The 115,343-nt window shown below is 39.3% G+C and carries 111 protein-coding genes (1 of these 111 running past the window's edge); 46 read left to right on the top strand and 65 right to left on the bottom strand.

Translation table 11 applies throughout. The features are described from left to right. The 10 genes from ACNART_RS03940 to mreB form a co-directional block, all read right to left on the bottom strand. On the bottom strand, window positions 1–116 hold the start of the coding sequence (locus ACNART_RS03940) for a barstar family protein (RefSeq protein WP_198619275.1). The gene continues 166 nt to the left of window position 1, outside the view; 116 of the gene's 282 nt are visible here — the first part of the coding sequence; the start codon lies at window positions 114–116; the stop codon falls past the left edge of the window. Then, window positions 116–616: a ribonuclease gene (locus tag ACNART_RS03935; protein ID WP_368927440.1), complete on the bottom strand. Its 501-nt coding sequence runs from the start codon at window positions 614–616 to the stop codon at window positions 116–118. Before ACNART_RS03935 ends, ACNART_RS03940 begins: the two co-directional genes overlap by 1 nt. An 86-nt stretch (window positions 617–702) precedes the next feature. Further along, window positions 703–2,148 (bottom strand): metalloprotease TldD, encoded by a 1,446-nt coding sequence (gene tldD, locus ACNART_RS03930; protein WP_109371966.1) that lies wholly within the window; start codon window positions 2,146–2,148, stop codon window positions 703–705. Next, on the bottom strand, window positions 2,145–3,005 hold the full coding sequence (nit1, locus tag ACNART_RS03925; RefSeq protein ID WP_151434176.1) for a deaminated glutathione amidase: 861 nt from the start codon (window positions 3,003–3,005) through the stop codon (window positions 2,145–2,147). The genes tldD and nit1 overlap by 4 nt, the downstream gene beginning before the upstream one ends. Further along, window positions 3,002–6,802, bottom strand: a complete 3,801-nt coding sequence (yhdP, locus tag ACNART_RS03920; protein ID WP_198625946.1) for an AsmA2 domain-containing protein YhdP — start codon at window positions 6,800–6,802, stop codon at window positions 3,002–3,004. The genes nit1 and yhdP overlap by 4 nt, the downstream gene beginning before the upstream one ends. A 45-nt stretch (window positions 6,803–6,847) precedes the next feature. After that, window positions 6,848–8,317, bottom strand: a complete 1,470-nt coding sequence (gene rng, locus ACNART_RS03915) for a ribonuclease G (protein WP_109371972.1) — start codon at window positions 8,315–8,317, stop codon at window positions 6,848–6,850. Next, window positions 8,314–8,901 (bottom strand): Maf family protein, encoded by a 588-nt coding sequence (locus ACNART_RS03910; RefSeq protein WP_196532389.1) that lies wholly within the window; start codon window positions 8,899–8,901, stop codon window positions 8,314–8,316. The genes rng and ACNART_RS03910 overlap by 4 nt, the downstream gene beginning before the upstream one ends. Window positions 8,902–8,953: 52 nt before the next feature. Further along, window positions 8,954–9,442 carry a rod shape-determining protein MreD gene (mreD, locus tag ACNART_RS03905; protein ID WP_100159963.1) on the bottom strand — a complete coding sequence of 163 codons (489 nt, stop codon included), beginning with the start codon at window positions 9,440–9,442 and terminating at the stop codon, window positions 8,954–8,956. Window positions 9,443–9,447: 5 nt separating this feature from the next. Continuing rightward, window positions 9,448–10,500 (bottom strand): rod shape-determining protein MreC, encoded by a 1,053-nt coding sequence (mreC, locus tag ACNART_RS03900; protein ID WP_109371976.1) that lies wholly within the window; start codon window positions 10,498–10,500, stop codon window positions 9,448–9,450. 91 nt (window positions 10,501–10,591) lie between these two features. After that, window positions 10,592–11,635 (bottom strand): rod shape-determining protein MreB, encoded by a 1,044-nt coding sequence (gene mreB / locus ACNART_RS03895; protein ID WP_023582893.1) that lies wholly within the window; start codon window positions 11,633–11,635, stop codon window positions 10,592–10,594. Between the two features lie 687 nt (window positions 11,636–12,322). Here mreB and ACNART_RS03890 point away from each other — a divergent pair. The 9 genes from ACNART_RS03890 (at window position 12,323) to fis (ending at window position 20,556) form a co-directional block, all read left to right on the top strand. Next, the gene (locus ACNART_RS03890; RefSeq protein ID WP_198619271.1) at window positions 12,323–13,297 is read left to right on the top strand and encodes an MDR family oxidoreductase; all 975 of its coding nucleotides are present in this window, start codon (window positions 12,323–12,325) and stop codon (window positions 13,295–13,297) included. A 478-nt stretch (window positions 13,298–13,775) separates the two neighbouring features. After that, entirely contained in the window at window positions 13,776–14,219 is a 444-nt protein-coding gene (gene aroQ / locus ACNART_RS03885; RefSeq protein WP_006535378.1) for a type II 3-dehydroquinate dehydratase, read from the top strand. 33 nt (window positions 14,220–14,252) lie between these two features. Then, window positions 14,253–14,723, top strand: a complete 471-nt coding sequence (accB, locus tag ACNART_RS03880; RefSeq protein ID WP_023582895.1) for an acetyl-CoA carboxylase biotin carboxyl carrier protein — start codon at window positions 14,253–14,255, stop codon at window positions 14,721–14,723. 12 nt (window positions 14,724–14,735) lie between these two features. Next, entirely contained in the window at window positions 14,736–16,085 is a 1,350-nt protein-coding gene (gene accC, locus ACNART_RS03875; protein WP_109371980.1) for an acetyl-CoA carboxylase biotin carboxylase subunit, read from the top strand. 272 nt (window positions 16,086–16,357) lie between these two features. Continuing rightward, the gene (locus tag ACNART_RS03870; protein ID WP_023582900.1) at window positions 16,358–16,606 is read left to right on the top strand and encodes a YhdT family protein; all 249 of its coding nucleotides are present in this window, start codon (window positions 16,358–16,360) and stop codon (window positions 16,604–16,606) included. Next, window positions 16,596–18,041: a sodium/pantothenate symporter gene (gene panF, locus ACNART_RS03865; RefSeq protein ID WP_198632139.1), complete on the top strand. Its 1,446-nt coding sequence runs from the start codon at window positions 16,596–16,598 to the stop codon at window positions 18,039–18,041. The genes ACNART_RS03870 and panF overlap by 11 nt, the downstream gene beginning before the upstream one ends. Before the next feature lie 23 nt (window positions 18,042–18,064). Next, the gene (gene prmA / locus ACNART_RS03860) at window positions 18,065–18,946 is read left to right on the top strand and encodes a 50S ribosomal protein L11 methyltransferase (RefSeq protein WP_198619269.1); all 882 of its coding nucleotides are present in this window, start codon (window positions 18,065–18,067) and stop codon (window positions 18,944–18,946) included. Window positions 18,947–19,267: 321 nt separating this feature from the next. Continuing rightward, on the top strand, window positions 19,268–20,239 hold the full coding sequence (gene dusB / locus ACNART_RS03855; protein ID WP_069368388.1) for a tRNA dihydrouridine synthase DusB: 972 nt from the start codon (window positions 19,268–19,270) through the stop codon (window positions 20,237–20,239). A gap of 20 nt (window positions 20,240–20,259) precedes the next feature. Next, window positions 20,260–20,556 carry a DNA-binding transcriptional regulator Fis gene (gene fis, locus ACNART_RS03850; protein WP_004245342.1) on the top strand — a complete coding sequence of 99 codons (297 nt, stop codon included), beginning with the start codon at window positions 20,260–20,262 and terminating at the stop codon, window positions 20,554–20,556. 1,401 nt (window positions 20,557–21,957) lie between these two features. Here fis and ACNART_RS03845 read toward each other — a convergent pair. The 10 genes from ACNART_RS03845 to ACNART_RS03800 all read right to left on the bottom strand — a co-directional run bounded on the left by ACNART_RS03845 (window position 21,958) and on the right by ACNART_RS03800 (window position 28,642). Next, a complete protein-coding gene (locus ACNART_RS03845; RefSeq protein WP_049237066.1) occupies window positions 21,958–23,619 on the bottom strand; it encodes a terminase large subunit in 1,662 nt (553 codons plus the stop codon). Then, window positions 23,616–23,969, bottom strand: a complete 354-nt coding sequence (locus ACNART_RS03840; RefSeq protein WP_004245345.1) for a phage terminase small subunit P27 family — start codon at window positions 23,967–23,969, stop codon at window positions 23,616–23,618. Before ACNART_RS03840 ends, ACNART_RS03845 begins: the two co-directional genes overlap by 4 nt. Before the next feature lie 128 nt (window positions 23,970–24,097). Further along, on the bottom strand, window positions 24,098–24,265 hold the full coding sequence (locus ACNART_RS03835) for a hypothetical protein (RefSeq protein ID WP_157858408.1): 168 nt from the start codon (window positions 24,263–24,265) through the stop codon (window positions 24,098–24,100). Continuing rightward, complete coding sequence (locus ACNART_RS03830) at window positions 24,243–24,689, bottom strand: HNH endonuclease (protein ID WP_049237069.1); 447 nt, start codon at window positions 24,687–24,689, stop codon at window positions 24,243–24,245. The genes ACNART_RS03835 and ACNART_RS03830 overlap by 23 nt, the downstream gene beginning before the upstream one ends. After that, window positions 24,690–24,992 carry a head-tail connector protein gene (locus tag ACNART_RS03825; protein WP_109393122.1) on the bottom strand — a complete coding sequence of 101 codons (303 nt, stop codon included), beginning with the start codon at window positions 24,990–24,992 and terminating at the stop codon, window positions 24,690–24,692. Then, the gene (locus tag ACNART_RS03820; RefSeq protein ID WP_161770057.1) at window positions 24,979–25,320 is read right to left on the bottom strand and encodes a phage head closure protein; all 342 of its coding nucleotides are present in this window, start codon (window positions 25,318–25,320) and stop codon (window positions 24,979–24,981) included. The genes ACNART_RS03825 and ACNART_RS03820 overlap by 14 nt, the downstream gene beginning before the upstream one ends. Then, a complete protein-coding gene (locus ACNART_RS03815; protein ID WP_161770058.1) occupies window positions 25,317–26,537 on the bottom strand; it encodes a phage portal protein in 1,221 nt (406 codons plus the stop codon). The genes ACNART_RS03820 and ACNART_RS03815 overlap by 4 nt, the downstream gene beginning before the upstream one ends. Then, on the bottom strand, window positions 26,537–27,091 hold the full coding sequence (locus ACNART_RS03810) for an HK97 family phage prohead protease (protein WP_161770059.1): 555 nt from the start codon (window positions 27,089–27,091) through the stop codon (window positions 26,537–26,539). The genes ACNART_RS03815 and ACNART_RS03810 overlap by 1 nt, the downstream gene beginning before the upstream one ends. Window positions 27,092–27,148: 57 nt before the next feature. After that, a complete protein-coding gene (locus ACNART_RS03805; protein WP_161770060.1) occupies window positions 27,149–28,300 on the bottom strand; it encodes a phage major capsid protein in 1,152 nt (383 codons plus the stop codon). A 216-nt stretch (window positions 28,301–28,516) separates the two neighbouring features. Further along, window positions 28,517–28,642 (bottom strand): hypothetical protein, encoded by a 126-nt coding sequence (locus ACNART_RS03800; protein WP_262254409.1) that lies wholly within the window; start codon window positions 28,640–28,642, stop codon window positions 28,517–28,519. 572 nt (window positions 28,643–29,214) lie between these two features. Here ACNART_RS03800 and ACNART_RS03795 point away from each other — a divergent pair. Then, window positions 29,215–29,745 (top strand): hypothetical protein, encoded by a 531-nt coding sequence (locus ACNART_RS03795; protein WP_161770061.1) that lies wholly within the window; start codon window positions 29,215–29,217, stop codon window positions 29,743–29,745. A gap of 167 nt (window positions 29,746–29,912) precedes the next feature. On the opposite strand, the gene ACNART_RS03790 is transcribed toward ACNART_RS03795, so the two are convergent. Genes ACNART_RS03790 through ACNART_RS03770 form a run of 5 tightly spaced genes read right to left on the bottom strand, consistent with a single transcriptional unit; the run spans window position 29,913 to window position 33,085 of the window. Then, entirely contained in the window at window positions 29,913–32,240 is a 2,328-nt protein-coding gene (locus ACNART_RS03790) for a primase-like DNA-binding domain-containing protein (RefSeq protein WP_416303444.1), read from the bottom strand. Continuing rightward, on the bottom strand, window positions 32,233–32,553 hold the full coding sequence (locus ACNART_RS03785) for a hypothetical protein (RefSeq protein WP_049237083.1): 321 nt from the start codon (window positions 32,551–32,553) through the stop codon (window positions 32,233–32,235). The genes ACNART_RS03790 and ACNART_RS03785 overlap by 8 nt, the downstream gene beginning before the upstream one ends. Window positions 32,554–32,555: 2 nt before the next feature. Then, window positions 32,556–32,726: a DUF4222 domain-containing protein gene (locus ACNART_RS03780; protein ID WP_075204518.1), complete on the bottom strand. Its 171-nt coding sequence runs from the start codon at window positions 32,724–32,726 to the stop codon at window positions 32,556–32,558. Next, window positions 32,719–32,916 (bottom strand): hypothetical protein, encoded by a 198-nt coding sequence (locus tag ACNART_RS03775; protein ID WP_416303443.1) that lies wholly within the window; start codon window positions 32,914–32,916, stop codon window positions 32,719–32,721. The genes ACNART_RS03780 and ACNART_RS03775 overlap by 8 nt, the downstream gene beginning before the upstream one ends. Further along, the gene (locus ACNART_RS03770; protein ID WP_416303442.1) at window positions 32,909–33,085 is read right to left on the bottom strand and encodes a host cell division inhibitor Icd-like protein; all 177 of its coding nucleotides are present in this window, start codon (window positions 33,083–33,085) and stop codon (window positions 32,909–32,911) included. The genes ACNART_RS03775 and ACNART_RS03770 overlap by 8 nt, the downstream gene beginning before the upstream one ends. 133 nt (window positions 33,086–33,218) lie before the next feature. On the opposite strand from ACNART_RS03770, the gene ACNART_RS03765 reads away from it, so the two are divergent. After that, entirely contained in the window at window positions 33,219–33,410 is a 192-nt protein-coding gene (locus tag ACNART_RS03765) for a toxin-antitoxin system HicB family antitoxin (protein WP_161770065.1), read from the top strand. A gap of 381 nt (window positions 33,411–33,791) precedes the next feature. On the opposite strand, the gene ACNART_RS03760 is transcribed toward ACNART_RS03765, so the two are convergent. The 3 genes from ACNART_RS03760 to ACNART_RS03750 form a co-directional block, all read right to left on the bottom strand. After that, the gene (locus ACNART_RS03760) at window positions 33,792–34,073 is read right to left on the bottom strand and encodes a helix-turn-helix transcriptional regulator (protein WP_049237089.1); all 282 of its coding nucleotides are present in this window, start codon (window positions 34,071–34,073) and stop codon (window positions 33,792–33,794) included. 189 nt (window positions 34,074–34,262) lie between these two features. Next, window positions 34,263–35,096, bottom strand: a complete 834-nt coding sequence (locus ACNART_RS03755) for a hypothetical protein (protein WP_102086853.1) — start codon at window positions 35,094–35,096, stop codon at window positions 34,263–34,265. Then, window positions 35,093–36,313, bottom strand: a complete 1,221-nt coding sequence (locus ACNART_RS03750) for a tyrosine-type recombinase/integrase (RefSeq protein ID WP_049237092.1) — start codon at window positions 36,311–36,313, stop codon at window positions 35,093–35,095. Before ACNART_RS03750 ends, ACNART_RS03755 begins: the two co-directional genes overlap by 4 nt. Window positions 36,314–36,729: 416 nt before the next feature. Between ACNART_RS03750 and ACNART_RS03745 the strand changes: the two genes are divergently transcribed. Together ACNART_RS03745 and ACNART_RS03740 are read left to right on the top strand one after the other, a co-directional pair. Then, window positions 36,730–37,362: a hypothetical protein gene (locus ACNART_RS03745; RefSeq protein WP_198630120.1), complete on the top strand. Its 633-nt coding sequence runs from the start codon at window positions 36,730–36,732 to the stop codon at window positions 37,360–37,362. Between the two features lies 1 nt (window position 37,363). Continuing rightward, window positions 37,364–38,116 carry a DUF3307 domain-containing protein gene (locus tag ACNART_RS03740; RefSeq protein WP_368927445.1) on the top strand — a complete coding sequence of 251 codons (753 nt, stop codon included), beginning with the start codon at window positions 37,364–37,366 and terminating at the stop codon, window positions 38,114–38,116. 4 nt (window positions 38,117–38,120) lie between these two features. Here the strand turns inward: ACNART_RS03740 and ACNART_RS03735 are convergent, their stop codons facing one another. After that, on the bottom strand, window positions 38,121–38,648 hold the full coding sequence (locus ACNART_RS03735; RefSeq protein ID WP_232799370.1) for an SMI1/KNR4 family protein: 528 nt from the start codon (window positions 38,646–38,648) through the stop codon (window positions 38,121–38,123). Window positions 38,649–38,788: 140 nt separating this feature from the next. Between ACNART_RS03735 and ACNART_RS03730 the strand changes: the two genes are divergently transcribed. Further along, complete coding sequence (locus tag ACNART_RS03730; protein ID WP_368927447.1) at window positions 38,789–39,535, top strand: hypothetical protein; 747 nt, start codon at window positions 38,789–38,791, stop codon at window positions 39,533–39,535. Between the two features lie 119 nt (window positions 39,536–39,654). After that, window positions 39,655–40,845: a cyanate transporter gene (locus ACNART_RS03725; protein WP_349442686.1), complete on the top strand. Its 1,191-nt coding sequence runs from the start codon at window positions 39,655–39,657 to the stop codon at window positions 40,843–40,845. 100 nt (window positions 40,846–40,945) lie between these two features. Here the strand turns inward: ACNART_RS03725 and ACNART_RS03720 are convergent, their stop codons facing one another. Further along, the gene (locus tag ACNART_RS03720; protein WP_198625941.1) at window positions 40,946–41,893 is read right to left on the bottom strand and encodes a carbamate kinase family protein; all 948 of its coding nucleotides are present in this window, start codon (window positions 41,891–41,893) and stop codon (window positions 40,946–40,948) included. Window positions 41,894–42,216: 323 nt separating this feature from the next. After that, entirely contained in the window at window positions 42,217–42,951 is a 735-nt protein-coding gene (locus ACNART_RS03715; RefSeq protein WP_109372016.1) for a glycerophosphoryl diester phosphodiesterase, read from the bottom strand. 174 nt (window positions 42,952–43,125) lie between these two features. On the opposite strand from ACNART_RS03715, the gene ugpB reads away from it, so the two are divergent. From ugpB to ACNART_RS03690, 5 genes are all read left to right on the top strand, one after another. Next, window positions 43,126–44,433 carry a sn-glycerol-3-phosphate ABC transporter substrate-binding protein UgpB gene (gene ugpB, locus ACNART_RS03710; RefSeq protein ID WP_198625940.1) on the top strand — a complete coding sequence of 436 codons (1,308 nt, stop codon included), beginning with the start codon at window positions 43,126–43,128 and terminating at the stop codon, window positions 44,431–44,433. 62 nt (window positions 44,434–44,495) lie between these two features. After that, entirely contained in the window at window positions 44,496–45,380 is an 885-nt protein-coding gene (gene ugpA / locus ACNART_RS03705) for a sn-glycerol-3-phosphate ABC transporter permease UgpA (protein WP_109372020.1), read from the top strand. Then, window positions 45,380–46,228 carry a sn-glycerol-3-phosphate ABC transporter permease UgpE gene (gene ugpE, locus ACNART_RS03700; RefSeq protein ID WP_109372022.1) on the top strand — a complete coding sequence of 283 codons (849 nt, stop codon included), beginning with the start codon at window positions 45,380–45,382 and terminating at the stop codon, window positions 46,226–46,228. The genes ugpA and ugpE overlap by 1 nt, the downstream gene beginning before the upstream one ends. Before the next feature lies 1 nt (window position 46,229). Continuing rightward, window positions 46,230–47,330, top strand: a complete 1,101-nt coding sequence (ugpC, locus tag ACNART_RS03695) for a sn-glycerol-3-phosphate ABC transporter ATP-binding protein UgpC (protein WP_368927448.1) — start codon at window positions 46,230–46,232, stop codon at window positions 47,328–47,330. Between the two features lie 494 nt (window positions 47,331–47,824). Beyond that, a complete protein-coding gene (locus tag ACNART_RS03690; protein WP_109372027.1) occupies window positions 47,825–48,577 on the top strand; it encodes a M48 family metallopeptidase in 753 nt (250 codons plus the stop codon). 55 nt (window positions 48,578–48,632) lie between these two features. Here the strand turns inward: ACNART_RS03690 and ACNART_RS03685 are convergent, their stop codons facing one another. Beyond that, complete coding sequence (locus ACNART_RS03685; RefSeq protein ID WP_368927450.1) at window positions 48,633–49,100, bottom strand: MarR family winged helix-turn-helix transcriptional regulator; 468 nt, start codon at window positions 49,098–49,100, stop codon at window positions 48,633–48,635. A gap of 115 nt (window positions 49,101–49,215) precedes the next feature. Here ACNART_RS03685 and ACNART_RS03680 point away from each other — a divergent pair, with 115 nt between their 5' ends. After that, the gene (locus ACNART_RS03680; RefSeq protein ID WP_368927452.1) at window positions 49,216–50,403 is read left to right on the top strand and encodes an MFS transporter; all 1,188 of its coding nucleotides are present in this window, start codon (window positions 49,216–49,218) and stop codon (window positions 50,401–50,403) included. Between the two features lie 11 nt (window positions 50,404–50,414). Beyond that, on the top strand, window positions 50,415–50,822 hold the full coding sequence (panM, locus tag ACNART_RS03675) for an aspartate 1-decarboxylase autocleavage activator PanM (RefSeq protein ID WP_368927454.1): 408 nt from the start codon (window positions 50,415–50,417) through the stop codon (window positions 50,820–50,822). A gap of 23 nt (window positions 50,823–50,845) precedes the next feature. Here the strand turns inward: panM and ACNART_RS03670 are convergent, their stop codons facing one another. From ACNART_RS03670 to ftsY, 5 genes are all read right to left on the bottom strand, one after another. Next, the gene (locus ACNART_RS03670; RefSeq protein WP_368927456.1) at window positions 50,846–51,988 is read right to left on the bottom strand and encodes a glycerate kinase; all 1,143 of its coding nucleotides are present in this window, start codon (window positions 51,986–51,988) and stop codon (window positions 50,846–50,848) included. A gap of 94 nt (window positions 51,989–52,082) precedes the next feature. Then, window positions 52,083–52,937, bottom strand: a complete 855-nt coding sequence (gene rpoH / locus ACNART_RS03665) for an RNA polymerase sigma factor RpoH (RefSeq protein ID WP_023583733.1) — start codon at window positions 52,935–52,937, stop codon at window positions 52,083–52,085. Window positions 52,938–53,304: 367 nt separating this feature from the next. After that, complete coding sequence (gene ftsX, locus ACNART_RS03660; RefSeq protein WP_109372037.1) at window positions 53,305–54,282, bottom strand: permease-like cell division protein FtsX; 978 nt, start codon at window positions 54,280–54,282, stop codon at window positions 53,305–53,307. Continuing rightward, a complete protein-coding gene (gene ftsE, locus ACNART_RS03655; RefSeq protein ID WP_023583735.1) occupies window positions 54,275–54,940 on the bottom strand; it encodes a cell division ATP-binding protein FtsE in 666 nt (221 codons plus the stop codon). The genes ftsX and ftsE overlap by 8 nt, the downstream gene beginning before the upstream one ends. Window positions 54,941–54,945: 5 nt before the next feature. Next, entirely contained in the window at window positions 54,946–56,835 is a 1,890-nt protein-coding gene (gene ftsY, locus ACNART_RS03650; protein ID WP_368927458.1) for a signal recognition particle-docking protein FtsY, read from the bottom strand. A gap of 228 nt (window positions 56,836–57,063) precedes the next feature. Here ftsY and rsmD point away from each other — a divergent pair, with 228 nt between their 5' ends. Both rsmD and ACNART_RS03640 read left to right on the top strand, forming a co-directional pair. Continuing rightward, a complete protein-coding gene (rsmD, locus tag ACNART_RS03645) occupies window positions 57,064–57,648 on the top strand; it encodes a 16S rRNA (guanine(966)-N(2))-methyltransferase (protein WP_368927460.1) in 585 nt (194 codons plus the stop codon). A gap of 17 nt (window positions 57,649–57,665) precedes the next feature. Then, entirely contained in the window at window positions 57,666–57,962 is a 297-nt protein-coding gene (locus ACNART_RS03640; RefSeq protein ID WP_109372044.1) for a DUF1145 family protein, read from the top strand. Window positions 57,963–58,042: 80 nt separating this feature from the next. Here ACNART_RS03640 and ACNART_RS03635 read toward each other — a convergent pair whose 3' ends face one another. Beyond that, window positions 58,043–58,429 (bottom strand): DUF2500 domain-containing protein, encoded by a 387-nt coding sequence (locus ACNART_RS03635; RefSeq protein ID WP_198619253.1) that lies wholly within the window; start codon window positions 58,427–58,429, stop codon window positions 58,043–58,045. A gap of 147 nt (window positions 58,430–58,576) precedes the next feature. Here ACNART_RS03635 and ACNART_RS03630 point away from each other — a divergent pair, with 147 nt between their 5' ends. Together ACNART_RS03630 and ACNART_RS03625 are read left to right on the top strand one after the other, a co-directional pair. Beyond that, the gene (locus ACNART_RS03630) at window positions 58,577–59,203 is read left to right on the top strand and encodes a lysoplasmalogenase (protein ID WP_368927462.1); all 627 of its coding nucleotides are present in this window, start codon (window positions 58,577–58,579) and stop codon (window positions 59,201–59,203) included. Between the two features lie 179 nt (window positions 59,204–59,382). Further along, window positions 59,383–61,764 carry a zinc/cadmium/mercury/lead-transporting ATPase gene (locus tag ACNART_RS03625; protein ID WP_198625932.1) on the top strand — a complete coding sequence of 794 codons (2,382 nt, stop codon included), beginning with the start codon at window positions 59,383–59,385 and terminating at the stop codon, window positions 61,762–61,764. Between the two features lie 60 nt (window positions 61,765–61,824). On the opposite strand, the gene tusA is transcribed toward ACNART_RS03625, so the two are convergent. Further along, window positions 61,825–62,079: a sulfurtransferase TusA gene (gene tusA, locus ACNART_RS03620; protein WP_109372081.1), complete on the bottom strand. Its 255-nt coding sequence runs from the start codon at window positions 62,077–62,079 to the stop codon at window positions 61,825–61,827. 205 nt (window positions 62,080–62,284) lie between these two features. Here tusA and ACNART_RS03615 point away from each other — a divergent pair, with 205 nt between their 5' ends. The 3 genes from ACNART_RS03615 to ACNART_RS03605 all read left to right on the top strand — a co-directional run bounded on the left by ACNART_RS03615 (window position 62,285) and on the right by ACNART_RS03605 (window position 65,632). Beyond that, window positions 62,285–62,959: a 7-cyano-7-deazaguanine/7-aminomethyl-7-deazaguanine transporter gene (locus ACNART_RS03615; protein WP_196532411.1), complete on the top strand. Its 675-nt coding sequence runs from the start codon at window positions 62,285–62,287 to the stop codon at window positions 62,957–62,959. 364 nt (window positions 62,960–63,323) lie between these two features. Next, window positions 63,324–64,427 (top strand): glycerol dehydrogenase, encoded by a 1,104-nt coding sequence (locus ACNART_RS03610; protein ID WP_198619251.1) that lies wholly within the window; start codon window positions 63,324–63,326, stop codon window positions 64,425–64,427. A gap of 59 nt (window positions 64,428–64,486) precedes the next feature. Beyond that, on the top strand, window positions 64,487–65,632 hold the full coding sequence (locus ACNART_RS03605; protein ID WP_196532413.1) for a phosphoenolpyruvate-utilizing N-terminal domain-containing protein: 1,146 nt from the start codon (window positions 64,487–64,489) through the stop codon (window positions 65,630–65,632). A gap of 180 nt (window positions 65,633–65,812) precedes the next feature. On the opposite strand, the gene glpC is transcribed toward ACNART_RS03605, so the two are convergent. Genes glpC through glpA form a run of 3 tightly spaced genes read right to left on the bottom strand, consistent with a single transcriptional unit; the run spans window position 65,813 to window position 69,958 of the window. Continuing rightward, entirely contained in the window at window positions 65,813–67,006 is a 1,194-nt protein-coding gene (glpC, locus tag ACNART_RS03600; RefSeq protein ID WP_088493856.1) for an anaerobic glycerol-3-phosphate dehydrogenase subunit GlpC, read from the bottom strand. Continuing rightward, the gene (gene glpB, locus ACNART_RS03595) at window positions 67,003–68,310 is read right to left on the bottom strand and encodes a glycerol-3-phosphate dehydrogenase subunit GlpB (RefSeq protein WP_416303441.1); all 1,308 of its coding nucleotides are present in this window, start codon (window positions 68,308–68,310) and stop codon (window positions 67,003–67,005) included. The genes glpC and glpB overlap by 4 nt, the downstream gene beginning before the upstream one ends. Then, window positions 68,300–69,958 (bottom strand): anaerobic glycerol-3-phosphate dehydrogenase subunit A, encoded by a 1,659-nt coding sequence (glpA, locus tag ACNART_RS03590; RefSeq protein WP_171455253.1) that lies wholly within the window; start codon window positions 69,956–69,958, stop codon window positions 68,300–68,302. Before glpA ends, glpB begins: the two co-directional genes overlap by 11 nt. Window positions 69,959–70,338: 380 nt before the next feature. Here glpA and glpT point away from each other — a divergent pair, with 380 nt between their 5' ends. The 6 genes from glpT (at window position 70,339) to ACNART_RS03560 (ending at window position 75,908) form a co-directional block, all read left to right on the top strand. Then, window positions 70,339–71,691 carry a glycerol-3-phosphate transporter gene (glpT, locus tag ACNART_RS03585; RefSeq protein ID WP_072063819.1) on the top strand — a complete coding sequence of 451 codons (1,353 nt, stop codon included), beginning with the start codon at window positions 70,339–70,341 and terminating at the stop codon, window positions 71,689–71,691. A gap of 135 nt (window positions 71,692–71,826) precedes the next feature. Beyond that, window positions 71,827–72,906, top strand: a complete 1,080-nt coding sequence (glpQ, locus tag ACNART_RS03580; protein WP_109372059.1) for a glycerophosphodiester phosphodiesterase — start codon at window positions 71,827–71,829, stop codon at window positions 72,904–72,906. A gap of 387 nt (window positions 72,907–73,293) precedes the next feature. Further along, the gene (locus ACNART_RS03575; RefSeq protein WP_160229943.1) at window positions 73,294–73,851 is read left to right on the top strand and encodes a LemA family protein; all 558 of its coding nucleotides are present in this window, start codon (window positions 73,294–73,296) and stop codon (window positions 73,849–73,851) included. 21 nt (window positions 73,852–73,872) lie between these two features. After that, the gene (locus ACNART_RS03570; RefSeq protein ID WP_416303440.1) at window positions 73,873–74,946 is read left to right on the top strand and encodes a hypothetical protein; all 1,074 of its coding nucleotides are present in this window, start codon (window positions 73,873–73,875) and stop codon (window positions 74,944–74,946) included. Between the two features lie 90 nt (window positions 74,947–75,036). Continuing rightward, complete coding sequence (locus ACNART_RS03565; RefSeq protein WP_416303439.1) at window positions 75,037–75,498, top strand: LemA family protein; 462 nt, start codon at window positions 75,037–75,039, stop codon at window positions 75,496–75,498. After that, window positions 75,495–75,908, top strand: coding sequence for a hypothetical protein (locus ACNART_RS03560; protein WP_198632042.1), 414 nt, complete (start codon window positions 75,495–75,497; stop codon window positions 75,906–75,908). Before ACNART_RS03565 ends, ACNART_RS03560 begins: the two co-directional genes overlap by 4 nt. Window positions 75,909–75,953: 45 nt before the next feature. Here the strand turns inward: ACNART_RS03560 and epmA are convergent, their stop codons facing one another. Further along, window positions 75,954–76,931 carry an elongation factor P--(R)-beta-lysine ligase gene (gene epmA / locus ACNART_RS03555; RefSeq protein ID WP_023583702.1) on the bottom strand — a complete coding sequence of 326 codons (978 nt, stop codon included), beginning with the start codon at window positions 76,929–76,931 and terminating at the stop codon, window positions 75,954–75,956. Window positions 76,932–77,875: 944 nt separating this feature from the next. Here epmA and frdA point away from each other — a divergent pair. Genes frdA through frdD form a run of 4 tightly spaced genes read left to right on the top strand, consistent with a single transcriptional unit; the run spans window position 77,876 to window position 81,183 of the window. Continuing rightward, entirely contained in the window at window positions 77,876–79,672 is a 1,797-nt protein-coding gene (frdA, locus tag ACNART_RS03550; RefSeq protein WP_109374308.1) for a fumarate reductase (quinol) flavoprotein subunit, read from the top strand. Then, complete coding sequence (locus ACNART_RS03545; protein ID WP_023583701.1) at window positions 79,665–80,402, top strand: succinate dehydrogenase/fumarate reductase iron-sulfur subunit; 738 nt, start codon at window positions 79,665–79,667, stop codon at window positions 80,400–80,402. The genes frdA and ACNART_RS03545 overlap by 8 nt, the downstream gene beginning before the upstream one ends. Before the next feature lie 14 nt (window positions 80,403–80,416). Beyond that, window positions 80,417–80,809, top strand: a complete 393-nt coding sequence (gene frdC / locus ACNART_RS03540) for a fumarate reductase subunit FrdC (RefSeq protein WP_088493866.1) — start codon at window positions 80,417–80,419, stop codon at window positions 80,807–80,809. A 14-nt stretch (window positions 80,810–80,823) separates the two neighbouring features. Then, entirely contained in the window at window positions 80,824–81,183 is a 360-nt protein-coding gene (gene frdD, locus ACNART_RS03535; protein WP_006535438.1) for a fumarate reductase subunit FrdD, read from the top strand. A gap of 138 nt (window positions 81,184–81,321) precedes the next feature. On the opposite strand, the gene ACNART_RS03530 is transcribed toward frdD, so the two are convergent. From ACNART_RS03530 to hydN, 6 genes are all read right to left on the bottom strand, one after another. Next, window positions 81,322–81,651, bottom strand: a complete 330-nt coding sequence (locus ACNART_RS03530; protein WP_198619244.1) for a helix-turn-helix domain-containing protein — start codon at window positions 81,649–81,651, stop codon at window positions 81,322–81,324. Continuing rightward, entirely contained in the window at window positions 81,644–82,030 is a 387-nt protein-coding gene (locus ACNART_RS03525; RefSeq protein WP_198619243.1) for a type II toxin-antitoxin system RelE/ParE family toxin, read from the bottom strand. The genes ACNART_RS03530 and ACNART_RS03525 overlap by 8 nt, the downstream gene beginning before the upstream one ends. A 400-nt stretch (window positions 82,031–82,430) precedes the next feature. Further along, the gene (sugE, locus tag ACNART_RS03520) at window positions 82,431–82,745 is read right to left on the bottom strand and encodes a quaternary ammonium compound efflux SMR transporter SugE (RefSeq protein WP_064718792.1); all 315 of its coding nucleotides are present in this window, start codon (window positions 82,743–82,745) and stop codon (window positions 82,431–82,433) included. Between the two features lie 140 nt (window positions 82,746–82,885). Then, a complete protein-coding gene (gene hybG / locus ACNART_RS03515; protein ID WP_198619242.1) occupies window positions 82,886–83,176 on the bottom strand; it encodes a hydrogenase maturation factor HybG in 291 nt (96 codons plus the stop codon). 8 nt (window positions 83,177–83,184) lie between these two features. After that, on the bottom strand, window positions 83,185–83,526 hold the full coding sequence (hypA, locus tag ACNART_RS03510; protein WP_198619241.1) for a hydrogenase maturation nickel metallochaperone HypA: 342 nt from the start codon (window positions 83,524–83,526) through the stop codon (window positions 83,185–83,187). Window positions 83,527–83,598: 72 nt separating this feature from the next. Continuing rightward, window positions 83,599–84,156, bottom strand: a complete 558-nt coding sequence (gene hydN, locus ACNART_RS03505) for an electron transport protein HydN (RefSeq protein WP_368927471.1) — start codon at window positions 84,154–84,156, stop codon at window positions 83,599–83,601. Between the two features lie 404 nt (window positions 84,157–84,560). Between hydN and ACNART_RS03500 the strand changes: the two genes are divergently transcribed. Both ACNART_RS03500 and ACNART_RS03495 read left to right on the top strand, forming a co-directional pair. Continuing rightward, window positions 84,561–86,174: a sigma 54-interacting transcriptional regulator gene (locus tag ACNART_RS03500; RefSeq protein ID WP_198630459.1), complete on the top strand. Its 1,614-nt coding sequence runs from the start codon at window positions 84,561–84,563 to the stop codon at window positions 86,172–86,174. 170 nt (window positions 86,175–86,344) lie between these two features. Continuing rightward, complete coding sequence (locus ACNART_RS03495) at window positions 86,345–87,232, top strand: 2OG-Fe dioxygenase family protein (RefSeq protein WP_109374303.1); 888 nt, start codon at window positions 86,345–86,347, stop codon at window positions 87,230–87,232. A gap of 100 nt (window positions 87,233–87,332) precedes the next feature. Here the strand turns inward: ACNART_RS03495 and fdhF are convergent, their stop codons facing one another. Continuing rightward, a complete protein-coding gene (fdhF, locus tag ACNART_RS03490; protein WP_198619238.1) occupies window positions 87,333–89,477 on the bottom strand; it encodes a formate dehydrogenase subunit alpha in 2,145 nt (714 codons plus the stop codon). Window positions 89,478–90,008: 531 nt separating this feature from the next. On the opposite strand from fdhF, the gene eptB reads away from it, so the two are divergent. Further along, the gene (eptB, locus tag ACNART_RS03485; RefSeq protein WP_416303438.1) at window positions 90,009–91,700 is read left to right on the top strand and encodes a kdo(2)-lipid A phosphoethanolamine 7''-transferase; all 1,692 of its coding nucleotides are present in this window, start codon (window positions 90,009–90,011) and stop codon (window positions 91,698–91,700) included. Window positions 91,701–91,810: 110 nt separating this feature from the next. Here the strand turns inward: eptB and ACNART_RS03480 are convergent, their stop codons facing one another. The 7 genes from ACNART_RS03480 to ACNART_RS03450 all read right to left on the bottom strand — a co-directional run bounded on the left by ACNART_RS03480 (window position 91,811) and on the right by ACNART_RS03450 (window position 102,276). Next, entirely contained in the window at window positions 91,811–93,007 is a 1,197-nt protein-coding gene (locus ACNART_RS03480; RefSeq protein WP_196569896.1) for a lactate oxidase, read from the bottom strand. A gap of 121 nt (window positions 93,008–93,128) precedes the next feature. Next, on the bottom strand, window positions 93,129–93,752 hold the full coding sequence (gene ycaC, locus ACNART_RS03475) for an isochorismate family cysteine hydrolase YcaC (RefSeq protein ID WP_023583682.1): 624 nt from the start codon (window positions 93,750–93,752) through the stop codon (window positions 93,129–93,131). A gap of 363 nt (window positions 93,753–94,115) precedes the next feature. After that, on the bottom strand, window positions 94,116–94,793 hold the full coding sequence (gene narI, locus ACNART_RS03470) for a respiratory nitrate reductase subunit gamma (protein WP_196532428.1): 678 nt from the start codon (window positions 94,791–94,793) through the stop codon (window positions 94,116–94,118). Beyond that, the gene (gene narJ / locus ACNART_RS03465; RefSeq protein WP_167392502.1) at window positions 94,790–95,515 is read right to left on the bottom strand and encodes a nitrate reductase molybdenum cofactor assembly chaperone; all 726 of its coding nucleotides are present in this window, start codon (window positions 95,513–95,515) and stop codon (window positions 94,790–94,792) included. Before narJ ends, narI begins: the two co-directional genes overlap by 4 nt. Continuing rightward, the gene (gene narH / locus ACNART_RS03460) at window positions 95,515–97,068 is read right to left on the bottom strand and encodes a nitrate reductase subunit beta (protein ID WP_088493882.1); all 1,554 of its coding nucleotides are present in this window, start codon (window positions 97,066–97,068) and stop codon (window positions 95,515–95,517) included. The genes narJ and narH overlap by 1 nt, the downstream gene beginning before the upstream one ends. Then, window positions 97,068–100,829, bottom strand: a complete 3,762-nt coding sequence (locus ACNART_RS03455) for a nitrate reductase subunit alpha (protein ID WP_368927476.1) — start codon at window positions 100,827–100,829, stop codon at window positions 97,068–97,070. Before ACNART_RS03455 ends, narH begins: the two co-directional genes overlap by 1 nt. 52 nt (window positions 100,830–100,881) lie before the next feature. Next, window positions 100,882–102,276: a NarK family nitrate/nitrite MFS transporter gene (locus ACNART_RS03450; protein WP_109374295.1), complete on the bottom strand. Its 1,395-nt coding sequence runs from the start codon at window positions 102,274–102,276 to the stop codon at window positions 100,882–100,884. 297 nt (window positions 102,277–102,573) lie between these two features. On the opposite strand from ACNART_RS03450, the gene narX reads away from it, so the two are divergent. Beyond that, entirely contained in the window at window positions 102,574–104,379 is a 1,806-nt protein-coding gene (narX, locus tag ACNART_RS03445) for a nitrate/nitrite two-component system sensor histidine kinase NarX (protein ID WP_368927479.1), read from the top strand. A 25-nt stretch (window positions 104,380–104,404) separates the two neighbouring features. Beyond that, complete coding sequence (gene narL, locus ACNART_RS03440) at window positions 104,405–105,058, top strand: two-component system response regulator NarL (RefSeq protein WP_109374313.1); 654 nt, start codon at window positions 104,405–104,407, stop codon at window positions 105,056–105,058. Here the strand turns inward: narL and ACNART_RS03435 are convergent. Beyond that, window positions 105,055–105,957: a LysR family transcriptional regulator gene (locus ACNART_RS03435; protein WP_198619233.1), complete on the bottom strand. Its 903-nt coding sequence runs from the start codon at window positions 105,955–105,957 to the stop codon at window positions 105,055–105,057. The two genes, narL and ACNART_RS03435, sit on opposite strands and share 4 nt — an antisense overlap. A gap of 110 nt (window positions 105,958–106,067) precedes the next feature. On the opposite strand from ACNART_RS03435, the gene ACNART_RS03430 reads away from it, so the two are divergent. After that, window positions 106,068–106,508 carry a PACE efflux transporter gene (locus ACNART_RS03430; protein WP_109374292.1) on the top strand — a complete coding sequence of 147 codons (441 nt, stop codon included), beginning with the start codon at window positions 106,068–106,070 and terminating at the stop codon, window positions 106,506–106,508. A gap of 38 nt (window positions 106,509–106,546) precedes the next feature. Here ACNART_RS03430 and ACNART_RS03425 read toward each other — a convergent pair whose 3' ends face one another. The 7 genes from ACNART_RS03425 to ACNART_RS03395 form a co-directional block, all read right to left on the bottom strand. Further along, window positions 106,547–106,777, bottom strand: a complete 231-nt coding sequence (locus tag ACNART_RS03425; protein ID WP_100159878.1) for a hypothetical protein — start codon at window positions 106,775–106,777, stop codon at window positions 106,547–106,549. A gap of 104 nt (window positions 106,778–106,881) precedes the next feature. Next, a complete protein-coding gene (locus tag ACNART_RS03420; RefSeq protein WP_160229933.1) occupies window positions 106,882–107,679 on the bottom strand; it encodes a sulfite exporter TauE/SafE family protein in 798 nt (265 codons plus the stop codon). 183 nt (window positions 107,680–107,862) lie between these two features. Then, window positions 107,863–109,608, bottom strand: coding sequence for an acetyl/propionyl/methylcrotonyl-CoA carboxylase subunit alpha (locus ACNART_RS03415; protein ID WP_198632036.1), 1,746 nt, complete (start codon window positions 109,606–109,608; stop codon window positions 107,863–107,865). Window positions 109,609–109,624: 16 nt separating this feature from the next. Then, complete coding sequence (locus ACNART_RS03410; protein WP_198619231.1) at window positions 109,625–111,202, bottom strand: 5-oxoprolinase/urea amidolyase family protein; 1,578 nt, start codon at window positions 111,200–111,202, stop codon at window positions 109,625–109,627. 14 nt (window positions 111,203–111,216) lie between these two features. Next, window positions 111,217–112,023 carry a putative hydro-lyase gene (locus tag ACNART_RS03405; protein WP_198619230.1) on the bottom strand — a complete coding sequence of 269 codons (807 nt, stop codon included), beginning with the start codon at window positions 112,021–112,023 and terminating at the stop codon, window positions 111,217–111,219. A gap of 2 nt (window positions 112,024–112,025) precedes the next feature. Beyond that, the gene (locus ACNART_RS03400; RefSeq protein ID WP_198630453.1) at window positions 112,026–112,811 is read right to left on the bottom strand and encodes a LamB/YcsF family protein; all 786 of its coding nucleotides are present in this window, start codon (window positions 112,809–112,811) and stop codon (window positions 112,026–112,028) included. A 13-nt stretch (window positions 112,812–112,824) separates the two neighbouring features. Next, window positions 112,825–114,075, bottom strand: coding sequence for an NRAMP family divalent metal transporter (locus tag ACNART_RS03395; RefSeq protein ID WP_368927482.1), 1,251 nt, complete (start codon window positions 114,073–114,075; stop codon window positions 112,825–112,827). Window positions 114,076–114,544: 469 nt separating this feature from the next. On the opposite strand from ACNART_RS03395, the gene ACNART_RS03390 reads away from it, so the two are divergent. Then, complete coding sequence (locus tag ACNART_RS03390; protein ID WP_198619228.1) at window positions 114,545–115,204, top strand: GntR family transcriptional regulator; 660 nt, start codon at window positions 114,545–114,547, stop codon at window positions 115,202–115,204. The last annotated feature ends 139 nt before the right edge of the window (window positions 115,205–115,343 follow it).

Genomic DNA, 115,343 nt, shown 5'->3' with positions numbered 1-115,343 from the left:
CATAGTGCATCTAGGTTATCGCCAAATTTATCATCTAACTGAAATTGCAGTGCAAAATCGTGATAAAAGGCTTCTCTATCTGCCAGTGTCTTAAAATTGAAGATAACCTGTTTCATTAAGGTGCGACCTTTGTCATTGTACGATAATGATCAGTGGTAACATAAATCAGCCCATCATTCGAATAGAGCAATCTGTCACTGCCACGATGACCACACTGATAATTTACATCCGCTTCATACCACTGGCGTCCAGCTTCTTCTGGCAACTGTTTTTCACGGTTCATAAAGCGATCGCCTCCGATTGCTCTTCCCGGTAAGACTTCACATAAATTGCCCGCTTTCGCATTCCAGCCTTTTTCTCTCGCCTCTTTTTTAGTGAGATAAAAATCTGGCAATTGTTGATGACGTTGCAAATAGTTAGCTACCACATTGGCTTGTGTTTTCTCATCAATAGATAGTGGGATTTGTGCTGGTTTATTGGTGTTATTGCTTGATGATGTCGGAATAGGAGCTGAGGATGAAGGCATTGGCGCTTTGGTTTCAGACAATAAACCTTTATAAAGAACACCAAATAAAACCGCAATAACAATAATAACTGGTAATAAACGTTTACCCATAAGTTAACCCCCTTACTGTTGCTAGGATAAAAAACTCCATCAAAAGATGGAGTTCAATAGATACTGACAAATAACGATAGCGATAATTAAGCTGTACCGCCAACCGTGATTTTATCAAGCTTCAACGTTGGTTGACCCACACCAACAGGGAGACTTTGTCCTTCTTTACCACAAACGCCAACCCCTTTATCTAAAGCAAGATCATTACCTACCATAGAAACTTGTTGCATAGCTTCAATACCTGAACCAATTAGAGTTGCTCCTTTAATTGGTTTGGTTATTTTTCCATTCTCGATTAAATAAGCCTCTGAGGTTGAGAAAACAAATTTGCCCGATGTAATATCAACCTGACCGCCACCAAAGTTTGGTGCGTAAATACCGCGATCAACACTGGCAATAATCTCTTCTGGTGAAGACTTACCTGCTAACATGTAAGTGTTTGTCATACGAGGCATAGGAAGATGCGCGTAAGATTCACGACGACCATTTCCCGTTGGTGCAACCCCCATTAAACGCGCGTTCATCTTATCTTGCATATAGCCTTTTAAGATGCCGTTTTCGATTAAAACATTGTATTGACCTGGTACACCTTCATCATCAATAGCCACAGAGCCACGACGACCTTCAATTGTGCCATCATCAACAATAGTACAAAGCTCAGAAGTTACTCTCTCGCCAATGCGTCCCGAAAATACAGAGGTTTCACGGCGATTGAAATCCCCCTCTAATCCATGACCGACTGCTTCATGCAATAACACACCTGGCCATCCTGCGCCCAATACAACAGGCATCGTTCCCGCAGGTGCCGCAATTGCAGATAAATTCACTAATGCCATACGCACAGCTTCACGCGCATAAGTGATAGCGTGGCTTTCACCATCGACTTTAGTTAGGAAATAATCATAACCAAAACGACCACCGCCACCACTTGCGCCACGCTCACGTTTGCCATCTTCTTCCACCAGCACACTCACTGAAAGACGAACTAAAGGACGCACATCGGCGGCTAACGTGCCATCGGTTGCTGCAACAAGCACATGCTCATAAACACCTGTTAATGACGCATTAACTTGTTTAACGCGTTTATCTTCAGCGCGAGCCGCTTTATCTACCTCATGCAATAGCGCAATTTTCTCTTCACGAGAGAGGCTTTGCAGAGGATCGTTTAAGCTGTATAGCGGAGAATGTTGAATAGCACCTAAAGTATGGATGCGACCATTACCTTTAGCCTGAACAATACTTCGTGCAGCATGAGCACTTTGGTTAAGTGCATTAAGCGTTAGTTGGTCTGCATAAGCAAAACCGGTTTTTTCACCGTAAATTGCTCTAACACCAACACCTTGATCAATATTGTAAGAGCCATCTTTAATAATCTGATCGTCTAGGATCCAAGCCTCGTGATAACTTGACTGAAAATAAAGATCACCATAATCAATTTGACGCTGTGCAAGCTGCTCTAGTGTTGATGCTAAATCATCTAAACTAAGTTTGTTTGCTTCCAACAGACTTTCGCTGACAACAGCTAAACTCATAATTCTTCTTTATCCTTAACTTTTTTGATTAAGTGGGTCAGTTTCGGGCGAAAGCGGTTATGTTTTACAACCCGTATCTGTTCACGCATACCGTGTAGACTTTCGACACCAACATTCAGCGTTAGCGCACTAACAGCATCAGGGTTCTTTTTCAAGACTTTACCCCAACCATCAATCGCCATCGTATGACCCCAAGTCCGGCGCGTATCATGTGTACCCACTTGTGCTGGCGCTAAGATAATACACTGATTCTCAATGGCACGAGCACGTAATAAAGGCTCCCAGTGCGCTTTACCTGTTAAACGGGTAAAAGCCGCTGGTACAGAGATTATCTCTGCCCCTTTTTCTCTTAATGCTTGGAAAATACCTGGAAAGCGTAAGTCATAACAGATTGTTAAACCTAATTTCCCAACCGGAGTATCAACGACTGTTAGGCGCTCACCGCGTTGATAAATAGAAGATTCGTTATATTCGCCTTGCTCATCATCAATACTGACATCAAACATATGGATTTTGTCATAACGAGCACGAATAACACCTTCATCATCAAACACCAAACTACTGCTGGTAATTTGGTCTGGGGAGTCTCGACTAATCAATGGCATAGAACCGACTAAGATCCACACTTTATAGCGCTGAGCCATTTTAGCGATAGCATTTTGTAAAGGCCCATCGCCCTGAACTTCAGCATGTTTATGATAATCTTTAGAGTTCGAAAAAAGTAACGCATTTTCAGGTGTTAATACAAGCTTCACTGAATCGGGTAATTGCTTAATCTGTTGCTCAATTTGCGCCAGATTATTTTTTGTGTTTTTACCGCTACAAAGTTGCAAAAGTGCGACATTAACTTTTTTCATAACGCCTGATTCTCCTTAAGCTGACGCAGTACTTCGTCAATTTTGGGTTGTTCCATAGTTCCGGTCACATGATAACGGATAACTGAAATCTTACTCCAAAGTGGCCCCAGAACCTTTGATGCCGCAAACACTGCGGCGCCTGCAATTGGGTTTATCGCGAAAGCCGTAGCAACACCGACAGTTGCTGAAATCTCTGGCGTTACCACAACTTGTAGGTCCATTTTACGTTCAAGTAAATCAACTTTCCCACTTATCGCAATATCAGCAATAACACCATCAACTCGGACACTCTCAGCATTCATAATACCTTGATTGATCGTAATTTCACTCTTAATCGAGTCATACTCAAAATGCTCGCTGAAAGTATCCCTAAAATCAAACTGTAATTTACGTAAAAGCGCATCAAAACTCACAAGGCGCAGTAATTTACCCGCTTGTCCAACATTCACTTTTTCGATACGCCCTTTCCCTAAGACAGATTTAATATCACCATTTAAGGTCGCCAGATTAAAATTCCACGGCGTATCACGCCATTGTAATGAAAAATCAGCAGAAAGTGGGGACTGGATAATAGGAATAATAAAACCGAAATAAGCGGCCATTTCATCAATTTCTTCCGCTTTTAATTTACCTATTAACTTCGTCGTATTATTACCTGCATTATCTTCAGACCACACACCATTAACAGACAATTCACCGCTGCTATTTTCCAACTTACCGTCAGTTAGAAATAAAGCACCCTGATTTTGTTTTAACGAACCTTCAATTTTCCCTAAAAGCAAGCCATTTACCCAACATTCTCGGCACTCAAAATCAATAGAAGGAATGTTTTTAACTGAAAACTTCAATGCATTCACATCAGAAGTGTTTGCCATTTTTAACGGTTTTTCTTCTTGAGATAGGGTTGCACCATTAAAATAGAGATAATTAATATTCACTTGCCAAGGTGTCGATGCTTCAGGAATAAACACATCGCCTCGTAATTCACTTCCTGAAAAGGCAAATTTTACCCCTTCACTAACGCGCATAATCTCAGTTTGAGGATTACGCCATTTTTGCCCTGCAAAATTTAAATCAGGCAAACTGATATGCACATTATCAGGAAAAGTGACTTCATTTTCAGACGGCGTTAAAGACGAAAAAGCCATTAATGTCGGCAACCATTTATCCCCCTCTAATCCTTTAAGAGCGATAGTTAAGCGTTGTTGTGAATTTAATTCAGGTAATTTAATAGAAGAAGAAACAACATGGCCTTGTAATAAACGTAGCTGTTTTCCTAATGCCCACTGGCTATTAAGTTTCCACTGTTTCTCAGCACTGGCATTCACGGTTAAGGTTTCACTGTTACCCTTGGCAGAAATCACAATAGGTGGTGAATTTTTTAAATCCTGTGTTTCAGGCGCTGTTAACTTGCTGCTTAATGCATTGATATTTCCGGTTAAATCGACTTGATAATCAACATCACCTTTTTCGGGGATCTTAACATTAACGTTGCCATGCCATGGAAATACACCACTAAACTTATGTTGAATATCGCTAGGTAACCCTTGAATTTTTTGAATATCCCATTGGCCTTTTAAGCCGACATCAACCTGATAATTATCCGTATCATTGTGACTTGTAAATGAGAAAGCAAGCGGCTGCCCAAACCAATTAGCCGTTAATGTATCACTTTCAAGTTTGTCATTATGGTAACGAAACTGCCCACTCACGCCTTTCAATGTGGTATCCATGAAGTTCAAAGTGACATCATTATTTTTTAAATTAACCTCACCAGAAGCCACAACCTCATCACCACCAAAGGGGATATCAAGTTTCAATGTACCGTCAATTTTTCCCGCTACTTTTAGCTCTTCAAGTGTATGACCAATACTCGCCATTTGAGAATCTAAGAAATACTCTTTCAGCTCGTCGCCTGTGGCTTGAATATCCGCATTAATTAAGATTTTTTCTTGTCGATAGCTTTCAATGACTGCACTTAAATTCGTGGCTGTCGCTTTACCCACTTTTGCTTGTGCAGAAGACATCCATAAGCCGTCATTTTTAAAGTCTAGATTAATATCGAGATCAAATAACGCAGGCCATTCACTATCAAATTTAAAGGTCGCGTGTTTGACGGGCGCATAAACTTGGAACCATCCTTTGTGGTTATCAAAAGGAAAATCAGCGGGATCGCCATCAAAAATAAAGGTTCCATTATCGATATTACCCGCAATAATCGCATCTGAGAGATATTGAGTCAGTGCCTTCCCGACATACTCCTCAGGCAAATAACGCCATGTATCACCCGCATTTGTAACTCTAACACCTGATAAAATGGAAAGACGCTGATCTTCACCTTGTTTCTCATAACGAAAATCGCCCGCAACCCATGCTGATGTAGCTTTAACATCGAGCCCTTGGCTCCAAAGAGACAGGTTATCCCCTGAATGTTGCCAATAAACCGTTCCTTTCCCTTTTTCAATATTCAACGGTGCTTTAAATAATTCGCCCGTGTCTATTTCACTATCTGCTAGGGCAAAGTTAAGCTCACCACGTTGCATACTCCCTTTTAATTGCCCGCTGAAATGCTGTACTGAGGGGATCTCTTGCCAACGCTTCCAACTCACATTTTCCCAAGAGAGATTAATAGCGCTTTGCTCGAAGTTTTCTGGAGTGAGATCTAATGCAAAGTCATTAACCACACCAGAAAATTGGCGATACTGCCACTGGCGAACAAAATCAGGTGTTAAAAAAGAGAATAATGGCAATACAGCATATAACCTATCTAACTCAATATTCTTGGCGCGAATGCGCCATGCTTCATCATGCTGTTTTTCTTTTGGTTGATAAAGCACCGCTAAATAACCGTCAGGCCACTCTTCACCATCCATTGTAATTTTTCGAGTATAAGGAACATCCGCAAGCCAGCCATTTTCTTGCCTTCTCATACGTAAAATTAAGTCTTCAACATTTAATACGTGCGAGGTTCCATCACTACTCCAATCCATTTCACCTTGATGAATTTGCAACTGACTTCCAGTAATACGCCCTTGAGTAATTTCAATCCAGTTAGACAAACTGGCTTTAGCTTCACCTACGCCACTATTATTTTTTACCCACTGACTAAGCCAAGGTGAGATATCGATGTCATCTGCGGTAAGAAATACTTTACCGTTATCGATCAAACCGTTCTCTTTGGTATAGAGATCAAGGCGTACCTTTAACCCCCCATAATGATTAATGGGTGTATCAAGAGTGACTTCACCTTGAGCTCGGTGACGATTTTTCTGATTCAACCACATTAATTCAGGCACATGTAATGTACTGGTATCTCCTGAAGGGGTTAAAAAAATAAAACGGCTTTCAATCAGTTTAAAACGATCAAACTGTTCGAGAAAAAGTGAAGAAATATCATCAGGTTCGGTTAAGGTAATATCACCACTTTGCCCCGTAAAAATTGGCTGTTGGTAATTAACATATAACTGTTCAAAGGTCAGTTCACGAAAATGAAGACGAAAAGCGAATAATGAACGCCACACGTCAAAAGAAAAAGTGACTTTTTCTGCCGTAACGTTCACATCTTTATTGGTAATATTCAGTCCTTCCACTTGAATATCAGGACCAAAATTTTGCCACTCCCCCGTGATCTTTGTCATTGAGACAGGGCTATTGAGTTGCTTCGTAAGATACGTTTCTATTTCAGGGCGATAACTATCTAAGCGTGGCAGAAAGTAGCGAAATCCGCTTAATACCAAGGCAAAAACGATGAGGCAAAAAACTGTTATCACTAACAGGTATTTAGGCAGCCGCTTCATTTTTGTCTCCTTTCTGCCATCATATTCATTAGGAAGGCGAATCCATTACATCATCACCACATCAAATTGCTCCTGACTATAGAGTAGCTCAGTTTGCACTTTCACTTGTTTACCGACAAAAATTTCAACCTCTGCTAATGCATGTGATTCATCGCCTTTTAATGCTTCTGCAACTGCTGAGGAGGCGTAAACTAAGAAGCGATCTGCATCAATCGTTTTATGCACGCGCACTATTTCACGTAAAATCTCATAACAAACTGTTTCAACTGATTTTACCGTACCTCGCCCTTGGCAAGTTGGGCAGTCATCACAAAGCACATGTTCAAGGCTTTCCCGCGTTCTTTTACGTGTCATTTCTACTAAGCCAAGTTGAGAGAAGCCATTAATCGTTGTTTTCACTCTATCTTTACTTAGCGCTTGTTCAAGTGATGCCAATACTCTGCGTTTATGTTCATCATTATTCATATCAATAAAGTCAATGATGATAATACCGCCTAAATTACGTAACCGTAATTGACGGGCAATGGCTTGGCTTGCTTCAATATTAGTATTAAAAATAGTTTCTTCTAAATTTCGATGACCAACAAATGCCCCTGTATTGATATCAATAGTGGTCATTGCTTCAGTTTGATCGATAATCAGGTAACCTCCTGATTTCAATTCAACTTTGCGCTCTAAAGCCCGCTGAATTTCACTTTCTACACCATAGAGATCAAAAATAGGCTGATTACCTTGGTGTAATTCAAGTTTAGCGGTTAATTCAGGAATATATTCACCAATAAATTCCTGTAGTTGATTGTAGGTCAATTTAGAATCAACTCGTATGCTATCTAATTCAGAGCCTGCAAAATCACGTAAAATACGCTGGGCTAACGCTAATTCGCCATAAATTTGAATACGGGTTTTATTTCTTTTCTTACGCTCAATGATTTTATTCCATAGGCGTTTAAGAAAGGCAGCATCTTGCTTAATTTCGTGTTCACCAACACCTTCGGCAGCGGTACGAATAATAAAGCCGCCATTTTCATCGCAATACTCTTCAACCAATTGTTTTAAGCGCTCGCGCTCTTCTTCACTGTCAATTCGCTGAGAAACGCCTACATGAGACGCACCAGGCATAAACACTAAATAGCGAGAAGGCAATGTAATATCCGTGGTAAGGCGAGCGCCTTTTGTTCCTAAAGGATCTTTAACCACTTGTACAATTAAATCTTGCCCTTGATGCACCAGTTGCGCGATATCACGAACATTAAATTTCTTCTGCTCTTCTCCAGCAATACATTCCGTGTGAGGCATAATATCAGAAGCATGTAGAAAAGCGGCTTTATCCAGCCCGATGTCAATAAATGCAGCTTGCATCCCGGGTAATACGCGACTTACCCGACCTTTGTAGATGTTTCCGACGATACCTCGTTTAGCTTCTCTTTCAACATGGATTTCTTGAAGTATGCCTCCGCGAATATAGGCGACACGGGTTTCAGAAGGCGTCACATTCACTAATAACTCTGCTGTCATGAAATCTCCTTCTCATTAGCTAGAGACGAAAATTGAGCTATCAATGCTTCGGTTTCAACAAGAGGCAATCCGACAACAGCATGATAACTCCCCTCAATCCGTTGAACAAAACGGCCTCCTTTTCCTTGAATACCGTAAGCGCCAGCTTTATCCATTGGCTCTCCTGACTCAATATACGCGCTAATCTCACTCTCTGTCATCACTCTAAAAGTGACGTGTGTGACGACTAATTGACTCAATGTGTGTGTTCTATTAGAGATAGCAATTGCTGTCATCACTTGATGTGTTGCGCCTGAGAGTGAACGTAGAATTTGCGCGGCATGGGTTTTATCACGAGGTTTTTCAAGAATATGACCATCATAAACCACAATAGTATCAGAGCCCAAAACGGGATAATCTTGAGGTGCTTGTCTTACACCTTCTTGTGATTTTTCTTTTGCTAAACGAAGAACATACTCTTCTGGTTTTTCACCTTGTTGCCAAATTTCATCAATTGCTGGCGTGATAATACTAAATTCAACATCTAATAACGCGAGAAGTTCACGTCTTCTTGGTGAGCTGGAAGCAAGGTAAAGTGTGGTCACAAATAATGTCCTCATGACGGTAACGCAAAAGTGACCGCCATGATCCAATAACTTAGTGAACTAAAAACTGGTGACGGATTTTGCGAAGTAAAAAATAAAGCCATGGCCAAAGAATACCACTGACTGGGCTATTCCAGAATACTTGAGGGTGAAAAGTCACAGGTGAAAGTAAAAATTCTGCCCAAAATACAGCAAGATCAACAACGACAACACTTAACATTACCACTAAGGCTTGTTGCCATAACGCTAAATTACAAAAAAGCTGATATTTAAAGGCGATGACATAACTCACTAAAGTATAGGCCAATGCATTGACACCTAGGGTAGTTCCTTGGACTAGATCCATAATCATACCTAAGACAAATGCGGTTCCGACACTAACACGATGAGGTATTGCTGTTATCCAATAAATAAGAAATAACATCGGCCAAATAGGTCGATACACTTCTAACTGTTCTGGCCACGGCATAATTTGTAAAACTAATGCGACAAGAAAAGAGAGCCAAACAACCCAACGCCCACGACTTTGATATGGATTCATCGTGTCTACCTACTTCTATTTGTACTAGTAGGTGTATTTGTTGCAGCAGGCGTTGTTGCTGGTGTCGTGGTTCCGTTAGTTTCTTCTGTCGTACTGTCTAACGGCTCTTGAGACATAGAACGAGGAAGCGGTGGCCCTGCTTGTTCATAATTAGGTAAAACTTGAGGCATCAGTTGCATTAAACGCTCATTAGCTGCGTGATAAACCTCTGAAGGTAGAGGAGGCTCTCCCATTTTGTCTGATGCATTCCATAATAAAAGCAAATAGCGTAAACGTTGTAGCTCTGCTGAAGGTCGAACATTAATCACGGAATAAGCCCGTTGATTATCCACTTTAACTGAAGATACCACACCAACAGGATACCCTTCTGGGAAACGGCCGCCCAATCCTGATGTCACTAAAACATCGCCTACACGAATATCAATATTGGCAGGTAATGCTTCTAACAATAAATCATCGGCACAGCCCGCACCAGAAGCTATAACACGAATATCGTTACGTAAAACTTGTACAGGTAATGCATGAGAAGTGTCGCATATTAATAGTACACGACTCGTAAGCTCACTTACGGCAATAACTTGTCCCACAACGCCTTTATCACTAATAACAGGTTGTCCTTCATAGACGCCATCGTTGGTTCCTTTATCAATAACCACTTGATCTCGATAAGGCGTGCTATTCCCAGACAAAACTTGCGTTACTGTCATTTGTTCATTTTGGCGCAGTGGTGAACCAAGTAATTCTCGTAAACGGGCATTCTCTTGCTTAAATTGCTCCAGTAATTGGCTTTCTCCGCTACGGACTAATAACTCTTTTCTTAACGCTTGATTCTCAAATTGTAAACGCTCACGCGTGGCAAATGTTTCTGAAATTTGATCAAGGAAACGGCGTGGACCATTTGCAAGAAAATAGAAGGGACTAACAGCAGTATCAAGATACTGGCGGACTTTAGAAAATGCACCAATACGGTTATCAGCAATCAATAAAGAGATAGCGACAACCACGGCGATTATTAATCTTAGTTGCAGGGAAGGACCCCGACTAAAAATTGGCTTCATAAACTCTAAGATCACTCACACGGAGAAGTAAAAGAACAGGTGTTAATATTCTCATCAAGGGGGAATCCATTCTCCCTTGTTAGAATTAATCTCAATCTTCGCTAAACAGATCGCCACCGTGCATATCGATCATTTCTAATGCTTTACCACCACCACGAGCGACACAAGTCAGAGGATCTTCAGCAACAATCACAGGAATACCTGTCTCTTCCATTAATAAACGGTCTAGGTTACGTAATAATGCACCACCACCAGTTAATACCATGCCGCGCTCTGAAATATCAGAGGCCAATTCTGGTGGACATTGTTCTAATGCAACCATCACTGCACTAACGATACCCGTTAATGGTTCCTGTAATGCTTCAAGAATTTCATTAGAGTTTAAAGTAAAGCTACGAGGTACACCTTCTGCAAGGTTACGACCGCGAACTTCAATCTCATTGACTTCATCAGAAGGATAAGCTGAACCGATATCGTGTTTGATACGTTCTGCGGTTGCTTCACCAATCAGTGAGCCGTAGTTACGACGCACATAGTTAATGATAGCTTCATCAAAACGGTCACCACCGATACGAACAGAAGAAGAGTAAACGACACCGTTTAATGAAATCACGGCAACTTCTGTTGTACCACCACCAATATCGACCACCATTGAGCCTGTTGCTTCAGAAACAGGTAAGCCTGCACCGATTGCCGCAGACATAGGTTCTTCAATTAAGAACACTTCACGAGCACCCGCACTTAATGCTGATTCACGGATAGCTCTGCGTTCTACTTGAGTGGCTCCTACTGGTACACAAACTAATACACGAGGACTTGGACGCATAAAGCTATTGTTATGAACCTGTTTTATGAAGTGCTGAAGCATTTTTTCGGTTACATAAAAATCAGCAATCACACCGTCTTTCATTGGACGGATAGCAGCGATATTCCCAGGTGTACGCCCTAACATCTGTTTGGCTTCATGCCCTACAGCTGCAACACTTTTTGATGTGCCAGCGCGATCTTGGCGAATAGCGACAACGGAGGGTTCATCGAGAACAATACCCTGTCCTTTGACATAAATAAGGGTATTGGCGGTACCCAAGTCAATAGACAAATCGTTGGAAAACATGCCACGAAATTTTTTAAACATACGAAAGGATAATCCTGCAAGCCGGGACGGAAAAATCCGTCTACTCTATCAACCACAATAAGCAGCGACAAGGCGCGATTCACTACTTAGATTAAAGTGGACACGTAAATAATCATAAAGGCACAATATTCTACGTTACTTTTCCCAATTGGAGCAGAAAAAAACTGCATAAAAATGGGCTAATTAGAACGATTAACGCATAATTTCGATCCTACGCTGTTTATATTTGACTTATGTAACAATACAAACAACGTTCACATCAATAAAGAAAAATCTTACTTAGTTGCCACACTGTGACTCAAAAGTCTCATTGCAAGTTCAAATAAAATTTATTCATTTGAATAAGCACAATTATTCTATTGATATTAAATGGTGTTTCACTGGCAAAATTTGACTGAGATAACAACCAAAGTACCCACCTCGAATACTTCTAAGACAACACATTATCTTTATTTCGAGCATAAAGAGAAATGCTAATTTTTATCCAATCGTAACCCATTAACGGTGTTATCTAATTACCAAGATATAAAACTCAGAATAATCTCTGCACCAATAAACGTAGAACCCCCGTTTATACACTAAAAAAGGATTATTTGTCTCATTATTACAATAGATATTGTGCACAATCACGACGAGATCTAAAAAATCACCTATCATGACACAAATAGAAATCGATGAGGGGTCAAGATGAAAGCATTATTAGTAGAACAAAATGACAACAAACTCAGTACCAACGTACAAAACATTGATGAAAAAATACTGCCTATTCATGAGGTTATTGTCGATATTCATTACTCAACGCTTAACTATAAAGATGGGCTCGCTATCACGGGCAAGGGAAAAATACTGCGCCAATTTCCAATGGTACCGGGTATCGATTTTTCGGGTGTTGTTCATCACACCGAAGATCCTCGCTTCCACATTGGTCAACATGTCTTATTAACCGGCTGGGGAGTAGGTGAAAATCACTGGGGCGGCCTTGCACAAAAAGCAGGTGTAAAAGGTGATTGGTTAACCGTTGTGCCAGAAGGACTCTCTTTAAAAAATGCCATGATAATTGGGACTGCGGGTTTTACTGCCATGCTTTGTGTGATGGCATTAGAACAAGGCGGCATTACACCTGAAAGTGGTGATATTTTAGTCACTGGAGCCAGTGGTGGTGTCGGAAGTACCGCTATTAGTTTGCTAACAGCATTAGGCTATCAAGTTACCGCATTAAGTGGCAGAGCGAGTAACCATGACTATTTACGCAAACTTGGCGCCAAAAATATTATCACTCGTGAAGAGTTTGAGCCTGCGGGCAGAGCTTTAGATAAACAACGCTGGGCGGGTGCAATTGATACCGTAGGTGGGCAAATTCTTGCCAATATTCTGTCACAGACAAACTATAACGGAACAGTAGCGGCTTGTGGATTAGCTGGCGGTTTCTCTTTACCAACAACTGTCATGCCTTTTATTTTACGTAATGTTCGCTTACAAGGCGTCGATTCTGTTTATTTCCCAGCAGAAAAACGCGCTCAGGTTTGGCAACGTTTATTAAAATTACTACCAGAAACGTTCTATCAGCAAGCGATGACAGAAATTACACTTGATGAAGTTCCTCGTTATGCTCAGATGATTATGGATAATCAAGTGACAGGTAGAACCTTAGTAAAACTGTAACTGCTCCCCACCCGCATTAGGCGAGGGTTTACGGCATTTTTTTGCTAATTCTCGGTTTTTATCTGCTTATTTCTGGCATTAATTCACCTTATTTAGTGCCAGAATAAGCTTCTTTGTGTGTGAAACGAATATGAAATTGTGATTCAGATCACATTTATGATATATATTGATGATTGTTCTCAAAGAAGTTCAGATTTCCAGTGACATCAATAAATAACGTGGTGTTATGATTATTTTTTAGACACCTGTTTATTTTGCTTTCTCGCGTTTACAATCTTGTAAAAACTTTTAACTTTTCATCAAAATAAACCCTTCATTCCCTGATTAGACCAGTATTTTGCTGTTATCTTCTGTGAAATGTCTATAATGTCGGACTTTGTGATATGTATCGTAGCAATGGATACAATAAAAGATGACAAAACGAAAAGCACAGGTTATTTTGTCATTTCGTTGACGAATTGACGGAGATAGAAGCATAATGTCGGAAAATTTTCATATTTTGCTCCTGAATGGTCCGAATTTAAACCTGCTTGGAACAAGAGAGCCGGAAACCTACGGACACTTAACTCTGGATGATATCGTTCAAAGTTTGTCAGCAGATGCTCAGGCATTAAATGTGAAACTCAGTCATTTTCAGTCTAACGCTGAATTTGAGCTGATAAATAAAATTCATGCAGCTCGGGGTAATGTCGATTATATATTAATCAATCCTGCAGCTTTCACGCATACCAGTGTTGCACTGCGTGATGCATTATTAGGGGTGAATATTCCATTTATTGAAATTCACCTGTCCAATGTCTACAGTCGGGAGCCTTTCCGTCACCATTCATATCTCTCTGATATCGCAACAGGCGTAATCTGTGGATTAGGTGCAGAAGGTTATCGATTTGCTTTACAGGCAGCGGTCAGCCGCTTGTCTTAATAAAAAACATCAAAAAGAGTACGGAATCAACTCATGGATATTCGTAAAATTAAAAAACTGATCGAGCTAGTCGAAGAGTCTGGCATTTCTGAACTGGAAATCTCTGAAGGTGAAGAGTCAGTACGTATTAGTCGTAACTCTGGTCTTCAGGGTCAAATGGCTCCTCAGCAATATTTTGCGGCACCAGTGGCACCTCAACCTGCATTAGCAAATGCAGTTGCGCCTGTAGCGCCAGAAACACCAGCGGCTACACCAACGCAAGAAATCAGCGGTCACGTTGTTCGTTCACCAATGGTCGGAACGTTCTACCGCTCACCAAGCCCTGAAGCTAAGAAATTTGTTGAAGTCGGTCAGCAAGTCAATGTAGGCGATACTCTGTGCATCGTTGAAGCAATGAAAATGATGAACCAGATTGAATCTGACAAAGCGGGTGTTGTTAAATCTATCCTTTGCCAAGATGGCGACAACGTTGAGTTTGACGCTCCACTCTTTGTTATCGAATAACGAGGCAGGTCCATGCTAGAAAAAATCCTCATTGCCAACCGTGGTGAGATTGCACTGCGTATCCTAAGAGCATGTAAAGAGCTTGGGATCAAAGCAGTTGCTGTTCACTCCACGGCAGACCGTGATTTAAAACACGTTCTGCTGGCAGACGAGACTATCTGTATTGGTCCCGCTGCTTCAGCAAAAAGTTACCTAAATATCCCTGCAATTATCGCAGCGGCTGAGATCAGTGGCGCACAAGCCATTCATCCAGGATACGGTTTCCTGTCTGAAAATGCTGATTTCGCAGAGCAAGTTGAACGCTCTGGCTTTATTTTTATCGGCCCGAAAGCTGAAACCATCCGTCTAATGGGTGATAAAGTTTCTGCTATTGAAGCGATGAAAAAAGCGGGTGTTCCTTGTGTACCAGGATCGGACGGTCCTTTGGGTAACGACACTGCGAAAAATATTGAAATTGCTAAACGTATTGGCTACCCAGTTATCATCAAAGCCTCTGGTGGCGGTGGTGGACGCGGTATGCGTGTTGTTCGTGCTGAAAAAGATCTAGAACAATCCATTACAATGACGCGTGCAGAAGCAAAAGCGGCATTTAGCAACGACATGGTATACATGGAAAAATACCTTGAAAACCCACGCCATGTTGAAATTCAAGTTATGGCTGATGGTCAAGGTAATGCAATCTATTTGGCTGAACGTGATTGCTCAATGCAACGTCGTCACCAAAAAGTTGTTGAAGAAGCTCCAGCACCAGGTATTACCCCTGAAATCCGTAAAAATATCGGCGAACGCTGTGCGAACGCATGTATTGAAATCGGCTATCGTGGTGCAGGTACATTCGAATTCCTGTATGAAAATGGCGAATTCTACTTTATTGAGATGAACACCCGTATTCAGGTTGAACATCCAGTAACAGAAATGATCACAGGCATCGACTTAATCAAAGAACAGTTACGCATTGCATCTGGCTTACCTTTATCAGTAACGCAAGATCAAGTTAACGTTCATGGTCATGCAATTGAATGTCGTATCAACGCAGAAGATCCAAAAACCTTCATGCCAAGCCCGGGTACAATTACTCGCTTCCACTCACCAGGTGGATTTGGTGTGCGTTGGGAATCGCATATTTACGCAGGTTATACTGTTCCACCTCACTATGATTCAATGATTGGTAAATTGATCACTTATGGTGAAACACGCGAAATCGCGATCTCTCGTATGAAAAATGCGTTGGCGGAACTTATCATTGATGGTATTAAAACCAATATTGAACTGCACCAGTTCATTATGAATGATGAGAATTTCCAAAAAGGTGGTACAAACATTCACTACCTTGAAAAACGTTTAGGTTTAGCTGAGAAATAATCTTTCTCGCTTAACAAAAAAAGGCATAGTTTATTTACTATGCCTTTTTTATTGCTGATGACCCGCCATAAACAGATCCATAGAGGACAAATTAAACGCATTTCTTAATTAAAACCTGTACTGTTTTCTTTCATATTTATATTTAAAAACAATAAGATAATCTATTTTTAATATTCCCTCATGACTTTGTGATTAATTTTCACTGAATCAATACTCACTTTCCCGTACAATCCTCCCATTCATTTTTAACCCTATTAAGATTGGGAGAACAGATGGACAAACGTTTTGTTCAGGCCCACAAAGAAGCCCTTTGGGCCCTAATTTTAACTTTTATGTATTTGTTGGGTTGGTTAATTACCGCCTATTTACCTGATAACACACTAGGCATTACTGGTTTACCTCTTTGGTTTGAGCTTTCATGCTTATTCCTACCTGTTTTGTTTTTTCTGTTGTGCTATCTGATGGTGCGCTACTTTTTCAAAGATATGCCGTTAGGAGATGAGCATGACGATGCAAACTGAGGTCATAGTGCCACTGATTGGCTACCTTCTGTTAGTTTTTCTGCTGTCAGCTTATGCTTATCGTAAGCGCGAAAAAGGCGAATTTCTTAACGAATATTTTCTTGGTAACCGCTCAATGGGTGGCTTCGTGCTAGCCATGACTATCACTGCAACTTATGTCAGTGCAAGCTCCTTTATTGGCGGGCCGGGTGCTGCCTATAAATACGGTATTGGTTGGGTATTACTTTCAATGATCCAACTTCCCGCTATTTGGCTCTCTTTGGGTGTTTTAGGGAAAAAGTTTGCCATTTTAGCGCGCCGTTATAATGCTGTTACCTTAAATGACATGCTTTATGCTCGTTACAAAAGTCGTTTCCTCGTCTGGTTTGCCAGTTTAAGCCTGTTAGTCGCTTTTGTCGGCGCGATGACTGTTCAATTTATTGGTGGAGCACGCTTATTAGAAACTGCAGCAGGCATTCCTTATGAATTCGGCTTGCTGATCTTTGGGATCTCCATTGCGCTGTATACTGCGATTGGCGGATTTAGAGCCAGCGTATTAAACGATGCCTTACAAGGCCTTGTGATGCTACTTGGTACATTTATTCTCCTGTTTGCCATTATCTATAAAGCAGGTGGATTAGATATTGCGATACAAAAACTCAATACCATCGATCCTGCATTAACCTCTCCTCAAGGGGCTGATGGGATTTTAAGTGGCCCGTTTATGGCATCATTCTGGGTACTTGTCTGTTTTGGTGTTATTGGCTTGCCACATACTGCGGTACGTTGCATCTCTTACAAAGACAGTAAAGCCATGCATAAAGGGATCATTATTGGCACAATCGTGATGTCATTATTGATGTTTGGTATGCACTTTGCTGGCGCATTAGGTCGGGCGATCATTCCTGATCTCACGGTTCCTGATCAAGTTATTCCAACATTAATGGTTGAAGTATTGCCGCCTATTGCAGCCGGTATTTTCCTTGCTGCGCCTATGGCCGCCATTATGTCGACGATAAATGCGCAACTGTTACAATCGTCAGCAACTTTGGTCAAAGATCTCTATCTCAATATCGCTCCGCATGCGATAACTAACGAGAAACGCATCTCTCGTTTATCGAGCCTTTCGACCTTGATTTTAGGTGTGTTACTGCTATTTGCAGCATGGAACCCACCATCAATGATTATTTGGCTTAACTTACTTGCTTTTGGTGGCCTACAAGCTGTTTTCTTATGGCCTTTAGTTCTTGGGCTTTATTGGGAAAAAGCTAACCGTTATGGTGCTATTGCGGGCATGATCACAGGTGCCACACTCTATGCCACCCTTGCGACATTTAACATCCAGATCGCTGGATTTCACCCCATTGTTCCATCACTGTTATTGAGCTTAGTCGCGTTTCTTGTGGCTAATCGATTTGGAGAGCATACTCTGCCTCAATCAGCATCATTACAGTGAATTCGTTTTTAAAGAGACTAATTATGCCTTGGATACAATTAAGACTTAATGCAACCGCCGCTAATGCAGAAGCTATTGGTGATGAATTGGTTGAAAGCGGTGCCGTTTCAGTGACTTTCCAAGATAGTCACGATACCCCTATTTTTGAACCGTTACCGGGTGAAACTCGCCTTTGGGGTGATACTGACGTTATCGGTTTATATGATGCAGAAACTGACATGAAAATCGTTGTGGCGATGTTAGAAAATACGCCACTACTCGGTAAAGGCTTCCTGCACAAAGTTGAACAACTCGAAGATAAAGATTGGGAACGTGAATGGATGGATAACTTCCACCCGATGCGTTTTGGCGAGCGTTTATGGATTTGCCCAAGCTGGCGTGAAGTACCTGATCCTAACGCCGTAAACGTCATGCTAGACCCTGGCCTTGCGTTTGGTACAGGTACCCACCCTACTACCTCATTATGCCTTCAGTGGCTTGATGGATTAGATCTAGAGGGTAAAACCGTTATCGACTTCGGTTGTGGCTCTGGCATTTTAGCTATTGCGGCATTAAAGCTGGGTGCAGCTAAAGCAATTGGTATTGATATCGATCCTCAAGCCATCCAAGCAAGCCGTGATAATGCACAGCGTAATGGCGTTTCTGACGCACTCACACTGTATCTTGCAAAAGACCAGCCTGATAACCTCAGTGCCGATGTTGTCGTCGCCAATATTTTAGCAGGTCCATTGCGTGAACTTGCACCTGTTATCAGTACACTGCCACGTCAAGGTGGACACCTAGGCCTTTCTGGTGTGTTAGCGACACAAGCAGAAGGTGTAGCAGCCGCCTATGAAGGACTATTTAACTTAGATCCTGTTGCCGAAAAAGAAGAGTGGTGCCGTATTACCGGTGTGAAAAAATAACATCGAACAAATATCAACCAAAATGAGATAATCTCATTACGTTAAAATTTCACTTAATTATTGTTTATCAGGCATTAATCACATTTTTGCCTGATAAACTCTACTTAGTTCCACTTGTTTATCAATTCTATATCATCAATTTTTAATTTTTTAAAAACAGATAACATTATGTTTTTATTGATTAAATAATCAATTCATAAAAAATCAAGTGTAAAAAAGTAACTTTTTTTCGCAATTTGGTTAAACTTTGTCCTTTCATATCTGGCAAAAAATGCGTAATATACGCGCCCTTGCAGTCACAGTTTGGCCCTCTTTTCATCTATGCGAATCGGACAGTATCAGTTAAAAAATTGCCTTATCGCGGCTCCCATGGCTGGCGTTACAGACCGACCTTTTCGGTCACTTTGCTATGATATGGGTGCGGGTATGACAGTTTCTGAAATGCTTTCTTCCAATCCTCAGGTTTGGCAGACAGACAAGTCTCGATTACGAATGGTACATAGTGATGAATTGGGGATCCGCTCCGTACAAATTGCAGGAAGTGATCCCGTTGATATGGCGGCAGCTGCGAAAATAAACGCAGATAGTGGCGCTCAAATTATCGACATTAACATGGGTTGCCCTGCAAAAAAGGTGAATAAAAAGCTAGCCGGTTCAGCACTACTTCGTCATCCCGACCTTGTCGCAGAGATCCTCTCTGCTGTGGTTAACGCGGTAGATGTTCCTGTTACTCTCAAGATCCGTACTGGCTGGTCACCTGATGAACGTAACTGTGTAGAGATTGCCAAATTGGCTGAACGTTGTGGTATTCAGGCTCTCACTATTCATGGACGTACACGCGAGTGTTTGTTCAAAGGGGAAGCCGAATACGACAGTATTCGGACAGTTAAGCAGAGTGTTTCTATTCCCATTATTGCGAATGGAGACATAACAGACCCGCTAAAAGCCAGAGCAGTATTAGACTACACTGGAGCCGATGCTTTGATGATCGGTCGCGCTGCTCAGGGAAGACCCTGGATCTTTCGGGAAATCCAGCACTATCTGGACACAGGTGAACTGTTGCCCCCTCTGCCGATTGCAGAGGTACAACAAATAATGCAAAAGCATGTGCGTGAGTTGCACGACTTTTACGGTCAAGGCAAAGGAACTCGCATTGCACGCAAGCATGTCTCTTGGTATCTCAAGGAACATGCCCCTGATGACCAGTTTCGGCGCTCCTTCAACGCCATAGAGGATGCCAGCGAACAGCTGGAGGCGTTGGAAGCATATTTCGAAAATTTTTTGCGTAAATAAATAAAAGAGCTGACAGAACTATGTTCGAACAACGCGTAAATTCAGACGTACTAACAGTTGCCACCGTAAATTCACAAGATCAGGTGACCCAAAAACCTTTACGTGACTCAGTTAAACAAGCACTGAAGAACTATTTTGCTCAATTAAATGGTCAAGATGTTAATGACTTATATGAGCTAGTATTGGCGGAAGTTGAACAGCCATTGTTGGACATGGTAATGCAGTACACCCGTGGCAACCAAACGCGTGCAGCGCAAATGATGGGCATTAACCGCGGCACACTGCGTAAGAAACTGAAAAAATACGGCATGAATTAATAGAAGTCGTATAACACATTGAATCAAAAAGCCCTTTTCATTATTTGTTAAGGGCTTTTTTGTTATTGTTTATACATATATTTATACACGGATACCTGAACAATTGTATAAACAACCGATAAGATAGATACAAACGTGATGATTGTTAGCTTTCTAACTATGTTATGCCAAAGGTATGATCAAAATGGTGGCAGCTGTTTCGCCAGACTGATTGCTTAATGTGAAAAGAAAGAGATAGGTAAACTACAAAACTTTCGTAGTTTAAATTATGTACAAATAAACTTTATTATCCTGCGATTTGTTCACTACCCCCCTATAAATCTTTTTGAAGCCCTCAACTGTGCACCCTATGCACCATCAACTTAATTAATTGATATTTAACAATAAATGAGGGTGAATACGGTGTGCACCAACTGTGCATACTGTGCACCTTTTTTATAGCATAATGATTTCTATTAAAGTTCAAATGTGGTTGCAGTCTAATTTTACCAATAAAATCAATCTGCTCATTTTTGAGTCTATATTTATCAATAAAATCAGTCTTCTCAAAATTGAGGCTAGTTTTAACGCTTGTAATTATAGGCATAGTCGGAAAGGGTAACAGTACTAAGAAGTATGTCGATATACAGGTTATAGTTTGACTGTTTTTAAAGGTGTGATGATTTCCGTTACACCTTTTCCCATCTTTATCATCTGAATGGTGATTTATACAACGTAGGTTTTAAACCATTAATCATTTCAACCGATGCACTTTTTATTGCATCGCTTACTTCGAAGTCCTCACTTTAGACAATAGGTTCCGAAGAAATTCGTCGCAACATCTCAACTATCAGGATAACTAATTGATTATAATTAATTACCACACAAAGTGGGTTTATGTTTATAACTGCTTGATAACACTTAATTCTGTCATAAAAATAGATTAGCGCTCATTGGTCATTGTTTTAGTGACCAATGGTGATAAGTTACAACACATTGTTTTTATTGCTAACGGTCAATTTGACCGTCTGAAATCTGATTACCAATACCTTGCCGTATCTCTTTGTTGTAATCTTATTTCTCAACGTAGATAACTTATTGATATTTATTCAGAGTGCGTATTTGCACTGTGGTATTGCCAGTCAGTGAGGGACCTTCAATTTCATAACTTCATGTCTCCTTGAGATTAAGGCGTCCTAATTGAGGTAAGTACGTTTAGCGTTCTAACCTATTGATAATTTCGCAAATATGTTTTTCTCAATAACTCAGACGACTTTTTTGTCGTCTGGAACAAAATCAAGATGTTGTGATATCGCAATAACTGCAAAGGTATGGTGATTTACACCACGCCTTTTAGATGATTCAATTTTGTACTTTTACCCATTGGGAAACATGTCTATTTATTGAAATAAAATCAATGTGTTACACCCCATTAAAAGAGTCTAAAAGGGCTTTCTGTTCACCCGTTAAGTTGAAGGCAAAATCTTCATGTTCAATCTGCCATGTGCCAAAGCTCATAAGGAAAGCAATTGCAGGGTCAATCTTGTTGGCTGATTTCTTTTTATTGGGCTTAATATTGGCGTTTGCGTCCGTTTCCATTACGACATTAGCCATCGCCCACGCAAGCACCGGATCGCCATTGTGACGAATGATTTTACGATTAACGAATACCTCGGCTGATTTCGCCACAGGGCTAAACTTCATGTAAGTTTGAGGGAATGGCTCAACATCTAACCCCGCACCTTGTAGCTGTGTCCTTAAATGGGTAGCGTTCCATGTATCAAAACCTGTCAATTTGATATTAAATTGTTGGCTGTCTCTAAGCACATCATCACGAATGCGATCATAATCAATACAATCGCCTGGTGTGGTTCGGAGCCAACCTGACTTAACCCATTGACGGTAAATCGCCCTGTTCTTATTGGCGGGGTTCTGTAACTGCGCTTCGGGGATATAGTGGCGAGTTAATAACAACAATTCATTATCAACAGGAAAGGTATAGCAGACACTGGTAATATCCCCCGTAGAAGATAGATCCATCCCAGCATAACACTCCAAGCCTCGTAGATCAGTTTCGGTATAGTCCATTTTACACGCTAACCATGCCCCTTCCCCCATCCAAGGAGTCTCACCCTGACACCAGATATTAAAGCGTTTAGTTAACATTTCCGTCCATTGAGAGGGAATGCCTCGTGCCTTTTGTATCGTGTCATATAAAGCATCACCATCAACTGACACATTAAGATTGGGATTCGCCTTTATCCACAGACGTTCATCGTCAATTTCTTTTTCGTCATCGAGTTCATAAATCAAAGCAAATAACGATGCATTTTGTTCTTCACCTGCAAGGATTTGACAACAATAATCATAATGTTGTTTACAGGCTGAAATGACATTACTGCCTGCCGTTGTGATCGCAAATAAAATCCCTTCAGGACGTGCCCCCATCCCTAATTCAAGGGCAGAATAAACCGCATTATCAGGGTGTAAGTGATATTCATCAACAATCGCTAAACTGGGATTGGTTCCCTCAATAGTCGCGGCTTTAGCGGCAAGAGGTTTCAATAAGCTATTACGTTTCGGATTAATAACTTTATGTTGCTGTATGACCACCCGTTTTTTAAGTGGTTTAGACAACACACACATTTGACGGGCATCATCAAAGACAATACGCGCCTGATCTCGGCTCACTGCGGCGGTATAAATATCTTGTTGCCCGTTTTCCATCACCAAGAACCAATTAGCCAGTATTGCCGCAACGGTGGATTTTGCATTTTTGCGGGGAACCTGAATATAAGCACTGCGGTATTTTCTTCGCTCCGTTGAGGTCACCTTGAAACCAAGGAGATTAGCAAAGGCAAATTGTTGCCACGGCTCAAGCTCTATCGGCTTACCTCGCAAGTGCCCTTTAACATGCGAGCAAACGCGGGAGAACCCGATAAAACGCTCTACGACCTCATTATCAAAGGTGTAAAGCGGGTTATTTAAGTCATTATAGTAACGTTCAACGGCTTGCTTTAACCGCTGACAGGCGGGGATTTTGCCTGTTTTGATGTCGCTTGCGTACTGCTCCCATGCGTTCATAGGCGATCTAATTCGTCCTCTTCCTCGGTTTCAATTGGATTTTTACGACGAGAAACGGGATCGAACCCCAGTAAGGAAGACATTTTAATCATGATTTTTTCAGCATCAGCCTTGGCACTCAATGAGGGATTACGGCTCTCACTGCCTTGACTATTGATAATGCTAAACCCTCGATTATCTAAGTCCTCAACCGCTTTACGGTACATCGCATAATTGACGCAATACAATTCTAAATTGTTCCAATCGGCTAACGTCAGATCGTCACGTTCTGCCAATATTTTGGCTTTTGTTTTCCACTCTTTCGTCGCTATCTCATTAAGATAAACAGGGGGTTTAGGTGCTCTTGCCATAACTATTTCTATTTCCTAGTAAATTATTTTCAAAAAAATTGCCGTGCGTAAAAATTCGAGGAGGCGCGCGGTTCCTGAAACGAGAGCGTTTGTCATTTTTGATGCCCCCACTCCTTCTATGCGCTTCCCTAACGATTTCGGAAACATTCCATAAGCTCCCTATCGCGCTGTGTTGTGCGCCTTGCTGTGTGCGTTGTAGGCGTTTTTAGTTGTCGTTGTCGATACGGTTCACTGTGCTTAAGAAGCCCTTTAACCAATTGATTTACTTCATCTTCACGCATTACGGTTATACTCATCTCGCCAATCATTATGTCGTGTCGCCTTTTCCTCTAACTCTCGATACTCCCCATTTTTACGCTTTTGTTTAGTAAGAGGATCATGCTTAAAGGTTTTAGTATTATGGCAACTGTGGCATAACGCTTGATGATTAAAATCCACCCAAAACAACACATCACTATCACCATTAATAGGGATAATGTGGTCAACAATAGTTGCAGGGGTATATATCCCTTTCCTAAGGCAATGCACGCATAACGGATTTAACTTGAGATACTGCAAGCGATACTGACCCCATCGATTGCTATAACCTCGTTCGGTTCGTGTTCCTCGCTGACTGTCCTGTTGTCGTCTAGCCTCTCGTTTATGTTCATCACATCGCCCAGACTTCACACGCTTATTACAGCTTGGATAGCTACAACGCTTTAGTGGTTGCCATGGCATCTAATACACTCCCACATCGCGATAGACTGACCACAATGATTTAATCGTAAACGGGATTTCTTTTATCTCACCTTCACTGATAAAACCTCGGTTCTCATACAGCAATGAGATATACATTAAACAGCCAATCTTTATCGCGGGAGTAAAGTCCAGTCCTTCTTCAAATCGTTTGCCAATATGTTGTTGACAGACTTCTAATGCTGCCGTGATATAAGACTCAATCAGTTTGTCTTCATCACTTCCATCAATACGGCAATGTAACTTCACTTCATCAAGACCAATTTCTGGCTTAGTTGTCGTCACGTTCTGCCCCCACACAAATCATTTCCATACTGCCCTTGGCTTTATCGGTCACAATACTTTTAATATCCCAATACTTGCCGTCCGTACCTGCGTAGTGAAACATCAACTGATCCGCGGTAGTCACATCAGGAAAATAACGCAACCAAACTCTCACGGTGGTTTCACTTTGTGTCTGTTGACTACTGAAATATTCCCGCCCTCGAATGCCTTTTACCTCTGCCCAGACTGTCGCAATATCAAACCACATCACCTCATTACCACTGAGGGCATCTGGTTTTAGTTTTGAGCGTTGAATAGTCACCCGTTGATTCATGCGCCCTGCTTTCATGCTTCTTCCTTACTGGCTGGTGATTTAATTTGAATTTCTTGTTTCCATGCCTGACTGAACTCATCACCGCCTTCACGAGGTGGCAATCCCTCACGCTCACGGGCTTCATTCGGACACATAACCCCTGACTTAATCGCGGTTTCATAACTGCGGAAACGTTCGGTAGGATTAGCGCGGAGTAAATCTGCCGTATCAAATTCCACTTGATAACGAATATTTGGTGTGGGTGACGTGAGTAACAGCGCCGATTTAATTTGTTGCTCAAAGTTAGCTAACCACGGGCGCATAGTGATAGTCAGTAAGGCGCGACTTGCCTCACTAAAGTTACTGTAGGTACTGTTGGAATACTCTTGTAAAAAGATAGGGCTAATGTTGAACATACGGGCAATATCTTCAATGGTAAAACGCCTTGAGGCTAACCATTCCGCATCTTGGTTACTCATGCCTAATTGTTCATATTCCATGCCCCCCTCAAGAATGGGGGTTTTCCCTGCATTACGTGCCCCTTTGTAGCGTTCTAGGGCTTCTAATGCCTTAGTTCCTTTGAGGCTATCGAGCCATTCACCCGATTTAATAATGCCAGATGCCATCATACCGTCTTTCATGATACTCGCACCGTGTCGTTGTTGAGCTAATCCTAAGCCCAATGTTTCACGGCAAATCGTAACGGGTGAGCGTCCTAAAAAACCGTCATCGGTCGCATAACGTAAATGCAAAATTTCTTCTTGTAGGTAAGTTTTCACCTTACCGCTATACGGTTCAGCCACGGTATAACTGTATCGATGCTCTCCAAGTCGATTAATCACTACCGCACTGGGTGGATAAGGATGTATTGATTTAGGTTGTCCATCTTTGCCCCATGCAATCACCGCATAGGCGTTACCATTGAGCAAACAATGACGCATTAACGTACGCTTAAATTGAAAAGCGGTCTGACAGTCATTTGGCTTTTCATTGAGAAGATAATCAACAGGATGATCACTTAACCACTCTCTTGATTCTCGCCCTTTATCATTGTGTACCCGATACAAAAAACACGGCATGGAGGCAATAGCTTCACTAATTACCGTCACCGCATTCATCACGGCAGGTAAGCCCTCCGCTGTTGATGAGCTAACGTGTTCCCCTGAATTTGTGTTAGATACCCCTGCCAGAGAAAGAAACTCATCAATACTTAGACTGCGGGATTCGGAGGCTTTACGTTTGAATGGCCACATTATTCCACCTCAACCAATTGTAACCAGCGGTCAAAATCTTTTACCGCTTGCGGTTTACTGAGTGTTAAGGAGCGTTTGGCAATTTCTACGCCACTATCAGGGTAAGCGGGTAAACTGGTGATGGTAATTTCATGGAGTTCGGCTTCTAATACGGTTCTGATATACGGCTCTTGACCAATATCCCACTGATCTTTAATCGCTCGGAAACCAAAACTCATACCGTCAATATCACCTCGTTCAACCAAGGTGAGAACATCACGCCCTAGTTGCGTATCAGGCGGAGTGAGTTCAAAACGTAACCCTGTTTCATCTTCGGTGAGTTGTAATGTGCCAGAAGTCGTGCGACCTAATAAATTGGTGTAATCATGTTCATATAAACATAGAACATCACAACCATTCGCTAGGTTATTGCTAAAGGCATTTTGGGCAAACTGTTCGACAAATTCATCCCAAAGCACATGAGAACGTAAGCCCCATTTAATGACATAACCCACCAGCTTTTTATCACTGGCAGACAGCGTGGCGGTACGGATTTCTAACTCAATATTTTTCATAACACATTCCTGACAATAAAGAGCGCTCCTGAGATCACAGGAACGCTTCCAGAGTTATTAACCCGCAGCTTTCACTTCCAACACTTTAATCGCGTTAGAATCCACCAGCCCACCCCCTAAATATTTATCGGTGTGAACTTTGATAAAGCCCGGTTCTGTAATATTGTCAGGACGAGTACGTGTCCCTGTTTCATGATCCACAATGAAGTAACCGCGTTTAAAATCACCTAATGCAATCACATCATCAGGCATGTTTTCGAGGTAATGAACGGGTAAGCCTAATAAGGTATCAGGATCGCCAGACTGTAAACGATCACGCCAGATATAATCCCCATTGCCATTTTTCAGCTTCTGCACTTTAGCTGCAGTATTGGAATTCATCACCCAAACGGCATTTTTGCGGTATTTCGCTCTAAGCTTAAATTTCAAATCAATCAAGCTATCCGCTGTCAGTGTCGTTGCTTCCAGTTTTTCTAATTTGCCAAAAGCGCGCGTTTTGTCATCTTTGGCTTCACGAGGATAAGCTAAAAAACCTTTTGCTTTTTTCAAACCATCTCCCGTGACAAGATCGGCTTCTTCGGTATCAACAAACGTGTCGCCAATTTCAGTGGTTAACCAGCTCAGAATATCCACATCACTAAAATCAATAATTTCTTGCGTGGTTTTGGGATAGGCGTAGATAGGGAATAATTTGATACTGACTTCTTCTAACTTTGGTGTGCCAGTTTCAGTACGAGCGTGACCTTCTTCACCGTGATTGACCTTTGCCCCACCGACAGAAACCAATTGTTTATATTCGTTGCTGTGCGTGGTTTTGATGGTACAGATTTTACGCATCACCGAATCATCGGTTAATTGCTGCATAATCTGCTTATTTAGTTCAGGAATAACGGTATAGCCACCATCAGCCGGAACCCCAGTAGATAACGCGCGTGTTTCGCCTGTCAGGACATAATGACGTAATTCATCATTACTCACTGTGTTATCACCTGATACGGTGGTACCAGCCTGACTGCGTTCTTCCTCTGCTATCGCTTCATAACGAGCTATTTCAATATTCAGGGATTCCGACTGATGACGTAACTCATCAAAACTTTTGGCTTCATCGTCAGTGAGAGAACGCTTTTCGGTTTCTGCTTTAGTGAGCAATGAGCGCATTTGCTCGGTGAGGGTTGCCTTTTGTTGGCGCAATTCGAGAAGTCTTTTCATGAAGTGGTTTCCGTAAACAATAAAATGTTAAGACGTGAAACCAACACAAAAAGAAAAAGACCGTTTAACTGGAGATGCCTGTCAGAAAGAGCAATGATTAAACGGTCAAGTGGCGGCTCACGTCTGAGTGCCACTTATCAATATATATCTGAAAAATATAATAAAAAGCCCCTGCAACTAAGGGGCTTAACATGAAAAAACATGAGAACAAAACATTTACAAAACTTTTAATTCTTCAATAACACCAATCCAATAGCTGATGGTACTGCCTGTTTCCCCAGATAAGATTGTTAAGTTTTCGCTTGGAGCTATACCTTTTCTTATTTTATTAATATCTGTCATATAAGAATCACGGATTGCAAGTTCGATAAAATACCATTCAAAATTCGTCGACTCCCCGTACTGTAACTATAACTACCTTTGAAATTCCTTAAGACTTACCTGAGCATACTCTTTTAATTAGGTGGCTAATTTACTTATATCTGTGTCTATTTTAAAATTCGGATACATGTTGTTTAAGCACTCTCCGATTTTATTAACACGACGATGTATTTCTAATAAGCGTTTTATATTAATATGTTAACCAAAATATTTCTGACAAGTCTGTATATTATATATAGCTAAAATCAGTATCTATCTATTAATAGTTACTAATAACTACATTTTCCCTTATATGAATTACTATTCCCATCCCTGATATCAATAACATTTCATTATTACACAAAAACAAAATAATCAATAACAAATAACTATAAAAACAAATTTAAAAACCAAATATTTCATTGCTTCAATAATTAAATCTAAATATTAAAACTAAATATTTGTGTTTTAAAAAGTATGAACTCTGAGCATTTATAAAAATATTAAATGTGTTATTACTATATTTGTTATTTAATAAATTCAGGAGAAAATGGATGTCTTTAAATTATTTAAATCTAGATAATGTTACTAGGCAGTTTATGCGCGAAGAAATAGACTTTGACAATGAGCAAAATAATTTTTATCTCAGCAATTACCTTTCTCCACAAGGTAAACAGCAATGGCCAACTTTATTAGAAGAATCCATCCAACATGATGATTCATGGTTAGAACGTGAGATAATACGACGAGGGCTTCTTGCTCAATATCATACTCGACGCACCCCTAGTGGTGGAACAACCCAAGCTAGAGTACCTGTAACAGCAGCGCAAACTTTAGCAGAGGGAGAATTTAATCGCCTTTATGTCCGCGGATTAAGTGCGCGAGCTATGGCTTCTGGTATTGAATATTTAGAAGCATACCGTGCTCGCTCCTCACAAAATCCGAGACCAGGATCTCAAGCTATAATTGGTAGACATTTTTTAGCCCAAAGTATTTTACAAGACTTGAGAGCAAATTCTGGTGTTGAATCGGCATTAGGTGTTCCTCCTGGTCCTAATTCTGGAATTTCAGTCAAACTGCCATAAATACCTTTTTCAAAGAATATTTAAAAAATGAATAGGGTGCATAGGGTGAACAGTTGGTGCACAGTTAAGAAATAACTATGCACCCTATTTTTATATTATAAATCAATTAAATATAAAGATTGGTGAACAGGGTGCACAGTTGAACATAAAACTTTATAACTAGGGGGCTAACTTTTTCTTAATTCAGGTACTGCAGGAAGCCACTCGTTAGCTTCATCAGTTAAATCAACGTTATAGTAATAACCCCGTTTCGTTTTAAACTTTCGATAGTCTTTTTTATACTCTTGCATCACCTTAGGTAATGAATCCCCAAACTTGGTTAATGTTAGCGGTCTATCAAACCCGTAGGCTTCCATAAATGATAAATAAGCATGATAGAGATAGATCCTCGGCGCACGAGGATAAATATTCTTATTCCCCATCTTCATCCCTAACTCTTCGCCCAATGAAACTAAATAAGCACAAAAGCTATACAAGGGATCTGAGTTACTTTTGACGGCTAAAGCTTCGCCTGAATCTCTCTGTTCTTGCAGTAATAATTTAGCCTTATCTTGGCAGGTAAATAATTTCAATAAATGACGAATAATAACGGGTAACTCTTTGCTTATCTTCTCAGGTAATAATGGATCTTTATCATTCTCTTTAACGGGGGTATTAAAAGAGAAAATAACCCGTCTACGCGCTATCCCTCCGTTACGTTCAGTAAAGCTCATTGGTTCGTTATTCGTCGCCAAAACAACCGCTTTAATAATGGTTGAGAATTGTTTCTCATACTTACCATCAACCTCGATTAAATCACCGCCTGTAATGGCTTTAATGCCTGCCCCCTCTCCAACGTATTTTACTTGGTCAGGTAAGGTAATGAGACTTTTACCCACAAATTGATAACGCCCTCTCGCCTCATCTAAGGCTTTCATATTACCACTGGCGGTATTGTGTGCCCCTGCAAGTAAAGTCGCGATAGAGGTAAAAACACTTTTACCACTCCCTCCCTCACCCGTCACCTCGATAAATAATTGCCAATCATACCGATTAGCAAAAATCATAAATAAGCCCGCATTAATACGGTTCATCTTTTCTTCATCGTTGCCAGCCGAATGAGATAACCACTTATAAAAACTAGGGGCATGTTGTTTTAAATTCTCATTAGATTCAGGCGCAGTGAATACGATCCCATTATGATTAAGTAACCAGTTTTCGGGTGCATGAGGCTTAAATTGTTGAGTCGATAAATCATACACGCCATTACTAAAACCAATTAACTCTCGCTTTTGCTCACCTAAAACTGGAATTTGTAATTTCAACGCACCAATCGCATTTTTAACCCCCGTTGGGCTATAAGGTGTTTCATATTCATCAAAAATCGCCACCATTGCCCGTTGTAAATCACTATCAGATACTTTGTTCCACACCCCATCAACATAGTGATAAACCATTTCACTATCAGGAATAATAGCGAGTTTTCCGTAACGTTCTGCGAGTAATGCGCCTCGTTGACTGGCCGCCATTTGTGAGAGATTGGTATTCGCCCCTTTTTTATCCGCATGAATAACTGTTACTGTGGCTAAATTATCCATTTGGTACATTCCTTCATTAAACGCCTGTTTTGCTTTCTCAATCCCAAATTGCTGACGGTAATCATCCCAATCGGCTTTATCTTCTGTCGGCGGTAAAGTTACCCAACCATTAACCGTTTTAGCGGCTTTTTCTGCTGAAATTTTACCCACATTTGGCTGACCAATCTTAATATCATTATCCGCAGCTATAATTATCTTTGCCTTGGGATAATGCTTTCTAACCCATTCAGTGACGGGTAATAAATTACCTTTATCAATCGCAGCCAACACCAAACCACTATGTAGTTGACTCACTGTTAAGGCGGTGGCGTACCCCTCGGCAATCAATACTGTCTCAGTCGTTTCTGGTAATTCAGATAAGGGCATAAAACTGCCCTTTTTCTTTGTTCCTGATATCAGACGCTTTTCACCGTTAGGCTTGATAACCTGTGCCCCTGTGACCTCATTACCGCGCTGAATAATTAACAACATCGAACCATCAGCGAGTATTTTTACGGGGCAATCGTGCCCCTTTTGAGTCAGGTACGCTGATTTGCCTACTATAGTTTGAGCCACCAGCTTTTGTACCTTTTCTGCGATAGGTTGAGACTCTGATTTTGGAGTCTCCTTTCTGGCAGGTTCAGGTAAAGGCAATGACAAAGCTTGTGAGACTTCTTTAGCTGCCTCATAGATAGAGATGCCTTTTACTTTGGCAATTAAATCTAATCCGTCACCGTGATTAGGCTCATCACATTGGCGACAAAACCAATTGCCGTTATGGTGATCATCAATAAAATGAAAACGGTCAGTGCCCCCACATACAGGACATGCGCCATGTTTACCTCGTTCTGGCACATCAACCCCACACAGAGGTAATAAACTATCCCAATGATTGGTCGCATTACGTTTTACTTCACGGATCAACTCAATATTAGTCATTGCCTACCTCCGTATAAGGAAAGCCCTCTCGTTGATAAATTTTAAATTCCGCTTCTTGCTCATTAAAACGCATGGCATCAATTAATCGCGGTAAATACATCAATGACTCACTAATACGAAATAAATCGTCCTTTGCCTGCTCATTAGAATATTCTTCGTTGATACATGCCCAGAATGCACACTCCCCCATTACCTTTAAACTAGATAGTAGACCGTGATAAGTATCAGAAGACACACTTTTCAGGAGGCGTAATTCGTCTGTACTCATTGAATCAAAATCCCTCCGCACAATAAAATCATAGATATCAGCCATGATTAAGCTCTCCCTGCGTAGGTATATTCTTTGGTGAATTGGTTAATAGCCATAATGACTGGGCTATCAAATCCATCACGGATAAAGATCACACGATTAAACTGAATGGACAGCACTTTGACTGTCTCACCGTTTTTGTGCGTGTAGAATTCATTAGGTTGAGGGTTACGCATGATTTTCCCCCATAGCAGAAGCCGCATATTGATGAATCTGCTGATTCATATCGCAGACGATGCTTATCAGTTCTAAAAGATAGTGATCTATTTCTTCCTGTTTACAAACGTAGTCAAAAATCACCTCAAATAACGTACCAATTTGCTGTGACTTATACTCTGCGTTATACAGCGCGATTGATTTATCCATGAGCCACATCCTTACGAATACGAGCAGAGAATAGGCAAGGAGAATCTAGAAGCATAGAACGGGCTTCTTGCTCACTGGTAGCTTCAACAGAAAAATATTTAGATTGCTGGCATGAGAAAAAACGCCATAGGAATTTAGGGTGAGTTTGGGTAGACTTATACATAGCCATAGTGTTACTCCGTTTAACATTGTGGTTAAACGCCTCGGCAGTGTTGGTAGCACTTCGGGGCGTTGTTCTATCTATATTAAATATGTTAGTGTATAGACCTAACATCATTAATACTATTTCAACGGGTCTATACATGTCAATAATAAAAAGAGATAAAAGTCCAAAAGGTGCTGGAAAGTCACCAATGTTTAATATCAGACTTGTCCCTGAATTTAAGGAGCAACTAGAGGCTGCTGCAGAGCGAGATAATGTGAGTCTTGGTAATTGGCTAAAAGATCTAGCACGTAAAGAATTACTACGACAAGGCATTGAGCCAAAAGGCTGAACTCCGTACGTTAAACGTACGCACATCAAATCCCATCCACCAATGGAGGATAGGAAATATTGAACCAACCCGATATTATTGGGTTGAATTAAGACAGCCTGCACGCTGTCTTTTTTCTTTTGTGCGTAACGATTAGTTACTCGCAATTTGACCAAGTACTCCCTAAAAATTTTTGTATAGTTCTTAACCCAGCCAATGGCAGAGTTAAATTTTGCAATGTCGATCATTGTGGTTTCTCATTAATATTGGCTGAATAATTAAACAGATTTGTCCTCTGAAATATTTTCAATAGGTTATTTACCCATTCCTGATTTTTGGCGTAGAGAAGCCCGCCACGGCTATTAGCCATGTTTTTTAATTTCATGATTTACCTTGTTTTAATTAATTGGTTTTACGGCTATATGGATTATTAATATTTTCCACGGCGGGCGGGTTACGAACCCATAGCAATAAATCACTTAATAGCCACGCGCAAGAATTACGCCCTAATGCTTTACGCGTAGGGAAACGCCCTTCTTTTTCGAGTGTGTAAGCTGTTGTGCGTGAAATTGATGTGATGCGTCGGCGTTCTTTCTCGCGAACGAGGCGATCATACTGTTCGCCATACTCGGCAAGGATAGAACGGCGCAATTCTGGTGTTGGTGTTGAAAATTGATTTTGCATATAACCCTCACTGTATTTGTGTTTTCGTGAGGGTATTTTTACGGAAAAAATAGAATAAAAAAATTGGTCTAAAATAACTAAATTTCTTTAGAATCAAACCATTGGTATTAATTTAAAATACAATCAAAATTAATGCCATTGGCGTAAAATCTTTTAATTTTATTTTTTTACACCAATAGCTAATAAATATTAGCGTATTACAGATCTTACTTCTTCTATTGAAATATCTTCCTTTAAAAAAACACCACTAATAGTTGCTGTTATATTATGAAGGGGCGTTCCAAACGTCTCTGTAAAAAACATCGATAGTTTTCTAATAAAGAATACTCTTCTAACTTGATTTTTTCTTTTTAAGATTGATTCACATTTAAATGAATCTGCTTTTTCACTTAAAGTTTGGAGCACAGAGCCAATTGATGGAGACATTACACCTACACCTGCCCATGCGGCACCTATTACTCTATCATCTCCATTTTTGGGAATATAATGTGAATTTTTAATTTCACAATATCTATTTAAAAAACACTCTAAATTTTTTTGAATGTCATTTTTTACTATCATATTAAATCTTTCAAAGAATGATTTATAATTAGCAAAACTCATTACTGATAAATCTAATGGCGTATTTGAGATTTCCTTACAAAGTTCAAAAGATAATTTTTTTATCTTTGCCATTTTTTCTTCTTTTTGTTTTTGTGTTAACAATTCCCAATCATTCGGGCCACTATAAGCATCAATTATCTTATGAGTCAAAATGTAATAAAATATATATGGAATACGAAATTCATTAGCTCTTTTTGATAAAGAAGACCATATAAAACGCATATCATCATTAAATATTAAAGTCTGTACTACTTCTTTTTCTGATAATGTTTCATTCCAAACATTCGAATCAAAAAAACAACCAGCTTTATCTAAATCATCTTTATTTTCATCAGGAATAGGCATTTTAAAATCTGATATTATATCAGACTCATACCACTTAATTATGGTATTATCTACATATTCAGGATATTCTTTCATCTTAACCTCACATTTAAAGTAACTACATTTTTATTATTCTCTGCCAATAAGTCTAATCGCTCACACCATTTATTAAGTGTATCTAATTTTTCATGTAAATATTGGCTACGATTATAAATAGCCATTACTCCTGGCAATGCATGACCTAGTAATTGCTCTACAATATGAGGGAGAATTCCCATATCATTTAACTTTGTTGCAAATGTCCGCCTTAAATCATGTAATGTCCAAGGTTCGGAATGATTAAATCTTTCCCATAAATTACGACCGTATTGAGAAACTGCCTCAGATTTTTTTAATTCACCCAATAAATAACCTGTCTTTTTATTTACTGAATATAATTCTTTAACAAAATCTCGTATATAAATAGGTATTGGACGAATAATTTTCTCATTTGTTTTTGTATGCTCTTTCGGTACAGTCCAAATCCAATTATCAAAGTCCCATTCTTTCCACTCTGATAATCTAGCTTCATGCGAACGACACCCAAAAATAATAAGAATTTTAATTAAATGCTTATAATAAGGAATATGTTTATTCCCATTGAGTGATTGCCATAATTCCCCTAGTTCTTTATCAGTAAGTACCCGATCCCTTTTATTCTGTTTCTTACCAACATCAGGAATAGTTAAATCATCAAGAGCACTACTAACAGCATATCGCCTAACTCTGCAAAATTTTAATGCCTGTTTACACATCTGAAATACATAACCAGTCGCAACAGGTGATTCTTTTCTTGCTCGATCAAAACATTTTAGCCAATAACGAGTTTCACAATCGCTTAAAGCCATTTCACCAATATAAGGGTAAATATGCTTTTCTAATTGAGCCACATGCCTAACTATATTAACTCGGTTATCTTTCCCGTAATTTTCAACCCAATACTCTAAAGCATCTCTCACAGTGACAGGCTTTAACGACGATTGAACCTCTATATTTAGTTGTAGCTTTGGATCTTTGCCTAATGCCAGCCAGTTACGACACTTATCACGGAGTTCTCTGGCTTCTTTTAAACTCATATCAGGATATCGCCCTAGTGTTAGGCGATTTAACTTTTTCCCATCTAGTCTATAAGTAAAAACCCAACTCACACCACCAGCAACAGATACCTTAGCGCTAAGCCCTGCCCCATCAGCTACGAACTCAATTTTAGATACAGGCTTACCATAAAGGGCTTTAACCTTTTTATCGCTCAATTTATTTAGTTCATTTGCCATTGATAGTCCAGATTGTTTATACAAATGTTTATACATAGTGTGATGTACAAATACGAAAACGTCAATAAACACTGGAACAATATACAGTATATATTTTTATTATCCATTTGATTTTATTGAACATTAAAATAACACTAGATAGCATGAGAGCTAAAAGAATAAAATACGGCATGAACTGATCCTAGTCAGTTAGGTCTATTTTTATAAAAAGCCTTTTCTGGTTTTCCAGAAAAGGCTTTTTTGTTGCCTATTTTTCACGCTTGCTCTATAACATAAATCATTAAGTTACCCAATATGGTAACATTTGAGTACGTTACCAAATATGGTAACATCCTCTTTTGTATTTCAATTAAATAACTGAGTAAAAGATCACTATACTCATTCTATTTCTCTCACAAAATAATAAGAGCAAGCTAATGAATAAAGACATCGTAAGTGTGGTTACAGGTGATATCATAGACTCTAGAAACATCACACCTGAAAACTATGATGTTATGCTCTATACCTTGGAGCAAACGGTTCAATTACTCTCAGAACAGTTACCACTTAAATATGACAGATATCGCGGTGACTCCTTCCAACTTGTTTGCTTGCACGCTTGTGATGCCATTAAAGTTGCTATCGTTATTCAATTAGCATTGAAAACGTCAGAATTAAACATCAGTGCTCGTCAAAGTATTGGTATCGGTCAAATTAATTCATTGCGTAATGATATTAGAACATCAATGGGGGAAGCCTTTATCTTATCGGGCGAAGGATTAGATAAGATGAAAAGTGAAATATTAACAATATCTACATCAGATAAAGAATTTCAAAAAAATATTACTTTAGTGACTAAATACTTAGATATACAACTTAAAGAAATAACTCGAGCACAAGCGCAAGTTTTACTTAAATATATGGTTAATGAAGATAAATCTCATTATGCTATTGCCAATGAATTAAAAAAATCGAGAAGTAATATTACTCGATTATTGAACGCTAGCCACTACCAGTTAATAGATGAATATATTCAATACTTTAATTATTTAATTAATAAGGCTTATTGATATGTATAATTTTACGCTTCTTATTTCTCTCTATATTGGTCATATTGCTTTTGATTTTTATTTACAACCTAAAGCATGGATAGAAGCGCGAAATGCTCTACATTACAAATCTAAAGAGCTTTACTTACACTCACTACTGCACGCTGGAATAACCTTTATTATTCTAGTTTTAATGTCTGAGATAAGTTTTAGTTTTATTTTCATTTATAGTGTAATTATATTAATAACACATTATTTTTTTGATCTTGGTAAATCTTATACTGATAACTCTTTAAGATGGTTTATTACTGATCAAGTTCTTCATTTATTCGTGATTACCTTTTTATGGATAGTGCTTGTTGATCAAAATACTCAAATATTCCATGATCTTAGTTTTAAAAATATTAACTACAAATATCTTATTGTTGTTCTTGCCTACATCATTATTTTAAAGCCTATTTCGAGCCTTATTTATATGTTACTAAAGAAATGGACACCTGTTGCAGTAGAAGGCTCAACACTCGTTTCTGCGGGTCAATCTATTGGTTATTTAGAAAGAACACTAATCTTAACTTTTATTCTTTTAAATCAATTTGCAGCAATTGGCTTTTTATTAGCAGCTAAATCAATATTTAGATTTGGTGAATTACAAAATGATCAAGATAAAAAGCTAACAGAATATGTTATGTTAGGTACACTGATTAGCTTTAGCATTTCTATCTTTATTGGACTTGCTACTTCCTATTTTGTGACTCAACTCCCCATAGGAAAATAACTCATCAAACTTCTGGGCTAAATATCATTTTTTCTGATGGAAATCCCTCAGGGAATGATTGGCAACGTATTCGTTTTGATAAAACTCCCTCTAAAAACCCTGTCAGACTCTCTGCAATAAATTCTACCTCTGATCCTCTAGATGGAATAATTGCCATTGTCCAAAGCTCACTATTTTCTGATAAAACAACCCAAAAAAGCGTATCTCCATTATCCGTGACACCAATGGGTAAAAGCCCATTACATTTTGGATATAGAACAAAACGATAGTAATTAGGATCATCATTGATTAATGAGCTGAAATCTTCAAGGATCTGCTCTTTTTGCTGGAAAAAATTAATGTACTCATTTTGGCTAAAGGGATTAAATAACGTTATAAAATCAGCTACCTGACTTGATCCATATTGGGTGATAAACGCAATATAATCTTTGGGAAAGGCATATTTGTTATCAATTAATGGCCATCTCTCTTCTTTTCCATTTTCATGTATTGCAGAAGGAATAGGTAGTTGCTGATTTAATGCCATTAACATCACTATCTCACTTATTTGAGTTCTATTACACCGTGTAATGTATGATATTTTAGAGTGAGCATCACTTTTATCATAATCATGCTGATAGTTATCACTCTATTACCCTAGTAAACAAACCTATATTTAAAAGAAAACAGACCATGACCACACCAGTACGTACCATTACTTTTATTGATAGTGCCTATCCGAAATCCCATAAAATTACAGAATTTGTCTGGTCAGGTCGATTAGATAAACATGGTCAACTTTGGTTTGATCTTCATCTTAGAAGTGCCGATTACTATTTAAGTGAAGGGGAGGATTATCTGGATGATATCGACGAAGATGAATCAAATGACGAAGAAGAATATACCAGCCTAGCTCACTGGCAAGCTCCCATTGTTTGGGATAATTATCACTGTTGTACACTCTCCTCAACTTATTGGTCTGACGACCAAGGTATTTTGCTCAGCACAGGAAATACGCCGTTCGATTTTGATAACTTTATTACTCATCAATTTAATGTTGATATTGCCCCTCAAATCGATAGTAATACAGATGAATATGAAGAAAGAGCAGAAGTCCCTGCTTTCAGTATTTACTTATTAGGTCATGATGCATGTAAAAATCATCAAATTCACTTCCAGCGCCAACAAGATAATACTTACCACATTAATTGGTCTGGAAAAATCGCACTCTTTTATGCTGGGTTTGATGAATTTATTCATCAATTTAGTGCACAACTTGAAAACATCCCTTTTGATGGCTTTTATTTCCCTAAATCGTGGGCTTTAGATAAAGCAGCACTGGAATTTAAAAAGGTACTTTCTCATTTTGAACATTATGAGTTTGTATTAATTAATCCCAATAGTCAGATTAAACAGTGGAAATTAAAATACATCGCTTAAATAGCGTGATGATTAATTAAAATACCTAATGATATTTATGTTGATATAAAATCCCTCATCTGTTTATATCAACACTGTCCATAAAGCAGGCAATATTTATTGTTTATCAGGGAATTATAATGACTGCCTTACCAAGAAAAAAAACATGGCAGATTGTCCTGACGATTATTTTAGTCGGGATAAATTTACGCCCTTTCTTAACTGGCCCCGGCCCTGTTATTGATAATATTATTGCATCAACAGGAATGAGTTATAGCCAAGTCTCATTACTCACGCTATTACCCATGTTTTTAATGGGTATAGGCGCACTAATCGTTCCTTTCTTACAGCCTTATATTCAAATTCGGAAAGGGCTTTTAGTCGCAATGTTGTTGCTTCTTATAGGCTCATTTTCTCGAGCTTATGTTTCTGATGGTAATCAGTTATTACTGACTGCCCTCTTTTGCGGTTTGAGCGTGGCTTATATTCAAGCGGTATTTCCTGGCATTATTAAAGGATGGTTTGGACATCGAACGCCTATTATGATGGGGCTGTATTCCGCCATGCTAATGGGGGGAGGCGCATTAGGTGCTCAATTATCCCCGATTATTACGGTATCTAATGGTCATTGGCAAAATGCTTTAGCGTGGTTTGCACTTCCAGCAGGATTGGCATTTGTCGCTATTCTTTTTTCTATTAAAAACAGTGCCATATCTGCTAATAAAATATCACTCAATACCTTAATTTGGCGCCCCAGAACAGGATTGCTTATTTTAGGTTTTGGTTGCGTTAATGCAGGTTACGCTTCAGTTGTGACATGGTTGGCACCTTTCTACCAATCGTTAGGAATGCCAAGTGCACAAAGTGGCTCTCTTGTCGCTATCCTTTCGCTTTTCCAAGCCTCTGCTGCTTTAATTATTCCTTTCTTAGCGGCTAAAAATCACGACCGACGTTTTTGGCTTATGCTGACATTACTAAGTCAATTTATCGGTTTTATTGCAATAATGACTATTCCGATGAGTGCGCCTTATCTGTGGAGTATTTTCTTAGGCTGTGGCTTAGGTGGGTGTTTTTCCATGATGATGATTGTCGCGCTCGATCATATTCCTGATCCAGCACAAGCGGGCGCGCTGTCGGCATTAATGCAAGGTGGAGGATTTATCATTGCTGCCTTTGGACCGTTAGTGGCAGTGATATTGCGTCAGCCAGACGGAAGCTTTACTTATGCATGGGCATTTCATGCGGTTTTAGTGATTATCACGATAGGATTATTTTCACGATTAAATCCGCGCCATTACGCGAAAGCCTATCCCGCTAATCACACTATTTAATCATCGATATATTAAGAAACTCTGCATAAAATAAGCGCCTTATTCTTTTATAAATAAGGCGTTTATCAATTAAATAACGGAGTACTTTTGATTGCGAAAATTAAGCAACAATATGCGTTCCGGTTTCACCTTTTAAGGCAGAAGCTAGTTTTTCTGGCGTTGTGATAATCACTCTTTTTCCACCCGCGGCTAAAAATGAGAGGCTGGCTTCGATTTTTGGAAGCATACTGCCCTGAGGGAAATGCCCTTCATGCATATATTGTGTCATTTCCTCAACCGATGTTTCACCCAATGCTTTTTGTTCTGGCTGACCAAAATGAATACAGACTTTTTCAACACCCGTGGTGATGATAAGAATATCTGCATGTAATTCTTTTGCGAGCAATGTTGATGACAAGTCTTTATCAATAACGGCATCGACACTTTGGTAATTTCCCTGTTCATTTTTAATCACAGGAATACCACCGCCACCCACAGCAATAACAACATAGCCGCATTCTGATAGTGACTTAATTGCACTAGATTCAATAACATGTTGTGGAATTGGGGAGGCAACAACACGACGATAACCACGACCAGAGTCTTCAACAAAATGCCATTGAGGATTTTCTTGCTTTAATTGCACCATCTCTTGTTCAGAGAAAAATGCACCAATAGGTTTTGTTGGAGAAACAAAATTAGGATCGTTTTTATCTACTTCAACTTGTGTGATAAGGGTAATTGCTTGTTTATTTTGTTGAACACGAAGCTTATTCGTTAACGCTTGTTGTATTAAATAGCCAATACCGCCTTGTGTATCTGCAACACAGTTAGCTAAAGGTGTTAACGGTAAACCTTCTTGCACATGCGCCACTTCAGCGCGACGTAAATCAAGCCCTACTTGTGGCCCATTACCATGAGTTAAAACAATATTATACCCTTCAGCCACCATATCACTAATATGGGCTGCAACCTCTTGTACTGCTTGTTCTTGATGAGCGATAGACTGGCTAGCATTGTCTTTAATAATACTGTTGCCTCCAATGGCAACAACAACGAGTTCTTTCATATTTCACTCTCAATTATATTATTGGCAATTAAAGTAGAAATAACGCACCTCTACTCTTAGAGGTTGGGTTGATAAGGTCGCCATATTCACTAACCATTTTCCCCATTTTTATTTTTAATGAGATAAATATTACCAAGTTGAATAATATCTATTCATTAATTGCGCAGGATAATAGCAGAGAATGTAAAGAAAACATCTATTACTCAACGTTTCTCTTATTTAATTTCTGTAATTAAAATACGGAAAGAAAAGGATAAAAGGCGTCATCAAACACATCAATAACGCCTTATTCAATACAAGTAAGCAGGATTGTTAGTGCTTTTTCACTTTGCTATTTGATCAACATTGGGTAGATAAACATCAGGCATATCAGTGATCAGCATATCAACACCCCATTGCTCAAAATCTTTCACTTCTTCAGGATTATTCGGGGTATAACAATAAATTTCATAACCCGCTTGTTTCAACATTTGAGCTTGTTCTTGTGTGAGATATTTGTAATTACAATGCACACTAAAACCATCGATCGCTTTTAGTGTTTCTAACGCATTATCAGGAATTTCATCCCACAATTGGCCTCTGCGAATAAAAGGTAGGTATCGTTTCATAACGATCAGTGCATGCGTATCAAAAGAAGAAAATAAAATTTGCTCATTCGGAATATCTGCACTTTTTATCATGTCAGAAACCGCTAAACATAAACGTTCAACATCATCATCAGGCCATGTTTTCAGTTCAATATTGAGCTTTGTTCCTGAACGCTTAATAAGCTGCAATCCTTGTCTTAAAGAAGGAACTTTTTCACCTTGATAGAGTGAACTAAACCAACTTCCCGCATCAAGGCGATGTAAATCATCTAAGGTATGAAAACGCACAGCACCTTGCCCATTCGTGCAACGATTAACTGTTTTATCATGAATAAGCACAGGAACATGATCCGCGGTTAATTGCACATCCGTTTCAATCCATTCGCACCCGAAATCAATCGCCATTTTAAACGCAGCCAATGTATTTTCAGGCGCTTTTCCAGAAAAACCTCGGTGAGCAGCTATCTTCATTTCTCTCTCCTTTTCATTTGTGCCGACATCATGACAACCATTTATGACAGCAATTTGACAGTCATACCATCAATATATCTTCATTTAATTGTCACCCATTTGTCATAAACAACATTTAGGGTAATTCGCAGATTAGATTGCACCTTTAACTTTCGATTAAAAAGGAAATTCTGCATGTCGATAAAATCAATAACAGGTCTTGCTGTTGCAATGGCGTTATTTACTTCTCCTACACACGCAAAAACACAAATTGAATGGTGGCATGCAATGGGAGGTGCGCTCGGTCAAAAAGTAAATCAAATCGCCTCTGATTTTAACGCCAGTCAATCTGAATATGAGATAAAACCCGTTTATAAAGGCACTTACGCTGAAACGATGACCAGTGCAGTGGCTTCATTTCGTGCTAAAAACCAACCCGCTATTGTGCAAGTCTTTGAAGTGGGCACAGCGAGCATGATGGGGGCAAAAAAAGCCGTTTTTCCTGTTTATCAATTAATGGAAAAAACTAACGAGCCTTTTGATCCTAATAGTTATTTATCAACTGTCACGGGCTATTACACCACCAGCGATGGAAAAATGATGTCACTGCCGTTTAATAGTTCTACGCCTGTACTTTATTACAACAAAGCCCTCTTTAAAAAAGCAGGCATAGAGCAACCACCAAAGACATGGAAAGAGATGGAAGCTGTTTCTCAAAAACTGCTCGATTCTGGAGTGAAATGTGGATTTACCACCACATGGCAATCATGGACACAAATCGAAAATTTTGGTGCGCGTAATAATTTACCTATTGCGACAAAAAATAACGGTTTCGATGGTTTTGACACTACCTTCCTTTTTAATAAAGCACCTTTCGTGGATCATATTCAACAAATGGCAGATTGGTCGAAATCCGGTATTTTCAAATATGGCGGACGTCAATCGGATGCAATGCCACTGTTTTATACTCAAGAATGCGCCATGGTGATGGAATCATCAGCAGGATTTGCAGGCATTAAAGAGAATATGAAAGGGATTGATATTGGTGTTAGCCAATTACCTTATGACGATTCTCTTGTACAAAAACCTGCGAATACCATTATTGGCGGAGCGTCTTTATGGGTGATGTCGGGACGTCCAGATGCCGAATATAACGGTGTTGCCAAATTCTTTACCTATCTTTCAAGCCCTGAAGTACAAGCCGATTGGCACCAAGCAACAGGTTATTTACCGGTGACTAAAGCCGCTTATGCGTTAACACAACAGCAAGGCTTTTATCAGCAAAATCCGGGCGCAGATACGGCAATATTACAAATGACAACCTCTGAACCAACAGCCAACTCCAAAGGATTACGTTTTGGTAATTTCCTGCAAACTCGAGAAATCGTTGATGAAGAGTTAGAAAAAGTGTGGTCAGGAAAACAGACCGCTCAGGCTGCGTTAGATAATGCGGTTGCGCGTGGGAATGAGCAGTTACGCCGTTTTGAACGAACTCAACAATAGTCACTTATATTAGGCGAGCAAAGTCGCTCGCCTTCTGTTTTTATCGATTTACTGGACATTGTATGGCTTCTCAATCCATTTATTTTAAACAAAAATGGTTACCTCTCGCGCTAATTTTTCCTCAATTAGCTATCACGCTTATCTTTTTCATTTGGCCTGCGGGGCAAGCTTTCTTTCAATCATTTCAATTAGAAGATGCGTTTGGACTTAGTCGAGAATTTGTTGGTTTTGAAAATTTTCAGCGACTTTTTAGTAATCGCTATTATTTTGACAGTTTAATCACGACATTAATTTTCAGTATCAGTGTCGTGTTTCTCTCTATGCTGTCAGCGCTTATTTTGGCGGGTATTGCAGAGCAAGTCTTACGTGGCAAACTGTTTTATCGCACTATTTTAATTTCACCCTATGCCATTGCGCCAGTTATTGCAGGCTTTCTGTGGTTATTTATGCTTGATCCCACAATTGGTGTATTAAGCCAACAATTAAAGAAAATAGGTATTAATTGGGATCCCGTACTTAATACACATCACGCTATGTGGATGGTGATTTTAACAGCGACATGGAAACAAGTGAGTTATAACTTTCTGTTTTTCCTCGCCGCCTTGCAATCTGTACCTAAATCTCTTTTAGAAGCTGCGGCTATTGATGGTAGTGGTCCCATTAAACGCTTTATTACTATCAGTTTTCCTTTAATTTCTCCCACAACCTTTTTCTTACTTGTGGTTAATTTTGCTTACGCCTTTTTTGATACTTTCGCCATTATCCACGCGATGACGCAAGGTGGCCCTGGTAGTAGCACCTCAACACTGGTTTATAAGGTCTATAACGATGGTTTTGTGGGATTAGATTTAGGCTCCTCCGCCGCACAATCCGTTATTTTGATGTTTATTGTCGCGATATTAACCATTATTCAATTTCGTTATGTTGAGAAAAAGGTGGCTTACTGATGGTTGAACGTAGACCTTTATTTCATGCTTTCTGCCACTTTATTCTTATTGTCGGCATTCTTTCTGTGGCATTCCCTGTGTGGATTGCACTAGTGGCAACAACCCATCAAAACACCGAGTTTGCCACAGGCTCTCCTCTTTGGTTTGGTACTGAAGGCTTCAATATTTTTAAAACGATATTTTCACAGGCAGGTACAACGCAAAATAGTGCGATTTCAATTAACAGCATGTTATTGAATTCGTTAGTTATGGCGTTAGTGATCACCATAGGGAAATTAGCTATATCGATTTTATCGGCCTATGCCGTGGTTTTCTTTCGCTTTCCGGGACGGATGCTTGCCTTTTGGACTATCTTTTTTACCTTAATGTTACCCGTTGAAGTTCGCATTATGCCGACATTTGAAGTCGTCACTGATCTTAATATGTTGAACTCTTATGCTGGATTAACTATTCCATTAATTGCTAGCGCCACAGCTACTTTTTTGTTTCGTCAATTTTTCCTGACCATCACCCCTGAATTAATTGAAGCCGCAAAAATTGATGGCGCTGGGCCGATTAAATTCTTTTTCACTATCTTGCTTCCTCTTTCTCGCACCAATATCGCTGCCCTTTTTGTTATCACCTTTATTTATGGGTGGAATCAATATCTTTGGCCAATGCTTATCACAACTGATACCCACTACTACACCATTGTGATGGGAATTAAACAGATGGTTGCGGTTTCTGATGGTGTCGTTGAATGGAATAAAATTATGGCAACCACGTTGATCGCCATGTTGCCGCCAGTCCTTATCGTCATTCTGATGCAAAGAGCCTTTGTAAAAGGCTTTATTGATACGGAGAAATAATATGACAACCGTAACGCTCACTGATTTAGAAAAACGCTATCCTAATGGACACCAAGCTATTTCGAAATTGAACCTTTCTATTGAGCAAGGTGAAATGGTGGTGTTAGTTGGCCCAAGTGGTTGTGGCAAATCAACATTACTGCGAATGATTGCAGGATTAGAAACCATCACACAAGGTGATTTACTCATTGATAATTTACGTGTTAATGAACATGAACCGAGTGAGCGAGATATCGCAATGGTATTTCAAAACTATGCGCTTTATCCTCATATGTCTGTCTATAACAACATGGCATATGGTTTACGTAATCGAAAAACACCCAAAGCCCAAATAGAAGAACTTGTCACAAATGCGGCTAACATGCTGGAAATCAGTCATTTATTGGATAGAAAACCCAAAGAGCTTTCCGGTGGACAACGTCAACGTGTCGCAATGGGAAGAGCCATTGTGCGTAAACCCAAAGTGTTTTTATTTGATGAACCACTCTCTAACCTTGATGCAAAATTACGTGTTCAGATGCGTCTGGAGATCAAAAAATTACAGCGAAAACTCTCCACAACCTCGATTTATGTGACGCACGATCAGGTGGAAGCGATGACATTAGCCGATAAGCTGGTGGTTTTAAATCAAGGAAATATAGAGCAAGTGGGGACGCCTTTAGAGATTTATGAAAGTCCAGCTTCCGTGTTTGTGGCAACGTTTATGGGCTCTCCCGCAATGAATATCTTAGATGTCCCAATTAATCATGGTGTAATTGAAATCGCTGATGGGCATATTGCCGTTTCATCTCAGCATCTTCCTTATCAAGCCATTAAATTAGGTTTACGCCCTGAACATTTGATCATTAGCCATCAACATCCCCTTTTTCATGTTGAAGTGGAATTTATTGAAGCACTAGGCGCTGATGTTTTAATTTATGCCACAACTTGCGATAAACAAAAACAGTCTATTGTTATTCGCGCACCTAACAATCATGGTGTGAATATTGGTAATAAAATTGGTCTAACCATTCATCCTGAAAACCTTCATTTCTTTAATGAGCAAACAGGAAAACGTATTAACCGCCCTTTTATGCTCATCAATGAATTAATGGTTTCCTGATACATCAATATCAATTTATTCATTTTCGGTTTAATCTTAATAGCGATGCTTTAAGCATCGTTATTTATTTATCACTAAGCAATAAATATTAAAAATATAAAATTTGTCAGAATTAAACAAATAAAACCCACATCTAAATACAACGTTCCTTTGATATTATTCCAAGCAAATTCAAAACAGCATAACATACACTCAGGGTAAGTATAATCAATGATCTACATAGATATTACTAAGAGAAATTTATCTTCTCCCTATTAGACACTATATTAATCTTCTTAAATTTAAAGAAGTTAAAATAACCAATATGTTTTTCCATCATCATTTTAAGAATAAAAAATAATATTTTTTAGATGAAAAAATAGAAATATATATGGAGATAATATTTATTACATAAAATGCTTATATTGCACCGATAGATAAGCACTGTTATTCTTCCGCTCGTATTTAATACGCAATTATATAAAACTGCGCAGCAGAAAAGGACTTAATTCAAAATGAAAATCAAATTACTTGCTACAGTGATGGTATCAGCAGCACTACTCTCTGGTTGTCAAAATCTTAATACTGATATGTTGACCAAATCAGGCACTCAACTATTCCAAGCTGCAACATTAAGCGATAACGATATCAAAGCGCTAACGAATGATGCTTGTAAAGAAATGGATGCTCAAAATAAAGTTGCACCTGCAAATAGCACCTACACTAAACGTTTAAATAATATCGCTAAAGCGTTAGGTAATGAAGTTAATGGCACGCCAGTAAACTACAAAGTTTATATGACCAAAGATGTGAATGCGTGGGCTATGGCGAATGGCTGTGTTCGTGTTTATAGCGGTTTAATGGACATGATGACAGATAACGAAGTTGAAGGCGTGTTAGGTCATGAAATGGGTCACGTTGCTTTAGGTCATACTCGTAAAGCAATTCAAGTTGCACACGCAACAGTTGCAGCACGTACTGCGGCAGCATCCGCAGGGGGTGTAGCAGCGCAATTAAGTAGCTCTCAGTTGGCTGAAATGGGACAGAAACTGGTTAATGCTCAGTTCTCTCAACACCAAGAGTCAGAAGCAGATAATTTCTCTTACGATCTGCTGAAAAAACGTGGGGTAAGCACCGCAGGTTTAGTCACAGGTTTTGAGAAATTAGCTAAACTAGGTGGTGGTGATTCAAGTATGTTTGATTCTCACCCACCATCAAAAGAGCGTGCAGATAATATCCGTAATCGCATTGCTGAAGATAAAAAATAATTACCTTGCCCCTGTATCCCATGATATGGGGGTTTTCTTTTCAGGTTTACCCTTTTTACGAATGGCGAAAAGTGTTTGTCACATCAGTAAAAAAACGTTGGATCGCTTGTTTTTCACTCTGATTATATTGTTCAAATAACGCAGACCATTTTGCTTGAGATTGTTGATGTAACACCTCATGCGCGTGAAAAAGCCGCTCGCCTTCTTCTGTTAAGATAAAAAATATTTCTTTCTGATTATCTGCTAATTTTATTTTTTCAATCGCGCCTTTCTTTTGTAATCGACTACATATCTTTGAGACAGCACCTCGTGTCATTGCCATATATTCACTGATAGTTGTGAGATTTCTCATACTCTCTTCACCAATACAATGGATCACATGCAGTTCTGTGAGTGAGTAATTATCTAACCCATTCTCTTCTAATACTTTTTTATGATTGCTATCGGCTTGTTCATCTTTAAGATGCAAAAAATCACTTAACCCTTTTAGTAAGTCCTGTGTGGTTATATTCTCTTTCACCATTTTGTTTCCTTGGAAAAAATAATATTAAAAATAGTATCAAAAGTATTTACAACAATCAAAATATCGCTATTATCTATTTTGTTTCCGTGGAAACAAAATAACAAAGGGCAATATTATGAAACTATCAATCCGCAGTCTATTTTATCTCATTTGCTTTAGCGCGCTGCTGGGCTCTTTGGCGCAAAATATCTATACCCCTGTACTTCCCTTGATCCAACAGCTATTTAATACCACGTTATCATTGGTTAATTTAACGGTATCTGCATTTACTTTTTCTATGGCTGTTATGCAACTATTTTACGGCTCATTGATTGATAAATGGGGAAGAAAACCTATTTTGCTTGGCGGATTAGCCATTTCAATCGTGGGAGCTTTGGGCTGTGTTTGGTCTGACTCTATTGGCGTATTGATTTTTTGGCGGGTGATCCAAGCCATCGGTATCGCGGCTATTCCTGTGGTTGCAGCCACTATTCTTGGGGATCTTTATCAAGGAAACGAGCGTGCTAAAGCAATGGGATCATATCAAATGTTATTAGCACTAGCTCCTGCTTGTGGTCCTTTATTAGGCGGGTATTTAGCGCAACATTATCAATATCAAGGTATTTTTATTTTCTTGGCCATAGTCGGTGTCATATTACTTATTACGCATCTCTTTTATTTACCTGAAACACGTCCAGAACAGAAAGAAGCTTTTAAAAGCATGTCTGCAATGCAACAAGTACTTATGGCGCCTGCGGGTAAATCTATATTTGTCATCAGTTTTATGGTGTTTTATAACTATTTTTGTCTCTTAGTATTTTTACCCTTAATAGCCTTTCATCTCTATCAGCTTAACAGTACCAAAATCGGTGGATTGTATGTCCCTATGTCTATTGCACTGATTTCAGGTAGCTATCTTTACCGTAGGATTTGCCATTTATTTAGCATTGAATTTGGTGTAATTATAACCTCCTGTATTAACCTGATTATGCTGACGCTATTTGCACTCTTTTGGCAAATATCACTTCCTATGATGTTGGGTTTAACTGTGTTATATGGGCTTTCTCTCGGATTAACCATGCCAACACATACCACATTATTAGCGAGTTATTTCAGTACAATGAGAGCAACCGCAATGGGGATTTATAACTTTATTCGTTATTGTGGAATGGCTGCGGGTCCTATGGTGGCGACCTATTTTGTCACTGGTAATAGTTATGAGTATGTCTTTTATTCTTGTGTGATCTTCACGAGTTTGGCATTGTGTTTCACATTCAAAACATTAATGTCATCATTAAAAGAAAAAAGGCACACTGCAAACTAACAGGAAATTTGATGAAACTGACCATTGAAAAACTGACACAGCTTTCAACACAAGACCGTATCGATTTAGGTAAAATTTGGCAAGAGCCTTGTTATCAACATGCACTAACAACCGAAATTACCGAAGATAACACTCTCTTTGTGGCACGTTTTAATGAGCGATTACTGGCGGCTTGCCGTATTCAATTATCGGGTAATAAAGCGATAATCACCGATTTTATGGTCAGAGAAGTAACACGTCGCCGTGGTGTTGGGCATTATTTACTGACACAATGTTTATCTGCATATCCTGATATTCCCCATTGGCAAGCAATAAGCTTATCCAACGAAGAAAATGGATATGATGTTGCACATGCTTTTTTAACATACCATCAATTTAATCCATCACCACAATCTGATCTCTATGTTCTCAATATTTGACAATATTCTTACTCTAAACAATTCTACAACTTGATATATGACGAATAATAAAGCCTCGCCACATTATAAGCCGTCTCATTAAGATTTTTTTGCGCATTACTTAACGCATCAGAAAGTGTAGAAACACCAGGAACAATAGAAAAAACCGCATCAATACCCTGCTGATGAACTACATCGTAATCTGATAAATAACCACCGACCAACGCAATAACAGGAAGGTGGTATTTTTTTGCCAACTTAGCAACGCCTGTTGGTGTTTTACCTTGCGCCGATTGGCTATCCATTCTCCCCTCGCCCGTGATCACCAAATCTGCATCAATAAAATATTTTTCTAATTCAACAGCTTTAGCTACCAATTCGACACCTTGCGAAAGTCTTGCTTGCGTAAATGCAAGCAAAGGCAGAGCCAATCCTCCCGCAGCACCACTTCCTGCTATATGGATAAGAGTGCGTTGCGTCATTTTCTCAAGATAAGTACCAAAATGGTGTAATGCGTTATCAAGTTGCGCAATATCGTCTTTGGTTGCTCCTTTTTGTGGACCAAAAATAGCGGATGCTCCTTTTTCGCCACACAATGGATTAGTGACATCGCAAGCAATCTCAATTTCAATATGTTTTAGTTTGGGATTGAGTTTGGTGATATCAATAGAATGAAGTTGGGCTAATGATAGCCCTCCAAAAGGTAAAGATGCCCCAAACTTATCTTTAAGACCAAGACCGAGTGCTTGCATCATCCCTGCACCAGCGTCATTTGTAGCACTGCCACCTAATCCTAAAATAATTTTTTTAACGCCCATTTCAAGTGCGGCATTAATTAATTCACCCGTACCATAACTGGTCGTTAATTTGGGATCACGTTGAGATGAAGGAATAAGATGAAGACCAGAAGCTTGTGCCATTTCAATCACAGCGGTGGTGTTATCACCTAAAAGTCCCCACGTTGCGGTCACTTGTTTACCTAAAGGCGAACACACTTGTGTAGAGATAAAACGGCCTTGCGTTGCATCCACCAGCGATGTCACCGTGCCTTCACCACCATCCGCCATAGGAATACAACAATACTGAGCATCGGGTAAATAACGTGAAAAACCCTGTTTTATTGCTGTTGCAACTTCTTTCGCACTTAAACTTTCTTTAAAAGAATCAGGGGCGATAACTATTTTCACGTTATTTTCTCCAAGCAATAAAAAAGCGATATTTTCATATCGCTTTTATAACATACTCTACTTTATGGGAGCGTGTGCTTGGTCTGAAATGTGATTAATCTTCAATCGCTAAACGCAATTTCTTCATCGCATTTTTTTCCAATTGACGAACACGCTCGGCAGAAACACCGTATTTTGTCGCCAAGTCTTGCAATGTCGATTTGTTATCATCATCTAACCAACGAGCACGAATAATGTCTTGGCTACGTTCATCAAGAGTTTCAATTGCTGACGTCAGTTTATCTGTCGCATGATTATCCCAGTTATCTTCTTCAATGCCGTCGGCAAAGTCAGAAGACTTATCTTCTAGGAAGAGTACAGGAGCAATAGGATGTGAGTCATCACTATCGTCAGCGGTCATATCAAATGCCATATCTTGTGCTGACATCCGTGATTCCATTTCTCGGACATCACTTTCTGATACACCTAATTCTCTTGCAACAAGCTCCACTTCATCTTGATTAAACCAACCTAAACGCTTTTTATTTTTTCGCAGATTAAAAAATAGTTTACGTTGTGATTTTGTGGTCGCGACTTTCACGATACGCCAGTTGCGTAGCACATATTCGTGAATTTCAGCTTTGATCCAATGCACAGCAAAAGAGACTAGTCGAACACCCACTTCTGGGTTAAAACGACGAACCGCTTTCATCAAACCAATATTACCTTCTTGGATAAGATCAGCTTGTGGTAAGCCGTAACCTGAATAGCTACGAGCAACATGAATAACGAAGCGTAGATGTGAAAGGATAAGCGTTCTTGCTGCATCCAAGTCACCATCGTAATGCAGCCGTTCAGCGAGTTCCTTTTCTTCCTCTGCGGTTAACATCGGATAGGAATTGGCTGCACGTATATACGCTTCGATGCTGCCTTGCGGAACCAATGCTAAGGATTGCATTTCTTTTGTCATTCAAATCCTCATGAAAATCAAATAAATAATTAAAATTATCGCTGTAAGGGAAAATAGATGAGCCTTATAAATATAGCTTAAATAGGAAGTCTGTTAAGGTTTTTTACGATGTGTTTTTATCATAACGACTATTTGACCAGCATAAAGACTAAAGGTTCATCTCGCATCTATGTTTACATATCTTTGTACTTTTCTATCACAGAAGCAAATATGACTGTTGCCTTATCGTAGAAAAGAGTGCGTGCATTATTATGCCAGAGACGGGGCGTCGATAAAATGGCTGGGTGACGATATTAACGTAACCCAGCCTGATAAAAAAATATCTTCTCATTATTTATGAGGATAAGTATAAAAATGCTCTAATTCATTATTCTGGTGTGAATTGACGCAAATGTTGCATTGTTGTCAACCATGCAGCAAGCCAACCAATTGTCATAGCAACTAGAATAAGAATGATAGATTCATCAAAACCTAGTCCTGAAATGGAAAATGAAGTCCCAAACACGATCGCAGCTTGAGTCACTACATCAGAGAGTTTCCACACCAGTAAAGCTGAAAAGATCAGGGCAAATACGGCACCAATAAAGCCGAGGATCAATCCCCAATTAAGGAAAGGACGCATAATAAAGCCATCAGTTGCACCAATTAGCTTCATCACATTAATGGTGTCACGGCGACTGAAAATATTGAGGCGCACACTGTTACCAATTACCAATAACAGGGCAACAACCATCAATGTGCCAATCACCAAAGCAATTTGCCCGACTAATGAAGTTAACGTTGAAAGCCGAGTAAACCAACTATCATCCATTCTTACTTCGTCAACACCGGGTATTTTCGCTACTGTATCACGCAAATTCGTCATTAATTGTTGATCGCTAGGCTCCATAACAGGTGTCACAATCGCAACCGCAGGTAATGGATTCTCTTCTAACATATCTAACGCACTGCTAAAGCCAGCCCAAGAACGAAATTCTACTAGCGAATCTTGTCGTGAAAGATAGTTAACATCTTCGACTTTTTCTAAGGCTTCTATTTTTTTGATCGTGGCTTCAGCTAATGAATCATCAAGAGATTTATCAAGATAAACAGTTAATTGTGGTGTTGGATACCATTGTTCTGACGCAGTTGAGACATTCTTCCAGACAATATAGAAGATGCTAGGTAAGGTGAGTGATATAGCGACAACCATTACCGTTAAAAAAGAGGAGAGCGGCTGGCGTAAAAAATCAGCCATAGTATTACGCCATGCGTAACGCCATTGTTCTCGTCTTCCCCCTTTTAGCGCCTTGGTTTTTGCACCTGGCGTTGGCATTGATTTACGGGAACTTTTTGCTTTAGCCATTTTGTCCTCCCACCATTCTGCCTTGCCCTAATGTAAGAATACGATAATTTCTACGCTCTATCAGAGACATATCGTGCGTCGCCATTAACACCGTTACACCAACACGGTTGAACTCTTCAAAAAGGCGCATGATACCTTCTGAAAGCTCACCATCAAGATTACCTGTTGGTTCATCTGCGAGTAAAACTGTCGGTTTATTCACAACAGCGCGCGCAATACCGACACGCTGTTGTTCACCACCAGAGAGTTGAATAGGATAATTTTTGGCTTTATCCAATAGTCCTACTTTATCTAAAGCGGCTGAAACTCTTCGCCGAATATCCTCTTCACTCGCGCCAGCAATAATCAGGGGAAGAGATACGTTGTCATAAACCGTTCGATCCATCAATAAGTGGTGATCTTGGAAGATCATCCCAATTTGACGACGCAGAAAAGGGATCTCACTATTTTTTAGTCTACTGATATCATGACCAGCAAACCAAATAGCACCATCACTTGGTCGTTCTATTCCACAAATTAACTTAAGCAATGTACTTTTACCGGCGCCAGAGTGACCCGTTAAAAAAGCCATTTCACCAGGGCGAAGATGAAAATCAACTCCCTGTAATGCTTGTCTTCCACCTAAATAAGCCTTGCTGACGTGTTCGAAGCGGATCATTAAAACTACTCCTCGCGGGCAAACAGAGCCTCAATAAAATCGTCGGCCTTAAACGGACGTAGATCTTCAATACCTTCACCTACCCCGATATAACGGATAGGAATACTAAACTGATCAGCTATGGAGAAGATAACGCCCCCTTTTGCTGTACCATCGAGTTTAGTCAATGTTAATCCAGTTAGCCCAACTGTTTCATTAAAGAGTTTTGCCTGACTAACTGCATTTTGTCCAGTACTTGCATCTAACGTCAGCATCACTTCGTGTGGTGCTTCTTCGTCTAATTTCTTCATAACACGAACGATTTTTTTCAGCTCTTCCATTAAATGGGATTTATTCTGCAATCGTCCTGCGGTATCAGCAATAAGAACATCGACACCTTTTGCTTGGGCTGATTGAATTGCATCAAAAATAACAGATGCAGGATCAGCGCCAGTATGTTGTGCCACAACAGGGATATTATTACGCTCGCCCCAAACTTGTAACTGTTCAACAGCCGCAGCTCGGAATGTATCACCGGCAGCTAACATGACAGATTTACCTTCAGCTTGGTATTGTCGCGCTAATTTTCCGATTGTGGTTGTTTTACCAACACCATTAACGCCAACCATTAAAATAACAAAAGGTTTTTTACCTTCAATATTTAATGGTTTATCAACCTTACTTAAAATATCGCCCATCTCTTCACGTAATTTTCCGTAAAGGGCTTCAGCATCTTTAAGATCTTTATGAGTGGCGTGTTTGGTCAGGCTAGTGATGATTTTAGTGGTGGTTTCCATACCCACATCAGCAATTAAGAGTTGCTCTTCTAACTCTTCAAAAAGCTCATCATCAATTTTCTTACCACGAAATAGGCTAAGGAACCCTGAACCTAAGTTCTGGCGAGTTTTCAGTAAACCTTTTTTCAGTCGGCTAAAAAAGCCTTCTTTCTTAGGTTTCTCTTGTTCAACAACTTTATCTGCTAGTACTTCTTCGCGTAAAGATTCAATATCTTCAGCTTCCGCTTGCGCAATAGCAAGACGTTCGTTTTCTTCTTGCGCTAAACGTTGAGCTTCAGCTTCTTGAGCCAAACGCTCTTGCTCTAAACGCGCCGCTTCTTGACGCTGTGCTTCTAAACGTTCTTGTTCCGCTTTTAGTTCAGCTTGGCGTTGCGCTTCCTCTTGCGCTAAACGTTGGGCTTCAGCTTCTTGAGCCAGACGCTCTTGCTCTAAACGCGCCGCTTCTTGACGTTCTTGTTCCGCTTTTAGTTCAGCTTGGCGTTGCGCTTCTTCTTGCGCTAAACGTTGAGCTTCAGCTTCTTGAGCCAGACGCTCTTGCTCTAAACGCGCCGCTTCTTGACGCTGTGCTTCTAAACGTTCTTGTTCCGCTTTTAGTTCAGCTTGGCGCTGCGCTTCCTCTTGCGCTAAACGTTGAGTTTCAGCTTCTTGAGCCAAACGCTCTTGCTCTAAACGCGCCGCTTCTTGACGCTGTGCTTCTAAACGTTCTTGTTCCGCTTTTAGTTCAGCTTGACGTTGCGCTTCCTCTTGCGCTAAACGTTGAGCTTGTGCTTCTTGAGCCAGACGGGCTTGTTCTGCATGCTCGGCCTCTAAACGCGCTTGCTCTGCATCTATTTCTGCTTGGCGCTGGGCTTTCTCTTGTTCTAAACGTTGTTTTTCAGCTTCTTGTGCCAATCTATCTTGCACAACACGTTGCGCTTCTTGGCGCTCTACTTCTAAACGTTCTTGTTCCGCTTCTAATTGCGCTTGACGAGCCGCTTCTTCTTGCGCCTCTTTTGCCAAACGTTCTTGTTCTAAACGCTCTTCTTCTAAGCGTTGCTGTTCTTTCTCTTGCTCAATATTTTCTTCTTTGTTACGCCCAAAACCGAGCCACGAGAAAAAACCTTTTTTTTCTTTTGCCATTAGCTACTAAACTCCTCGCACTAAATCATGGCGCGATTACATTGACGATATTGAAAATAATAATGAAGTCTATCATTTGATCATAGATAAACGCATCTTTTATACGAATTTTATGGTAAATTATTGCGGATTAAATCAAGGGAAGTCATCGAGATAACAACAGACACGAATTCCTTATTCCCAAAGACACTCCAAAACTCACGTTTAAACGATATAAATCAAAATAATATGGCCAAAAAACCACAAAAAGCCCCAATGGGACAAATCAGAATAATTGGGGGAAAATGGCGTGGTCGTAAACTTCCTGTTCTCGATAGCCAAGGATTACGACCAACAACGGATAGAGTGAAAGAAACGCTCTTTAATTGGCTAATGCCTGTTATCCAAGATGCCCGTTGCCTCGACTGTTTTGCAGGAAGCGGTGGTTTAGGAATTGAAGCTCTTTCTCGCTATGCTCGTGAAACCACGTTTATCGAATATGAACGTGCCGTTGCCCAACAAATTACCGCAAACTTAACCTTACTAAATGCAGAAAATGGGCATGTCATTCAAGACAGTGCATTGTCATATCTCGCTAAACAAGGTTCACCTTATAATATCGTTTTTTTAGATCCTCCTTTTCATAAAGGCATGTTGTCAGACACTATCCAATTATTAGAAAATAACGGCTGGTTAGCGCAAGATTGCTATATTTATATCGAGGAAGAAATTAAAGCACAGACTTATACGCTTCCTACCACTTGGACATTGCATAGAGAGAAGATCGCAGGGCAAGTTGCGTATCGTCTTTATATTCGCAATCTATCTGCTTAATTTTTTATGGAGCTGCTATGTTAATCTTTTTTGGCCGATTTTTAATGGTCGGTGTTTGGGGCTTTCTATTTTTAAATATTATTTCCCCGTTTCCTAAGCCTTTAAAATATTTTATGGATATCGCCATGATTTTTATGGTGATTATGCATGGTTTACAAATTGTCATGTATAAAGCAGGACAGCCTAAAGATCAAAAACCGTCAACGGCATTACAATTTCGTATTTTCTTTTTTGGTATTTTTGAGCTATTAAAAATACAAAAAGAACTACGAAAAGAATACGAAGAAAAACAAAAGAATAAAACGAAACAATAACCGTAATATCGTTATATCCTCGCAATTATCTGGGGTGGCCAACCAACCCCAGAGGTTGCCAACCTTATCAACAAATTCTCTTATTTCTTGTTTGATTCATCATTTGGCATATCAGTTTCAAATTTCACAAAACGACTGCCTTGCATAAATAAACGCCCTTTCATTTTAGGCTCGATGTCTTGATAAGACGATTTATCAATCTTTAACACTAAATCTTTACGCGAGTCAGTGGTTAAACGAAAAGTCACTTGATAATAATGTGTTGTTTCAGGGCCATTCACATCATTTTCTCTTGAGCGCCGTTCATTTGCAGCAACTTCTTTTTTATCAATCACTTCGACCATATAGAGTGTAACAGGTGAATTATCATCACTTATTCGCTGCTTTCTTTGTTCAAAAAAACGATAAGTTGCTGACGCTATAATAACGATCAGTACCGCAATTCCTAAAATAGCCGCTTTATTCATTACATTAATTCCTATCGTTATATGGATTAAAAAGTAAGGTGCTTTATATTATTTTAATAAGTCCGTCAGTTTCGTCATTAACCGCTATTCTTAAATTAAACTTTCTGTTATCAATAATAAAACAGTTCTAAATATAAGGAAGATATTATGAGTTGGCCTTTTCTCGCCGTATTATTCTCTGGGTGGCTTTATATCGATGCAGCATATCGAGGCCCTAATTGGCAACGATGGTTATTCCGTCCTATCACGCTACTTCTTTTATTACTTTGGGCATGGCAAGTTCCTGAACACAGTATCAATAGCTACCTTATTGTAGGTGCATTATTAGCTACTTTGCTTTCTGACATATTAAGAATGTTTGATAGTAAGTATTTACTACCCTCCTTTGCTTTGGTTTTCTTAAGCTACATTCTTTATATGGTCAGCTTTTTATTACCACTGCAACTCTCTTTCTATCTTCCTTTACTTGGATTCGCCATTCTTGCTTTCATTATCATTTTAGTGATTGTTTGGAGCAAGCTCGATAAATTAGCTATCCCAGCATCTCTTACTTTATTAGCTGCATTTGCTATGTTTTGGATTGCTGGAGAAAAATTCTTCTACTTAAGTAACGATTACAACCTATCTATTATGATTGGCTCATTGTTGTTAGTAATTGCTTACTCCATATGGCTTATCAACCGCTTCCGCTTCTCATTCTCGGCTTCTAAAGGGCTTGTCAGCGCCTGTTATTTTATTGGGCATTTCTTTATCGTCAGAGCCTTATTCATTTAGCATCCATTAACCCCTTGTTTTTACAAAATAGAATGAGGGGTTAATTTTTTGACCTAATTCGCACTTTTTGCCAATGAATATGCCTTCGATATCTTGACTCTGGACTCTACTCCAAGCTGTAAAGTACTTATCAGATAAATGAATTTAAACTTTACTTTGTTGAACAAGGAGAGCCAGTTATGACTAAACATGCTCATCAACACGATAATCATAAACATACCGATGCTTGCTGCTCAAGCTCTCAATGCTGTTCAGGTCACTCAGAGAATAGTACGCACTCACATACTGAAAGCGAACATTCTCATACCAAGATAGATAAAAGTGATCCTGAATCCGAGGATGAGCATCACCATGATCATGATGGTCACGATCATAGCCATGATGGGCATAGTCATGCTCATGGAAGCTGTGATATCAACGCCCCTGTTTCTAACATTGAGCCAGAAAAGATTGCACAACAACGCTTTAGCTGGAAAGTGCAAGGTATGGACTGCCCAAGTTGTGCACAAAAAATTGAAACCGCAGCACTTAAAGTGGCTGGTGTAAAACAAGCAAAAGTCCTTTTTGCCACCGAAAAATTGGTCGTTGATGCGGATAGCGATCTACGCGCAGATGTCATTGCCGCAATTAACAGTGCAGGATTTGAGCTTTTTGATCTTTCATCTCCTCAATCTAAAAAAGTGGCTAAGCAAAGCCTATTAAAAGAGAGCTCGTTTGTCATTGTACTTGCGATTTTAATGGCGATTAGCTGGGGTGCTGAGTTTATTGATCCTCAAGCAGGACGTGCCGCTTTTCTTGCAACAACCTTAATTGGCCTATTCCCCATTGTGAAAAAGTCTTTGCAACTTATTCGCAGTGGTACACCTTTCGCCATAGAAACGTTGATGAGTGTTGCCGCAATTGGTGCGCTCTTTATTAATGCTACCGAAGAAGCAGCAATGGTTATTTTGCTGTTTATGATTGGTGAAATGCTGGAGTCTTATGCCGCAGGACGCGCTCGTCGTGGTGTCAGTGCATTAATGGCATTAGTGCCAGAAGAAGCGACATTAATCAAAGATGGTAAAAAACAAACTGTGCCTGTTGCGCAATTACGTCCAGGCGACATCATCGAAATTGCACCAGGTTCACGCTTACCCACAGATGCGGAATTAGTCAGTGCATTTGCAAGCTTTGATGAAAGTGCATTAACGGGTGAATCCGTACCAGTAGAGCGTCTACAAGGCGAAAAAGTAGCAGCAGGTTGTTTATCTGTGGATAGATCTGTACAGATGAAAGTGGTATCTGAACAAGGACAAAATGCTATCGACCGTATTTTGCAATTGATTGAAGAAGCTGAAGAGCGTAGAGCGCCGATTGAGCGTTTTGTGGACCGCTTTAGCCGCTACTATACCCCTGCTATTATGCTGTTCTCTGCATTAGTGATTATTGTGCCACCACTGTTCTTTGCTCAGCCTTGGGAAACATGGTTCTATCGCGGCTTAACGCTGTTATTGATTGGTTGTCCTTGTGCGTTGGTTATCTCAACACCAGCAGCAATTACCTCAGCATTAGCTGCTGCTACAAAACGTGGTGCGTTAATTAAAGGAGGTGCAGCGTTAGAGCAATTAGGCACCGTTAATACCATCGCACTTGATAAAACAGGTACATTGACTGAAGGGAAACCTCAAGTTACGGATGTTGTTGCTGAAACGGGGTTTAATGAAAAAGAAGTCCTGACTTTTGCTTCATCCGTAGAAGTCGGATCACATCACCCATTAGCAAAAGCCATTATCAATAAAGCACAAGAACAAGGCGTGCTTGTTGTTGAAGCGGAAGATCGTAAAGCCTTAGCGGGTAAAGGTATTGAAGGTTATTTAAATAGCCAACACATTCTAGTGAGTGCGCCGTCTCAATTATCAGAAACAACAACATTATCGCCTCAATGGCAACAAGAGGTTGCACGCCTTGAAGATGAAGGTAAAACCGTTGTTGTTGTATTAAAAGAGAGTCAGCTAATCGGTGTTATTGCTATGCAAGATACCTTACGCAGTGATGCCATTGAATCAATGAAATTATTGAAAGAGATGAACATTAATGCCGTAATGCTAACGGGCGATAACCCAAGAGCCGCAGCGGCGATTGCGAAAAAACTTGGCATGGATTTCCGTGCAGGATTACTCCCTGAAGATAAAGTGACTTCAGTGATGGAAATCAGTAAAACGCATAACACCATGATGGTCGGTGATGGTATTAACGATGCGCCAGCAATGAAAGCAGCGACTATTGGTGTTGCAATGGGAAGCGGAACTGATGTCGCACTGGAAACCGCAGATGCAGCATTAACACATAACCGTTTAACAGGTTTACCTGAAATTATTCAGTTATCTCGTGCAACACGCAAAATCATTCGTGAAAACATCACTATCGCGCTAGGCTTAAAAGCCGTGTTCTTAGTGACCAGCTTATTAGGAATAACAGGGCTTTGGGTTGCAGTATTGGCTGACTCTGGTGCAACAGCCCTTGTCACCGCCAATGCCGTAAGATTGTTAAGAGTAAAACTTAAATCATCTAGCAAAGAATAAACTAAAAAACCCAAACTTCAATAATTGAGGTTTGGGTTATTTTTTTAGCGCGATGATAAATTACAGATTGCTCTCTTTTTTACGGATAAGATAACGATAAGGTGCAGATTCAGTCTCTTGATTTAATAAATCATGTTCCATAAAACGGCAAAAGCCGGGAATATCACGCACTGTGGCAGGATCATCCGCAATGACTAAAAGCGTATCACCTAATGCCATATTTCTTATGGTTTTACGCACTAACATCACAGGCTCAGGGCAACGTAGGCCTAGCGTATCTAATGTCTTAGTTGCATCATCAAATTGAGCATTCATTCTATTAACCATTCTTCTTACACTGACAGATTGTGTCATTATATCTCGCTTTCGTGTTCACATCACGGCACATTAAGCACAAAGGTATTCCCGCTAACCTTTGCTTTTGTTGCGCAACAGGCGTATTATGCGCATCCTCTCATTTAAGAGAGAAATCACTGTTTTATTGGGTTCCCTCACCCCAATCACTAAAAAGGTACAATTTATGTATACGTTTACTCCCCGCCAAAAAGCGGTGGCGCTGTTATGGCTTTCTTTGTTCCACATTCTGATAATTACATCTAGTAACTATCTTGTGCAATTGCCTATCTCCATTTTTGGTTTCCATACCACTTGGGGTGCCTTTACTTTTCCGTTTATTTTTCTGGCGACAGATTTAACGGTTCGTATTTATGGTGCGCCTTTGGCTCGACGCATTATTACTGCCGTCATGATCCCTGCATTAGCGATTTCTTACCTGATCTCAACGCTCTTTTTCCAAGGAAGTTGGCAAGGTTTTGCCTCATTAACTGATTTTAATATCATGGTGGCAAGAATTGCGACAGCAAGCTTTATGGCTTATGTGTTAGGTCAAATCATGGATGTGTCTGTCTTTAATCGTTTAAGACAACAACAAAAATGGTGGGTAGCACCAAGTGCAGCGATGTTCTTTGGTAATTTACTCGACACACTCGCCTTCTTCTTTATTGCATTTTATCGTAGTACTGACGCATTTATGGCGGAGAATTGGGTTGAAATTGCATTGGTTGACTACGTGTTTAAATTGACCATCTGTATGCTGTTTTTCTTGCCTGCATATGGTGTTTTGTTGAATTTTATTTTGCGTCACTTTTTCGCACAAGAAAATCAAAAACAAGATTATGCTGAAATTCGCTCATAATCTGTCTCACCTCGCAAAAAAATAATGACATAAATGTCATAATTCAAATAATAAAGCTTCATAAGTCAATTTTATGAAGCTTTATTCTGCCTGAAATAATTTATTATTTTACGTAAATATTTCTTATAGTAATTAATTAGCATGATTAGTCAAACAACGTACAGAATATTACTTAAATATCATTATTATGATGTTTTTTGCATGCTAATATAAAAATGATTAATTATTTACAATGAAATATTTTATTCGTCTATTAAACTGTTAATGTATTTAAGTTCATCTCCATAGAATTCTGTGTCAATTGGGATGACAAGCCCCACCATAAGGATTTTTTACTCTCTTTTGCGAATAGTAGGAGTCTATTATGTTAAAAGTTATTCAATCCCCCGCTAAATATATTCAAGGACCAGATGCGCTATACCATATTGGTAAATACGCAAAACCTTTTGGCGATAGAGCACTGATTATTGCTGATAAATTTGTTATGGATCTCGTCGGAAGTACCGTCAAAGACAGCATGTCTCAATATGAAGTGAATGGGCACTTTGAACTGTTTAATGGTGAATGCACACACAAGGAAATCAATCGGTTATCTGAACTCGCAAAAGCACAAGCCTCTCTTGTGATCATCGGCGTTGGTGGAGGTAAAACACTTGATACTGCCAAAGCTGTTGCTTATAAATGTCAGCTTCCTGTCGTCATCTCTCCAACCATTGCTTCCACTGATGCACCAACAAGCGCACTTTCTGTCATTTATACAGAATTAGGCGCGTTTGATAGTTACCTTTTCTACCCAACAAATCCTGATGTTGTCGTGATGGACACCAATATCATCGCTTCTGCACCAGCTCGTTTATTAGTGTCTGGAATGGGAGATGCTTTAGCAACCTACTTCGAAGCAAGAGCCTGTAGTCATGCCCAAAAACAGACTATGGCAGGAGGCAAATCAACACTAGCAGCTCTAGCTCTGGCTGAACTTTGCTATAACACTCTTTTAGAAGATGGTTATAAAGCAAAACTCGCAGTCAGCCGAGGTGTTTGTACAACTGCAGTAGAAAATATTATCGAAGCTAATACCTTCTTAAGTGGTATCGGTTTTGAAAGTGCGGGTCTTGCAGCTGCCCATGCTATTCATAATGGGTTTACGGCATTAGAAGAGTGTCACAATATGTACCATGGTGAAAAAGTCGCCTTTGGTACATTAGTCCAATTAGTGTTAGAAAACAGTCCATTAGAAGAGTTAGAAGAGTTCCTCGATTTCTGTATTTTAGTCGGGCTACCGGTCACTTTAGAAGAGTTGGGTATCAATGCAACAGGCGATGAATTAAATGAAAAAATCATGGCGGTTGCTGAGTTAAGTTGTGCTGAAGGTGAGACAATTTACAACATGCCATTTGATATCGATTCCGATAAGGTTTATGCCGCTATTTTAACTGCCGACCAATTAGGACGGGAATGGCTTTATTAAAGCCTGAGTAAACAGGGAGTGTTTATCTCCCTGTTTGCATTTACAAAAAAGGGTGATTTATGGTCAGTATCGTATTAGTTTCAAAGAGCCTTACGCTCGCCAATGGTATTAAAGAGCTCGTTAATCAGACTGTAGATCGCCAAGTAAAAATTGCCATTGCGACCAACTACCAAACACCCTCTGATCTTGCTAATGAAGTGTCACCAGAAACGATACTCACAGCAATTAAAAAGTGTTATAGCAAACAAGGTGTACTCGTTTTACTCGATACTTATCATTCAGCACAAAATGCAGCACTCGCTATCGCTAATCTGGAGCATAACGTAGCCACTAACGTCGCGTTAAGTTCAGCACCAATTGTTGAAGGCACCTTGGCTGCCGCCAATAGTATTGCGTTAGGCGCTTCGCTTGAAGAAGCAGAAAAAGCGGCGCATAAAACCATTACAATTAAAAAACTGCAATTAGGTGAAAATCTGCCTAATTTTAATATTCACCCTAAAAACACAAATTACGAACCTGTCAGAATTATCACCGCACCTGTTTGGTTATACCCTTATCATCGTTTTGTGATCCCTCGTAAAAAAATATCCTCTCACTTATTACTTGAAGAGCAAAAACGTCTCGTAAAAGCCATTGAGCGATCCAAAAAAGATATAGACTGGTTAACAGAAGAAGCGTACCGCACGATTGGAGAACAATATGCCCATATTTTTTCTAGTCACCGCTTCTTATTAGAAAATACCGAATTACAACTGACTGTATGTAGCATGATAAGCAAACATCACTGTAATGCTGAATTTGCCTTACAGCAGACATTCATTGATTTAATAGATACTTATGCGCAAATGGATGATGATAATATGCGTGCTCGTGAAAGTGATTTAGATGATATTTTATCTCGATTACTACGCTATTTAACTTCAGCACCTCCGCCAATCACGCATCCTCCTTATACAAACGCAATTCTGGTGACAAAACAGCTTCATCCCTCCACATTAATGGCTCTTGATACCAATAAGATTAAAGGAATTTTATTAAGCCACGGCAATCCTCTGTCTAATACAACCGTATTGGCTAATGCACTAGATATTCCAATTATTAATGAAGCCGGAAAACAAGCGCTCTCGCTGACCGACGGGCAAAATATAACGCTCAAAAAAGTCCAAAATATTTGGCTTTATCAAAATACCTATATCTCACATTAAAAATAAGAGTATTTAAATAACCTGAGTTCCACCGTATCAGGTTATTTCATTTTCTTATTCTTTTATATTTCACAACTGTTTTTACTAAAAATAAAAAAAGGGAATAAAAGATCCTCTTTTATTCCCTAGCTGCTTGTTATCTTAGTAATCAATTACTTTTTATTATCGAATAGGTAGTACTTATAATGCTCTTGCTAATAAACTAATAGGGTGTTCACATTTTTTCGTCGTTGACATCTCAATTTGCCATTTACAGGTTTCACAGTCTGTAATTACCAAATCACAGCCACTCTCTTCAATCTGGCGGAATAAGCCCGCACCAATGCCTTGAGCAACATCATAGTTTTCAGATTTAAAACCGTAAGTTCCAGCAATACCACAGCATTGAGAATCTAAAACAATGACTTCAACACCAGGGATACGCTTAATTAAATCAATGGAATACGCTGTCCATCCCATTTTTTCCATATGACAAGGTGTGTGATACGCCACTTTTAACGGAGTGTGCTTCAGTGGTAATTCACGACCTTCTTCTAATAAGCGATAAATATAACGTGTCGCTAATTCAATGTTTTCACGTACTTTTGATGTATCAACATCAAGGATATGTTCATACTCATCACGAATAGTGAAAGTACAGGTTGATGATGTTGCAACAACAGGAATATTGTTTTCAACAATTTTTTCTGTCAGAGATTCAAGGTTTACCGCGGCTTGTTTTTTAGCTTGTTTAACAAAGCCATTCGCAATTAATGCAACACCACAGCATTTTTCACGTTTTAATAACTGAACACCAATCTCCATTTTGTTGAATACTTTAACTAAATCTTTCCCTAATTGTGGGTGGTTATAGTTAGCATAACAACCATGAAAGAAGGCAACTTGATCTTTAAAACGCGCCTGCTCTTCAACTTGTTTTTTCATCCATGTTCTAAATGTACCAAAAGAGTATTTTGGTAATTCGCGACGATGGTCGATTTTAAGTGCTTTATCCAAGATCTTGCGTACAGGTTTTAATCCTGTAATGGTATTTACTATCGGCGCCATTGGCGTTGATAATGTACCCATTAGATCCGTATGACTTAAAATAGCATCACGAAGTTTTGGTGTTTTTGTATTGTAGTTCAGTTTCGCACGCGAAATGATGTCACCAATCTTCACATCTGACGGACAAGCAACTTCACAACGCTTACAATTGGTGCAATATTTCAATGCTTCATCATAAAGCATCGGATCTTTTAAGCGTAAACGCTCACCATCAGGACCCGCTTGTTTAGGGCCCGGATAAAGTGGATTCACTTTTGCAACAGGGCAGTAAGTCGTACAAACAGTACACTTAATGCACGCTTCAAAACTGTTATCATGTAAACTCATTGTGCTGCCTCCACAACCGCAGATGTGGTTTGTTTTGATTTATTGTGCTGTAAAATTTGCTGCGCTGCATAAAGTGCGCTGATCATTGAAACACCTGCGCCACAACCTTCATTAAGTGGGTCAAACCCACCTAATACAGCACCTACGGCGTAAACATTCTCTAAGACTTCGCCATATTTCATCGGTCTTAATTGACTATCTGTATCAACACCAAATCGCATATAAGGCTGTTTCGCAAAGACATTCTCTTTTGTCCACTCATTGCGAGGTAATGTTTCTAGCAAATCAAGTTCCATCAAAGGTTCATAGACACGATCAAACTCTGCAATTAATCCATTATTGAAGAAGCTGCCCGTTGCCAATACAACATGCTCACTGCGAATCGGAATGTCAGTATGGTTTCGAGTATGAATACCTGTAACTTTATTCCCCACTAAATCAACTTGTTCTGCACGATCGCCCGGCATTATTAAACCGCCAGCTTTTTGGAAACGCAGTTTTAATGCTTGATGTAAACGAATACCTAATAGTGATGGTGGCAATGTCGGTAATAAACAGATAGGTTTACCGACAAGTTGTTGAAGTAGCATCACTGGCTCTTCAGCATCCAGTCCAATACATGCAGGTAAAATAATTGCTTCAACACTATCATCGATATGCTTTTTCAGCTCTTCCGCTAACGCTTTAGTGTTTTCAGGTTTATCTAAATAGCGCGCAATATTGACTGCTCTAAATTCACTTGGATTATCACGTAATCTGTCTAATAGCGGTAAGTGAATATGATAAGGAATAGACTCAACACCTTGCTCATTAAGCGTATTGCTTGCAAATTGTGGCTGAAAATCTAAGAAGCCTTCGATTCCAACAACAGCCAGCTTTTTCCATGGCAACGCTTGATCAACACCATGCGTTGGCACACGTTTTGGGCTCATCCAACTCATACGTGAACGCCCAACGGGTGTAATACGATAATGGTTTTCATCACCATTACCTTGATATTCAAGACCACTCGTATTTGCTAATAGTGCTTGAGCCTGTTCAATGAAAGTTGAAACCTGAATTTCACCAATACGGCTATAAGGATGCTTAGGGGCTAATTCAGCTAATATTGCCAATGCTTTTTTAGGTTGAGTCACGACTGAACCATCAGGAAGATGGGTTAATAAATCCAATGAACCTGATGAAAAGTGTAGCGCACTTTGACCATTACTGATGATTGCACAAGACTTACCGGCTTCAGCAAGACGAATACCTGCGGTTAATCCTGCAAGCCCGCTACCTATAATGATGACGTCAAATTTCATTATCTGCCTCCGCTGAAGCTGTTTTTTCAATCATATCAGCATCTAAACCACATAAACCTTGGTAAACCCAACTGGTGAATTCACTCTCACGTAACGCATTACCCCAAGCAATTGGTCGAATACCTTTCCAACGCTCATTTAAGAAATGGGCAAGTTGCTGTTCTGATTCGTGAGGAGTAGTGACTTGTAAACGGTTTAATAAACCCGCTGCACGACAAGCACAAAGTTCACCTTGGCATGTTCCCATACCCACGCGAGTACGGCGGCGTAAATCAAGTAAGTTATTGACAGTTAAAGAGTTAACCGCATAGCGAACTTCCCCTGCCGTAACGGCTTCACATTCACAGACTAAGCTCTTATCGCTACGTTCATTACTCAATAATTTATTAGCTAAATCACCGTGGCGATAAACCGCAGAACCACGAATTGGCGCAGGTAATGAAACAACGCTACGTAATGCTTGCTCTGCTGATTGGCGAGAGCCCGGTAAGGCTTCTTCTGCGGTTGTACATTTAGCAGAGACATTTAATTTTTCGCAGATTTTATCTGTTGCCCATTCAGCCATTAAACGGTAAGTCATTAATTTACCGCCAGTAATAGTAATAAATCCTTCTAATCCATCACGTTGCGCATGATCGAGTAAAACAATACCACGGCTAACATTACGACCAGATGGATCATCATCACTTGCAACTAAAGGACGCACACCTGCATAAGCACGTAAAATTCGAGTTTGAGCCAGTTTTGGCGCTAACATTGAACCTTCACGAATAAGAATATCGACTTCTTCAGGGGTGACATACATATTGTCGATTTCATCGTAAGGTACTCGTGTTGATGTTGTACCAATTAATGAAATGGTATCGCCAGGCACTAAAATATCGGCATCCGCAGGTTTACGACAGCGGTTGATCACCATATTGTTAATACGATGACCCAAAATCAACAACGCACCTTTGGCTGGGAACATACGAACTTTTAACTCGCCATATTCAGCGATTTTTTGCCCCCAAATTCCCCCTGCATTTGCCACTATTTGCGCGCGAATTTCATACAGTTTTTTCGCTTGATGATCGTAAACTTTCACACCTTTAACACGGTCGCCTTCACGAATAAGTCCAACAACTTCATGATAAGTCAGTACTTGGGCGCCATGTTCGCGGGCATCTAACATATTTGCGGCAGTTAAACGGAAAGGATCGACAGTACCATCTGGCACTTTAACCGCGCCGATTAAATTTGGGTTAACAGATGGCTCTAAGCGAATAGCTTCTTCGGGTGAAATCGCTTGAGCATCAATACCTGCTGCTTGGCAAGATTGAATAAAGGTCTGTTGAAACTCTAAAGAATCTTCAGGAAGGGTAATAAAAAGGCCATCCGTTTTTTCAACACAATGACGAGCGACCCGTTTTAAAATCATGTTTTCTTCAATACACTCACGCGCTGACTCAGGGTCTGTTACTGCATAACGCGCACCACTGTGTAACAATCCATGATTTCGACCGGTCGCACCGGTTGCAATATCATGTCTTTCTAGCAGGACACAACGTAATCCACGGCGTGCACAGTCTCTTGCCATGCCTGCACCGGTTGCTCCCCCGCCAATAATAATGACATCAGTTTCTGTCACTGGTGAACCGCTCATCATAGAGATGCCCTCTCACATTACATTCAGCAAACGCTTAATTATTCTTTAGCGTTAATTATAGTGTATAAGATACACAAAAAATGTGGTTAATGTTTGATAATGAGCAAAAACGAAAGAGAAACGCTCACGAGTGAAAAATTAAAACCACAAGTGTGATACTAATCACAAATTATTTAACAAAAAGTATTTGATAAAGTTAACATATCACTCAAAATTGCACATCTTGAAAAATTATTCGACAACTGAGTAATACCTCACAGTAAATTTGATTGTATAAGTTTACTATTAAGTTCGTTAAAGAAAATTTTTTGATAACTTCACTGTTCGTTTTGTCATTATTTAATATCAACATATTAAAATAAAAGCCATCGGAGGCTAATATGTTAAGTCTGTTTAGACCTGCGCCACATAAAGCGCGTTTGCCAAAAGAGCAGATAGATCCTGTCTATCGTCGTCTGCGTTGGCAGATCTTTATGGGGATTTTCTTCGGTTATGCTGCTTATTATTTAGTAAGAAAAAACTTTGCGTTAGCAATGCCTTATCTTGTAGAAGAAGGGTTTTCTAAAGGTGACCTAGGTTTTGCTTTATCAGGGATCTCGATTGCTTACGGTTTCTCTAAGTTTATCATGGGCTCATTCTCTGACCGTGCTAACCCTCGTTATTTCTTACCAGCAGGTCTTATTTTAGCATCCGCAGTGATGCTATTTATGGGCTTTGTACCATGGGCAACTTCGAGCATTATGGTAATGTTCGTTCTGTTGTTCCTTTGTGGTTGGTTCCAAGGTATGGGCTGGCCTCCTTGTGGACGTACAATGGTGCACTGGTGGTCACAAAAAGAACGTGGCGGTATCGTTTCTATCTGGAACTGTGCGCATAACGTTGGTGGTGGCTTACCTCCATTACTGTTCTTATTAGGTATGGCATGGTTTAACGACTGGAAAGCAGCGTTATATATGCCAGCATTTGCAGCAATCTTAGTTGCTATGATTGCATTCGCATTAATGCGTGATACACCACAATCTTGTGGTCTTCCACCAATTGAAGAATACAAAAACGACTATCCACCTGATTATAAAGAAACTGACGAACAAGAGCTGACTGCAAAAGAAATCTTTATGAAGTATGTGTTCCCTAACAAACTTCTGTGGATGATTGCGATTGCTAACGTGTTTGTTTACTTACTGCGTTATGGCGTACTGGACTGGTCACCGACTTATCTGCGTGAAGTAAAAGACTTCGCAATGGATAAATCATCATGGGCTTACTTCTTATATGAATACGCTGGTATCCCAGGCACACTGCTGTGTGGTTGGATGTCAGATAAAGTATTCAGAGGTAACCGTGGTGCAACAGGCGTGTTCTTCATGACCTTGGTAACTATCGCAACTATCGTATTCTGGATGAACCCAGCGGGTAACCCGAATGTTGATATGGCGTGTATGTTAATCATCGGTTTCTTAATCTACGGTCCTGTTATGTTGATTGGTCTGCATGCGCTAGAGCTTGCACCGAAAAAAGCAGCAGGTACAGCAGCAGGTTTTACTGGCCTATTCGGTTACTTAGGTGGTTCTGTTGCAGCAAGTGCTATCGTAGGTTACACCGTTGACTACTTCGGCTGGGATGGCGGCTTTATGGTCATGATCGGCGGTAGTGCGCTATCTGTTGTGTTATTACTTATCGTGATGGTTACTGAAACCAAACACAAACGTGAAATGCTTCAGAAGTACGAATAATCGCTAACTGATTATTTATGAAATTAGTTAAATCTCATCTCTAAAAACCAAGCCACATCAACTGTTTTGATGTGGCTTTTTTATTGCCAACTGTACATAACTTTGTTGTACATAGAATTAAAATGGAGCAGCTTTATGAGTACATCTTTTAGAATAAAACCGTTAGTTGCAGGCGTTCTTTTAACTCTATCTTTAAGTGCAATCGCACAAGCGGCAAGTGATAAGGTCGTTATCGCTCACCGAGGTGCAAGTGGTTATTTGCCTGAACATACGCTTCCTGCCAAAGCATTAGCTTATGCTCAAGGCGCAGATTATCTAGAACAAGACTTAGTGATGACAAAAGATAACGAACTGGTTGTCTTACATGATCACTATCTTGATCGTGTAACAGATGTGGCTGAACGTTATCCAAATAGAGCAAGAAAAGATGGTCGTTATTACGCTATCGACTTTACGCTTGAAGAGATCAAAGGGCTAAAATTTACCGAAGGTTTTGACATTGTTGACGGTAAAAAAGTCCAAAGTTATCCAAACCGTTTCCCTATGGGCAAATCCGATTTCCGTGTACACACATTCCAAGAAGAGATTGAATTTGTTCAAGGTTTAAACAAATCAACAGGGCAAGATATTGGTATTTACCCTGAAATTAAAGCGCCTTGGTTCCATGAACAAGAAGGCAAAGACATTACCTCTAAAGTGCTCGAAGTACTTAAACAGTATGGTTACACGAAAAAAACCGACAATGTTTATCTGCAATCTTTCGATGCTAACGACCTAAAACGCATCAAAACAGAATTAATGCCTAAAATGGGTATGGATTTAAAACTCGTTCAGTTAATTGCCTATACAGACTGGAATGAGACTTATGAAAAACAACCTGATGGAACATGGACAAACTACAGCTATGAGTGGATGTTTAAGCCAGGTGCAATGAAAGAAATTGCCACTTATGCCGATGGTATTGGCCCTGACTACCATATGTTAGTCGAAGAAAATTCAACACCAGAAAAAATCACCTTAACGGGAATGGCTGCTGATGCGCATGCTAATAAACTAACCATTCATCCGTTTACTGTTCGTATTGATAAACTGCCTAAATACGCAAAAGATGGTGATCAGCTTTACGACATCATTTATAACCAAGCAGGTGCTGAGGGTGTCTTTACAGACTTCCCTGATTTAGGAGTTAAATTCTTACAAAAACAAGCTAAATAACTTATCACATTTTAGTTGCACCTTAAATAACTCAAGGTGCAACTTGAAGTATAACAAGTCGATACTCTAAATAATTCAAGGTGCAGCTAGGCGACAAATGAATGAGATGCTAGGAGCATACATAAGTATGTGACTAGTACGAATGAATGTAGTCAACAACGCTGCAACTTGAAGTATGACGAGTATATAAGTATGTGACTAGTACGAATGAATATAGTCAACAACGCTGCAACTTGAAGTATGACGAGTATCCTAGATATTTGCGCCCTTTCTGATTGTATATTCCTTAATCTTTCTCTAACTTATTCTAATAATTTAATTAAAAATCATAATCACTTTTTAATTTAGCTATCATTATTTATTAAATATTTAGAGGAAGGGATCACGATGACAATAATGGCGATTATTTTACTTGTTCTTATCGTTCTTTTTATTGGTTGGGGAATTTCCATTTACAACCGTCTTATTGCAACACGCAATCAAGTAAGTAATCAGTTTGCGAATATTGACGTTATTTTAAAACAAAGAGCTGACCAAATTCCTCAATTAATGGCTATAGCTGAAAAAGCCATGGAGCACGAAAAAGGTGTATTTATTGCATTAAGTGACGCAAGACAACGCTATTTTAAAGCACAAAATATTAATGAAAAAATTAGCGCAACAAATGAGATGAATACAGCACTGCGAGGCATGATTGCCCTTGCTGAAAATTATCCGACGTTAATTTCAGGTGAGCAATTAGCACTACTTCAAACAGGTGTTAGTGATGTAGAAAATAAAATTGCTCAACGTCGTGAAGGCTTTAATGATGCAACAACTAACTACAACACTGCAATAGAGATGTTTCCTGATAGCTTAATTGCTGGCCTTTTTCGCTTTGAACGTATGCAATTACTTGAAATACCAAAAGAAGAAATGAAATTTGAAGGAATTCACTTTAAATAACCGCATTAAGGATAAATTGCAGTGTTAATTTATTTTTTTATCGGCTGTGCTGTGGGTGCATTAATCTATTTTTTACGCAGCAAACGTCCTCAAAAAAAGAAGAACAGCTTGAGTATTGTTCCCTTTTTAGGGATCGCTTTTGCTGCTGGAAATTATCTGTTTTTTTCGAGAGAAACGGACGTTTATCCTAGTGGTGAAGACTCTGTTGTTAATCTTATCTCCGGAATTGCATTCACTGTTATTTTGCTATTTGCATATGGTATTTCAACCCATATTGCGAATATTGGAGAGAAAGCGATAAAGAATTACCATCAATTACAAAATGAAGGAACCTCTAAATTTTCAGCACTTATCAACACTGTATTTGTTAGCCTTTTATTGCTGAGTTTAAGCTTCAGCTTGTTTATCGACCAAAGATTGTTCTTTTTAAGTTTCGTTTTAATGTTCGTTTACCAAATCGTCAGAAGAACACCTGAAAAACGTTTTTTACGTTTTCAAAAAATTCTAGCGACATCTAAAATTCGCTCTTTAGCCATTGGACTTGTTGAAATTGAAGGCAAGATAACTGCGGGGAAAATCTTAAATAGTCGATTAGGTAAAAAAGAGTGTTATGGCTATTTCTATTATGAATACGACATATCCACAGACAAAGAAGGTAAAAAAAGCTATCAGCAAACGCTTTGCGAAAAAGAAATCAATAATTTCACGATGACAGATGATACAGGATCAATTCAAGTTCTTGCGGCTGATACTCCTTTTATACACTTTGGTATCAAACCTCATCAAGATTTTGAATCCAACAGTAAACGTTTTAAAGAGTACATTTTAGACAAAAATACAACATATTTATTAATTGGTGATGCAGAGTCCGTCAATGGCGAAGTGGTTATCACACGTAAAGCGCCTCATTACCTACTGGGTTTATCGCCACAAGATTATATTGTTAGTTGGAACAAAGCGCGTCCTTTACGTCGTAACGCGACTATCATCGTTATCCTTGCTCTTTTTGTTATCTTTTCCATTTTAGTAATACCGATGGAATATCAAGACGGCATCTTAACGCTTTATTTTAATAACACCTCTTCACCTTGGTAATTAATTATTATGGAATGGCTTATTTTCATTATTTTTATTCTCACCTTAGTGTATTTTTTAATACGCCAATTAGTGATGATTTATAACAACATGGTGATGCTAAAAAATAATTGCTATAAAGCCTTTGCCAACATTGATGTTTTATTAAAAAAACAAGCTGACTTGATCCCCATGCTGATAGTGATTACACAAAAAGCAATGGATCATGAGAAAGCCTTATTTGAAAAATTGGCTGAAAATAGAGGTCACTATTTACATGCAGATGTATTAGATGAAAAAGTTAATTTAGCTAATCAGTTATTACCACAAATAAAAAAATCACTCATTATTGCTGAAAAATATCCTGAACTTATCAGCGGGAAAAATTTGCACCTATTACAAATACAAGCGAAAGAATTAGAAGAATGCATAGCTGACAGGCGAGAATTCTTCAATCAATCTGTGACTCTCTATAATACTGAAATACGTATTTTTCCTAATATAGTGTTTATGTTTATTTTTAAATTTAAAGATATCCCTCTTTTTTACCCTAGTAGGGAGGCAATATCATGATAGAAATTCCCTTTTCTTTTTTTGGTATAACGGATTGGTTTCTAAGCTTTGATGAACCTATCTCGATTATTATGTTTGCCACATTTGGCGTACTGTTCTCTATGGCAATTATCTTGCCATTAATCAGTATCACACCTTTAAAAAAATATATGTCGCAAATTGCAGGAGGATTATTTAGCTCGATATTTGTCAGCTTAATGGTCTTAATTAGCTTTAATTTAATGCTGGGTGTTAATTCTGCATTAAAGCTACTGTTAATTTGGTGGGTTATTTTATTTTCATGTATTACGTTTTGGTTTATTAATTATCGCTATATGAAAGACGTAACAGGGAATAAGTTTGCGAAGTTTCAAGAAAAAGCCCTTGAAGCAGAAGAAAAACGAAGACAAAGCCGAAAATCCAAAAAATAAAAAAGAGAGCCTCGGCTCTCTTTTTTAGCACTATTGATATCGCACTTATGCCCTGTAAACAGGGAATGCAATAACATCACTAAGGCGTTCAACACCCAGTGCTAGCATAATAAGGCGATCAACGCCTAAAGCTACACCCGAACACTCAGGTAGTCCCGCTTCAAGAGCAGCTAAAAAGCGCTCATCAATAGGTTGCTCTGGTAATCCCATTGCCACTCGCTGACGATTATCACGTTCAAAGCGATGACGTTGCTCTTGTGCATCCGTCAGCTCACGGAATCCGTTCGCTAACTCAACACCTTTAAAATAGACTTCAAAACGCTCTGCTACACGATGATCTTCAGAGCTGATTTCAGCCAATGACGCTTGTGACGCAGGGAAATGATAGATAAAGGTTGGCTTTTCTAAACCGATATGAGGTTCAACTCCAGAAACAAATAGCAACTGAAGTAGCGTATCTTTATCTTCTTCAGTATCTGCAATATTTGATAAATCCAGTTTTGCCGCCACTTCACGCAATTTTTCTTTATCAACAGATAAAGGGTCAATATCGAGATAACGCAAGAATGCTTGCTGATAAGAGAGTGACTCTGATGCTTCACAATCTAACACTTCTTGCAGTAGATCATCGACTTCATTCATCAACCGGTACATATCAAAACAAGGGCGATACCACTCAAGCATCGTAAATTCCGGATTATGATATCTACCGGCTTCCTCATTACGGAAGCAACGCCCCATTTGATAAATCGGCCCACTGTTTGCAGCCAATAAACGCTTCATGTGGTATTCAGGGCTTGTCATCAAATAAAGTTTTAGCCCTTGAGAAGCACCAGGCCCCACAAATTGGGTTTCAAATGGGTAAAGATGAACATCGGTAACGGTAGCCTGACTCATCATCGGTGTTTCAACTTCTAACACACCACGATCAGTGAAAAAACGCCTAATATTACTGACTATTTTCGCCTTTTTTAATAAGTTGGCGATTGAGGCGCTTGGCTGCCAATCCGCGATTTCACTCATGAACGAAAAACTCCAACAGAAAACAAAGCGTGCAGTTTACTCGCATCCTCTTCAACAGACAAATTTCTCCTAATAAAGAGAGGTTTCATTTTATATTTTTTCACTGATCTTTTCTTTTATTAAGTAAAAACACATAAGATAAATAAATATAATTCTACAAAACATCTACTTTTGGGCACTTTTTATCGTTTAAATAAACACCAATTTAAAGTAAGAAACTCAGTGCTTTTTCGCTATTTTTATAAAAAGAGTTAATTAGAATAATTCTTTTTCTCAATTACAAATAACAATAAACTAACACTATGCTTATATTTAAATAGCCAAACTCATCTAAACTTCAAAGTTAACTTTCTATTTAAATCTACGTATTTTGATGAGTATTAAAAACCTTTAGAAATATTATTAATATTTTATTAACAATTAACAAGACAAACCGATTTGTTTTAGATAAATAGTAAAAAATTTATTTTAGTTTTTAAAATGGAATTTTATTAATTAAAATTAGACTTAAGAAAGATAAAAGCATTTACCCTTTAAAATCAACATTTAATAAAAAATCATTGTCATTTCCAATTAAAGTTATCTATACTTTCAAAATAGGTTATTCATTACTATTTATAAATTTTCAATTTAGAAAAATATATTCTATTTAATCTTCAAGTTTCTCTGGTGGCTTATTAGTTAAACCCAGAATTCTTGGCATAGATCACACTTTTTTTGCGAAATACGGGAAAACCATCATTCATATCAAATTTCGGTGCCCTACATTTCGTTATACTAAAATTACAGTCAATGATAATAAAGATGTTATCAAGCGCAGTCACAAGGTAGTGAAACAATTTCGTTACGGATAGCGTAAAAAAATAGCATTACAAATTAATAATGTCAGTGAATTGAATTCTAGACAATTATTCCAATTTTCACTTGAACAATGGAGAAGCGCAGTGCAAACCTTTAATGCCGATATAGCGATAATCGGAGCCGGGGGCGCAGGCTTACGAGCAGCAATAGCTGCAGCGGAAGCTAATCCTCAACTGAAAATTGCTCTGATCTCAAAAGTTTACCCAATGCGTAGCCACACCGTGGCAGCAGAAGGCGGATCAGCAGCAGTGACTCAGGCTCACGACTCCTATGATTTCCACTTCAATGATACCGTTTCAGGCGGTGACTGGTTGTGTGAACAGGATGTCGTCGATTACTTCGTTGAGCATTGTCCAACAGAGATGACTCAACTAGAACTCTGGGGCTGTCCTTGGAGCCGGAAAGAAGACGGGTCAGTCAACGTCCGACGTTTTGGTGGGATGAAGATCGAACGGACCTGGTTCGCAGCCGATAAAACCGGCTTCCATATGCTACATACCCTGTTCCAAACATCCTTAAAATACCCACAAATTCAACGTTTCGACGAACACTTTGTTCTCGATATTCTTGTTGATGAAGGTCACGCTCGTGGTCTTGTTGCTATTAATATGATGGAAGGTACGAAAGTTCAAATTCGTGCTAACGCAGTCATTATGGCAACCGGTGGTGCGGGACGTGTTTATCGTTTCAATACCAATGGCGGTATTGTTACTGGTGATGGTATGGGTATCGCTTTACGTCATGGCGTTCCACTGCGTGATATGGAATTTGTTCAATATCACCCAACTGGCCTACCAGGTTCAGGTATTCTGATGACCGAAGGTTGTCGTGGTGAAGGTGGTATTCTGGTCAATAAAGATGGCTATCGTTATCTGCAAGATTACGGCCTAGGACCAGAAACACCATTAGGTAAACCAGAAAATAAATACATGGAATTAGGTCCTCGCGATAAAGTTTCTCAAGCTTTCTGGCATGAGTGGCGCGCAGGCCGTACCATCAAAACTCACCGTGGTGACGTTGTTTATCTTGACTTACGTCATCTGGGTGCGAAAAAACTTCATGAACGTCTGCCATTTATTTGTGAACTGGCAAAAGCGTATGTGGGTGTTGACCCAGTTAATGAACCAATCCCTGTTCGTCCTACTGCTCACTACACTATGGGTGGTATCGAAACTAACCAACAAACTGAGACTCGTATTAAAGGTCTGTTTGCGGTGGGTGAATGTTCATCTGTTGGCTTACACGGCGCTAACCGTTTAGGTTCTAACTCACTGGCAGAGCTGGTTGTATTCGGTCGTCTTGCTGGTGAAGAAGCGGTTCGTTGTGCACAAGAAGCAGCACCAGCTAACGCATCAGCATTAGATGCTCGTACTCGTGATATCGAAGATGGCCTGAAAAATCTGATGAACCAAAAAGGTTCTGAAAGCTGGTCACAAATTCGAGACGAAATGGGTGAATCAATGGAAGAAGGTTGCGGTATCTATCGTACACCTGAATTAATGCAAAAAACCATTGATAAACTGGCTGAATTAAAAGAACGTTTCAAACGCGTTGAAATTAAAGACACGAGCAGCGTCTTTAATACAGATTTACTGTACAAAATTGAGCTTGGCTTTGGTTTAGATGTCGCTGAATGTATGGCTCATTCCGCAATCAATCGTAAAGAGTCTCGTGGTGCACACCAACGTCTTGACGAAGGTTGTACTGAGCGTGATGACGTGAACTTCCTGAAACATACTCTGGCGTTCTATAACCCAGAAGGTGCCCCTCGTTTAGAATATAGCGATGTGAAGATCACGAAATCTGCTCCTGCTAAACGTGTCTATGGTGGTGAAGCGACTGCACAAGACAAGCAGAATAAGGAGAAAGCGAATGGCTGATGACATGAAGCACATTAAAATGGAAGTCATGCGCTATAACCCAGAAACAGACGAAGCGCCTCATTTCGTCACTTATGATGTTCCTTATGATGAGCAAACCTCATTACTGGACGCATTGGGTTATATTAAAGACAATTTAGCGCCTGATCTTTCTTATCGTTGGTCTTGCCGTATGGCGATTTGTGGCTCTTGCGGCATGATGGTCAACAAAGTGCCTAAATTGGCTTGTAAAACGTTTATTCGTGAATATCCAGACGGTATAAGAGTTGAAGCGTTAGGTAACTTCCCAGTTGAGCGTGACCTTGTTGTCGATATGACTCACTTTATTGAAAGCTTAGAAGCGATTAAACCTTATATCATCGGTAATGATCGTAAGCCTTCAGAAGGGACGAATAAACAGACTCCTGCTCAAATGGCAAAATACCACCAATTCTCTGGTTGTATCAACTGCGGTCTTTGCTATGCAGCATGCCCGCAGTTTGGTCTAAACCCAGAGTTTATTGGCCCAGCAGCGATTACATTAGCTCAACGTTACAACACAGATAGTCGCGACCATGGGGCAAAAGAGCGTATGCCTCAGTTAAATGGTGAGAACGGTGTCTGGTCTTGTACCTTTGTTGGCTACTGTTCTGAAGTCTGTCCAAAACATGTGGATCCTGCTGCCGCTATTCAGCAAGGTAAAGCAGCCAGTGCGCAAGACTTTGTCATTGCGATGCTGAAACCACGTTAAGGAGGAAACAAGACATGACAACAAAACGTAAGCCTTATGTTCGTGGCATGCAACCAAACTGGTGGACGAAACTTGGATTCTATCGTTTCTATATCACCCGTGAAGGGACTTGTCTTCCACAACTTTGGTTCAGTCTGGTTGTACTGTTTGGTGTATTCGCACTGAAAAATGGACCAGAAAGTTGGGCAGGTTTCGTTGGATTCCTGAGCAACCCAATTGTAATGCTAATTAACATTGTGACCCTAATTGCGACGGTATTCCACTCTGCAACTTGGTTCAAACTTGCACCAAAAGCAGTGGTTATCGTTGTTAAAGATGAAAAAATGCCACAAGAACCCATCGTTCGTGGTTTCTGGGGTGTCACTATCGTTGTTACTGCCGCTATTCTGGCAGTGGCGTTAATTTAACCCAGGAGGAAATAATGAATCAGAATCAACTTCCTAAGCGCTCTGATGAACCTATTTTCTGGGGATTATTTGGTGCAGGTGGTATGTGGAGTGCGATTGTTTCTCCAGCAATCATCATCCTGCTCGGTATCCTAATCCCTATGGGTATTGCGCCAGAAGCATTTACTTATGAACGTATTATGGCATTTAGCCAAAGCATCATTGGCCGTCTGTTCTTACTGCTAATGATTATTCTGCCAGTTTGGTGTGCATTACACCGTATTCACCATACTCTGCACGATTTTAAAGTGCATGTACCTGCAAGCAAATGGGTATTTTATGGTGGTGCAGCAATTATCAGCGTTATCGCTATCATTGGTGTATTTACACTGTAATTGATTAATACGTAAAAATTAAAAGCCACTCATTGAGTGGCTTTTTTTATGAAAAAAATTTTCTATAATTAACTTTTTTATATTTGAACTATATCTCCACAGTAAACAAAAAGCACTTAACGGCTTATCGTCTCTCACTTAAATTATTAGGACTTCAGGTCCCTGACGTTCTAAAATACGTAACATTCTTAGCGCTGGTCCACTTGGCTTCTTTTCACCTCTTTCCCATTTAGATACGCTCTCTTTTGACATACCTAAAGCTCGGGCAAGAACAGCCTGTGACATTCCAAATTTAGTGCGCAAAGTTTTAATCTCTGCACCACTCATCGCCGATACGCATTGTATTTTGTCATTAATTTCACGAGTGTGAACAATACTTTCAATTTCTTGAACCAAGCTATCGGGTGATGTACCTGCGGCATTTAGCTCTTTAGCCAATTCAAGCATGTTATTTAGCTTGTTACTCATCAGTTATTTCCTCTAAAATTCTGCAAGAAATTAAATGATTAATAGTACTTTCATCATAATTTAAAAACTCATTTGCTAAATGTTTATAGGCCTGCAATTCGTCATCTTCTATTTCTTTTTTTCCCTTTGCATTAACGGCATTTTTCGTCCAGCCATCAGCGAAAAAAAGATGATTGTTGATCTTAAAAAATATGATGACTCTAACACTTCCGCTTTTACCTTGTCCTTGTATTGCTAGACGTTTTTTTATTACTCCACCACCCAAGTCAGCTTCATATTTTCCTTGCTGAACTTCTTTTGCAGCTACAGATAACTGCTTATCCGTTATGGGTGTTTTCTTCACACTTCTCTTAAAAGAAGATATTTTATATATTCCCATGCCACTCCCTCTGCAGTAATGAGTACTATAGTAACCAGTACCACTTTTTCAATCAATGTTTCTTTAACCACTTAGATTAAAAACCAAGAAACAAAAAAAGTTAGGTGATTGCATTTTTTATTCTGCAAAAAGGATATGGGAGAAGCTAGAAAATATCGTACCCAATTGATTAGAGCAAAATCAAAGTCTCTAAATTCTCCCCAAAATAGGACACTTATTTTGGGGGGGTCTATGGTTAAATGTTACCGCTTATTGACTATCAAAATTTTAACGCAGATCTTTTAATTATCATTATCTAATTGATTTTTGATGATTTTCATTAGAACAATAACATAAGTAAAAAGATTTTAATTACGCTAATCTTATTAGAAAATTTTTTAATAAATCAAACCTATCACAATTAACTCGCCAATTTCAGCCCGATAATGCCAAAAATTATCATCGCTAAACTCAATAAACGATAAATATTGGCAGACTCACCAAAAACTAAAATACCAAAAATTGCAGTACCGACAGCACCAATACCTGTCCAAATCGCATAAGCGGTGCCTGCTGGTAAGCCTTTCATGGCATAAGATAACATGCCCATGCTCACAATCATGGCCGTTATCGTAATAATGCTTGGTGTTAGTCGCGTAAATCCATGAGTGTATTTCAAGCCAACAGCCCAAACTATCTCAAGTAAACCAGCAACAAATAGAATTGCCCAGGACATAAATTACCCCTTTTATTATATAAAACATATTTGGGGTCGTCCCCTGAATGAACAACAGAAAGCTGGGTCGTCCCAGCTTCAGAGAAATGAGATTGAATTATAAGAAAAAGTAATAAAGCATGCAATAGCTTGAAATTTATTCAAACTTGCTTAGGTGCGCCCTCTTCGCCATAAAGAAAAGCAGAGACATCATCTTCAACTTCTCCCATTGCCATCAGAGCATCCAGCGTCTCTTTTGCTTCTTCTTCATTGACAATACTCATGGCGAAACCAACATGCACTAACACCCACTTACCGATCATCGTATGAGGCTCACCCTCGCAGACTAACGCAATATTCACTTCTCGTTTAACGCCACAAACATCGACCATTGCATTTTCAGTGATTGTTTTTCCGACTTCAACAACCTGACCTGGAATACCAAGACACATAACAACCCCTATTCGATCTCTATTTGCTTTATTCGCATTGCATCATCATTTTCAACGCGCAAATTTTGGCTACCACAAGACGGACAACCTGCATTAAAGGTTGAAACAGTGACAACTTGATGACAATCCCAACACCATGCTTTCGCGGGGATAACCTCAATATGTAATTCACAACCTTGGGCAAGGGTGTCTCTGCAAACAATATCAAAGCAAAATTCAAGTGCACTGACTTCAACACAAGATAATGCGCCCAATTCCATCCATACACTTTTTACTTTTTTTGCATTATTTAATTTAGCTTGAGAATCTATTATCTCAAATGCGCTCTGGCAAAGCGTAATTTCATGCATGTCGATACCTTATTGAAGCAGGATAAATAATAGCAACTATAGTACCAGTACATAGTTGCTTTATTATTGATCTTAGAACAACAATTCAGCACCGGTTTCAAAAGCTGCTCTGCGACGACGCTCTTTAACCATCTCTTCAAGTGCATCTCTATCAATACACACTAAAGCATGAGTTGGGCAGACTTCAATACATGCGGGACCCGATTCACGATGGTGGCATAAGTCGCATTTGTTGGCTTCCGCTTTAAATGCCTCAATCGCATTGAGCGCGGTTGATGTGCGCATAACTGGACGAGAAACCACTTCCATCGTGCCATAAGGGCAAGCCAGTACACAGGTTTTACAACCTATACATTTTTCCTGATCAACATAGTAATAATCTTTGTTATGAATGATAGCGCCATTCGGACACACATTAGCACAAGGGGCATCTTCACATTGATGACAAACAACTGCCGTACTGATTGAAAATCCTTTGACCACATGAATTCGGGGTTGGAAATTCTGCTCACTAATTTGCTCAATGGCTAAATTATCTTGGTCTACTTGCTGATGTGACACGACACAAGCCACTTCACAAGTATGGCAACCAATACATTTTTTAGGGTCTGCAATGATGAAACGGTTCATCATATTCTCCTGATCTTTGTTATATATAGCCGTTATATATGGCGATAAATGCAACGAGTTATTCTAATTAAGAGTAATAATTAGAGTATCAATAGAATGAATCTAGCACGGTTCATGCCAATATATTTTTGATATAACTATTCCTTATTTTTCAATTAAATAATTTTCAAATAAAAATGATTATTAATTAATAAATAAGTTACTTCGTCAAATTATTCGACAATTTTGACGATAAAATAAATCGATATATATTTGATTATATAGTGATTTGATACATTTATATTCTTAAGTTTCACGACGTATACAAAAATAGCGGGTTGGATCAAAAATGATTCAGTCATTGATATAAATTTATTATAAACCTACTACAATATAGCTAATTTTTTAGGGCAATCGGTGGTGTCATGAAATTAAGCAGTAACAATGCTGAAACTATGGAGAGCCTTCGTAATGAGCGCAACCAATATCGAATATTGGTTGATATCACAAATTCTGTATTAGCTCATCTAGACATGGATGGTCTTATTTCTGAAGTCTCTAAAGAAATACATCGTTTTTTTGGATTGAACCATATTAGTCTTATGTTATGCCGTACCTCATCACAAAATAGTGGTGAAGGTATTCTTTACTCTAGTCGTTATCAGACTGGGAAATCAGTCATTCGCCAACAACGTAAGTTTAGTAGCGCGAATAACAAAGCAGAAGAAATTATTAATCAGAATAAACCTGTCTTAATTGATATTAATAAAGAAAATCAAGAAGATGTTTTGATTAAGCGTCTAGTTAAGCAAAATATGCAGACGGCTTTGTTATTGCCACTGGCTTTTAATCATAAACCGCTAGGCTTATTAATTTTAGCACACGAAGTAGGAAGCGTTTTTACTAACGATACTTGCCAATTGCTACAACAAATTGCAGCTCGTATTGGTATCGCCATTGAAAATGCAGCGGCTTATGAAGAAATAACACATTTAAAAGACAGTTTAAAGAATGAGAATATTTGGCTTAATGAGCAAATAGATAACAATGCATGCTTCAGTGAGATTATTTATCAAAGTGACGCTATGCATAATGTGCTAGAACAAATTGAATTAGTGGCACAAAGTGATAGTACTGTACTTATATTAGGTGAAACAGGTACGGGTAAAGAATTAATTGCGCGCGCTATTCATCGTCTAAGTCTGCGAAAAAATAAGTCGATGATAAAAATGAACTGTGCCGCAGTACCTTCTGGCCTTTTAGAAAGTGATCTCTTTGGCCATGATAAAGGCGCATTTACAGGCGCAACCAATACACATATTGGCCGATTTGAGATGGCAGATAAAAGCACGCTATTTCTTGATGAAATTGGTGATATGCCAATTGACTTACAACCCAAATTACTTCGCGTTCTTCAAGAGCGAGAAATAGAAAGGTTGGGTGGTAATAAAGTGATCCCAGTTGATGTTAGGCTAATTGCAGCGACCAATAAAGATCTGCATGAATTAACAGATGAAGGTGAATTTCGAGAAGATCTTTATTATCGTCTTAATGTTTTTCCTATTATTATTCCACCACTAAGAGAGCGACCTGAAGATATTCCGCTTTTAGCTAAACATTTTACGCAAAAAATTGCGCGTAGAATGGATAGAAAAATAGATTGTATACCTGCCAACGCATTGGAGCAGTTAACACTTTATCCATGGCCGGGTAATGTTCGTGAACTTGAAAATATTATTGAGCGTGCCGTTATTTTAACGCGAGGATCAACATTAAACCTTCAGTTAAAAGAGCTTCATATTAACAAGCCCTCTCGTTTAAAGCAGGTACTGACGCAACCTTCATCCATTGAAAAGCGCATGCAGACGAATGCGCCAGAAAGCGATGATGAAGAGCGAGAAAGGATAATTCAAGCATTAAGAGAAACCAATGGTGTAGTTGCTGGCGCTAGAGGCGCTGCTTTAAAACTAGGATTAAAAAGAACAACGTTATTATCGCGGATGCAACGTCTCGGTATTTCAATTCCAGAAATACTTTAACCCTAAAATAGTTTCTTACTTATCTAAAAGAGTGTAATTATTTTATTACACTCTTTTTTTGTACATTTGAAACTTATTAATCTCTATCTATAATCTAAATGATTATATTTTATTAATTACTCACTTTATTAACTATTAATAATATAAACCATCAATGGAGCATATTATATATGAATAGCCTGCTTATAAATAGAATTAGTGAAATAAAAAAAGAATACAAGAATAATAAATATGTCTTTATTCCCCAAAGTATTGTCATTGATTTAATAAAACAATTAGGTGCTGAAGAAAAAGATATTAATGCACTCATGGAATATGGTGACTATTTAGCACAAGATCCGACTCTTTCATTTCGTCATTCTCGAACAGGACGCTACCTTTTTGATAATGATATAGAAACGATCTCCAGACTAGAATATCAACCTTTTGTTCTCACTGAAGAAGATGGATTTATTCGTGAAGACAGTGGCACACAAAGGCATTTTAGAGCACTTGATGATCGCTGGCAGAGCAATACGGCTTATCAAGCGTTATTAAAATTAAAAATGCTATTAATTCAAGGTAATAAATTTACATCTCGTCACTTAACCGATCAAAATTCGCCTAAATCAATATCAACTGTTTTTCATTTAAGATTAATTGCCCAACCAGATTCTTTAAGTGAACTTTCAATTGAAGGGGTTCATAAAGATGGCGTTGATCACACCATGATTGTGATGATGAATAAGAATAACGTTAAGGATAATACTGGCGCTTTACGTGTTCATTCACCAAAAGAGGCGATAGGAACAGCTTGGCAAAAAATTGATCCTAAAAATGTACTTTATGAACACAATAATGCGCAATATCTTGATATTTTACTCATTGCAGATAATGAATTAAATCATAGTGGTACACCTATTTTTACGCATGATAATAAAAAGCAGGCTTACCAAGATTTTATTGTTTTACTATCTCGCTATCCAACGGTTGATTCTCATCCATCACATAAATTTGATTCGATGGATCCGCATCCTGACTTACCTTTAACACTTTATTTAAATCAGTCCGTCGCTTAGTTGTGCACAAAATAATAATCTAATAAAAAACCGAGCTTACTGACGCTAAGGTCAATAAACTCGGTTCTAAGGCAGAAAGACAATATTAATCAGACGAAGATCAACCCTCGGCGGCTTCTCTTAAACGACGTTTAATATTGCTATATTCCGTTTTCACATAGTGTTCTGCCTGAGCCTGTTCCTTGATTGGCTCAACACATACTGCACAATATTTATACTCAGGTGTTTTGGTAATTGGGCTTAAATTCTCTGCAACCAGTTCGTTACAAGCACCAATCCACCATTGATAAGTCATATATACAGCACCTTTATTCGGTCTATCACTGACCGCAGCACGCGTAATGACTTTACCTTGACGAGAGCGTATCCAAACTAACTCTTGATCTTTGATACCCAACTGTTTGGCATCTTCTGTGTTTAATTGAACATAACCCGGTTCATCAGCCAACGCCGCCAATGCTTTACAGTTACCTGTCATTGAACGGCAAGAGTAGTGTCCAACTTCACGGACGGTTGCCAATACCATTGGAAACTCATCAGAGAGTTTGTCAATTGGTGGAGCCCACTCACAAGTAAAGAATTGACCTTTACCGTTAGGAGTATCGAATTTACCACCATCGTACAGATATTGTGTACCTGGGCTATCTTCTGTTGGGCAAGGCCATTGGATATAAGCCAAGTCCGCCATTTTTTCGTAAGTCGCACCATAATAAATTGGGCATAACTCACGCAACTCATCCCAAATTTCTTTGGTATTGTTGTAATGCATTGGATAACCCATTGCTGTTGCCATCAGACTGATAATTTGCCAGTCTGTTTTCACATCACCAACAGGTTCAACAGCTTTATAGAAGCGTTGGAAACCACGGTCTGCCGCAGTATAAACACCTTCATGCTCACCCCATGATGTTGCAGGGAAAATAACATCAGCAATAGACGCCGTTTTGGTCATAAAGATATCTTGCACTATCAGTAGATCCAGTTTTTCAAACGTTCTACGGATTGTTGCTAAATCAGGCTCAGTTTGCAGTGGATCTTCACCCATTACATAGTGAGCTTTTAATAAGCCGTGATCGATATTATGAGGAACTTCACTTAACGCATAGCCCACTTCTTCAGGCATTGACTCAATGCCCCAGAATTTAGCAAATTTCTCACGCGCTTTTTCGTCAGTAACGTATTGATAACCTGGTAGTGTGTTAGGCAATGCTCCCATATCACACGCACCTTGTACGTTATTTTGACCACGAACTGGGCCAACCCCGACATATTTTTTACCTAAATTACCCGTTAATAAAGCTAAACTAGTCAGTGAACGTACCGTTTCAACACCTTGGTAGAATTGAGTTACACCCATACCCCAAAGAATTGTCGCTGTTTCTGCTTTCGCGTACATACGTGCAGCTTCACGAATAATTTGAGCACTTAAACCTGTTATTTCTTCAACAGATTCAGGTGTATAGCTTTCAACTAATTTACAATACTCGTCAAATTGCTCGGTGTGATTTTCGATAAAGGATTTATCATGCAATCCTTCTTCAATAATCACATGCGCAATCGCATTTAATAGCGCAATGTTAGAGCCATTTTTTAAGCCTAAGTGTAAATCGGCTAAACGTGCTGTTTCGATGTAACGAGGGTCACATACAATAATTTTGGCACCCTTTTCTTTCGCCTTAACAATACGGCGAGCAACAATAGGATGCGAGTCTGCGGCGTTATAGCCGAAGACAAATAGACATTTGGTATCCTCAATCTCAACGATTGAGTTGCTCATAGCACCATTACCGACCGAACGCTGCAGACCTGCAACCGAAGGGCCGTGTCAGACACGAGCACAGCAGTCTATATTATTATTTCCGATAACCGCACGAGCGAATTTCTGCATAACGAAGTTAGCTTCGTTACCCGGGCCTCGTGAAGAGCCGGTTGTCATAATAGATTTAGCACCGTATTTCTCTTTGATAGCAAGAAGCTTGCTACTTGCAAACTCAATCGCTTCATCCCAAGAAACCGATTCTAATTTTCCGCCTCTTTCACGACGGATCATTGGTGTTTTAAGACGTGGAGTCAGTATCTTAGTATCATGGATAAAATCCCATCCATAATACCCTTTCAGACACAGCTCACCTTGGTTTGTTAAACCATTGGCTCCTTCAGCGCCAATAATTTTACCGTTTTCCACCTTCAGGTAGATTTTGCATCCTGAGGCGCAATACGGACAGACCGTGATGACTTTTTTCATCAACATTGCTCCTGTGTTCATCAACTTTCAGGTTATTACCTGATCTTCTCCTCTATCTATGCAGAGAGTGTGCCAAATAAGCACGCTTTTTCACTTTTCCACAACACAATGAAAAATAAAGAGAAATAAAATCCGTTGAATGAGCAAGAAAACAATGACAGCTAAAGTAGTAGGAAGTGCTCGACACTAATGACGATATTTATGTCGATTTGTATTTCTATCAAAATTCGTTATACATTAATATTTATAACGTAATAATACTTATTTATTTCATCTGCGAAATCAAAATAATAAATACGCTTTCTTATCTGCCTTTATCGGGATCTTGCCGTATATAATGATGACAACCTTCTAATATCTCTATCAATATTCCTATCTACTAAAACTATTTAAAATTAATAATTTTGATATTTATGTAAATCAAATAAAAAATTTTTAAACTTCAATAAAAAAAAGAACATAATACTGAACCTGAAAACAACCTCGCGGTCTTAAAGACCTCTACACCATATAAATTGATAATAACTGAACATGCAAAAATTAAAGTTTTTACGTTTTTCTAAAGAGAACATTGCCCTTTTTTTAGCTGTCTACCTTGGTTTCTTTCTTAATCTTTCCGTTTACATTGGCCGATACGGCACACAAAATACAAACAACCCCCTCATTGATGCATTATATATTCTAGGTGAAATTGCTGTTAACATTGCCTTTACCTTCTTTCTATTACGGCTACTCTCTTTTTTCGGCTCTCTATTCTTTAAAATCGTCGCCTCTTTTATTCTCGTCGTGAGTGTTTGTGCGAGTTACTATATTTCTTTTTATGATGTCGTCATTGGATACGGCATTATTATTTCAACACTAACCACGGATACGGATTTATCTAAAGAGCTGGTTAGCCCAAATGTGATTATTTGGATTATTGGCTTATCTATTTTGCCATTAGCTCTTATTTGGCTAGGTAAAAAACCAGAGAAAAATCTAACTACACAACAAAAGAAAAAAATCTGGATAAAAAATACCGTCAAAATGCTTGTGATTGCACTGGCTGTTTTTGCCTATTTGAAAACACTTGATTCAAAACAAAAAGCCTATGAAATAAAAAATAACTTGGATCTGCCAAGCTATAGTGGTGGCTTAAGTTATGCGTATTTACCTACAAATTGGATTATCCCATTATTTCAATATGCAATAACGCAGTATGACGATACGTTTAATAACCAAAATATTTTTAATCCTGCCGATCACTTCACTTATGAGCCTTCAAAGGCAAATGAAGATGTGTATGTTGTTTTTATTATTGGTGAAACAGCAAGATGGGATCATATGGGATTGTTAGGATATGAACGTCAAACAAATCCTCTATTAAGCCAAGAGAAAAATCTTGTTGCCTTTAAAGGTATTTCTTGTGATACCGCAACCAAGCTCTCTTTAAAATGTATGTTTGTACGAGAAAACGGGACAGAAAGTAACGATCAGCGGACATCAAAAGAGAACAATATTTTTTCAGTATTAAGCCAATTAGGTATGTCATCAGAGTTGTTCTCCATGCAAAGTGAATTATGGTTTTACAATAAACTTGATTTAAATAACTACGCAATGAAAGAGATGATGACTGCAAAAAATAGCAATTTTGGTAAAGAACTTGATGACACCTTATTAATTACTGAAACGGCAAATACGGTTGCCCAACATCCAAAGGGAAATCATTTAGTAATTTTACACACTAAAGGCTCTCACTTTATGTATTCACAGCGTTACCCTGAATCATTCAAAAAATACCAACCTGAATGTTTAAATGTGGATGATGAGTGTACTAAAGAGCAGTTAGTGAATGCTTATGATAACTCTATTCTTTATACCGACTATTTTATTGATGGCATACTCGACACATTGCGCGATAAAAAAGCCATTGTGTTTTATACCTCCGATCACGGTGAATCTATTTCAGAAAAAGGTGGCTTACATGGCACACCAAAAGAAATTGCCCCACCAGAACAATTTAAAGTACCATTCTTAGTTTGGATGTCAGATAGCTATTTAGCAGAGCCTGAAAATAAACAGCTATTTGATAACTTAAAGCGCAATCAAGATGCAGAACGCACGTTCTATCATCACAATATTTTTGATTCAATGTTAGGTTGTCTAGGTTATTCATCGTCAGATGGTGGTATTAATAATCAAAATAACCTCTGTTTTAGTGATACACCATCAACCCAAGAATAATTTTTTAAACTAACAATATTCTTTTAAGTTGATAGAAAAAATAAGTTAATAGAAAAAACCCACGTTCAATATTGAGCGTGGGTTTTATTACTTTTAACTTTATAAACTAATTATTGATTAAAACTTGCGTCGGTATAAAGTGGAGTGGCTTGAATATCTTTTACTGTTTTTGCGCCACCTAACATCATATTAATTTTTAATTCTTTATTTAAATGTTGGATAACTGAATTAACACCTTCAGCACCCCCTAAATTTAATCCATAAAGAATTGGGCGACCGACGGCAACAACATCTGCACCACTTGCTAATGCTTTAAAGACATGTGAACCACGACGCACACCACTGTCAAACACGATAGGTACACGTTTATTCACCACTTTGGCAATCGCAGGTAAGACATCAATTGTTGCTGGTGCGCTATCTAATTGACGACCACCGTGATTAGAAACCCAAATTGCATCTGCGCCGGCTTTAATTGCAGTATCTGCATCTTCAGGTGATTCGATACCTTTTACAATCACAGGTAAACCAGACATTTTTTTCACATACTGAATATCTGCGGGTGTAAATGCTTGTTTAGCTTGAGCATAAATTTCGCTAATACCCGCACCTTTACCTGTTTTAGATTTATCATCACTGATTTTTGCAAACGCTTCTAAGTTGGCAAAACCTAATGGGAATTGGAAGTTATTTTTCACATCATCTTCACGATAACCACCCACTGAAGAGTCGATAGTCATAATGATACCTTTAGCGCCATACTGTTTTGCTTGAGATAAAATATACTCATTAAAGGCATCATTTTTACTCATGTACAACTGAAAGAAAAATGGGTAACCGGGTTGGGCGTCCGCCACTTCTTTAATGGTTTTATTACCATAAGTGCTTAATGAAAAAATAGAGCCGGCTTTCGCCATACCTTTTGCTGTGGCAACTTCGCCTTGTTGATGTGCAAGCCCTTGAGCTGCCATCGGTGCCTGAATAATAGGCGTATCTAATTTAATACCCAAAAATTCTGTTTTTAAATCTAAGTCAGAAAATTCGATGCCTTGTAATGAACGAGGCATAATATATTTTTTATCAAATGCACTTGTATTAGAGCGTAAGTTATTTTCATCTTCAGCACCACCGCGAATATAACCGAAGGCGCCTTTTTCCATATTTGCTTGAACTTGAGCTTCCATTGCTTTTAGGTTTACTATTTTTATTGGACCTTCAGCAGTACTTGCTTTATATTCAGCGGCCTGTGCAACACCTACACTTAATGCCATAGCAACAGCGGTAGCTTTTAATATTTGACTTTTCATTTCTATTCCATTTTTAATTAAGGGCTTACATCTATAATTTAATAAAATTAAAATTCAATTAAATTATATTTTTCAAAAAATAATATAAGCCCTATTTTTAGGTAAAACTTAAATTAACCGCTTACTTTTTTGTTAAAGTATTATAGCTTGTCATCAGATTACGATAATCTGGAATATGGTTAGCAAACAGTGTACCTAATCCTTCGACATCATTACGCCAATCACGGTGTAACTCACAAGCTAAACCAAACCAGTTAATTAATTGAGCCCCTGCTTTTGACATTCTATCCCATGCAGAGTCGCGAGAAATGGCATTGAAAGTACCTGAAGCATCAGTGACAACAAAGACTTCAAAACCTTCTTCAAGTGCTGATAATGCAGGGAATGCAACACAAACTTCAGTCACAACGCCCGCAATAATCAGTTGTTTTTTACCCGTTGCTTTAACTGCTTTGACGAAGTCTTCATTATCCCATGCATTGATTTGACCTGGGCGAGCGATATAAGGAGCATCTGGGAACATTTCAACGAGCTGAGGCATTAGAGGACCATTAGGACCATCTTCAAAAGAAGTCGTTAAAATGGTAGGTAAATTAAAGTATTTAGCAGCATTGGCTAATGCTAGTACATTATTATTGAATTTATCAGGCTCGATATCTCTGACTAAAGAGAGTAATCCAGCTTGATGGTCTACCAACAGAACAGCGGCATTATTTTTATCAATACGATGATATTTAAAGCTCATAATAATCTCCGATAGCATAATAGAGGTAAGACTCAATTAAATCATAGCACCAAATTTACATGACAATATTCAGATTAATTTAAATTTGAGTTTATTTATAATAAACAACCAATTATAAATATTTAAATTTAATTAAATATCACGATATTTAATTAACTATTTATTGCCTTATATAAATTCATTTCGTTAAAAAGAATTATAAGTGCAACTATTCTTAAATGAATCTAAAGATTATTGCTTTAACCATTCAAATTTTTTGTTCAAGTTTTAAGGGAGAAAAAAAATAAAAAAAACCCCCGCGGGCGGGGGTGAGATAAGCGCAATTAAAAGGTCTCTAATTTACTATCAGGAGATGGGTATTCATTAATGACGATTACGCACAATTTGATAGCGACGAGTTAAGTACTCAACTGGCACGCTCCAAATATGAACTAATCGACAGAATGGGAACAATAAGAAAATCGTCATACCTAAGAAAATGTGCAATTTAAACACGAACGCGACACCTTCAAGATGAGCCGAAGCACCGCCGTGGAAAGTCACTATGGATTGTGCCCAAGCCACCAGCTTCATCATTTCGCTACCATCCATATGTTGTGCTGAGAATGGAATAGTCAGTAAACCTAGCGCTACTTGAATAACCAAAAGCGTTAAGATCATGATGTCACCAAATGAAGATGTAGCTCTAACCCGTGGATTGGTTAAACGGCGTTTTAATAACATCACGCCCCCCACCAGCATTAATACACCACAAGTACCGCCACCAACCATTGCCATAATTTGTTTGTATTCAATAGGCAGGAAAGATTCATACATCCAGTGAGGTGTTAGCATTCCCAGAAAATGACCAGCAAAAATACCGATGATCCCGATATGGAACAAGTTAGAAGCCAATCGCATATTTTTCTTGTCTAACATCTGGCTAGAGCCGGCTCGCCATGTATATTGACCATAGTCGTAACGTAACCAGCTACCGATAATAAAAACGGCACCAGCAATATAGGGATAGATATCAAAAAATAACATATTGATGTAATTCATTTTTGTGCTCCCGTATCCAACGAATTCCCCACGTTGAGATATTGAACTGTCGTCTCCTGTGCAAAACGGCGCTGATGTTGGCTGATTTTGCCACTGCCACATTGCGTACCTTCGCCAAGAAACGTTACTTGCTCTTCTTCCCACACAGCATCTAATGCAGCAGGTGTATCATCTAAAGGCTCTTTTTCTACTTGAGCAGTCAGTTGTGATGCTTCCAATCCACTTTGTGAGAGGCAAAGCAACACATCAAAGAGCGCGTGATAATCACTGCCTCGTTGTTTCAAACGCTCACCTAACAGCGCCAAAATAGGCGCAATGTTATTTAGCCCTTCAATACAGTCTGTCGTTGGCAGGAGCGTTAAATACTCAAGATAAGTAGGCAAATAGTCAGGAAGTTCACGACTACTTAATGTGATCCCTGCTTGTTGATATTGATTGAGCAGATCAACCATTGCTTGACCACGATCACGAGACTCACCATGAACGTGTTCAAATAACAGTAGTGATCGCGCCCGCCCTCTATCAAAAAGCTCGCTGTAATTGGCTTGCGCATCTAACAACTCTTGTTGCGTTAAGGTATGAATAAATGCCATTAATTTCGCAACTTGAGTCACAGGAAGCTCATCAGCTTCCTGTAATGCATCGATAAGTTCGCCTCGGTTATCCCACAATTCTTGTGTGGGATAATCTAAGAGATGTGAAATGACTTTCAGAGAGATCATTATATTTTCTCCTCTGATCGGCGTTCGTCTTGAGGTGTTCTTGATGTGATATCAATCGCGTCAATACGATGGCTATTAAACAAATTAAATTTGCTATCACTGCCATGACAACCATCACCAAAGCTAAAACCACAACCATTACGTTCTGGGAAAGCTTCTCTTGCAAGTTCACGATGGCTTGATGGAATAACAAAGCGATCTTCATAATTTGCAATAGCTAGATAACGATACATCTCTTGTGCTTGCGCTTCAGTCAAACCTACTTGCTCTAATGCACTTAAGTCTGTTTTGCCTTCTACGGTTTCAGCACGTTTATAATGACGCATCGCTAACATGCGTTTTAATGCTAATAACACAGGTGCAGTATCCCCAGCTGTCAGTAAGTTTGCTAAATACTGAACTGGAATACGTAAGCTTTCTACATCAGGCAGAACGCCTGTATGTGGTAGCACGCCCGCATCAGCAGCAGACTGAATAGGTGACAAAGGTGGTACATACCAAACCATTGGTAAGGTGCGATATTCAGGGTGCAGTGGTAATGCCAGCTTCCAATCCACCGCCATTTTGTAAACAGGTGAACGCTGCGCTGCATCAATCACACTTAATGGAATACCTTGCTCTTCAGCGGCTTTGATCACTTCAGGATCAAATGGATCCAAGAAGATATCTAATTGGCTTTGGTATAAATCTTTTTCATTATCCGCACTGGCGGCTTGTGAAATTTTATCTGCGTCATACAGCATCACACCCAGATAACGAATACGTCCTACACAAGTTTCTGAGCACAGTGTTGGCTGACCAGCTTCAATACGTGGATAACAGAAAATACATTTTTCTGACTTACCACTTTTCCAGTTGAAGTAGATTTTTTTGTATGGGCATCCGGTTAAACACATGCGCCATCCACGGCATTTATCTTGGTCGATAAGCACAATGCCATCTTCAGCACGTTTATAAATCGCACCACTTGGACATGTTGCAACACAAGCAGGATTTAAGCAGTGTTCACATAAACGTGGTAAATACATCATGAATGTATTTTCAAACTGCCCATACATCTCTTTTTGCATATTGGCGAAGTTTTTATCCGCAGCACGTTTGCTAAATTCGCCACCTAAATCGTCTTCCCAGTTTGGGCCTTTTTCGATTTTGGTCATGCGCTGACCGGTGATCAGCGAACGAGGTCGTGCTGTCGGTAAAGAGCCTTCTGGTGCATTTTTTAAATGCTCATAGTCATAATCAAATGGCTCATAGTAATCATCCAATGCTGGGACATCTGGGTTGGCAAAAATTTTCGATAATAGACCAACACGGTTGCCCATTCTTGGTACCAATTTACCTTTGATATTTTTGATCCAACCGCCTTTCCATTTCTCTTGGTCTTCCCAATTTTGTGGATACCCTGTACCTGGTTTTGTTTCAACGTTATTGAACCATGCGTATTCAACACCTTCACGGCTCGTCCAAACATTTTTACAGGTTACTGAACAGGTATGGCAACCGATACATTTGTCGAGGTTCAGTACCATACCGACTTGTGAACGAATTTTCATTATGCCTTCTCCTGTCCATTCAGGGTCTGTTGATAAGCATCACCTTCACCATCAAGCCAATCAATCTGTTTCATTTTACGCACCACAACAAACTCATCACGGTTAGAGCCCACAGTGCCGTAATAGTTAAAGCTATAAGCCAACTGAGCATATCCACCAATCATATGGGTTGGTTTAGGGCAAACACGCGTCACAGAGTTGTGAATACCACCACGCATTCCTGTTATTTCAGATCCTGGCAGATTTATTTGACGTTCTTGTGCGTGATACATATAAATCATGCCATCAGGAATACGTTGGCTGACAATCGCTCTCGCCGTTAGCGCACCATTACTGTTGTATGCTTCAACCCAATCGTTATCACTAATTCCCATCTCTTTAGCATCATCTTCACTCAGCCAAACCACAGGGCCACCACGACCAAGCGTTAACATCAGTAAGTTATCGCTATATGTTGAGTGAATACCCCATTTCTGGTGAGGCGTCAGGAAGTTCAGCGCTTTTTCAGGGAAACCATTTGGTTTTTTGCCTTTAACTGCATCAATGGCTTTGGTATCAATTGGTGGACGATAAACCACTAAACTTTCACCATAAGCACGCATCCACTCATGATCTTGATACAATTGCTGACGACCACTTAACGTACGCCAAGGGATCATCTCGTGAACGTTGGTATAACAGGCGTTATAAGAGACGTGCTCATCTTCAAGACCAGACCATGTCGGGCTTGAAATAATCTTACGAGGTTGAGCAACGATATCGCGGAAACGAATTTTTTCGTCTTCTTTTACTTTAGCTAAATGAGTGTGATCGCGTCCTGTCACTTTACTCAGTGCATCCCACGCTTTTACCGCTACTTGGCCATTAGTTTCAGGGGCTAAAGAGAGGATAACTTCAGCTGCATCAATTGCTGTTTCAATCGCTGGACGCCCTTTTGCAGCACCTTCATGACGAACACGGTTCAGTTTTTTCAGGAAATCGACTTCTGTTTGTGTATTCCAACTGATCCCTTTACCGCCATTACCCAATTTATCCATTAGAGGGCCTAATGACGTAAAGCGAGCATAGGTATTAGGATAATCACGCTCTACAGGAATAAGATGTGGTGCGGTTTTACCCGGAATAAGGTCACATTCGCCTTTTTTCCAATCTTTCACATCGAAAGGCTGTGCCATTTCAGCGGCTGAGTCATGCTGAATAGGTAATGTCACTAAATCAGTTTCAACCCCTAAATGACCCACACATAATTTAGAGAAGGTTTTAGCGATGCCTTTATAGATTTCCCAGTCTGTTTTAGATTCCCAAGCAGGATCAACCGCGGCTGTTAATGGATGAATAAACGGATGCATATCCGACGTATTCATATCATCTTTTTCATACCACGTTGCGGTTGGTAAAACGATATCTGAGAATAGGCAGGTGCTCGACATACGGAAGTCTAACGTCACCACTAAATCAACTTTACCTTCACCGCCTTTATCTTGCCACTCCACTTCTTGTGGTTTGACTTGACCTTGTTCGCCTAAATCTTTACCTTGCAGGCCGTTTTCAGTACCCAGCAAGTATTTCAGTAAATATTCATGCCCTTTACCCGCCGAACCTAACAAGTTAGAGCGCCAGATAAATAAATTACGTGGGAAATTTTGTGGGTTATCAGGCTGTTCTGATGCAAAACGAATCTCACCTGACTTCAATGCATTAACGGTATAGTCAGCCGCACTCACACCCGCTTCTTGTGCTTTTTTCGCAATAGACAATGGGTTTAAGTTTAATTGAGGTGCGGAAGGTAACCAGCCCATACGTTCTGAACGCACGTTCATATCCACCAAACTACCGCTAAAGCGAGATTTATCCGCTAATGGCGATAATAACTCTGTTGGCGATACGGTTTCATAACGCCACTGACTTGAGTGGTTATAGAAAAACGAGGTGCTGTTCATATGACGAGGCGGACGCTGCCAGTCAAGACCAAAGGCTAATGGCAACCAACCAGTTTGCGGACGCAGTTTTTCTTGTCCAACATAGTGTGCCCAACCACCACCACTTTGACCGACACAACCACAGAAAATCAGCATATTGATAATGCCACGATAAGTCATATCCATGTGATACCAGTGGTTAATACCTGCACCGACAATCACCATTGAACGACCATGTGTTTTTTCTGCGTTATCCGCAAATTCACGCGCTATACGGGTGATATCTTGGCGGCTTACACCTGTGACTTTTTCAGCCCATGCGGGTGAATATGCTTTGATTTCATCGTAGTTTGACGCACAGTTTTCATCATTTAAACCGCGATCAACACCGTAGTTGGCTAATAATAAGTCATAGACTGTTGTGATGTATTTCTCTTCACCATTCGCAAGTGTAATGCGTTTAGCAGGTAGCTTGTGAACAAGCACATCATCAAGCGCAACACCTTCAAAATATTCGCTTTTAATGCCACCAAAATAAGGGAATGCCACATCAACAATATCATCATGGTTATCTAAAAGGCCTAATTGTAAAGTGACATCTTCACCACTTTTACCGTCTTTAGGCTCAAGATTCCATTTAGCCGCTCCTTCCCAACGAAAGCCCATAGAACCTTGAGGAGCAACCAATTGTTGGGTTTGCTCATCAATGGCAACAGTTTTCCATTCTGGGTTTTTCTCCTGATCTAGATTGTTCACTAAATCAGAGGCACGTAACATTCGACCTGCAACTAATTTGCCTGAGTCGTGTTTATCTAACATCACCAACATTGGCATATCAGTGTAAGTGCGCACATAGTTGCGGAAATATTCTGTTTGGCGTTTAACGTGGAATTCGCTAAGAATAACGTGTCCCATCGCCATTGCCATTGCGCTGTCTGTACCTTGTTTTGGGTTTAACCATTGGTCACACAGTTTAGCGATTTCAGCATAATCAGGCGTTACGGCAACTGTTTTAGTGCCTTTATAACGAACTTCGGTAAAGAAGTGCGCATCAGGAGTACGGGTTTGAGGTACGTTAGAACCCCACGCAATCAGATAAGAAGAGTTATACCAGTCGGCTGATTCTGGTACGTCTGTTTGCTCACCCCAAGTCATTGGCGAAGCAGGTGGTAAGTCACAATACCAATCATAGAAACTTAAGCACGCGCCACCAATAAGCGATAAATAACGCGCACCCGCCGCATATGACACCATCGACATAGCAGGAATTGGCGAGAAACCGATAATACGATCAGGACCAAACTCTTTTGCTGTAAACACGTTAGAAGCTGCAATGATTTCATTCACTTCTGACCATGAAGAGCGAACAAAACCACCACGACCACGCGCTTGCTTATAGCTTTTGGTTTTTTCTGGCGAGTTAACAATAGAAGCCCATGCATCAACGGGATCGCTATGTTGTGCTTTTGCTTCACGCCATAATTTAACGAGGCGTTTACGTACCATTGGGTATTTAACGCGGTTCGCGCTATATAAATACCATGAATAGCTTGCACCACGAGGACAGCCACGAGGCTCATGATCAGGCAAATCAGGACGTGTACGCGGATAGTCAGTTTGTTGGGTTTCCCATGTGACTAACCCATTTTTGACGTAGATTTTCCAACTACATGAACCTGTACAGTTTACCCCATGAGTAGAACGTACAATTTTGTCATGTTGCCAACGACTGCGATAACCATCTTCCCAGTCACGATTAACATTTAGCTCTTGGCCATGATCCTTTGAAAAGGTATCGCCAAGTTGTTTGAAATAGCGGAATCTATCGAGAAACTTACTCATCAGATACTCTCCCAATGCGCGCGAGCGCTCTCACATTGCGTATAATTCGTCATTATTGTTTATTGTGTTTACGTCCATAGACCAACCAAGTGATCAAGACGCAGGCGATATAAAATAGAACAAAGATTTTCATGGCACCGGCAGGAGAGCCAGTCATAGCCAATGATGTACCAAAGGCTTTAGGAATAAAGAATCCACCAATTGCACCAATGGCAGAGATAAAACCAAGCGCTGCGGCACTTTCTGTTACCGCTTCTTTTTGAGCTGCTTCATCTGTGGCACCTTGGGCTTTCATGCGATCAACAGTGATTTTTCTAAACACCACTGCAATCATTTGGAATGTAGAACCACTGCCTAAACCGGCGGTTAAAAACAGCACCATAAAGACACCGTAGAACGCGATAAACGAACCACCAGCACCGTTTTCAGGTAACGTTAAAAAGAGTAATGCAGAGAATATTGCCATGATGATAAAGTTAATCAGCGTAACTCTAATACCACCAAATTTATCAGAAAGCGCACCACCGACAGGACGTGCTAAAGCCCCTAATAAAGGTCCAAAGAAGGCATAATGCAGAATGACAATATCTGGGAATTGGGTTTTTGATAACATGGCAAAACCCGCAGAGAAACCAATAAATGAACCAAAAGAGCACAGGTATAAAATACTTAATAACCAGAGATGACCCCGTTTTAAAACAGGTAATTGCTGACTTAAAGAGGCTTTATTAGCGGCAAGATCATTCATACCAAACCAAGCAGCAAAGGTAAAAAACAATAAGAAAGGCACCCAAACCCACGCCGCATTTTCTAGCCATAAGTGCGAACCATCAGGTTGAACAACACCGGGGCCACTAAACATTGCAAAAACACCCACACCAATCACTAATGGGGCAATTAATTGCATAACGCTTACGCCAAGATTACCTAATCCACCATTTAATCCTAATGCACCACCTTGACGTGCTTTAGGGAAGAAAAAGCTGATGTTTGCCATACTTGATGCAAAGTTTGCACCTGCGAAACCACATAATAGTGAAATCACAATAAAGGTTGAGTAAGACGTTGTGGTGTCTTGCACTGCAAAACCAAGCCAAATACAAGGAATGATCAGAAATACGGTACTGATCGCAGTCCAACGACGGCCACCAAAGATAGGAATAACAAATGAATAAGGAACGCGTAAAATAGCGCCAGAAACAGAAGGTAGTGCCGTCAGCATAAATAGCTGATCTGTGGTAAAGTTAAAACCGACTTTGTTCAAATTTACTGCAACTGCACTAAAAAGCATCCATACGCAGAATGATAAGAGTAAACAAGGAACAGAAATCCATAAATTGCGTGAAGCGATCTTTTGACCAGTTTTTTCCCAAAAAGCTTTATCTTCAGGATGCCAATCTTCGATCACCCCTTTTCTCATTTTTTCTGGGTGTTGAGTGAGTGCCATAACAACCTCGATTAACGGTTAGATTGGCACCTTTTTACGATTAGAATTGTTAATTAGTCATGATCTGCATCAAGCAAAGATTTGTTTGATTTTTAAGCTAAAATCGTTCTTTACACCTAAGTATTAATAGGGTTATCCTTTATTTTTCATTTTAAATTAATAAGTTAAATTAAAACCGCTATAATTTACAAGTGAAATTACCTCCATAAGATATTTAGGGGTAATACTTTAGTAGTATATGACATTTGATGCCTTTTTAAGGCAAGATAGTGCCTGAATAAATTTGGAAAAATAGCGATGAGTACTCATAAAATCCAATGGCATTACCGTTTTTCAATTATTAATCAAATCGCAATATTAATGTTACTTTTCACCCTATTGGGTGTTGTGGGTATGGCGGTTTCTAACCACATTATTTTAAGTGTGCAAGGTAATGCCCATGCGATTAATAAATCAGGCTCTTTGCGTATGCAGAGCTATCGCTTGTTATCTGCTTTACCCCTAGATGAACAACATCGTTATTATCTTCACGAATTAGAAACCGACTTAGACAGTAGTGAATTACTTCAAGTCTTAAGCAATGAATCGCTACAATCACAATATGCTCAATTAAATACTTACTGGAAAGATACCTTAAAACCAACATTGCTCTATGCAAAACAACGTGATGATGCAAAAGAAGAAGTTGTCTTTTTTGTTTCTCAACTCGATAAGTTAGTATTAAGTATAGACCAGCTAACAGAGCAAAAAATAAGGATGGTGGCTTATACCCAGCTTATTTTTACTGCGCTCACTCTGTTATTACTGTTTGGCTCTGTTTGGCATTTTCGCCGTCGTTTATTACATCCTTGGCAACAATTAATGGCGATGGCAAATTCGATTGGTCATGGTGATTTTTCAGCACGTTTTCATCAGCGCGCACACCATGATGAAATTGCCACTTTGGGTATCGCACTCAATACCATGTCAGAAGAGCTTTCTACGCTGTATAGTGAATTAGAAAAAAGAGTGGTCGAAAAAACGCACGACTTACAACAGAAAAATAAAGTGCTCTCTTACCTCTATCATTCAAGCCAGCAGTTACACTCCCCCGCACCGCTGTGTGCTCGATTAAGACAGATATTATTTGAGCTTCAACAAATTATTCCTAATGCGTATTTGCAGATACGCTTATATGAAGATAATCATCACACACTGTTTAATGAAATTAGTTTAGCGCCTCAATCACGCCCGCATCATTGCCCTGATCAGCAATGTGAACGTTGTGAAGATAATACGCCAATAGCAACTTTGCTAAATAGTGAGTTATTACATTGGGAATTAGCCGATCAAATCCATCGTTATGGCTTGTTTGTTATGCAGTTACCTGAAAATACGGTTTTAACGGATGAACAAAATAATTTAATGCTATTACTGACAAAACAAATTTCAGCCATGCTGGCAATGGAACAACAAAACGAGCAACAGCAACAGCTTCTATTAATGGATGAGCGTTCGGCAATTGCTCGCGAATTACATGACTCTATTGCCCAATCACTTTCCTGTTTAAAAATGCAAGTCAGCTATTTGCAGATGCAGTCAGAAACCTTACCCGATAATTGCCAAAAACTACTCAAAGAGATGCGTGAAGAGCTTAATGTGGCTTATCGCCAATTAAGAGAACTGTTAACCACGTTTCGCTTAAAACTGACTGAACCAGGATTACTTGCTGCGTTAGAAAGTACATTAACTGAATTTAATCAACGCCTTGGTTTTGCTATTAATTTTGACTATCAATTACCTGCAAAATGCGTAAATTCACATCAAGGCATTCATGTGGTTCAAATTGTGCGTGAAGCGTTAAATAATATTTTACAACATGCCAATGCCAACTGGGCGGAAGTCTCTTTATCTCTTGATAATGGCATGGTTGAGCTAAAAATTAATGATAATGGTGAAGGAATTAGCCCTAACCCTGAAAAATTAAATCATTATGGTCTTATTATTATGCGTGAACGCGCAAATAGCCTAAATGGTTCTTATACTATAAAAGTACGCGAACAGGGCGGTACTCAAGTGTTTGTTAAATTTCCATTAATAACTACTCATAAAGACCCTGTCTAAATTGGAGCAAGTCGTAATGAATAATATGGGATCCTCCACAGAAAAAGCGACAATTTTACTCATTGATGATCACCCGATGCTACGCAATGGTGTAAAACAACTTTTAAGTCTTGATACAACACTAACTGTCGTTGGGGAAGCGGGAGATGGTATTCAAGGTGTGAAACTAGCTGAAGAGTTAGATCCTGACTTAATCTTACTCGATCTGAATATGCCAGGAATGAATGGTTTTGAAACACTTGATCAACTGCGATTAAAGTCGTTATCAGGTCGGATCGTCGTGTTTAGTGTATCAAACTACAGTGATGATTTAGTCACCGCCTTAAAACGTGGTGCTGATGGTTATCTTTTAAAAGATATGGAGCCGGAAGAATTACTTGCGGCTCTTAAACAAGCTGCCGCAGGGAAAATGGTCGTCAGCCCTACGTTAACCCCTATTTTGGCCGAGTCATTACGTGAAGATCGTTCTGAAGGTGAGCGTGATATTGAACAACTCACCCCGCGTGAACGCGATATTTTAAAGCTGATCGCGCAAGGGCTATCAAATAAAATGATCGCACGTAAGCTTGATATCACTGAAAGTACGGTCAAAGTACACGTCAAACATCTACTGAAAAAAATGAAGCTAAAATCTCGTGTTGAAGTTGCCGTTTGGGTTCATCAACAACGTGTAGATTAATCAAAATTAGGTACGATGGGCTGGTGAGTATTCATCAGCTCAACTAACTCTTTTGCCCCTTTTTGTAACGACTCCCCTTTTAGCCACATAGCATGAATAGGTAATCGCAACTCATTTTTGGTATTTTTAAACTGAAGCTGCTTGAGCTTACCTTTTTGTAATTGGGTATAAATCAGTGAATACGGTAAATTACCCCAGCCCATTCCCGCTTCAACCATACCTAATGCCATTTGAAAACTATCAGTTTGCCAATAATTCGTTGCCACTAAAGAGCGTACATCACGTAATTCCTGAGTATGACTAGCAATAATGATTTGGCGAACATTCACTAAATCTTCAATAAATACACCTGCGGGGTGAGCAAGAGCTATATGGCTGGCTGATATTGTTGCAACAAGTGATTCAGAACCTAAATATTGAAATTGCTCATCACCATTAACATACATTCCACCATAAACTAAGCAGAGCTGTATTTTACGCGCATGTAGCATTTCAATTATGTCATCTTGTGCAGCTGTTATCACATTCACATTAAGTAACGGATAACGTTGCGTTAATTCAGATAACGCAGGTAATAAATAATCAGGATTAATATCAGCCGCAACACCAATATTTAAGACACTTTCGAGATCCATCGAAAGCTCTTGTGCATGCACTTGTAATAATTTTAATTGCTCTGCAATCATTCGGGCATGGGGTTCAAGTGCTTTGGCTTTTTCTGTGGGCTGTGGCTCTCGTGATGAACGCTCAAAAAGTGCATAACCTAATTCAGCTTCCATATTCGCAATTGCCATACTGACTGCTGATGGAACGCGTTTTAATGAACGTGCAGCCGCAGAGAAAGATCCCTTATCCATCACGGCTAAAAATATCGCAATATGTTCACTTGAGAACTGCATGTTCACTCCTGATGTTTCAGTCAAATTGATACTAGCTAACTTTTTCTATCATTCTTACTGATTTATCTTACGATGCTTAACGACACAGATCCACAGAAAAAGAGAGCACAATGCAAGGTATCAAACGAAAAATTGTCTACGTGACAGCTTATGAAATTTTTGGCTGGGTTATTTCATCAGTCGGGCTTGCACTTTTGGCTGATAGCTCAACAGCAGTAACTGGCCCATTAGCGCTTGTGATCACAACAATCGCGGTGAGTTGGAATTTTATTTATAACTGTCTATTTGAATTTTGGGAGAGTCGGCAGGTTTCAAGAATTCGAACATTTAGACGTCGCCTAGTACATGCGATTGGGTTTCAGCTAACACTGGTGCTCTATTTAATTCCGTTAATAGCATGGTGGCTTAATGTTTCGTTATGGCAAGCGTTAGTGATGGACTTTGCACTGATCATCATCATCCCTTGTTATACCTTCGTTTATAACTGGGTATTTGACAAAGTGTTTGGCTTACCAAAATCTGCATTACCTGAAAATGCGCCCGCTGCCTAAGCAACAAATTAAGTAAAGAGAGTGATCCCAATAACGGATCACTCTTTAACAGGATAGATATCTTCTAACGCAAATTGTTCAATACCCCCCTCTAACTCGCAACGACCTAAACCAATATTTTTGTCATCAGCTGTCGTTCTTCTTAGTAATTTACCTGTCACTTGGGAAAGCGTAGGATCAATTTCAATCACACGGTAATACTCTTTCATATAACTCTCTTCACCCAGCGCCATATAAACTAAAAACTCATCACCTGTTTTAATGTTCATCTCGTTTTTACTTACTCTTAATAGTTAATCTAATGATGATAGAATAAGTTTAGTCTAACTAAAGGTAATAAGAGAAAGATTGACTCACTCGATATTACATTAAGTTAATTTATTAATTTCCAACTCATCATAATGATGCTGATCAGAATAAAAGACAGTGTTAAATATTGGAAAAAACGCTCTGATAAATACACAAGTAAATAGCGTGCTAATGGAATAGAGAGTAATGAGCCTAAGCAAAGAATAAGTGCCGTGTGAACATCGGTATAACCACCAGCACTATAAGCGATAGCTGATCCACCAGAAAGGATCGTGGTAATAAAAATAGAAGTGCCGATTGCCTCTTTAATCCCCATTTGTGCAAAACGCATTAACACAGGCAACACCACTAATCCCCCTCCTACGCCAGTTGCACCAAGTACAAACCCAGCACTTACTCCCGGCACAAATAAGGAAGAAAAAGTAACAGAAGAAGGTGCCGATAAAGGGCTCAAAGGAGCTGAAAGTGATGATTTTCTTATCATTCGCTGTAAAAATAAGATCAGCGAAAATACAATAGCCACAATCATTAAGATATTAATTGCAGATTCAACACGAGCATAATATTGAGGTTGTGATCCCAACCATGTCACGCCATAACTCGCTAAAAATGTCGCAGGAAACATGATCCCCAAAATCAATAGTGCAGGTTTTAATGGAATATTGCCTAAACGAAAATGGATATAAGAAGATGAGAGTTTCATTAGCATAGAAAGTAAATTTGCTGTCGCAACTGCCGCTAGTGCATTCATACCAAAAAGATAAATAAGAACTGGCAATAAAATAACACCACCGCCAACACCCGTTGTTGTAATAACTAACCCTATCGTAGCGCCAATAAGCAGTTGTGTTACAAGCAACATCTTATTTCCTTTTTGCTCAAAATTTCACAAGCTTCGATTATAGGCAAAATAACTTATAACCAAAAGGAATTAGATATAACAAATAGGAATATAAATTTCATTGTTATAAAAAAGCTCCTTAATATGAGGTTTATTCATATTAAAGAGCTCACTTTGAAAAAAGATATTTTATTGATTAATCAGTTAGTTAATTTCAGCCAAAATGGTTTCTGCTGAAAAATAATCACCTGTTTTCGCTTTTTGCAGTAACACACCATTACGAGAAGCCACAACCTGAACTTCCATTTTCATGGCTTCCATAATAGCAATGACATCGCCTTCTTTGACTTTGTCGCCATCAGATAAAACCCAGCTATGTAATACACCAGAAATAGGTGCAGTGACGGCTTTTTCATTCTCTTCTTTCTCATGGCTCGCACCGATTGCTGTCGGTATTACCGCAGAGAGAGAAAGTAGTTGAGCGGGTAAAGCTAATTCGTGACGACGACCATCAATTTCAATAAAAGTACGTACTAGCTCTTCATTTTTTGCCTGTGTGCTACGAGGGAAATGGGTATTTTTTGCCTGAAAATCAGTTTCAATCCAACGGGTATGCACTTTAAAGTTTTCAGTAAAATCAGTATGCCCCATCATTTCACAATGGAAAGGCAATACACTTGCCACGCCTTCAATTTTAAATTCAGCTAATGCTCGACGAGCACGAGAAATAGCTTGTTCACGCGTTGCCCCAGTGACGATTAATTTCGCCATCATGGAATCAAATTGACGTGAAACCTGATTATTTTCAGCAACACCACTATCTACACGAACACCTGGACCTGAAGGCTGAGAGAAATGCGTAATTAAACCCGGTGTTGGCAAAAAGCCTTTGGCTGGATCTTCTGCATTGATCCTAAATTCAAAAGAGTGACCGCGTGGAACGGGGGTTTTATCAATACTTAGTGGTAAACCTTCCGCAATACGTAATTGCTCAATCACTAAATCAATACCTGCGGTTTCTTCGGTAACTGGGTGCTCAACTTGTAAACGCGTATTTACTTCAAGAAAAGAGATAGTCCCATTAGCACTTAATAAAAATTCAACTGTACCTGCGCCCACATAGCCCGCTTTAGCGCAAATATCTTTAGCTGATTGGTGAATACGTTCACGTTGTTCATCTGTTAAGTAAGGTGCTGGTGCTTCTTCAATTAACTTCTGATTACGACGTTGTAATGAACAGTCTCGCGTTCCTACAACCACAACGTTACCCAGTTTATCTGCAATAATTTGCGCTTCGATATGGCGAGGTTTATCTAAGAATTGTTCGACATAACATTCACCACGTCCAAAAGCTGTTACAGCTTCTCGTACTGCTGAATGATAAAGCTCTTCAATCTCTTCCATTTTATGGGCGATTTTTAAACCTCGACCTCCACCACCAAAAGCAGCTTTAATGGCAACGGGTAGACCATATTGTTTAGCAAAATCTAGAACCTCTTTGGCATCATTAACAGGATCAGCCGTACCATTTACAAGAGGAGCACCAACAGATTGTGCAATTTTGCGAGCTTTCACTTTGTCGCCAAGTACTTCTATCGTTTCTGGGTTAGGGCCGATCCAAATAAATCCCGCGTCTTGTACCGCTTTTGCAAAGTCAGCTCGTTCAGAAAGAAAACCGTAACCGGGATGGATCATCGTGGCATTGGCTTTATGGGCAATATCAATAATTTTATTAATATCTAGATAGCTCTCTTTCGGCAAATTACCATTGAGCCCATAAGCTTCATCAGCAAGACGAACGTGCAGTGCATCAATATCATCATTGGCATAAATAGCGATGGAAGTCGCGCCATAGTCCTGACAAGCTCGAATAATACGAACAGCGATTTCGCCTCTGTTGGCAATCAGTACTCTATGCTTCACTCGTTGTTTTTGGTTAATTGTTGTCATGAGTGGCATTCTCCTATCAATATTCTTGAAATTCGGTAATTGGATTAAAACGAATTTTAGCGTTAACAGGGATCTGCCCTGCGAGTGGTAAGTGATATTCAGCAACAGCGCCGATAACAGGGTATCCTCCTGTTAAAGGGTGATCGTTAAGGAACAAAACAGGTTGCCCATTAATCGGAACTTGAATTGCACCAATGCAAGTGCCTTCGCTCGATAGCTCTTGTTGTTGCTCTCGTGCCAGAGGTATTTCGCCCAACAGACGTAACCCAATACGATTAGACTGTGGTGTCACTTGCCATAATTGAGACGTTAACGTCTTTATCGCATCCGTTGTAAACCAGTCTGTACGAGGGCCTAGAACAACATCCAGCGTAACGATATCGCCTTGTTTTGGCAGTGTTGATGTAGGTTGTTCCTCAGCAATAATCCCATTTAGCGTACTTTCGTGATTAAGATGAAGCACGTCACCTTCTTGTAAAGCATTAGGACCAATTTGCGCTAAAGTATCAAACGCATGGCTGCCTAAAACCGCTGGTAATTCAAAACCACCTCTAACGGCTAGATAACTACGTACACCCGCTTTTGGCATACCTAAAATAATTTCATCGCCACAACGAACATCTATAGGCTGATAACCTGATAAATATTCGCCCTCACCCGATTCATGTTTTAATAAAATAGAACAATCTGCACCGGTTAATGCAATCACACAGTCTTGTCGTGCTTTAAGCGTCAATCCACCTTGCGTTATTTCAAGCGCCACAAATGAGATAGGATTACCCACTAGACGATTAGCTGCATGTAAGGCTGGCTTATCGAGTGCACCTGAAGCAGATACGCCCATTGATGCCGCACCAATACGCCCTTCATCTTGAAATAAAGTTTGTAGCCCCGCTGAAATGACATATAACCCTTTATCATTTAACGAGAGCTGGGAAGCTACTGCTGATTTTTTCTCAGGTAATGAAACTGTTACTGGGGATTTTTGGGCATCAACAAAATGCACTTCATTACCTGGTAATAAAAAGGCAGGTTGTTCACGAGAAAGATCCCACATTTTTATTTCTGTGGTGCCAATTAATTGCCAACCACCTGGGCTTTGTTGTGGATAAACACCACTAAACTCACCGGCTAATCCGACAGATCCAGCAGGAATTCGTGTGCGAGGTGTTTTACGGCGAGGCACATAGAGCTGCGTTTCATCGGCAATCAAATAAGCAAAACCTGGGGCGAAACCAGTGAATGCAACCTGATAGGTTTGTTCTGTGTGCCTGCGGATCACCTCATTGGTAGCGATCCCTAATAATTCAGCGACCTCATTAAGATCTTCACCTTGATAATGAACAGGGATCGTTAATGATTGTGTTTGACGAGCTGATATCGCTTTGACTTCTAATTGTCGAAGCTGACACACAAGTTCTTCAGCCGTGATTAGCCACGGCGTATAGTGAATTAATAGTGTTTTTGCCGCGGGTACAATATCTTGAATAGCAGCAATATTCGCTTGTTTGACAGATTCATACAATGCGAGCGTCTCTTTCAAAGAAGAAAGCTCAACTAATAAGTGAGATAAATTAACGGGTAAAAAGCGCAAAGTATCTTCCTCCTTTATACGTGATAAGCCGCATCAGGCACATCCGTAATAAACATATGTCCCGGAGAATGACTTAAGGCGAAAGGTACACCTGAACGCATAACTGCCGCTTGTGGAGTTACACCGCAAGCCCAAAATACAGGAATTTCACCTTGTTCAATTCTTACTGGAGAACCAAAATCGGGTGACATAATATCTTTAATACCCAGCGCTTCTGGTGAACCGATATGAACCGGAGCACCATGTACAGAAGGAAATCGACCACTGATCATTACTGCATCAGCAACTCGGTCAGCAGGAATAGGACGCATCGAAACCACTAACTCGCCTTCTAATCGCCCAGCAGGGCGACATAAGCGATTCGTTTTATACATCGGAACATTGCTGTTATCTGTGATATGGCGGATTTCAATGCCCGCTTCTAACATTGGCGTTTCAAATGTGAAACTACAGCCAATAAGGAAAGTGACTAGATCCGGATGCTGTGCCCAAATCTCAGTGGCATCCGTAATTTCATCAACTAATTTGCCATCTTCCCAAACACAGTAACGGGGAATATCAGTGCGTAGATCAGCGTCTTTTGCTAAAACAGTGCGATAACTTCCTGATTCACACACATCTAAAATAGGGCAACTTTTCGGATTACGTTGAGCATAAAGCAGAAAATCAAATGCCCAATCACGTGGCAAACTAATCATATTAGCTTGTGTCATTCCTTTTGCCATACCTGCTGTTGGAATATCCAAACCATTGCGAATGGCAAGTCGAGCTTCTTGTGCTTTTGTGATTGCCTCAGGTGTTGCCTTCATTAAATAAGTCATTTTTACACCTCATTGTTCAGTGAAGAAGGGGCAAAAGGCTTAATGCTAACACCATGATTAATTAAAATTTCTTTTACACTTTTGGCAAGAGCTACAGCATCTGGGCTATCACCATGAACACAAATAGAATCAGCCTGTATCGTGGTAAAAATACCTTCTATAGATTCAATTCCACCTTCTTGCACAAGGCGTAACATGCGTTGTGCAACAAGTTTGGGATCATGTAAAACGGCACCCTCTTTTTTGCGAGAAACTAATGTGCCATCAGAATGATAAGCTCTATCTGCAAAGGCTTCAGCAATCACTCGAAGCCCCTTTTCCTTTGCAAGTTCAATAAGGGGTGATCCGGCTAAAGCAACTAATATAAGTTGTGGATCGATGGAGAGGATCGCATCAATAACAGCAAGTGCTTGACGTTTATCATGAGCAATAGTGTTATAAAGCGCGCCATGAGGCTTAACATAAGTCACACTCATTCCAACCGCTTTAGCTAATCCTTGTAATGCACCTATTTGATAAATCACATCTGCGGTTAATTCATCACTGGCGATATCCATATTACGGCGACCAAAACCCACTAAATCAGGATAAGCGACGTGTGCCCCTATCGCGACATTGTGTTGTTTCGCTGCTTTTAATGTTTTTAAAATTCCATCTGGTGAACCTGCATGAAAGCCACAAGCAATATTTGCACTACTGACAATTCCAAGCACTGCATCATCATTGCCCATTGTCCATTGACCGAAGCTTTCACCTAAATCACTGTTTAAATCGACTGCTTTTATCATCGTTATTATTCTCTTAAGCAATGTTGAGGTAGTTGAAAATAGCACCCACGGACATAATGCCCATATACCAAGTCAGCGCACAGACAAAAATACCTGACCACAGTAGCCATGCAGGATATTTATAACCATTCATGAGATCTTGGCGGCGCCATGCAACAAAAATGAAAAGTGTCATACCAATAGGTAAAATGAGTCCATTAAAACCACCGGCAAAGACTAATAATGCAGCCGGTGCAGTTCCCATTACCATATAAATGGCGAGTGAAATAGCGATGAAAATAATGGTTGCGATATTACGTTGACGCTCAGTAACACCTTCTTTAAATACAGTAATAAATGACATTGAGGTATAAGCAGCACCAATCACACTCGTTAATGCAGCAGCCCATAAAATAAGACCAAAGATGCGTAATCCAGTTAAACCCGCTGCATGTTGAAATGCTTGAGAAGCTGGATTTGCTGCATGGCTAGAAATATCTAATGTTACGCCACTGGCAACCACACCTAAAATGGAAAGGAACAGGATATAGCGCATTAATCCAACGACTAAAATTCCCTTGGTTGCAGCGCTTGATACCGCATCAATGTTCTCAATCCCCGTTGTTCCTTTATCAAGGAGACGGTGAGCCCCCGCATAACAGATATAACCGCCTACGGTCCCACCAACAATTGTAGTGATCGTAGCGAAGTTAATTGCATCAGGTAAAACAGTTTGTCTTAATGCTTCACCTACTGGAGGATTAGACGCAATCATGACAAAAACCGTCAGTAGGATCATAACGATACCAAGAACAATGATCATACGATCAATAAAGTTACTGGCTTTGCGTGATGAGAAAATATAGATCGCAAGTAAAGCACTTAAGATCCCGCCCCATTTAGGATCTAGACCAACCATTGCATTAAGCCCTAAGCCAGCACCTGCAATGTTACCCACGTTAAATACTAAGCCACCAAAAATAACTAATACAGCAAGTAAGTAGCCACTGCCAGGTATTGCTTTGTTAGCAATATCTGAAGCTCGCATGTTGGTAACCGTGATCACTCGCCAGATACTTTGCTGAACAACATAGTCGATGATGATTGATGCCAAAATACCAAACGCAAATGCGGCTCCCATAGTGGCAGTAAAGGTTGCAGTTTGAGTAATAAAACCTGGCCCAATTGCTGACGTTGCCATTAAAAAAATGGCAGCTATCAGAGAAGAACGTCTATTTTTTATAAACGTATTTGATGTTGTATTTGCAGTGTCTTGTGTAGCCATGAGCTACCCCCTTTATCATCATTATTTTAATTATTATTACTAAGGCAATTAGCGTGCCATTGTTGAGCATGAATACGTAATTGTTAATCACCTGATATTAGATTGTTGAACAATTAATAATAATAGATGAATAAATAAGCAAATAGATTTAAATATGGGATGATAAAAGTGCAAACAAGATCGCATTTTTAACATTTTATTGACAATTATGACTCGTTAATTAGTCATGAATATGCACTTAAATGAGGCATAAAAAGATCAAATGCACAAAAATAGTGCGCTAATATAGAAGGAAAAATATGTTTAATCACTAAAATATCGTAAGGAAAAATTAATTTTTTTTGATGGAAATAAATAGAAAGTTATATTCGATACAGTGAGAAGTACGACAGAGTGGCATAATAGAGGTTATATATTACAAAACACACTGATAGAATAGACGCTTCTATTAAGCTAATAGCAGAAGATAATGCAGAAAAAAACATCTCCACAAATTCTTTCTCAAAAAGTTGCAAATATTATTCGGCAAAAAATCACTATTGGAGAATTACCTCCTGGCGAAAGATTGTCAGAAACTGCATTAAGTGAAACGCTAGAAATATCGCGTAATACTTTAAGAGAGGTTTTCCGCGTTCTTACCCAAGAAGGGCTTTTGACTTATAAACCTAATCGTGGTGTTTTTGTTTCTGTACCAGATATGGCAAGTATCATGGATATTTATCGTGTAAGACGATTAATTGAATGTGATGCTCTACGACATTCTTATCCCATGCATCCCGCTATTGTTAGAATGCAAGATAGTGTTAATCAAGCAAAAATTTTTCAAGAACAACAAGATTGGAACGGTGTAGGAACCTGCAATATGCACTTTCATACCGCGATTGTTGAGCTTTCAGATAGCCCTAGACTGTTTAAACAATACCAACTTATTCTAGCTGAATTACGTTTAGCATTTGGCTTACTCAATGATCCTCAATTACTACACGCACCTTATATTGAAAAAAATGAACAGATTTTAATGCTGTTGATGGATGGAAAAGCACAAGAAGCAGCAACAGCAATGGAAGACTATTTAGAAATTTCAGAAAGAACAGTACTCGCTGCATTTTCTCGTCATAACTTTTGTTAAAAGATCATAAAAAATGCCCTAATTTAGGGCATTTTTATATTCAGAATTTAGAATAATATTTAAAATTCACTGATTTTTGATCTTTTAAAAACCCCAAATGCAAAAAAGCCAACCCATTGGGTTGGCTTTCTCGTCTTAT

The sequence above is a fragment of the Proteus sp. LHD240705 genome (assembly GCF_047921555.1).
GTDB lineage: Bacteria > Pseudomonadota > Gammaproteobacteria > Enterobacterales > Enterobacteriaceae > Proteus.
The sequence above is the reverse complement of the archived record's forward strand: the minus strand, read 5'-3'. Positions and strand labels throughout refer to the sequence as shown.

Coding starts and splice junctions, on each gene's coding strand:
- rng (WP_109371972.1), bottom strand. CDS start 8,317: ATGACAGCAGAGTTATTAGTGAATGTGACGCCTTCTGAAACCCGTGTC.
- rpoH (WP_023583733.1), bottom strand. CDS start 52,937: ATGACAAAAGAAATGCAATCCTTAGCATTGGTTCCGCAAGGCAGCATC.
- ACNART_RS03425 (WP_100159878.1), bottom strand. CDS start 106,777: ATGAACATTAAAACAGGTGATGAGTTTTTAGTTTATATGGCGCTGGGT.
- ACNART_RS03495 (WP_109374303.1), top strand. CDS start 86,345: ATGAATAGCCTGCTTATAAATAGAATTAGTGAAATAAAAAAAGAATAC.
- dusB (WP_069368388.1), top strand. CDS start 19,268: ATGCGAATCGGACAGTATCAGTTAAAAAATTGCCTTATCGCGGCTCCC.
- mreC (WP_109371976.1), bottom strand. CDS start 10,500: ATGAAGCCAATTTTTAGTCGGGGTCCTTCCCTGCAACTAAGATTAATA.
- ACNART_RS03615 (WP_196532411.1), top strand. CDS start 62,285: ATGTATACGTTTACTCCCCGCCAAAAAGCGGTGGCGCTGTTATGGCTT.
- ACNART_RS03530 (WP_198619244.1), bottom strand. CDS start 81,651: ATGAGTAACAAGCTAAATAACATGCTTGAATTGGCTAAAGAGCTAAAT.
- ACNART_RS03455 (WP_368927476.1), bottom strand. CDS start 100,829: ATGAGTAAGTTTCTCGATAGATTCCGCTATTTCAAACAACTTGGCGAT.
- ACNART_RS03715 (WP_109372016.1), bottom strand. CDS start 42,951: ATGAAGATAGCTGCTCACCGAGGTTTTTCTGGAAAAGCGCCTGAAAAT.
- ACNART_RS03935 (WP_368927440.1), bottom strand. CDS start 616: ATGGGTAAACGTTTATTACCAGTTATTATTGTTATTGCGGTTTTATTT.
- panF (WP_198632139.1), top strand. CDS start 16,596: ATGCAAACTGAGGTCATAGTGCCACTGATTGGCTACCTTCTGTTAGTT.
- accC (WP_109371980.1), top strand. CDS start 14,736: ATGCTAGAAAAAATCCTCATTGCCAACCGTGGTGAGATTGCACTGCGT.
- ACNART_RS03750 (WP_049237092.1), bottom strand. CDS start 36,313: ATGGCAAATGAACTAAATAAATTGAGCGATAAAAAGGTTAAAGCCCTT.
- ACNART_RS03685 (WP_368927450.1), bottom strand. CDS start 49,100: ATGGTGAAAGAGAATATAACCACACAGGACTTACTAAAAGGGTTAAGT.
- ACNART_RS03815 (WP_161770058.1), bottom strand. CDS start 26,537: ATGTGGCCATTCAAACGTAAAGCCTCCGAATCCCGCAGTCTAAGTATT.
- ugpB (WP_198625940.1), top strand. CDS start 43,126: ATGTCGATAAAATCAATAACAGGTCTTGCTGTTGCAATGGCGTTATTT.
- narH (WP_088493882.1), bottom strand. CDS start 97,068: ATGAAAATTCGTTCACAAGTCGGTATGGTACTGAACCTCGACAAATGT.
- glpQ (WP_109372059.1), top strand. CDS start 71,827: ATGAGTACATCTTTTAGAATAAAACCGTTAGTTGCAGGCGTTCTTTTA.
- frdD (WP_006535438.1), top strand. CDS start 80,824: ATGAATCAGAATCAACTTCCTAAGCGCTCTGATGAACCTATTTTCTGG.
- glpC (WP_088493856.1), bottom strand. CDS start 67,006: ATGAGTTTACATGATAACAGTTTTGAAGCGTGCATTAAGTGTACTGTT.
- ACNART_RS03835 (WP_157858408.1), bottom strand. CDS start 24,265: ATGAGTATAACCGTAATGCGTGAAGATGAAGTAAATCAATTGGTTAAA.
- ACNART_RS03610 (WP_198619251.1), top strand. CDS start 63,324: ATGTTAAAAGTTATTCAATCCCCCGCTAAATATATTCAAGGACCAGAT.
- ftsX (WP_109372037.1), bottom strand. CDS start 54,282: ATGGCTAAAGCAAAAAGTTCCCGTAAATCAATGCCAACGCCAGGTGCA.
- mreB (WP_023582893.1), bottom strand. CDS start 11,635: ATGTTTAAAAAATTTCGTGGCATGTTTTCCAACGATTTGTCTATTGAC.
- narI (WP_196532428.1), bottom strand. CDS start 94,793: ATGAATTACATCAATATGTTATTTTTTGATATCTATCCCTATATTGCT.
- rsmD (WP_368927460.1), top strand. CDS start 57,064: ATGGCCAAAAAACCACAAAAAGCCCCAATGGGACAAATCAGAATAATT.
- ACNART_RS03720 (WP_198625941.1), bottom strand. CDS start 41,893: ATGAAAGAACTCGTTGTTGTTGCCATTGGAGGCAACAGTATTATTAAA.
- ftsE (WP_023583735.1), bottom strand. CDS start 54,940: ATGATCCGCTTCGAACACGTCAGCAAGGCTTATTTAGGTGGAAGACAA.
- ACNART_RS03765 (WP_161770065.1), top strand. CDS start 33,219: ATGTCAATAATAAAAAGAGATAAAAGTCCAAAAGGTGCTGGAAAGTCA.
- epmA (WP_023583702.1), bottom strand. CDS start 76,931: ATGAGTGAAATCGCGGATTGGCAGCCAAGCGCCTCAATCGCCAACTTA.
- ACNART_RS03725 (WP_349442686.1), top strand. CDS start 39,655: ATGACTGCCTTACCAAGAAAAAAAACATGGCAGATTGTCCTGACGATT.
- ACNART_RS03870 (WP_023582900.1), top strand. CDS start 16,358: ATGGACAAACGTTTTGTTCAGGCCCACAAAGAAGCCCTTTGGGCCCTA.
- ACNART_RS03435 (WP_198619233.1), bottom strand. CDS start 105,957: ATGCAGTTCTCAAGTGAACATATTGCGATATTTTTAGCCGTGATGGAT.
- ACNART_RS03405 (WP_198619230.1), bottom strand. CDS start 112,023: ATGACTTATTTAATGAAGGCAACACCTGAGGCAATCACAAAAGCACAA.
- sugE (WP_064718792.1), bottom strand. CDS start 82,745: ATGTCCTGGGCAATTCTATTTGTTGCTGGTTTACTTGAGATAGTTTGG.
- hypA (WP_198619241.1), bottom strand. CDS start 83,526: ATGCATGAAATTACGCTTTGCCAGAGCGCATTTGAGATAATAGATTCT.
- eptB (WP_416303438.1), top strand. CDS start 90,009: ATGCAAAAATTAAAGTTTTTACGTTTTTCTAAAGAGAACATTGCCCTT.
- ycaC (WP_023583682.1), bottom strand. CDS start 93,752: ATGAGCTTTAAATATCATCGTATTGATAAAAATAATGCCGCTGTTCTG.
- tusA (WP_109372081.1), bottom strand. CDS start 62,079: ATGAATGCTCAATTTGATGATGCAACTAAGACATTAGATACGCTAGGC.
- ACNART_RS03605 (WP_196532413.1), top strand. CDS start 64,487: ATGGTCAGTATCGTATTAGTTTCAAAGAGCCTTACGCTCGCCAATGGT.
- ACNART_RS03760 (WP_049237089.1), bottom strand. CDS start 34,073: ATGCAAAATCAATTTTCAACACCAACACCAGAATTGCGCCGTTCTATC.
- aroQ (WP_006535378.1), top strand. CDS start 13,776: ATGTCGGAAAATTTTCATATTTTGCTCCTGAATGGTCCGAATTTAAAC.
- ACNART_RS03735 (WP_232799370.1), bottom strand. CDS start 38,648: ATGTTAATGGCATTAAATCAGCAACTACCTATTCCTTCTGCAATACAT.
- ACNART_RS03500 (WP_198630459.1), top strand. CDS start 84,561: ATGAAATTAAGCAGTAACAATGCTGAAACTATGGAGAGCCTTCGTAAT.
- ACNART_RS03890 (WP_198619271.1), top strand. CDS start 12,323: ATGAAAGCATTATTAGTAGAACAAAATGACAACAAACTCAGTACCAAC.
- ACNART_RS03400 (WP_198630453.1), bottom strand. CDS start 112,811: ATGATAAAAGCAGTCGATTTAAACAGTGATTTAGGTGAAAGCTTCGGT.
- ACNART_RS03545 (WP_023583701.1), top strand. CDS start 79,665: ATGGCTGATGACATGAAGCACATTAAAATGGAAGTCATGCGCTATAAC.
- narL (WP_109374313.1), top strand. CDS start 104,405: ATGGGATCCTCCACAGAAAAAGCGACAATTTTACTCATTGATGATCAC.
- ACNART_RS03795 (WP_161770061.1), top strand. CDS start 29,215: ATGTCTTTAAATTATTTAAATCTAGATAATGTTACTAGGCAGTTTATG.
- nit1 (WP_151434176.1), bottom strand. CDS start 3,005: ATGAAAAAAGTTAATGTCGCACTTTTGCAACTTTGTAGCGGTAAAAAC.
- ACNART_RS03450 (WP_109374295.1), bottom strand. CDS start 102,276: ATGGCACTCACTCAACACCCAGAAAAAATGAGAAAAGGGGTGATCGAA.
- ACNART_RS03640 (WP_109372044.1), top strand. CDS start 57,666: ATGTTAATCTTTTTTGGCCGATTTTTAATGGTCGGTGTTTGGGGCTTT.
- ACNART_RS03575 (WP_160229943.1), top strand. CDS start 73,294: ATGACAATAATGGCGATTATTTTACTTGTTCTTATCGTTCTTTTTATT.
- ACNART_RS03560 (WP_198632042.1), top strand. CDS start 75,495: ATGATAGAAATTCCCTTTTCTTTTTTTGGTATAACGGATTGGTTTCTA.
- ACNART_RS03625 (WP_198625932.1), top strand. CDS start 59,383: ATGACTAAACATGCTCATCAACACGATAATCATAAACATACCGATGCT.
- ACNART_RS03430 (WP_109374292.1), top strand. CDS start 106,068: ATGCAAGGTATCAAACGAAAAATTGTCTACGTGACAGCTTATGAAATT.
- ACNART_RS03790 (WP_416303444.1), bottom strand. CDS start 32,240: ATGACTAATATTGAGTTGATCCGTGAAGTAAAACGTAATGCGACCAAT.
- ftsY (WP_368927458.1), bottom strand. CDS start 56,835: ATGGCAAAAGAAAAAAAAGGTTTTTTCTCGTGGCTCGGTTTTGGGCGT.
- accB (WP_023582895.1), top strand. CDS start 14,253: ATGGATATTCGTAAAATTAAAAAACTGATCGAGCTAGTCGAAGAGTCT.
- ACNART_RS03745 (WP_198630120.1), top strand. CDS start 36,730: ATGAATAAAGACATCGTAAGTGTGGTTACAGGTGATATCATAGACTCT.
- ACNART_RS03680 (WP_368927452.1), top strand. CDS start 49,216: ATGAAACTATCAATCCGCAGTCTATTTTATCTCATTTGCTTTAGCGCG.
- ACNART_RS03730 (WP_368927447.1), top strand. CDS start 38,789: ATGACCACACCAGTACGTACCATTACTTTTATTGATAGTGCCTATCCG.
- ACNART_RS03415 (WP_198632036.1), bottom strand. CDS start 109,608: ATGACAACAATTAACCAAAAACAACGAGTGAAGCATAGAGTACTGATT.
- prmA (WP_198619269.1), top strand. CDS start 18,065: ATGCCTTGGATACAATTAAGACTTAATGCAACCGCCGCTAATGCAGAA.
- ACNART_RS03525 (WP_198619243.1), bottom strand. CDS start 82,030: ATGGGAATATATAAAATATCTTCTTTTAAGAGAAGTGTGAAGAAAACA.
- tldD (WP_109371966.1), bottom strand. CDS start 2,148: ATGAGTTTAGCTGTTGTCAGCGAAAGTCTGTTGGAAGCAAACAAACTT.
- fis (WP_004245342.1), top strand. CDS start 20,260: ATGTTCGAACAACGCGTAAATTCAGACGTACTAACAGTTGCCACCGTA.
- ACNART_RS03630 (WP_368927462.1), top strand. CDS start 58,577: ATGAGTTGGCCTTTTCTCGCCGTATTATTCTCTGGGTGGCTTTATATC.
- ACNART_RS03690 (WP_109372027.1), top strand. CDS start 47,825: ATGAAAATCAAATTACTTGCTACAGTGATGGTATCAGCAGCACTACTC.
- ACNART_RS03810 (WP_161770059.1), bottom strand. CDS start 27,091: ATGAAAAATATTGAGTTAGAAATCCGTACCGCCACGCTGTCTGCCAGT.
- narX (WP_368927479.1), top strand. CDS start 102,574: ATGAGTACTCATAAAATCCAATGGCATTACCGTTTTTCAATTATTAAT.
- narJ (WP_167392502.1), bottom strand. CDS start 95,515: ATGATCTCTCTGAAAGTCATTTCACATCTCTTAGATTATCCCACACAA.
- ACNART_RS03565 (WP_416303439.1), top strand. CDS start 75,037: ATGGTGATGCTAAAAAATAATTGCTATAAAGCCTTTGCCAACATTGAT.
- frdC (WP_088493866.1), top strand. CDS start 80,417: ATGACAACAAAACGTAAGCCTTATGTTCGTGGCATGCAACCAAACTGG.
- ugpE (WP_109372022.1), top strand. CDS start 45,380: ATGGTTGAACGTAGACCTTTATTTCATGCTTTCTGCCACTTTATTCTT.
- ACNART_RS03800 (WP_262254409.1), bottom strand. CDS start 28,642: ATGACAGATATTAATAAAATAAGAAAAGGTATAGCTCCAAGCGAAAAC.
- ugpC (WP_368927448.1), top strand. CDS start 46,230: ATGACAACCGTAACGCTCACTGATTTAGAAAAACGCTATCCTAATGGA.
- yhdP (WP_198625946.1), bottom strand. CDS start 6,802: ATGAAGCGGCTGCCTAAATACCTGTTAGTGATAACAGTTTTTTGCCTC.
- hydN (WP_368927471.1), bottom strand. CDS start 84,156: ATGAACCGTTTCATCATTGCAGACCCTAAAAAATGTATTGGTTGCCAT.
- glpA (WP_171455253.1), bottom strand. CDS start 69,958: ATGATGAGCGGTTCACCAGTGACAGAAACTGATGTCATTATTATTGGC.
- ACNART_RS03780 (WP_075204518.1), bottom strand. CDS start 32,726: ATGCGTAACCCTCAACCTAATGAATTCTACACGCACAAAAACGGTGAG.
- ACNART_RS03395 (WP_368927482.1), bottom strand. CDS start 114,075: ATGGCTACACAAGACACTGCAAATACAACATCAAATACGTTTATAAAA.
- ACNART_RS03840 (WP_004245345.1), bottom strand. CDS start 23,969: ATGGCAAGAGCACCTAAACCCCCTGTTTATCTTAATGAGATAGCGACG.
- ACNART_RS03830 (WP_049237069.1), bottom strand. CDS start 24,689: ATGCCATGGCAACCACTAAAGCGTTGTAGCTATCCAAGCTGTAATAAG.
- ACNART_RS03820 (WP_161770057.1), bottom strand. CDS start 25,320: ATGAAAGCAGGGCGCATGAATCAACGGGTGACTATTCAACGCTCAAAA.
- ACNART_RS03770 (WP_416303442.1), bottom strand. CDS start 33,085: ATGGCTATGTATAAGTCTACCCAAACTCACCCTAAATTCCTATGGCGT.
- glpT (WP_072063819.1), top strand. CDS start 70,339: ATGTTAAGTCTGTTTAGACCTGCGCCACATAAAGCGCGTTTGCCAAAA.
- ACNART_RS03785 (WP_049237083.1), bottom strand. CDS start 32,553: ATGGCTGATATCTATGATTTTATTGTGCGGAGGGATTTTGATTCAATG.
- ACNART_RS03845 (WP_049237066.1), bottom strand. CDS start 23,619: ATGAACGCATGGGAGCAGTACGCAAGCGACATCAAAACAGGCAAAATC.
- ugpA (WP_109372020.1), top strand. CDS start 44,496: ATGGCTTCTCAATCCATTTATTTTAAACAAAAATGGTTACCTCTCGCG.
- glpB (WP_416303441.1), bottom strand. CDS start 68,310: ATGAAATTTGACGTCATCATTATAGGTAGCGGGCTTGCAGGATTAACC.
- ACNART_RS03635 (WP_198619253.1), bottom strand. CDS start 58,429: ATGAATAAAGCGGCTATTTTAGGAATTGCGGTACTGATCGTTATTATA.
- ACNART_RS03740 (WP_368927445.1), top strand. CDS start 37,364: ATGTATAATTTTACGCTTCTTATTTCTCTCTATATTGGTCATATTGCT.
- panM (WP_368927454.1), top strand. CDS start 50,415: ATGAAACTGACCATTGAAAAACTGACACAGCTTTCAACACAAGACCGT.
- hybG (WP_198619242.1), bottom strand. CDS start 83,176: ATGTGTCTTGGTATTCCAGGTCAGGTTGTTGAAGTCGGAAAAACAATC.
- ACNART_RS03480 (WP_196569896.1), bottom strand. CDS start 93,007: ATGAAAAGTCAAATATTAAAAGCTACCGCTGTTGCTATGGCATTAAGT.
- ACNART_RS03805 (WP_161770060.1), bottom strand. CDS start 28,300: ATGAAAAGACTTCTCGAATTGCGCCAACAAAAGGCAACCCTCACCGAG.
- mreD (WP_100159963.1), bottom strand. CDS start 9,442: ATGAATCCATATCAAAGTCGTGGGCGTTGGGTTGTTTGGCTCTCTTTT.
- ACNART_RS03420 (WP_160229933.1), bottom strand. CDS start 107,679: ATGTTGCTTGTAACACAACTGCTTATTGGCGCTACGATAGGGTTAGTT.
- ACNART_RS03775 (WP_416303443.1), bottom strand. CDS start 32,916: ATGGATAAATCAATCGCGCTGTATAACGCAGAGTATAAGTCACAGCAA.
- ACNART_RS03390 (WP_198619228.1), top strand. CDS start 114,545: ATGCAGAAAAAAACATCTCCACAAATTCTTTCTCAAAAAGTTGCAAAT.
- ACNART_RS03755 (WP_102086853.1), bottom strand. CDS start 35,096: ATGAAAGAATATCCTGAATATGTAGATAATACCATAATTAAGTGGTAT.